The following is a 104028-nucleotide window of genomic DNA, read 5'->3' as shown; positions in this document are numbered from 1 at the left end:
AAGCTCGGGTCATTTTGCCTCCGACCAAATCAACAGTCGGGGCGATGGAATCAGAATTCGGCAGCCAAGGGAATCATCAACGCGATTCCTCGTTCAATGGACGTGCTCTAGATATTCCTGGAACTGCAGGTGATCGTAAATACGGTGGGCATTGAACTGCACCCGCGTTCTTCCTACCGGGGTCGCTATCAGCAAATCGCCCCCCGGTTTCAGCACCCGTTCCAGCTCGGCCAGGGCCTTAAGGTCGCCACAAGCATCCAGGGGTTCGCCATAGCGCCCTAGTCCGATATGCTCGATCACATGCATGCAGGATAACGACTCGATCGATGCATCCTCGAAAGGCAGAGAGGTCAGGTCAGCTTGCCCGCAATACAGATTGTCGAGCGCGACTGGCGCTGGCCGATAATCGTAGAAGCTTACCGGGATGAACGCCGACACGAGCGTGCAGAAAGACAAGGACGAAGAAATATCGACGTGGTGCTGCGGACGAGTGCGTGCCAGCACGCGTGCTGCCCATGCCGGGTGATAGAGATAGTGGCGATCGAATGGCGTCTCAGTAGTGTTGTCCTGCAGGCAGGGGTAGCAATCATCCCACTGCAGCGGTTCGCTGCGGCCTGCTGAAGCATGGCTCTTGCCAAAGGCTTGGAACTGGTCTTCAAACCCTGGTGGAACGTCATACTGGAGCGTTGTTTGCCCCGCGTCGCGCCCCTGAAACATCGCCTGACGCATTGACGACAATACGGTCTTCCGACCGAGCTCACTGGCAACGGCACGGCGGAGGACCCAACCGATTGCCGAGCCGAGGTTCTCGATAATAGATAATTTTACACTTGCAAAATCCATTCGCGGGACGTCCGTGTTTAATTGTCAACCAAAATCGTGCTGATGTGCGTATCAGCATATCTCCGATGTCCCCTGGAGCAAATTGTTCGGGGTGAGAATCTCGACCAGCTCGACGCGAAATATCCGTGCCTATCGGCCGCTTCATCGCGTCTCTGTCTTCTCAGTAGCTGGCGTCTCCGGCAAACTCGAGGCGGCTCAGTTTGCCTCGCCTGCTTACGCTGGCGATGGTTCACCAAACGGACTTGCACGGCGTTACGCACGCGGTTGATCAGGTTCACGATTAGGGAAACCTTTTCTGACGACGGATGCACACAAGGAGGCTAGGCGATTAATCGGGCTTCTCCGCTCGGTGGAAGCTGGTGCCCCGCCCGCGATTTGCTCTAGTGGATTGAGCATGCTGATCGCCTTGCACGCATCGTCGACATTAGCGGCGTCAACCGTGACAAATCGATCGTTAGTCGCCCCTCCTTGGCAACGAAGCCGAAGCGCGGCCCATTATCTCGGGCCGCAGCGTTCTCCGCAGGAGGCGCGATGCGGGTCGGTGGTCCGGCCAAGCTGTTGCGGCGTGCAATCTCATCGATTGCCGCCACAAGCTGCACACCGCGCTCGCTGTTTCCTATCCGCTGCGCGTCATCAGCGAGGGCCGTGAGCAGCGCTGCGAAATCGAAATGATACTTCGCGAATCGGTTTGGTAATGCGTCGCGCGCATTTAAAAGCGCGTCTGAATCGGCGATAAGGACGCTGGGAGCATGTACGATCGCCGGGTGGATTGGAGAGCTAGTAAAAGTACTGCTGGCAAAGTCATGCATGTAGGAAATACCATTGCTTTTGCCCGACGCGCCGTTGACGGAGGGTGAAAAACGGCAGCGAACGAAATGATCCACTGATGAAGACAGTGCGAAACTAGAAAAAACATCAGGCGAGCAGGGGCGAGAAAAACAGTGATCGGCGTCGTCGTGGATTTGTTGCAGTAATTCCGCACGGACGAATGAGGAATAAATACTGGGACCTTCGCTGTATGAGGCTCTCAGCCTGTGCGCTGCGCTCAAGAAAGGTTCACTTTCGCGGATCTCGATACCGCTGCCGAGACGGAGTGATGCATAGTTGCGGTACGCTGACAGGATGATGTCAGGCCACGCGTATTCCGCCTTTTCCCAGTTCAGGATTGGTGTTTGATAATGGCGTAGCAAGCGATCGGCACAGGCTAGCGCGCCGGGCAGCAGCCCATCGTCGTCGCCGAGGAAGAACACATACGTATCCGGAGCGATCGGTGTACCGAAGATGCGTTCCCAGTTGTCTGTCATCGGCAGGTCGGCCTTGCTTTCCATGACCGATACGCGTGGGTGGTTCAGCTCGCGTAGCCAGGCTGTGGTCTCAGTGCAGGCGTTGGCCAGCACTGCCACCTGGAAATTGTCGTAGTCCTGATCAAGGCAAGTTTTGAGCGCCCAGCGCAGCGTAGCAAGGCGCCGGCGCGTCGGGATCACAACAAGAAAGTTCGTACTCATCAACGCGGCTTATTCGATACGGTGGTTGACACGCGGCTCACGCTAAGCGCCGCAGATACCCATCCGGCGCGACCGTGAGCAGCAACTTGTTCTGGATGCTCTTGTCGATCTCAAACTCGGGATGCGACTTCAGAAACTCATGGACAGCCGTCTTCGGATTGTCGCCCGGACCCCAGGGCCTATCGGGGAACATAGACTTGGGCATGTCCTCGACCACGGTATCAAACACGACGCAGTAGCTGCCGATGCTGGTCAGAGAGGCATAGGCCCCCAATTCGGCCAGTACGTGATCATGCGTGTGGTTGCTGTCGAGACAAACCAGCACGCGCGAATAATCCTTGGCAAAAGCGTGCACCTGCTCGATCACATCCGGTGAGATACTCGATCCCTGGATCATGCTGATGCGCGATGCCATGGGATGAGCTTCGATTGCCCGGCGATTGTGATCGCGGATATCGATGTCGACTCCCAGTACGCAACGGCGTGAAACACGTGGATTGAGCGTAGCCCCACTCTCAATCGCCTCTGTCAGATCCAGCAGAGCGAGCATGGATGCGCTAAGGATCAAGGAGCCGCCATGAGCGATGCCGACTTCAACGATCAGATCCGGCTTCACTTCCCAGATCAGATCCTGCATCGCCACGATATCCTGCGGGTACTGGATAATAGGTCGTCCAAGCCACGAAAAATTGTACGAATACTTCGCCAGCATCGATGCGCGCATGAAGCCAGCGGTCGCCCGTTGTAGCTCTGCGTCCTCGGCATTCGCCGCGACCCTTGCATTCACTTCAGCTTGAAAGCTTGTCATTATCGACCTTCACATACTCGTAAGCGTGGTTGGGCATATTCTTGCTCTCGGCAAGGGAATTCTGGTTCATGCAGGCTTTCCTCCGGGGCGTCCCAAGACGCACGGTGGATCGAAGTCGTTGTTGGGCCGCGCCCCGAAACGAAGCAGGTCGCGACGGTCATATTCATCAGCTACCTGTTCGACCAGCTGCCGAACGGTCCGCGGCACGCCGGAGCAGATGTTGACTGCCCCTGTTTCAGACCCTAGGGCAACGTCGACGATCATACGCGCCGCATCTTTGACGTCTATGAAATCCCGGATCTGATTGCCTTCACTGAGGTCGACGGACTGACCCGCGGCAAGCCGGCGGCGGACATGAGGCAGAAGCCGGTCCTCATGCTCGCCGGCCCCGTAGAGATAGAACAGCCGGCACCAGGCGAATGATATATTGAGCTCTGCCAGCAGAGCTGACAGCAGCAGGAAACTCGCCGCTTTGGAGCTGCCGTAGAGCGTGGTGGGGCGCAACGGCGTATCAATGGAGAGAAGGCACTGGCTGACGTCATATTCGGCGCAGGTTCCGATGCCGACGAAACGCGAGACTCCTGCCTGCGCCGCCCCGCGGGCGAGGCGGATAGTGCCCTCGACACAGGCAAGGTTCTCGACCGCCCGCTGATAACGGCCCGGCATTGTGAACCAGGCCAGGTGAATCACCGTATCGATGCCCGCACAGGCATCTACCCACCATTCCTGCGTGGCGGCGAATAAATCGTCTGTCTGAAGCCGACGGCAATTCTTGGCATCGCCATCGAGACACACTGGACGCGAGGGCCGTTCGGTGAGGGTAACAGCATGGCCACGCGATAGAAGCTCGCGCACAACAGGCCGTCCCACAAAGCCCCCGGCGCCCGTAACAAGGACGTTTCGGGTCATCGAACCTCCAGCGTCGGAACGGCGGTCACGAAACGAGTGCCTGCGGCGGCCAGATCGCGGCATTGCTCGCGTACCTCGTCTGCGATGTTCCACGGCAAGATGACGAGGAAATCGGGCCGCTGCTCGCGCAGCTGCGATGGTGAGACGATCGGAATATGGCTGCCGGGCATGAACTTGTCCTGCTTCGCTGCCGCAGCATCGGCGATAAAGGGCATGAGATCCGGCTTGACGCCGCAGAAATTGAGCAGGGTATTGCCTTTCGCTGCTGCGCCATAGGCGGCGACGCGCTTTCCAGCCTGTTTCTGCTCCACGAGAAAGGCGAGGAAGTCGAGCTTGATGCGCTCGGCCCGCTCCTGGAAGGAAAGGAAGGTCGACAGCTGCTGCAGCCCTGCGTTCCGCTCGTTTTCGAGGAGATCACGCACTACCGGGGTGACCGGACGTGTGTCGTCGGCATGGCTGCCGAACACCCTGAGGCTGCCGCCGTGCGTTGGCAGTTGCTCGACGTCGAATATCCGCAGACCCGCTGCCCCGAAGATGCGGCTGACGGTGCTAAGCGACAGATACGAGAAGTGCTCATGATAGATGGTGTCGAATTGGCCCTGCTGCACCAGGTTCAGCAGATGCGGAAACTCCAACGTGATTGTGCCGCCGGGCTTCAGAGCTGCTTTCAGCCCACGCGTGAAATCGTTGATGTCCGGCACATGGGCGTAGACATTGTTGCCGGCGATCAGATCGGCCTGTCGGCCCTCACCCCGCAGGCGCGCGCCGAGCACCTCGCCAAAGAATTCGCGCAGCACGGGCACGCCCAGCGCTTCGGCGGCGGCGGCCGTGCTGGCCGTCGGCTCGATACCGAGGCAGGGAATCTCCCACTCGACGAAATTCTTCAGCAGGTAGCCGTCATTGGAGGCCACTTCGATCACGAGACTGCGCTCGTCGAGGCGCAGCCGCGAGCGCATGTCCTCGCAATAGCGCCGGGCATGTGCGAGCCAGCCCTTTGATGTGCTTGAAAAATAGGCGTAATCTGCGTTGAAGAGCTCGTCCGCGCGCGTGAAATCCTGTGTCTGGACCAGCCAGCATTCGGTGCAGACTAGTACCCGCAGGGGATAGGTCATCTCCGGCCGGCGCAAATCCTCATGCGTCAGATAGGCATTGGATGGTGGTGCGTGGCCGAGGTCGATGAAGCTGTGCTCAAGCGGGGCCGAGCAATGACGGCATCTCATAGGATCACACCCGCATAGGATGGCTCGAGGAAGGACCGCGTCGCATCCCGTTCCGACATGTCCGCAACAGGCAGGGGCCATCCGATATCCAGCCGCCGATCCTGTGGATTAAGCCCGGCCTCGGCTTCGGGCGTATAGGGCACCGAGTGGCAATACAGCAGTTCGGCGCCGTCCGACAGCACCTGGAACCCGTGCGCAAACCCCTCCGGGATCAGCAAAGCCCTATTATTCTGCGCCGATAGACGCTCCGCATGCCACTGCAGGAAGGAGGGCGAGCCCGCCCGCAGGTCAACCGCCACGTCCCACACCTCGCCCTTCAGGCACGTGACGAGTTTCATCTCGGCGTAGGGCGGCAACTGAAAATGCATACCCCGCACCGCGCCTTGCTGGACGGTGCACGTGTGATTGATCTGCGCGGCTGGCTTGCGCCAGCCTGCCGCCGCTAACTCTTCGGCGCAAAACAGCCGGCTGAGAAAGCCGCGTTCATCGCTCATGCGCTTGCGCTCAAGCAGCTTCAAGCCGCGCAGAGGCAGATCTGTTACGACGAAACGGCTCATCGGGCACGCTCCCAGGCCACGATGTCCTCTTCGCACAAGGCACGCGCTGACGCACCCTCGAAGAGGCGCCGGTACCAGGTCACCGTGCGGCTGACCGACTCCTGCAAGCCCCACCGCGGCTGCACGCTCAGCAGCTCCCTCGCCTTTGCGGTTTCGAGGGTCAGACGCCCCGCCTCATGGGGGCCCGCGTTCTCCTCATATGCGACCCCCGCCCCAGCCCAGGCGGAGCGGGCCATTTCGACGACGTCGTGAACGCTTGCATTCTCGGATGCATCGGGCCCGAAGTTCCAGGGCCCGGCCAACTCCGGTTTGGACCAAAGCGATTGCGCCAGGACGAGATAGCCGGCCAGCGGCTCGATGACATGTTGCCACGGCCGGATCGATCCCGGATTGCGTATCGCAAGCACCGCACCGGTCTGCCACGCGCGGATGGCATCGGGCAGCAGGCGGTCCCCCGACCAATCGCCGCCACCGATCACGTTGCCGGCCCGTGCGCTCGCGAGCGCCAGGCCCTGCGCGTGCAGAAAGGCGCTTCTGTAGCTGGCGATCGCGATCTCGCTGGCTGCCTTGCTCGCGCTATAGGGATCGTGCCCGCCGAGCGCATCGACTTCGCGGTAGGGCCAGTGCCATTCGCGGTTCTCATAGACCTTGTCGGTCGTCACCATCACTGCGACCCGGCAGGTCGCGAGACCGCGCAAGGCTTCCAGCAGATGCACCGTGCCCATCACGTTGATGCCGAAAGTCTCCATCGGCTCGCGGTAACTGGCACGCACCAGCGGTTGGGCAGCCAGATGCAACACCACCTCCGGGCGGGCACCCCGCACCAGCTGTGAAAAGCGCCCGCTATCGCGAATGTCGCAGAAATGGCTGTCACAGACGGTTTCGACGCCGGCCAATTCGTAAAGGCTGGGCACCGTGTTCGGAGCAAGGCTGATGCCCGTAACCTGCGCACCGAGCCGGTGCAGCATCAATGCCAGCCAGCCTCCCTTGAAGCCGGTATGACCGGTCAGCAGCACACGCTTGCCGCCCCAGAACGCGTGCGATGGCGTCGCGCTCATTCCCATGCTTTCCAGGGGGCCGATCCGCCGCCCCAGAGCTCTTCCAGCATGTTCTTGTCGCGAAGGGTATCCATCGCCGCCCAAAAGCCCTGATGCTCGTAAGCCATCAACTGGCCATCGGTTGCGATCCGCATCAGCGGCTCGCCTTCCCAGCTCGAGCTGTCACCTTCGATATAGGACAAAACCTTGGGAGAGAGGACAAAGAAGCCGCCATTGATCATGCCGCCGTCGCCGCGTGGCTTCTCGACGAAGCCGCGCACGGCACTCCCCTCCCGCGCGAGGGCTCCGTAGCGCCCCGGAGGTGCCACGGCTGTGACGGTCGCAAGCTTGCCGTGGTCGCGATGGAAAGCGATCAGGCGACTGATATCGATGTCGGCAACGCCGTCGCCATAGGTGAAACAGAACGCGTCCTCACCCTCCACATACTCGCGGACGCGTTTCAAACGTCCGCCGGTGAGCGTGCTCTCGCCGGTGTCCACCAGAGTTACGCGCCAAGGCTCAGCCTTCTGGCGATGCACGACCATCCGGTTTTCCGCCATGTCGAACGTCACGTCCGACATGTGCAGGAAATAATTGGCAAAATACTCCTTGATAACGTAGCCCTTGTAGCCACAGCATATCACGAAGTCATTCACGCCATGGGCTGAATATACTTTCATGATGTGCCATAGAATAGGCATTCCACCGATCTCGATCATCGGCTTCGGCTTCAGATGTGTTTCCTCGGAGATACGCGTCCCCAGCCCGCCGGCCAATATCACCGCTTTCATCACCTAGCTTCCTTGATCGCCCACATCAGGCGCGGACGCACGACGCCGGGCATGACATTGACATAGCCATGGCGCCCCACGCTGCCTTCCAAGGGATCGCGCACATTGAAGGTCAGTGCGCTCTGCTCGAAGAAATGGACGGTCTGTCCTTGCCCGTAGGAGGTCATAGCCAATCCCACGAAGTAGCTTCCATCATTCAAGAAGTCGCCTGGGATATTGCAGCTGGCTTCATAATCGCCTGGCGCAAGCGTCGCCGGCACATCCGGAGTACTTACAAATGCATAGGCGCCGCCCGGTACGACGAAATGAAAGTTCGGCACAAGCCTGTTGTCACTCCGGCGCTTGACCCGGAAGCCCATGCGCACCGTCAGCGGCTTGCGGATATCGATCTCCAGGGCCGCCTTGCCGCTCGCGTCGGTGATTTCGCCGTAGAGCAGTTGAACGTGATCGTCGCCGACCATCTTGCCTTGGCTGGAAAAATCGGCGCAACCGCTGAATTCGCCATCGCCACCGAGATATTCCAGAATGACTTCCGAAGGCGTGCCTTCCTTGCGAACCTGTCCTCTGTCGAGCAGGATGCAGCGGCTGCACAATGAAGTAACGCTCTCCATGCTGTGACTGACGAAGAGCACCGTCCGGCCGCCGCTGCTGATATCCTTCATCTTGCCGAGGCACTTCTTCTGGAACTCGGCGTCTCCGACCGCCAGCACTTCGTCGACGATCATGATCTCGGGCTCGAGATGCGCCGCCACCGAAAAGGCAAGGCGCATCTTCATGCCGCTCGAATAGCGCTTGATGGGAATGTCGAGAAAGTCCGCAATACCGGCAAAGTCGACAATCTCGTCGAAGCGCGCCCGGATCTCGTGCTTGCGCAAGCCGAGAATGGCGCCATTGAAGAAGATGTTCTCGCGCCCCGACAGCTCCGGGTGAAAGCCGGTACCGACCTCGAGCAACGAGCCCACGCGCCCGCGAATGCGCGCCAGTCCTTCGGTCGGGGCCGTAATGCGCGACAGCACCTTGAGCAAGGTGCTCTTGCCGGCGCCGTTACGGCCGACGACGCCCACGACGTCTCCCTCGTTCACATTGAAGCTGACGTCGCGTAGCGCCCAGAAGGCCTCGGCAGGCTTTGCTTGGCTTGCCGGCTCTCGCTTGATCAGCCGCCGCGCAGCTTCCGCCATCGTGTCGCGCAGGGTGCCATAGGCCGGCGCCGCCGTCCCGGCCAGCGAATAGCACTTGCTGAGATTCTCTACGGTAATGGCGTTCGACATGGCTCAGATCCTGTCGACGATGGCCGGCTCGAGCTTGCGGAACACACGCAGGCCAAGCGTCAGGAAGCCAACCGTCCATAATATGAGGAGCGCGTAGTTGAGGAACCCCGGCCACGCGGCCCCGACAACGATAGCGCGCATCGTGTCAATCAGCGTCGCTGCGGGATTGAGAGCATAAAGCCATTGGTACTGGGCAGGCACGAAGGTGATGGGATAGATCACCGGCGTCAGATACATGGCGATCTGGATGAAGAATGGCAGGGCGATCCCGATGTCGCGATAGATCGCATTAAGCGGAGAGAGCACTAGGCCAATGCCATAGCCGAGAAGCCCCGCTGCGACGACGACAAGTGGCACCAGCACGATCAGCGGGGAAGGCACCATACCGTAGAGCAGCATCACGGCGACCAACACGACAAGCGCGATGAAGAACTCGACTGCAGCTGCGACCGTCGACGCCAACGGCAGAATGAGGCGCGGAAAGAAAACCTTGGTGATAATGGCTTCGTTCTTCACCAGCGAGCCTGCGGCATCTCCGACCACGCGGCTGAAGTACTGCCACATCAGCAGCCCTGAAAAGACGAAGACAGGATAGGGAATCCCGTCTGTCGGAATGCGGGCCAGATAGCTGAAGACGAAAGTGAAGATCGCCGTCGTCAGGACGGGCTGCAGCAGAGCCCAGGCGATGCCGATGAGCGACTGCTTGTAACGGACCTGGATCTCGCGCAGCGCCAGCGTCCAGGCAATGTCGCGATTGGCCCAGAGGTCCGCGATGTCATGCCGGAAGGTGTAATCGGCACTTGCACGGATCACCACTTCGGCGGGCTCGTGAACGGGCATTGAACCTGTCATTGTTCGATCATGATTGGTGGGCGATCAGTTGCGCCACGAGCGGACTGCAACCGGCGAGAGAGGCGGCGTCACCACGAGATTTCCTTGAAAGCCTGATAGGTCTTGTCTATCCCCGCCGGCAGACTCGTCTGGGCATGCCATCCCAAAGTAGCGAGCTTTCCGACATTCATGAGCTTGCGGGGCGTCCCGTCGGGCTTGGAGTCGTCGAACGCGAACTCGCCTTCGAAGCCCACGCTACGGCGGCTGAAGTAGTTGTTCACGGCGTGAGCGTCAAGGCGTGGCGTTCATGCTGCGAAAGAGGCCGTCAGACTCGGCGGTAAATGTCCTTAATGCGGACTCGGTCGTCGCTCACATGGGGTCGGGCTACGCCGCGATAACGTTGGCCATTGATCCCATGGGAAGGTCGAACAATTCTTAAGCACACATTAATCGTAACGCTGCCGACCGAGGGCTCGCTACCAACCGAGTCAAGGTGGCTAGGCGCCCCGAACTGGAGATCGGCGAGGCGAGCTTCAGCTTCCCTCGAAAGACTACACAGGTCGCTGCTGCTGCGGCAGGGGCGGGGCCAGTTTTGGCCGTGATCGCATGGCAGGCTTCGAACTTGTCGAGCATCGGGCACTTCGTGGATGCTAGACAATCGGCGCGGCCTCATGCACCGCACATGGGGATGGGCGGGGCCGGCGGCTTCCAGGCGGAATAGCAGAAAGCCCGCGCGAGGCGGGCGGGTTAGGTCAGCAGGAGGAGAGCAGCTATCGGGCAGCGCTTGCGGACCTGAGCCTTCGCACTCACTCGTGGATGCGGTCAATGTGCTGAAGTTGCTCCTCAGGGAACCCCGCAGCCCGAAGCCCAACCGTGATCTCATCAATATATGTTTGGCGGTTGTACGGGTCTGGACCACGACGAACGCCCCTCAATCGAGCCTTCAACGCCATTATTGATCGGTGAGGTTTGTCAAGCGGATGACCGGGGGCAAGGCCAGCATAGCGCTTTTCGAAAAGCACTTCATTTACCCATACGCCGCGATGCTGTGCCAGAATGTGTTGGCACATAGCGCCGCCAATTACTTGGTATGGGAACGTGGTTAGAACAGATTTAATTATGGATGTACGCCACATACCGTAGACTAAATTATCCTTATGGGAGGTGGCCAACATCTCAGTAAATTTGAGGACCCGTTCTATTGGGTCTTCGGAGGTGATAATCCTCATGTCTCCAGGCGGCTCAAAGCCTCCAACGGGTCCGAGTGACATCGAGCGCGTAATCCACCTGGGGATCGCAAAGGCGGCATCGGGGTCCGAGACTAGAGCAGCAATGAGTGTTGCGGCAAAGGTCGGGCGCCACAGGTCATCATGTGCGGCCCACATGAAGAAATCACTTTCGGCGTGATCTAAGAGGCCAGAAAAATTTGCGTAAGCGCCGACGTTCTTGTCGTGCCGAAAATACGATACTCTAGAGTCTTCTCCGGCGACCTGGCGCACTTTCTCTGGTGTGTCGTCTGTGGAGCAATTGTCCGAGACGAAAACCTGGAAATCGACGCCCGTCATGGCTAATAGAGAAGACAGCGCTTCATGGACATACTTGCCGCCGTTGAAAACCGGCATGCCGATGGTGAGTGCTACGCGCTTAGTCAAAATCGTTGCCCATTTCAGAGAATAGAGGCGACCTACGATAGACTTCCGATTGTTCATCCTCACGCCCAATGACGGAGCATAGCAAGAACTTAGATGCAGCCTCGGCTCTTAAGTTAAGAATTCCTCCAAAATCTCTCGAAAGAGAAACCACCCCGCCATCCGGGCGGACGCGCGTGACGGTTACGTCTATTCTCAAAATATCGCCCGGCTTGATCGCGCTGATCATAGTTTGCGGCTCTTACGCAAATTTGAGGAGACGCACCATAACCGACTTGGCGCCAGCCCTCAACGATGAGCGCCGTCGCCTGCTAACTCGGCCAGATCATCGTTAGCAGCTCCGCCGCGATCTGCTTGATCGACGGCTGTTCGCGCTCGCCGTTCCGGACCGTCGCGAGCGTGTCGAAGACGTGTGCCCAACCCTCATCGCGCCACGCGTTGAATTTTGTCGCTTCGGTTTTCCAAGCGAGATTTGTCGAATTGGTGTGCGAGACACAAGAGACGCCGTCCGCGTAACCACGATCCTTCGCAGTTGCGTCGATATGCGCTTTATTGGCGCGGCGATAGTCGTCGATCGTCGGCGGAGGGGCACGAACTACGCTTGGATTTCCGGGTTCGTTTCCGGCAATGGGTTAGGATCGGTGCGCCCCTCCTGAGGACAGCCGCGCAGTGCAACAATGTAACCATCGCCGCCTCTCTCGACGAAGAATAACTCACGCATCGTCAAATTCTCGTAATGATTTCATATATTTGCATTTTTAAAAAAGAATAAATGTAATAGATGTGGATATTTTGATTGTTTCTATAAAATAGATTTTGTGTATTGATTCGGTGAATTCGAGTTCATCTGTTGATTGCATGCAGAATTAAATGACATGAATATTAATAGAAGATTAGTCTTTTGTAAAAGAATTGATGTATTTGTCGTTAATTAATATAATGATATCAGTTCTATGCTAGTTTCTGTCGAATAATTTTTAAATACATCTAGTTAGCGGCGCTAAGACTCGAACGCAGGGCGGCAATGGCGTGGTCAGAGGCGCTATCGATCTATCAGTTGCTCCGCTATATGCGCTGAGGCCAGCAGGCACACGAAGTGTAATCTCGTTGCCATCTTGGAGAAACGGACGGATTGCGCCGCTGCCATCCGTAAGAATCGTACCGAGGCGTTGGACCGCCACATAGCCGGCCGGGACCGTTGGCGCGGTCGCGGAGAAAGAGAACAGGGCGTCGAACGATCCGTCGCTCGTCTTGCGCGGCGGACAGACATGATAGGTCGTGCTGTCCGCCTGAGAGCCCGTGTCCAGGTCACCAGCATTGTTACCGGCGGCCCAGGCCGCATCGAGCCGCTTGGTCAGGGCCGCGTTGGCGACGAGGCGATCGAAGAGGGCCGGCCTTCGCAGGAGCTCGCCCTGCTACTGCAGTTCGAGCTGCGTGACATCCTTTCCGGGGAGCGAAGTTGCCATGGGCTGCGCACTCTGCATCGATCGAAATCACCACGGCTTGCGGCACTTCCGCCGGTGATCGACCCTTGGGTTAGCCAGCCGTGGTGATTTCATCCCCATTCTGGCCAGGAAGGAGGGCAAACCCTCCTTCCGTGGACCTTCCACCGATGCCGGAGTTCGTTCGTGGAACGAAACATAAACAAGTCTCGCAGCGTCTATATCCGGCTCCAGCCGGGTATCGCGGCGCGACTGGATGCAGCGGCATCGGAAGCCGAGCTATCGCGCGCTGGATGGGTTCGCCGCGAAATCGCCCGCGCCCTTCCGCAGGACAGTGAAGCCGCTTCATTGCCGCCATCGCCACCGCGACGTCCGATAGCGATCCCGCCAGCCGACCTCGCGGAGGTCTCACGCCTGTCCGCTTCGTTGTCTCGAATCGGCGGAGCTGTGGTCCAGCTTTGTCGGGCATACCGGGAGGGTGGCCATGTCTATCATGCGGATGCCGAAGCCGCCCTTGCCGAACTCCGCGCCGTACAGGCCGACGTTGGGCGCCTGGTCGTCCGCTTGTCGTCATGATCGCCGGCGCGACGAGAGGCGCAGGTGGCCCAGCTCTGGCCCGCCACCTGATGTCCCGGAAGGGCCAGGAAGTTCTTGTTCTCGACGCACGCCACCTCGCCGCCGCCGACCTTGGCGGGCAGCTCCGAGAACTCGTTACGGCCTCCCGTCATGGCCGAACGGATCGCCCGGTGCATCATATCCATGTCGATCCGCCGCCCGGTACAGATGCCGAAGCTGTCACGAAGATCTTCATGAGGGAGTACGAGCGGGAATTCGGGCTTGAAGAGGTTCAGCGCTGCGGTGTCGAGCACTTCAAAGCCGGACGTTGCCACTACCACATCGTCTACTCGCTCGTGCAGCCGACAGGAAAGGTTGCCGATCTCTCTCATGAGTACGCGCGTCGCGAGAAGGTCAGCCGCATCACCGAATTCGAATACGGCCTGCCTTTCGTCCGGGGCAAGCACAACAGAGCCGTCGCGCGAGCTCTCCGGGAGGATGGGCGTGCCGACATCGCCGATGCGATGGAAGCTGCCGGACTTCTTGGCGGTCGCCGTCCCATCGCGGCGCAGACACCGCGAGAACGCGCGCAGGCCGAACGTACCGATGTCTCGATAGCCGACGTTCGCGCTGCCGCGCTCGCGGCTTGGCAGGCGTCGGATTCCGGCAGCGCGTTCGATGTCGCCCTTGCCGAACGCGGCCTTCGGCTTGCCGCCGGCGATCGGGGAGCCGTGCTGATCGACCGTTCCGGGGCAGCCCATTCGTTGTCTCGCATCCTATCCGCCGCCGCCCGTGCCGGGGGCAGCCGGATCACTGCGGCCACCGTCAGGGAGCGGTTGGCCGACCACCCATTGCCAACGATCGAGGAGGCGAAAGAGCATGTCCGAAGACCCGCAATCGAACCCAGCCAAACTCATCTACCAGGAAGCGCGTGGAGCGCATCAGACCAGCCAGCAGCTCCTGCCACTTCTTGGTCTTCTCGAAGAGCCCGAGGGGCTGGGCTCACTGGACGAGATCAAGGCGCTGTTGAACACGATCGTCGTGATCCTCGGTCAGCACTCGCAGGCATTGTCCGAGATCAGGATCGGCGTCAGACACGCTGGGCCGACTCCGATGGGGTAGCAGCCCGACGTCTGCGTTCGCTCGACCTCACTCAGCTCCGGGCTCAGGCAGATCGAATCCGTCTCGCGCCAGCCCGCAAGGCCGTTCGGGATCGTTCCGCCGCGCGGGCCCTGTCCGGGATCGATGCCCGGCGCATTCGCGACACCGCGTATCGCATCGCCGCCGGCAGCCTCACGCCGCATAGTCATCACAACAGGGGAGACGTCACCATGAAGAGAATGCCGGGATTGAGGGGCTTTCGCCCAGGGAAGCAGGATTACAAGACCAGCCTCCTGTCGGGGATCGTGCCGAACTTCGACGCCTCGCCATGGGCTGACGATCTCCATCGGATCGACCGCGATTCCCCGAAGCCAAGGATTCGGACCCGCGATGGCGGCTGGATCGAGCTCGACCCGAAGGCGCGAACAGTGAAGACATGGGGTAACTCCGGCAGGGCTACCGCCCTCGCGGCGGCTATCGCGGATTCGCAAGGTTGGGACGCCGAGTTACTGCGTCCGGCTGGCGGCATGATGGCCGCTCCGGAGCGGCCCGCCCTCCGGCGTTCGGCGGAGGAATTGGAAAGCTGGTGGCGCGCGAGGGGATATGACGCTGTTTGCGCCGAGGATGGCGTTTGGGTGGACGTTGGGTCGGGAGCCCGGCTCCAGGATATTGGCGATCAGGTCTGTCTCCACGGTGCGCTTACCCCCGAGGCCGCGCGCGCCCTCATTCTGAAAGCCTCCGAAGCCTGGGGAGGCGTCGCGGAACTTTCGGGGCATTGGACGCAGGCCGACAAAGACACCCTGTGGCTCGAGGCGCAGCGCTCCGGAGTGCGCTTGGGTGCGTGCGAGCCATCGGCCAAAGCCAAGGCTGCCTGGGAAGCAGAGTCCGCCGAAGCGGCCCAGCGCGCGGATACCCTCGGCATGGTCAAGTCCGCGACCGGTCCGGCCCGGCTCCTCCTCGACGCTGCCGCGGGCGATGTCTCTGCGCTTTCGAAGCTCGATCCCGATCTTAGGGCCTTTGTGGCGTCGTACCTTGACGACGATCAACGGGCCGAACTCGCCAAGGCCGATATCGCGGATGTCATTTCGGAGTTGCATCGCTTCCGAGAGCTCGGGTGCGAGGAGCGCGCGAAAACCGAACGTGAGCGCGACGTGAGGCCCGCCAACGTTCGCGATCCCCTCGACGTGGCACCGCCGCCCGTTCCGGCTCCGGGACTCTGACGATGGATCGCGATGCAGCTCTCCTTCGTCGCTATGTCATCCGGCGATCCGAGGGGGCATACCCCTGTCCGGAGTACGCGCGCCGCGTCCCGATCGAAGGCGTCGGCTTTGCATGGGTGCGATGTAACGATCCCACTGCCCGCGCCTCCGATCGATGGAGACGCATGAGGATTCCCGGGCGTCCGTGGTGCCCGGTGCTTGGCAATCGGCTGGACATTGCCCAGGACGTTCCCCTGCAAGCCTATTTCGCCGGGGTTCCGGATAGCGACTGGTTTCGCATGGAACAGGACGTCCGGCGGCATCCTCGACGTTGCCTCTCGGCATGGCGCGCGGCTGGCCGCCGTCTGATCGAAGCCGCCCGCGCTGCGGCAGCCGGGCATCGCGCTCCGGGGAGGCTTTCCGGGTGGCCGATCAAGCGCGGGACGGGGTCGCGCTCGCTTGCCCCGGCGCGCTGATCGCGATCCGAATTCCATGAAGGATCGCCCCGGCGTCCTCGAAAGATGCGCTGTACGGCCTCGCTAAGGGCTCGTTTTCTCGTGTCGGGGTGTCAGAGCGTCGATTCTGAAGGCAAGAGCCTCAGTAGCTCCGATTCTCGCCGGGCCACCGTTTCCCCGAAACGCTCCGCATTTCGTACCATCGTGCGGAATTGGCTGGGTGCGTCCAGGAGAGACGAAGGAAGCGTCTCGGCTGCGACGGCGCTTATCGAAACTGCGAGGAACGGTGATGCAGCTCGACTGATGCCCTCTGAGCCCTAACGGCTCTAGAGCCATCCGCCCCACAGCAGTTTGATTATCTATGCGACGAGCGGGAGCGGAAAATGGCTTATCAACAAGCTTGGTCCCAACTTGGTCCGAACGGCGGTTGATGCGAAATTCGCCCACCACGATTACACGTGGGATTTCAACAAGTAGTTGAATTTGAAGAGGAAAATGGCGCGCCCGAAAGGATTCGAACCTCTGACCCTCAGATTCGTAGTCTGATGCTCTATCCAGCTGAGCTACGGGCGCGTCTCAGAGCGTCATGACGCGTTGCGTCCGGCCTGATGACGGGGGAGATAGCCGGTCCATTTCGTCTTGGCAACCCTCAAAATCAGGAAGTCATCGAATTGTTGTGATCGGCTTCCGAGATGGCCCTTGCGAGGCTTTGGGCTGCGGGTTTCCAGGCGCCTGGCCTGAAGGGGCTCGTGATTTGTCCACAGCAGGTCAGGCGCACGAGCACCGCAGGCAGGGTTTTTATACCCCTGCCTGCGGTTGAAAGGCTCTGTCGGCTCAGCGCGTCGCGCGGCGGGTGGCGCGTGCGACCGACGGGCCGGAAACCGCGCCGACGGCGCCGCCCACGACGGCGCCGACCGGGCCTGCAACCACGGCGCCCGTGCCGGCGCCGACAGCCGCGCCGCCGATGCGCTGTTCGACGGTGTTGCCGCAGGCGCCGAGGATCAGCGTCGTGGCGAGGAGCGAGGCAAGAAGAGGCAGGCGCATGGTCGGTCTCCGTGTGGGCGAGTGTCCAAACGCCATTCTGTGGTTCAGGTTCCCGCGAAGCGAAAGCGGATTTCCTACCGGGCAAGGCGCGATCGCACTTGCGATCCACGGAAAAATCCGTATACAGCCGGCATCGCATCAGTCGCACCATTGCATGGGCGGTGAGGACCGTTGAGGTTCGCGTCGCAGACTGAAGGTTTTTGACCGGCCCATCTCACGCGGGCGGGCCGATGGAGTTGAGACGATGAAGATCCGTAATTCGCTGAAGTCGCTGCGTGCGCGCCATCGCGACAACCAGCTCGTGCGCCGCAAGGGCCGCGTCTACATCATCAACAAGGTCCAGAAGCGCTTCAAGGCGCGTCAGGGCTGAGACGTCGCGCGGCTTTATCGCCGCGCGCATGCCTCGGTTGGGATTTTGAAGAGCGGGACGCCGATGGCGTGCCCGCTCTTTGCGTTGCGCGCTCGCCCGGCTGTGATTTGACCGGGCGGCGGTGGCGGCTAAAGTCATCGGCATGATCCGTTTTCGCATCGCGCCCGCCGTCCTTGCGCTGCTGCTGGTTTCGGCCGGGCCGCTGGCCGTCGGTGCGGTTCTGGCGCAGCCTGCGCCCCCGTTGCGGCCGGGCACCGTCGCGCCTGACGACAAGGCGGATAACCCCGTCACCCCCCAGGCGCCGCAGCGCAGCCCTGCGGCGACGCTGGAGCGATTGTTCCAGCGCCTGCAGGATGCCACCACGCAGGAAGAGGCCGAGGGGGTCGCGCGCCTGATTCAGCGACGCTGGGCGCGCTCCGGCTCCGACACGGCGGACCTGCTGATGACACGGGCCCAGCAGGCGCTGAAGGACAGGCAGAACGAACTCGCGATCGAATTGCTCGACCGCGTCATCAGCCTGCAGCCGGACTGGGCGGAAGCCTGGAACCAGCGTGCCAACGCGCTCTATCTGATGGGCGATTCGATCCGCTCCATGCTCGATATCGGCGAGACTCTGAAGCGCGAGCCGCGCCATTATGGCGCGATGATGGGGCTCGGCATGATCCTGCGCCAGCAGGGCGACGACAAGGCCGCGATGAAGGCCTTCCGCAAGGCGCTGGAGATTTATCCGCAGTTCGACGCGGTGAAGAAGGCCGTCGATTCGCTGAAGACGGATGTCGACGGCCGCGACGCCTGAGCGCCCCGTGCTTCCCTGGTCATGCCCGGGCTTGACCCGAGCATCTCATGCCGGAGAGGGCGTTTCTCGACGCGGCCTGACCTGAACGCGATTCTCGGGTCTGCGCTGTGCTTCGCCTGAGAATGACATCCGGGTTCACGCCTTCTCGACATGCTCCTGGGCGACGAAGGCGATGCGGACCATGTTGGTCGCGCCCGGCGTTCCGAAAGGCACGCCGGCGACGACGATGATGCGGTCGCCCAGCTTGGCGTAATGCTCGCGCACTGCGAACTTGCAGGCGCGGAAGGCCATGTCGTCGGCGTCGCTGGCATCCTTGGTGACGATCGCGTGCACGCCCCAGACCAACGTCAGCCGGCGCGCCGTGGCGCGGTTCGGGGTCAGCGCGATCACCGTCGAGTTCGGCCGTTCGCGGGCGATGCGGAAGGCGGTCGAGCCCGAGGAGGTCCAGGCGCAGATCGCCTTGAGGTTCAGCGTCTCGGCGATCTCGTGGGCCGCCTTGGCGATGGCGTCGGCGCCGGTCGCTTCCGGCTCGTTGCGCTGCGATTCGAGGATCGAGCGGTAGACCGCGTCGTTCTCGACCTCCTCGGCGATGCTGTTCATCATCGTCACCGCCTCGACCGGGTACTGGCCGGCGGCGCTCTCGGCCGAGAGCATCACGGCGTCGGCGCCCTCGAAGACGGCGGTGGCGACGTCGGAAACCTCGGCGCGGGTCGGCACCGGGCTCGTGATCATGCTCTCCAGCATCTGGGTGGCGACCACGACGGGCTTGCCCTTGAGGCGGGCCATCCGGGTCAGGCGCTTCTGCGTACCCGGCACCTTCTCCAGCGGCATCTCGACGCCGAGATCGCCGCGCGCGACCATGATGGCGTCGGAGGCGTCGATGATCTCCTCCATGCGGACCACGGCCTGCGGCTTCTCGATCTTGGCCAGAGCCAGCGCCCGGCCACGCACGATCTTGCGCAGCTCCGCCATGTCCTCGGGGCGCTGCACGAAGGAGAGCGCAATCCAGTCGACGCCGACCTCGGCCGCAACCTCGGCATCGGCGCGGTCCTTCTCGGTCATGGCCGAGACCGCGATCGTGGTGTCGGGCAGGCTCACGCCCTTGCGCGAGGAGAGGCGCCCGCCGACCAGAACCTTGGTCATCGCTTCCTTGGGCGAGGCCTTCTCGACCACGAGGCGCAGCTTGCCGTCATCGAGGATGAGGTGGTGGCCGGGCTCGAGCGCGCTCAGGATTTCGGGATGAGGGAGGTGGACGCGCTTGGTGTCGCCGGGGGCGGGGTCGGAATCGAGCGTAAATCGCGCTCCCTTTTCCAGCATCACGCCGCCGTCGCCGCCGAACTGGCCGACGCGCAGCTTCGGGCCCTGCAGGTCGGCGAGGATGCCGACCGGGCGGCGGAACTTGCCCTCCAGCCCGCGCAGCATCGCGACCTTGTCGGCCAGCGTCTCGCGCTGGGTATGGCTCATGTTGATGCGGAAGACGTCGACGCCGGCGGCGAACAGCTTGGCGCACATCTCCTCGGTCGAGGAGGCGGGGCCGAGGGTGGCGATGATCTTGATCCGGCGTTCGCGCTTCATTGTTATTCCCCTGCGACCGGCGAGCTCATCCGGCTCCGGCCGCACCCTTTCATCCATTGTGGAGCGCGCTTTGGCCCGTCGCCGGGCGGCGTGCTTCCGGTTCTTGTCCGCGAACCCGGGCGGATTCGCGTCGTCCTTGCAGCTTAGGCCGAGACCCTCACCGAACGTAAGTCGGTCAGGGCCTGGGAGCCCCGCCGCTCTGATCGGTGAGCTGGATCGTCCAGCTCTTCTGCTCGCCGGTATCGACCTCGAAGAAGCCGGCGCGGTCATAGCCGCGGGCCAGGCAGTCCTCGATGCCCCGGATCGTGAATTCCTTGTTGCGCACGCACATGACCGATTTGCCGGTCCATTCGCCGCCCTTGTCGTAATCGACGGCATGGACATAGTAGAAGCGCGCCGCCAGCGTGCCGCGCAGCAGGGTCTCGCAGCCGCGCGGGCTGATGTTCCACCAGCCCTCGGTGATCCAGCCCTGCGCGTCGCGATAGCCGATCGCCACGCCGATGCGGCTCGACGTGGTGTTGCACATGCGCAGGTCCGCCTTGGCCGGCGCCACGCTTCCGAGGAACGCAGCCGCACAGAAGGCGAGGGGGAGGACCGTTCGAGGGGAGCCCGGCATTCTCACGGTTCGATCAGGATCACGCGGCAGTCGTTGACATTGGTCAGCGTCGGTCCCGGCTGCAGCAAATCGCCGAGCGCTTCGAAGAAGCCGGTCGAATCGTTGTCGGCGAGGGATCGGGCGGGATCAAGGCCGATCTCGGCGGCGCGGGTCAAAGTCTGGGGATCGACCAGCGAGCCTGCCGGGTCCGTGACCTCGCCGCCGCCGCCATCGGTGCCGTCGGTATCGCCGGAGAGCGCGACGATGCCGGGCTCGCCGGCCAATGCTATGGCGAGCGCCAGCGCATATTCCTGATTGGGGCCGCCACGCCCGGAGCCGCGCAGGGTGACCGTGAGTTCGCCTCCGGAGAGGATCGCGGCGCGCTTGCCCTCGCGCTTCAGGCGGCGGGCGAGTTCCGCATGAGCTGCGGCGACGTCGCGGGCCTCGCCTTCGAGATCGGCGCCGAGATCGTGCACGGCATAGCCGGCAGCCTCGGCCGTCGCGCGCGCCGCCGCCAAGGCGTCGGCGGGACGGGCGATGATGCGATATTCGCTGTTGGCAAAGGCGGGGTGGCCGGGCTTCGGCGTTTCGTTCGCGGGATCATCGAGAAGCTTGCGAGCGGCTGGCGGCAGGTCGAGCCCATAGCGGGCGACGATGGCGCGGGCCTGCTCCGTCGTGCTGGGATCGGCGACGGTGGGGCCGGAGGCGATGGCCGTCGGCTCGTCGCCGGGCACGTCGGAGATCGCGAGCGTCAGCAGGCGCGCCGGGGCGGCGGCGAGCGCGAGCCGGCCGCCCTTGATCCGCGAGAGCCGCTTGCGGACGATGTTCATCTCGCCGATCGGCGCGCCGGAGCGGAGCAGGGCCTTGTTGACCGCCTGCTTCTCGGCCAGCGCAAGCCCGCCGGCCGGCGCGACCCAATTGGCCGAGCCGCCGCCGGAGAGCAGGACCAGCACGAGGTCGTCTTCGGTCGTGGAGGCGGCGAGCGACAGCGCCCGCTCGGCGCTGTCGATGCTGCCCTGGTCGGGCACAGGGTGGCCGGCGGCGACCATCGGGATATGCCGGGTGGGCGCGGTATAGCCGTGCCGGGCGACGGCATGGCCGAGGAGACGTTCCGGCGGAAAGCCCTGGTCGAGATAATGCGCCTCGGCCAGCGCAGCCATGCTGCCGGCGGCCTTGCCGGCGGCGAGCAGGACCAGGCGCCCCCTGGCGGGCGGTGCGGGCAGATGCTGCGGCAGGCAGCCGGCGGGATGGGCGCGGGTGACGGCGGCGTCGAAGATCGCGCGGGCGGTCGCGCGCATCGCGGCGATTGCAGTGGTGGATTGCGGCACGCCGCGCGGCTCCCTCGATCTCGGCCGCTCGGCGGCTCACCCCTTGTCATCGTTGTAGGGTGGCTTGGAGGCGGCGTCATCTGCCGTCTGGAGATCTAGTCATACTTTTTAGGAAGATCACGCGGGCTGCGCAGGCGCCGCAACTGCCACCGCGGCATCAGGACTGTTGAGGGCGGCAGGGCCGAGGCCAGTTCAGTCTTGACGGGCGGACCCGATCCGGGCGAACGCTGCCGGCCAATTTCGTACCCGAGAAGGTTATCAGATGGACGATCCGGTTCAGGGCGACCAGCTCAAGAGCATCGTCGAGCGCATCGAGCGGCTCGAGGAAGAGAAGAAGACGATCGCCGACGACATCAAGGAGGTCTATGCCGAGGCCAAGGGCAACGGCTACGATGTCAAGGTGCTGCGCAAGGTCGTGGCGCTGCGCAAGCGCGATCTCGACGAGCGTAAGGAAGAGGAAGCGATCCTCGACCTCTATCTGCAGGCGGTCGGCGAATCCGCGTAAGCGGCTTTCATGCAGATATGAAAAAGCCCCGCATCGGTTTCCCGATGCGGGGCTTTTCGTTGGGATGAGCCTCAGGCGACGAGGGCGAGCTCGGCATTTGCGTTGCGGATCGCCTCTTCGCGCGCCTCGGGGCCGTAGCCCAGCTTCTCGGCGCGGATGAAGGTCACGTCGGTGATCCCGGAGAAGCCGAGCATGGTGCGCAGATGCGGCTCCTGCGAATCCAGTGACTGGGCCGGGCCGCTGCTGTAGAGGCCGCCACGGCTCTCGACGACGATGGCGCGCTTGTTCTTGAGCAGGCCCTCGGGGCCGGCTTCGCTGTAGCTGAAGGTGATGCCGGCGCGCAGCACGTAGTCGAACCAGCTCTTCAGCGTCGAAGGAATGCCGAAATTGTACATGGGCGCGCCGATGACGATGGTGTCGGCCGCCTTCAGCTCCTCGACGAGGGCGTTGGACAGCGCGAGCGCGTCCTGCTGCGCCTTGGTTCCGTTGATGCCGGCGCGGACGGCCGCCGTCGTCTCGGCGTTCAGATGCGGGATCGGGTTGGCGTCGAGGTCACGCTCGACGACGTGAACGCCGGGGTTCTGCGCGCGCAGCCGGGCAACGGTGGCCTGGACGAGCTGGCGGGACACCGAATCGGCACCCGAAGCGCTGCTGTTGAGGACGAGGACGGTAGCCATGATGAAAACTTCCTATCTGGCAGGAGTGATTTCGATGACCCGGAAGGTAGTGGTTCACGATTGGCACTAGAACCGCCATAATTAGAACCAGACTGTTGCTGCTGGAGGAACGCCAATGGCCGAGCTCGACGATATCCGTAGCTTCATCGCCGTGGTCGAGGCCGGCGGTTTCGGCCGGGCGGCGCAGACGCTGGGCCTGGCGAAATCGATCGTCAGCCGGCGCGTGAGCCGGCTGGAGGAGGAACTCGGCACGCGCCTGCTCAGCCGCACGACGCGTGGCGTCGCCGCGACCGAGGCCGGGCTCGAGTTCAAGGCGCGCAGCGAGCGCATCCTGGCCGAGCTGGAGGAGGCGCGCGAGGCGGTGGCGCAGCGGGCCGGCGGCGTCGCCGGGCGCTTGCGGCTGGCCATGCCGATGACCTTCGGCAACCGGCATGTCGCGCCGTTGCTGGGCGAGCTCGCGCAGATGTATCCGCGGCTCGAAATCGATGTGCAGGCGAGCGACCGCTATGTCGACCTGATCGGCGAGCGCTTCGATGCCGCGATCCGGATCGGCTCGCTCAAGGATTCCAGCCTGATCGCCCGCAAGATCGCGCCGGTCCATGCGACCGTCGTCGGCAGCCCGGCCTATCTGGCACGGCGCGGGCGCCCGGCGATCCCGGCCGATCTCAACGATCATGACTGCCTGCTCTATAGCGGCACGAACGATCAGGACTGGGTTTTCCGCACCGGCAAGCGCTGGATCACGGTGCGGCCTCCCGGCCGGATGCACTCGGATAGCGGCGACACGCTGCTGGCCTGGGCCGTGGCGGGGCTGGGGCTGACGGTGCTGCCGACCTTCATCGCCTCGGACACGATCCGCTCCGGCGCGGTCGAGCCGATCCTGCTGGATTATCCTATGCCGACGCGGGCGCTCTATGTGGTGCGGCCGCCCGGCGCCTATGTGCCCGGCAAGGTCCGCGTGCTGATCGACCTCCTGGTCGAGCGCTTCGGCGGCACGCCCTATTGGGATCCCTGCCAGATGGAGGCGCATCAGCGCGGCCTGAGGCTCGACGAACCGTTGAGCGAACAGCTCACGCCCGCCGCGAGCCCTGCGCATCAAGCAGCGTGATCCCGCACATCACGCGAATTCGCGTGGCTTTGCAGCGGGGTTTCGGCACTCTCCCGCCCGTGTTCAAACGGAGGTCGCGATGCTGCTCGTCGGAATGCTGGATAGCCCCTATGTCCGCCGCGCGGCGATCACGGGAACCCTGCTGGAGGTGCCGTTCGAGCATCGCTCGGTCTCGGTCTTCCGGCATATGGAGGCGTTCCGGGCGATCAATCCGCTGATCAAGGCGCCGACGCTGGTCACCGATGACGGCATCGCCATCAGCGAATCCCTGCTGATCATCCAGCATTTCGAGGATGTCGCCGGCCGGTCGCTGCGGCCGCTCGAAGGCGTGGCGCGCCGGCGCGATCTGGCGCTGACCGGCATCGGCATCGTCGCGGCCGACAAGGCGGTCTCGATCGAGTACGAGCGCAAGCGCCCGGAGGCGCAGCGCTACGCCCCCTGGCAGGAGCGCATCGTCGCCCAACTGCATGTCGCGCTCGACCTGCTCGACGCAGCGGCGAAGGAGGGCGAGCTGACGGCCGGGCCGGAATTGCTGCCCAGCGATATCGCGGCCGCCATCGCCTGGGGCTTCTGCCGCTTCGTGATCCCGGAATTCGCGCCGGAGGAGCGCTGGCCGGCACTTGCCGAGCAGGCGCGCGCCTGCGAGGCGCTCGACGTGTTCAAGGCCTGGCCGATCGACCGGGAATAAACGTCAGTTCTGGACGAAGTTCGTCGGCAGCGGGCGGACGGCCGGGCCGGAGAAGGTGCCGGGCTTGGCATCGACTGGGTCGGCATGGCTGAAGCCCAGTGCCGCCGCGGGGCTCGGGCCGGCGATCGGCGCCCCTGACGGACCGGCGGCCTTGGCGCGGGCGGTCGCGACATTCACCGGCTTGCCCGGCGTGCTGCCGGTGCGGGAGACGGCAGCGAACAGGGAGTTCAGGCCGCCGCGGTCCAGCACGGCGGTATCCTCGGGCTCTTCCGGTACGGGGACGGAGCGCTGGGTCGCGGTCGCGAAGCTGACGCCGCCTTCGCGCGGCCTTACCGGCGGCAGCGAGGCGGTGACGAGTCGGCCTTCCGCTGCCTGGGCGAGGGAGGTTTCCGGTGCCCCGGTGCCGCGCAGCGAGGCGATCGCGGTGTCCGTCAGGGCGGTCGGCCGCATCGGCGGCAGCGGGGCGTTGATGGGCTGGCCGGCCACGACGATCTCGCTCGCGCTGGCCATCTCGCCAGGGCGGCGCGGCGGCAGGGAGGCCAGCACCAGCTTCTGGTCAGGCTGCGGCGCGAAGGCCAGCGCACCGCCGGCGGCGGGCAAGGCGGCGATCTGGACGGGCGCGCCGTCGTCGGCAGGCACGGAGAGACCACGCGGCCGCGCCAATGGCAGCGGCGCATCGATCAGTTGCGGCCGGTTCTCCTGCACGCGCTGGGGAGCGGCGGCGACAGCCGGCTGCGGCGCCGGTTCCGGGGCGGGCTGCGGCGGAGCAGCGTTGACCTGCGGCGCCAGGCGCTCGGAGCGCTCGCGCGTGAGCGAGCGGGTCACGGGTTCTGCGGCGGGAGCCATGGCGACGGCGAAGCGGCCGCCATCGGACGAATTGCCGTCGTTATAGCCGGGGCTGGCATAGGCCATGACCGCGGGCTGCTGACGTGGTGCGGCGCGGCGGCCACGTGCGGCGGGGCGGGCATCCGCCTCCTCGTCGTCGCCACCGAACAGCGAGGCCCAAAGGCTCTTGCGGCCCGACGCCATGACGGCACCTTCGTCGAGCTCGGCCGTGGCGTAACCGGCGACAGCGCCGCCGCCGGACAGGATCTCCGCCTTGGCAAGCTCATAGCCGGCGAGCGGCTGGCCATCAGCCGGCAGGTGGACGGTCTTCTCGTCGGGGAAGAGGCGCACCAGCTGGTCGCGCGTCATGCGCGGCCAGGAACGGACCGAGCCGACATCGAGATGGACGAAGGGGGTATGGGCGTTCGGATAGAAGCCGACGCCGCCGCGCTGGAGCCGCATGCCGATCTCGCGGATGCGGGCCGTCGGCACGTCCGGCAGGTAGAAATCCATCGCCTTGCCGAGCATGTGCTGGCTGTGCTTGGCGACCGCGCGCGAGCGGCGGCGCAGCATCGCGTTGGTGCCGGGCGCGCGATAGGAGGAGACGACGTGGAAAGGCTGGTCGGAGCCGAGCTGGCGCTGCACCTCCCAGACGACATCGAAGAGCCGCGGGTCCATCCGCGTCGGCTCGTCGGTGCGCCAGTCGCGCAACGCCCAGTTCAGCTTTTCCAGCCCGCTGGAATCGTAGCGGCCGTCACGCTTGAACGTGACGGTCGTCTCTTCCTTGGTGTGCATGTGCCGGATGGTGATGGTGCGGGTGTCGCCATTGGCGGCGGCGTCCTGCGTGCCGCGGATGCCGACCAGCGAAGCGAGCACGGCCAGGCCGAGCGCCAGCGCCTGTCGCGCGGTCGGCTTCGTGCCGGCGGGCGCGCATCCTGCAAGCGTGGCGGTTGTCCTGCCCAATCTGTCTGACCCGTCTCGGTGCCCCCGCCGAAGCGGTGCGATAAACGTGAACGAACAGTTGCGGAGAAGCGTTAACGTCTCGTTAGCGAGCCGGCAATCGCCACGCCAAGAATTTCCTGCCGAACGTGGCTAAAGTCGGATCATGGCGAAAAGGTGCCCATAGGACAGGGCACCTCCACCCAGAGACCCTCAGCCGCCCTGCTGCTCCAGCGCCTGCCGGACCAGCCGGTGGAAGCCGTAGACATCGTCGAAGCGCATGATCTGGCCGTCCTCGCCGACGACGATGGTGTTGTAGACGAGGTGGATCGGCAGGGGCTGCGGCAGGTTGATGCGGCGCTCGCCCGAGCCGATCAGGCGCTTCAGCCGCTCATGCGACCATTCCGGGCCGAGCACCTGATCGGCCAGCGCGAAGGGGTTCTCGACGCGGACGCAGCCATGGCTGAGCGCGCGCCGCTCGCCGGCGAAGAGGCGGCGATTCGGCGTGTCGTGCAGATAGACCGCATGCTCGTTCGGGAACATGAACTTGATCCAGCCGAGCGCGTTGCGCTCGCCCGGTGGCTGGCGCACCGAGATGCCGCCGCCCTTGGTGCGTGTCACGACATAGCCGCGCTTGGCGGCGTATTCCGGATCGGCGGCGAGGCCCGGCAGGAATTCCTTCTTCAGGATCGAGGGCGGCACGTACCAGGACGGGTTGACGATGACGTGGTCCATCTTGTGCGAGAAGATGGGCGTCGCCGATTCCGGCTTGCCGATGATGGCGCGGGTCTCGTGCACGACCTTGCCGGAGCGGATGACGCGCACGCGCATCTCCGGGACATTGGCCATGATGTGGTCGGTGCCGAGATCGGGCGGCAGCCAGCGCCAGCGCTCCATCTGGGCGATGATGTCCTCTTCGCCGCGCGCGCTGGCCGGCTTGCCGAGCGCGGCGAGTGTGCGCTCGCTCAGGATGCCGTTGGCGGGGAGGCCGGCCTTCTTCTGGAAATCGGTCAGGGCGAGCGCGGTCGAGCGGTCGAATACCGGCTCCTCGCTGGGCCCAAGGCCGAGGCGGGCGCGCACCAGCGGCACGCGCTCGTCGCGCATGCCGAGCTTGAGCGGCGGGCCGGCGGGGATGCGCACCAGCGGGGTATCGTCGAGATGCTCGCGCATCTCCGCGAGCTTGGCCTTGAGGCGGCGATAGCCCTCATGCGGCGGGTTGTAGGCGGCGAGCACGGCGCCGGCGTCCGTCGCGCCGGCCAGCTCCGAGAGCACCTCGGTCGCGGAGGGCAGGTAGAGCGTCGGCGTGATCAGCTTGGAGAGCTGGCGCGGATTGAGCCGGCCACCGCGGGCGTCGCGGGCATAGAGCACGGCGATGGCCGAGAGGCGGATATCGGCCTCGGCGAGCCTGGCCTTGTCGCTCGCCTCGAAGACGGGCAGCGCATAGTCGTTCGGGCGCAAGGCATCCTCGCCGGCGCGGCCGAGCTGCGTCGCGATGCGCTTGCCGGCCTCGTTCCAGCCCTTGGCGCCGACCCAGAAGGGGCGGTTCTCATTGGCCTGATAGGCGGCGACGATCTCGTTGCGCTCGCGCTCGCCGAGACGGCGCAGCGTCAGCGCCTCCGGCAGGGCGGCAGCGATGGCGGCGGAGAATTCGGAGCCCGGCGGCAACTCGACGACGACCTTCGGCACGTCCGGCATGGGCACCAGCGGCTCGACGGTGCGCAGCGGCCCGGTCTGCGGGGCGATCTCGGCCGGAGCTTGCGGTTTGACGACCGGCGTCAGGGCCGGGTCGGCCGCCGGCATCTCGACTGCGGGAATGTCGAGCGTGACCGCTTCCTCGGTCGTGTCGAGGGGGGCGGCGGCATCCTGCTTCGCGGGGTCGGGCAGGCGGTTGCCGGGCGTGACCGTGCCGGTGACGATCTCGGCATCGGCGAAATGAGCGGGCGCGGTCGCCGCCTGCGCGGCGGTCGCCGCCTGCGCGATGTCGGACAGGCTGAGTTCCGGCTGCTCCGGCAGCGGGATGCCGAGCGTCGGATCGGTGGTGAGAGGGGTCTCGGCGCGGAGCGGGAGGCATCCCAGGATGATGGCCAAGGCGGATGCCGAGGTCAGTTTCGCCCAATGGCGAGGACGCATGGTCGCTATCCCGATTGCTGCCGAACCCCGCCATTCCTGCGTGACTCGACTGGTTGAGACAAGATGCGGCGGTGCAACAGACCGCCGCATTCCGATTGGTCGCGGCTCAGGCCGCGTCGGTTTCATCGCCGTTCGCTTCGCTCTCGATCAGCCCGTAATCCTTGAGCTTGCGGTAGAGCGTCGAACGGCCGATGCCGAGCTTGCGCGAGACCTCGGACATGTGGCCGCGGTAATGCGCGAGCGCGAAGGTGATGATCTCGCGTTCGAGGTCGTCGAGCTTGCGCATGTCGGAGCCGGCGACGAGGTCGAGCGCGTTGGGATCGCGCACCGGCATCTGGATGATGCGCGGCGGCGGCTCGCCTTGCGCCTCGGGCCGGGCGAGAGGGGCGGGGGCCGGCGGAATCCGGACCTCGTAGCCCTCCATCTGCGCGGCGATCTGCGGAAACTCGGTGGTGTCGAGCTCCGGCCCGTCGGCGAGCACCACCGCGCGGAACACGGCATTCTCCAGCTGGCGGACATTGCCCGGCCAGTCATAGCCGGTGATCAGGGCGGCGGCCTCAGGCGTGAGCCCGGTGAGCTTGCGGCCCTCCTCGGCGGCGAAGCGGGCAAGGAAGCCGCGCGCGAGATCGGCAATGTCCTCGCGGCGCTGGCGCAGGGGCGGCAGCGTGATCGGGAAGACGTTGAGGCGGTAATAGAGGTCCTCGCGGAATTCGCCGCGCTTCACCTGATCGAGCAGGCTCTTGTTGGTGGCCGAGATCAGGCGGATGTCGACGCGGACCGATTTCTTGCCGCCGACGGGGTCGACCTCGCCTTCCTGGATGGCGCGCAGCAACTTGACCTGCGCATCGAGCGGCAATTCGCCGACCTCGTCGAGGAAGAGCGTGCCGCCATTGGCCTCGACGAACTTGCCGAGATGGCGCTCGGTCGCGCCGGTGAAGGCGCCCTTCTCGTGGCCGAAGAGGATGGATTCGACGAGGTTGTGCGGGATCGCGCCGCAATTCACGGTGACGAAGGGCTTGCCCTTGCGGTCGCTGGAGCCCTGGATCGCACGTGCCAGAACCTCCTTGCCGACGCCCGACTCACCTTCGATCAGGATCGGGATGTTCGATTTCGCGGCGCGCTCGGCCAGCCTGACGACGCGGGCCATGTCCGGGCTCTTGGTCGCGAGGTCGCGGAAGCCCAGCGTGTTCGAGGCGCGGCGCTTGATATGGCGCAGTTCGTGTTCGAGCGCGCCGAGCTTGAGGGCATTGCGCAGCGAGACCTGCAGGCGCTCGGCGCCGACAGGCTTGACCACGAAATCGACGGCGCCGGCCCGCATGGCGGAGACGACGGTCTCGATCGAGCCATTGGCGGTCTGGACGATGACGGGGATTTCGATGCCGCGCTCGCGCAGCGCCGCCAGCACGCCCATGCCGTCGAGGCCGGGCATGTTCAGGTCGAGGACGATGGCGCTGAAACGCTCGCCTTCGGGCGCGCTGAGCAGGGTCAGCGCGGCCTCGCCGTTGTCGGCGCTCGCGACATCGTAGCCGAAGCGCTTCAGCATCGCGTCCAGCAGGCGGCGCTGGACGGGATCGTCGTCAACGATGAGGACGGTGTCGGTCATGGCACCTCGAAAGCTCGTGCAGCATGAAAGAAATCTTGGCCACAGGCGGAATCACCTGTTCCGTTCTGGGGCATGGTCGGCCAGAAGGGTTAAGCGGGGTTTAAACCGGGGCGGGCGGCGGACGTGATGCGCCGCCGTTGATCGCCCGGCCCGTGCCGGCCTAAGGATGGGGTTCGTTTCAGTGCGCAGAGGTATCGAGCGAATGGGTTTTCATGACACCGTCCTGCGTTCCGCCACGAAGGCGGGGGCGGCGAAGCCGGTGAATGCGACCGGCGATCTCCCGGAATGGGACCTGAGCCATCTTTATCCCGGCATCGAATCGCCGGAGTTCAAGGGCGATCTGGAGCGGGGACTGGCCGAGGCGCAGGCGCTGGCCGGCCGTTATCGCGGCAAGCTTGCGGAACTGGCTGCCGCGCCCGATGGCAGCACGACGCTGGCCGCCGCGGTGAAGATCTATGAGGGCCTGAGCGACCTGCTTGGCCGGATCAGCGCCTATGCGGGGCTGGTCTATTCCGGCGACACCACCGATCCGCAGCGCGCCAAGTTCTACGGCGACACGCAGGACAAGCTGAACGCCGCGATCACCGAACTGCTGTTCTTCGAGCTGGAGCTGAACCGGATCGAGCCGGAGCTGCTGGCGAAGGTCGCTGCCCAGGCGCCGCTCTCGCACTGGAAGCCCTGGCTCGACGATCTCGCCAAGGACAAGCCGCACCAGCTCGACGACAGGATCGAGGCGCTGTTCCACGAGAAGTCGATGACGGGCGCGGCTGCTTGGAACCGGCTGTTCGACGAGACCATCGCCTCGCTGCGCTTCACCGTCGATGGCGAGGAGCTGACGCTGGAGCTCACGCTCAACAAGCTCCAGGACAGCGATGGCGAGGTCAGACGCAAGGCGGCGGAGGCGCTGAGCACGGTCTTCCGCAAGGAGCTCCGCATCTTCGCGCTGATCACCAACACGCTGGCCAAGGACAAGGAAATCTCCGACCGCTGGCGGAAATTCGAGGATGTCGCGGATTCCCGCCATCTCGCCAATCGAGTCGAACGTGAAGTGGTCGACGCCCTCGTTGCCGCCGTGCGCGAGGCCTATCCGCGCCTGTCGCATCGCTATTACCGGCTGAAGGCCAAGTGGTTCGGCCGCGAGGAACTGGATTTCTGGGATCGCAACGCGCCGTTGCCGCAGGTCGAGCAGCGCACGATTCCCTGGACCGAGGCACGCGAGACCGTCCTCTCCGCCTATGACGCCTTCTCGCCGGAGATGGCGGCGATCGCGCAGCGCTTCTTCGACGAGCGCTGGATCGATGCGCCGCCCCGTCCCGGCAAGGCACCGGGCGCGTTTGCGCATCCGACCGTTCCGTCGGCGCATCCTTACGTGCTGCTGAACTACCAGGGCAAGCCGCGCGACGTGATGACGCTGGCGCATGAGCTCGGCCATGGCGTGCATCAGGTGCTGGCGGCGCCCAACGGGGCCCTGATGGCGCCGACTCCGCTGACCCTGGCCGAGACGGCGAGCGTCTTCGGGGAGATGCTGACCTTCCGCAAGCTGCTCGACTCGACCAACGACAAGAAGCAGCGCAAGGCGATGTTGGCGGCCAAGGTCGAGGACATGATCAACACGGTCGTGCGCCAGATCGCCTTCTACACCTTCGAGCGCAAGGTCCATGAGGCCCGCCGCGAGGGCGAGCTGACGCCGGAAGCGCTCTGCGAGATCTGGATGAGCGTGCAGGAAGAGAGCCTCGGCCCGGCGATCCGGCTGTCGGCGGGATACGAGCCCTATTGGTGCTACATCCCGCACTTCATCCATTCGCCCTTCTACGTCTATGCCTATGCCTTCGGGGATTGCCTGGTGAACTCGCTCTACGGCGTCTACCAGAACGCCGCCGAGGGCTTCCAGGAGCGCTATTTCGCGCTGCTCTCGGCCGGCGGCAGCAAGCCTTATTCCGAGCTGCTGGCGCCCTTCGGGCTCGACGCCAAGGACCCCGGCTTCTGGCAGATCGGGCTGCGGATGATCGAGGGCATGATCATCGAGCTGGAAGGGATGGAGTGAGGCGCGGGGAACCCTCTCCCGTAGGGAGAGGGCAGGGTGAGGGGTCGGCCGCTCACCGCTTTTTCCGTGAGGTGGTCGCTGCGCAGCGGTGAGGCTGTGGCTTCCTGGTCCGGGGGCCTACACCTCACCCCTGCCCCTCTCCTTACAGGAGAGGGGTTCTGCGTCGCGGTTCTCCCCTAGAACTGCACCCTGAGGCCGACCAGCGAGACGTTCGCGGTGTAGTCCGCGCCCTGCGTGGTCGAGTTCAGGCGCTCATGGGTGAAGCTCGCGCGCACGGCGAAGGTCCGCGTCAGCTTGTATTCGACCCGCGCGCCGACATTGCTGTAGTCCTCGCGCAGGCCCTGGCCATCATATTCGGTGCGGCTGAAATTGGTGAAGCCGGTGACGGTGAGGTTGCGGCGCAAGGCATGCGCCACTTCCAGCGTGGCGCGCCGCACGGTCGTGCCGGAGGAGCCGGCGATCGTGGTGTCGCCGAGTTCGGCGCCGCCGCGCAGCGTCACGGTCGTCAAGGGCGTCGGCGACCACAGCACCGCCGCATCGCCGACGAAGCCGCGCAGGTTCTTCAGGCGGTTGTCGTCGTATTTGCGATCCTGATAGCCGCCCGAGATTTCGCCGGTCAGCTGCCGGCTGATCTCGAAGGTCGAGCCGAGGCGCCCGGTGACGCCGTTCGAGGAGCGCATATAGCCGTTGGTATCGACCTTCTGGTCGAACTCGCGCTGGTCGATCTCGGCCTGGACGAAGGGTCTGAAGCCGGGCGTGACCTCATAGGCGGCGCGCAGGCGCAGGCCGTATTGCGTGAGATTGCGATCCTTCTGCGAGAGCACCGCGCCGTTCGAAAGGCGGGCATCCTCATAGTCGCTGCGATCGACCGAGCCGCGCAAGGTCAGCTGCAGGCGGTTGAAATCATGAGTGACGCCGGCCGAGCCGCCATACTGGTAGATCTGCGGGCGGCCGGTGACCGCGGCCGACAGGTCGGGCGAGCCCGGTCGCTGCGTGTCGAGCCTGAGCCGCGATTCCAGCAGGATGCGGGTGTCGCGCGTGGCATCGAGCCGCAGGTCGAGACTGCCCTCGGCATCGGGGCGCGAGGCATCCTTCGCCCGGAAGAACTCCATATAGCCGCCGCGCAGCCGGCCCCTGAGCTCATGCACGTTCCAGTCGGACTGGATCTCCAGCTCGCCCTCGTGGCGGCTGTAGCCCGAGCCCTTGGTGCCCGGTGTCGAGGTCCGCTGCGGATTGGTGTCGTATCCGACCGAGTTGGTAACCGAGGGGCGCAATGTGATCGAGCCCAGGCGGATGCCGAGCGCGGCATAGGGATCCTCCTCGGTCGCCGCACGCCGGCGTGGCGGTGGTGGAGGGGGAGGTGGGGGCGGCATGGCCGCCACCGCCGGTTGCGGCGGTCGGAACTGGCGCTGGGTGACGCCGCGCAGGGCCGGTGGCTGAATCGGCTGGCTGGCACGCGGGGGCTGCCGTCCCGAGACGGCCGAGCCCTGCCGCTGGACCAGTCCGGCGGGGTCACGGATCGCTTCGGGTTCGGCTGTTGCCGGGGAGGGGGCAGGTTGCGGCGTTGCCGGCTGCTGCGCGACATAGGCCGGCGTGCCGGTCCTGAGATTGCCGCGCGGCACCTGCTGCGCCTGCGCGGCCGTATAGGCGAGCGCGAGCCCGGCCAAGGCCGTGCCGGACAGAAGCAGGGTCGTCATGCGGCCGGACACGGGCGTCGCAGGGCTCCAGAGGGCGGGGCGCGCGGGTGGCGCGCATGGTTAATGGAGTTAGAACGAACAGGGTTAAGGAGCCGTCAACGCGGTCCGCATCCGTTGGCAGATGGTGGAAATGGCTGGCGCGAGCGTGCTAAAGGGCCGGCCATGACAGCCGATATCCGCGACTCCGCCCTTCGCACCATCGCCACCGAGCGTGCCGGGCTCGATGCCCTCCACGATGCGCTGGCGAACGGATTGGGCCAGCCTTTCGCCGAGGCCATTGCGATGATCCGGGCCTCGAACGGCCGCGTGATCGTCTCCGGCATGGGCAAGTCCGGCCATGTCGGGCGCAAGCTCACGGCGACCCTGGCCTCGACCGGCACGCCCGCGCATTTCGTCCATCCGGCCGAGGCGAGCCATGGCGATCTCGGCATGGTGCAGCCCGAGGATGTGGTGATCGCCCTGTCCTGGTCGGGCGAGGCGGTCGAGCTTGCCGCGCTCGTCGGCTATACCCGCCGTTTCCGCGTCGGGTTGATCGCGATCACGGCCAATGCCGAGAGCACGCTGGGCAAGGAGGCGGATATCGCGCTCGTCCTGCCCAAGGCGACGGAGGCCTGCCCGAACGGGCTCGCCCCGACGACCTCGACGACGATGCAGATGGCGCTCGGCGATGCGCTGGCGGTGGCGCTTCTGGAAGCGCGCGGCTTCTCGCGGCAGGATTTCTTCGTCTATCACCCCGGCGGCAAGCTCGGCGCGCAGCTGAAAACGGTCGAGAGCATCATGCATCGCGGGGCCGATCTGCCGTTGATCGGGCTCGACACCCTGCTGCCGGACGTCATCGCGATGATCTCGGACAAGGGCTTCGGCTGTGCCGTGGTGATGGATCTGGACGGCAAGCTCGCCGGCGTCGTCACCGATGGCGATCTGCGCCGCAAGGCCGCGATGGGCGGCGGCGCCTCGCTGAGGGCGCGCGACATCATGACGGCGAATCCGCGCCGGATCGGCCTCGACACGCTCGCGGTCGAGGCGCTGGAGCTGGTCAATCGCAGTCGGATCACCGCGCTGATCGTGGTCGATCCGGACGATCGCCCGGCCGGGCTCGTCCATGTCCACGACCTGCTGGCGATGGGCGTCGCCTGATCGCGCTTGCAACTCGGCCGCGCCGCGCTATCTAAATCTGTAGAGACTACAGCTTTGGAGGCCCTGCCATGACCGCTGCCGGCAAGCTTGAACGCGTGATGCCGATCGGCGCGCTCGCCGATCGCACCGGGGTCAAGGTCGAGACCATCCGCTATTACGAGCAGGTCGGCCTGCTGCCGCCGCCGGAGCGCTCCGACGGCAACCAGCGCCGCTATGGCCGGCGTCACGCCGAGCGCCTCGCCTTCATCAAGCATGCGCGCGATCTCGGTTTCGCGGTCGAGAATATCCGCACGCTGCTCAAGCTTTCCGACACACCCGGCATGGCCTGCGACGAGGCGCATGCGATCTCGGTCGCCCATCTCGACGAGGTCCGCGACAAGATCGCGAAACTGCGCTCGCTGGAGAAGGAATTGGAGCGGATTGCGACGACCTGCTCGGGCGGCGTCGCGGCCTGCGATTGCGCGATCATCGAGGCGCTGGCCGATCACGGGCAGTGCGACCACGCCCATCATTGAGCCATCCAGCAGGTCGGAAATCTGCCTTGCCTCTCGTCTCCGGGGCGAAAAGGCTTAAATAGGGTCCTGCCAGGCGGCCTTGAGCGTCGCCTCGCCACGCCAATCCGGGAGGGCGCGATGACGACAAGGCTCATGCCGCCGGGGAACGGATTCCGAAAAAGGAACAAAACCCGATTCTGCCGGAGTCAGCGATTCGGCCCCGCTTCGTTCCAGACTCGTTCTTGCTTGGCCGGCTGCTAGGCCTGCATAAACCCCGTCCACGCTCCCGCCCGCATGGGCGGGCGAGAAGATCGGCTCCTTCGCCTTGCTTCCTTTCCGTTCGCTGCCGCCCGCCGCCCGCGCCAATAGCGTCACGGCCGTGCTGGGCCCGACCAATACCGGCAAGACCCATCTCGCCATCAAGCGCATGGTCGCCCATCCCACCGGCATGATCGGCCTGCCGCTGCGCCTGCTTGCGCGCGAGGTTTATCAACGCGTCGTCGACAAGGTCGGTGCGCAATCCGTCGCCCTCGTCACCGGCGAGGAGAAGATCAAGCCGGAGCGGCCGCGCTTCTGGATTTGCACGGTCGAGGCGATGCCGCGCGATCTCGCGGTCGATTTCGTCGCGATCGACGAGATCCAGCTCGCCTCCGACCTCGACCGTGGCCATGTCTTCACCGACCGGCTGCTCAACCGGCGGGGCCGGGCCGAGACCATGCTGATCGGCGCCGCGACGATGCGCCCGCTGATCGAGCAGCTCATGCCGGGCGTGAACGTCGTCACGCGCCCGCGCCTGTCGCAGCTCACCTTCGCCGGCGATCGCAAGATCACGCGGCTGGCGCCGCGCTCGGCCATCGTCGCCTTCTCGGTCGAGGAGGTCTACGCGATCGCCGAACTGATCCGCCGGCAGAAGGGCGGGGCGGCCGTGGTTCTGGGGGCGCTCTCGCCCCGGACCCGCAATGCCCAGGTCGAGCTCTACCAGTCCGGCGATGTCGATTATCTCGTCGCGACCGACGCGATCGGCATGGGGCTCAATCTCGACGTCAATCACATCGCCTTTGCCGCGGACAAGAAATTCGACGGCCATCACTACCGCAAGCTCAATCCGGCCGAGTTCGGCCAGATCGCGGGGCGCGCCGGGCGGCACCTGCGCGACGGCACCTTCGGCACCAGCGGGCGCTGCCCGCCTTTCGATGCCGAACTGGTCGAAGCGATCGAGAATCACCGCTTCGAGCCGATTCGCCAGATGCAGTGGCGCAATTCCGATCTCGATCTGCGCTCGGTCGGCGGCCTGCTGGACACGCTGAACCTCCAGCCATCGGAGCAGGGGCTGACGCGGGCGCTGATCGCCGAGGACATGACGACGCTGGAGGTGCTGGCGCGCGACCCGGATATCGCGAAGCTGGCGCAGGGCCGTGCTGCGGTCGAACGGCTCTGGGAGGTCTGCGGGCTGCCGGATTATCGCAAGATATCGCCGATGCAGCACGCCGATCTGGCGACGACGCTCTATCTCAGGCTGATGCGCCATGGCCGGCTCGATGCCGACTGGTACGCGGCGCAACTGGCTTCGCTCGACCGCACCGATGGCGAGATCGACACGCTCTCGGCGCGGATCGCGCAGGTGCGGACCTGGACCTATGTCGCGAACCGTCCCGACTGGTTGCCTGATCCAGAGCATTGGCAGGGCATGGCTCGTCTTGTAGAGGACAAGCTGTCGGACGCTCTGCATGAGCGGCTGACCCATAGATTTGTCGATCGGCGCACCAGCGTGTTGATGCGCCGCTTGCGGGAGAATGCGATGTTGGAGGCTGAGGTCACCGCGACGGGCGACGTGCTCGTCGAGGGCCAGCATGTGGGAATGCTGCAGGGCTTCCGCTTCACGGCGGACCCGAAGGCCGGAGGGTCCGAGGTCAAGGCCCTGAACCTGGCGGCGATGAAGGCGCTCGGTTCGGAGATCGAGGCCCGGGCGGCGCGCGTCGTGCTGGCGGCCGACGATGCCTTCGTGCTGTCGCATGACGGGCTGGTGCGCTGGACCGGCGAGCCGGTGGCGCGCCTGACCGCTGGCGAGAAGGTTCTGGAGCCGCGCTTACGCCTGCTGGTGGAAGAGCATCTCGGTGGCCCCGCGCGCGAGCAGGTCGAGGGCCGGATCAATCTCTGGCTGAAGAATCACATCACCAAGCTGCTCGGCGCCGTGCAGGTCCTCGAAGCGGCCGAGAACGTCACCGGCATTGCGCGCGGCATCGCCTATCAGGCGGCCGAGGCGCTGGGCGTGCTCGAACGCTCCAAGGTCGGCGAGGAGATGAAGGCGCTCGACCAGGAAGGCCGCGCCGCCCTGCGCCAGCTCGGCATCCGCTTCGGCGCCTTCCACATCTATATGCCCGCGTTGCTGAAGCCCGCACCGCGCGCGCTTGCCGCCCAGCTCTGGGCGCTGAAGCATGGCGGGCCGGAGACGGCGGGTCTCGACGACATCGCCCATCTCGCGGCGTCGGGCCGGACCTCGTTCCCGGTCGACAAGGCCGTGCCGAAGGGCCTGTACCGTGCTGCCGGCTATCGCGTCTGCGGCGAGCGGGCGGTGCGCGTCGATATCCTCGAGCGCCTCGCCGATCTGATCCGCCCGGCGATCGCCTACCGTCCCGGTGTCACGCAAGGCACGCCGCCGGCCGGCGCCGCCGATCAGGACGGCTTCGTCGCCACCGGTGCGATGACCTCGCTTGTCGGCTGCGCGGGCGAGGATTTCGCCTCGATCCTGCGCTCGCTCGGCTATGTCTCGGTGAAGCGCCCGGGACCGGCGATCACCGTGCCGCTGGCGCCGCCTCCGGCCGCGACCGAGCCGGCTCAGCCTGTCGTCGCTGCCGAAGCGGAAGCGGCTTCCGCTGAGGGCGAAGCCGTCGAGGCGACGGCCGAGGCCGAAGGCCCGAGCGAGCCTGCGACCGCACTGAACACGGAAGGTTCGGCCGAGGGCGAGACGCCTGTCGTTGAGGCACCGGCTGTCGAGACGGCTGATGCGCCGATCCTGACCGAGACGGAGCTGGATGCGGCGCGCGAACCGGTTCCGGCCGATGCGATGGTGGCGCTTCCGTCTGCCGTGGCCGAGGAGGTCGCCTCTGCCGAAGCCGGTGCTGGCGAGACCCCTGCCGTCGAGACCGCGCCGGCCGAGCCCGAGCTGATTGAGGTCTGGCGCCCGCATCGCCATCAGGGCGGACGCCGGCCGGAGCATGGAGCTCCGCGCGGCCGCCGCGAAGGCGGTGAGCGCCGCGAAGGCGGTGAGCGTCGCGAGGGTGGCGAGCGCCGTGGCGGCGACCGGCCGCAGCGCGAGGGCCGTCCCGGTGGCCCGCGTCGCGACGGGCGGCCCGACAACCGCCCGGCTGCTGCCGCAGGCGAGGGCGCTCCGGGCCAGCGTGAGGCGCGCCCGCGCCAGGACGATCGTCCGCGTCGCGACGACCGGCCGCAGCGGCAGGACCGTCCCGAGGGCAATCGTGGTCCGCGTCCCGATTTCAAGCGCGACGGCCGCCCCGGCGGTCCGCGCCGCGAGGAGCGGGGCGGGGCCGAGCGCTTTCAGCAGGCGCCGCGTCCGCGTCCGGCCAATCGCGAGCCGGATCCGGATTCGCCCTTCGCCAAGCTCGCGGCCCTCAAGGCCCAGCTCGAGGGCAGCAAGAACTGAGATTGGAGGCCTTCCGCATTTCTTCGAAACGCGGAAGGCCTCCCGTTCCTTGTTTCGTCGCATTTTTGTCGCGCGAACCGGTGTCCACTTCGCGCGAAAATGCTCCAGGGAGGCGCGGGCGGTTTGCAGGACGATCGTCAGCGCCTCGACAAATGGCTCTGGTTCGCGCGCTTCGCCCGCAACCGCCCGGCCGCCGTGCGCCTGGTGGAGGACGGTCATGTCCGCATCGAGGGGCGCCGCTGCGATAACCCGGCGCAGGGCATCCGGGTGGGGGCGGTGCTGACGCTCGCGCTACCACATGCGACGGTGGTGGTCAGGGTCCTCGCCTTCGCGGAGCGGCGCGGCTCCTTCACCGTGGCGCAGCAGCTCTACGAGCGCCTCGACGGCGGCAGCGGCGATGCGTCGCTTGCGGAGGCCGAGGACGAGGATTAAATCCGCGCCCTGTCTGCAGCGGGTGCTGAAATCGGGCCGGGGAGGGAAATCTTCCCCGCAGCGCCCCTGCAATGACAGATCGTTCTGCAAAAGATCACGAAAACGACCTTGAAACCTGCGCCGGGCAAGGGTTTATGGGGTTGTTTAGAAGTGTTGGAAGGGCCGGCCCATGACCTACGTGGTCACCGAGAACTGCATCAAGTGCAAGTACATGGACTGCGTCGAGGTTTGCCCGGTCGACTGCTTCTATGAGGGCGAGAACTTTCTCGTCATCCATCCCGACGAGTGCATCGATTGCGGCGTCTGCGAGCCGGAATGCCCGGCCGAGGCGATCAAGCCCGACACGGAACCCGGCCTGGAAAGCTGGCTGCAGCTCAACGGCAAGTTCGCGGCGAGCTGGCCGAACGTCACCCAGAAGAAGGACCCGCCGGCCGACGCCAAGGAGTTCGACGGCGTGCCCGGCAAGCTTGAAATGCTCTCGCCGGAACCGGGCGAAGGCGACTGATCCGGCGGCCTTTCGCCGCCCGCGCTGCATTAACCACGACCTCGCCATGCCGTTGCAGGGGAGCGCCGTCCGGCGTTTACCTTTGATTCGGCGTGTTTTTTGTGCTACAAGCTAGTCCCAGTCGAAGTCGTTCCGCATGCCCCTGCGAGATTCAGCAATCGGGGCGCCCCCAAGAGATCACAGTCGATGGAAGAGCCGGCTTCGAGGCCGGGGCTTCGGTCGTCGTTCTCGTCGGGGCCCAATGAAACAATCGACTAGGGAGCGTGAGGCGGTGCGTTTTCACAGCGTCGCATCAGGCGGAAAGTCCCCTGCCGGCCGGCCGGGGACCAGATCATCACGTGCTCGCGTCGAGCGGGCCGGTCAGGAGTCGTAACGGCATGTCCACTGCGAAGAAAGCTGTTGTGCGCCAGGGTTTCAAGACGGGCGAGTACGTCGTCTACCCGTCCCATGGCGTGGGTCAGATCACGGCGATCGAAGAGCAGGAAGTCGCGGGTTTCAAGCTGGAACTGTTTGTCGTCAGCTTCGCCAAGGACAAGATGACGCTGCGCGTCCCGACCGCCAAGGCCGCCAGCGTCGGCCTGCGCAAGCTCGCCGATGCCGAGTCCGTCGCCAAGGCGCTGACCACGCTCACCGGCCGCGCCCGCGTCAAGCGCACCATGTGGTCGCGCCGCGCGCAGGAATACGAAGCGAAGATCAATTCGGGCGATCTCGTCGCCATCGCCGAGGTCGTGCGCGATCTCTATCGCTCCGAGGCCCAGCCCGAGCAGTCCTATTCCGAGCGCCAGCTCTATGAAGCCGCTCTCGATCGCATGACCCGCGAGATCGCTGTCGTCGACGACGTCACCGAGACTGAGGCCCTCAAGAAGATCGAAGGCCAGCTCGCCAAGTCGCCGCGCCGCGCCGGCAAGGCCGAGGCGGAAGCCGAGTCCGATCTGGAAGGCGACAACGACGACATGGCGGAAGAGGCCGCCTGAGCGGGCTGTTCTCTATCGTTTCGAAGAACCCGGCGGGCGACCGCCGGGTTTTTTATTGGGCTACGCAGATCGTTACGCCGTTCCAGTTCCTGCCTTGAGGAAAGCCACCGTTCGGGCCCAGGCCTGCTTGGCTGCTGCAGCGTTGTAACGCTCGGCGCTGGTGTCGTTCATGAAGGCGTGGTCGACATCGGGATAGACGATGGCCTCGTGCTGGATATCGGCGGCCTTCAGCGCCTTTTCATAGTCCGGCAGCATCTGGACGAGGCGGGTATCGCGCGCGGCCTGCTGGATCAGGAGCCGGGCCTTGATCTGCGGCACCTTGGCGAGATCGGGCGAGCGGCCGTAGAACACGACGCCGGCCGAGAGTTCCGGAACCGAGACGGCGAGATCGTTCACCGCGCCGCCGCCCCAGCAGAAGCCGACTGCGCCGGTCCTGCCCGTCGCATCCGGACGCGAGGCCAGATACTTGAGCGCGGCGCGGCCCTGGGCGATGACGGCCTCCGCCGGGAGCTGCGGGAAGAGTGCCCGGGCGGCGTCGGGATCGGTTGGCGTGCCGCCGAGCGGGTTAAGGAAATCGAGGCCGAGCGCGGTGAAGCCCTCCAGCGCCATGCGGCGGGTGATGTCCTCGATATGGGGGTTGAGGCCGCGGTTCTCGTGGATGACGAGGACGCCGCCGCGCTTCGCCTCCGCCTTGGGCGTGACGAGATAGCCTTTCAGCGCCACACCATCGACGGTCTGCTCGAACCGGCTTGCCGCGATGCGGGCATCGTCCGGGGCGACCTGCTGGGCCTGTGCATAGTTGGGCTCCAGCAGGGCGAGCGCGGCTTCAGCCGCCGCCGCGGTGCCGGCGATGGCGAGCAGCCGGTTCATGAAGACGCGGCGGTCGAGCGGCTTATGTGTGTATTCGTCGTAGAGTTCGACGATCCGGCGATCGAGCGCCATCCTTGCCTCCCCTGTTCATGGCTTTCCGCCGATCATAGCGCCGGGCGCGCATGATGCAGGAGGGCGCGGGAGGGACTCGCGGCCTTGTGATGGTCGTTCGCTTCAAACACGCGGTCATCCCGGACGGAGCGAAGCGAAGATCCGGGATCCATTCCGGAGCGATGATCGGTGAGGTTCCGGAATGGATCCCGGGTCTCCCTGCGGTCGCCCGGGATGACCCGCGCTCTTTCTGCAGCCGGTTGTCGGGGGCTATTCGGCGACGACCTTGTAGCGCTGGCCGGGCGTCAGCGTGGCGTTGCGGTCGAGCCCGTTGAGGAGCTGGAAGAGCTCGCCGGGGCGATCCTGCTCAGGCATGCGCTCGGCCATGCTGGCGATGGTGTCGCCAGCCTCGGCCGCGACCAGCCGGATCTGCATCGGGCGTACGGCCTGCGCTTCGGCCGGTATCATGATCCTGAAGCTGTCGACGATGCTGCGCATCTGCCGCTCCGGGTCGCTGCCGCCGCGTGCGGCCAGGATGAAGCGATAGACCCGGTCGCCGATCTGCACGGCGGCGAGCCTGAAGGTCCAGTCGGTGCCGCGGCCATGGGCGCGGACGGCAGGCTGGCCGGCGATCTCGGTCTTCTCGATGCCGGTCGTCTCGACGCCCTCGATCCAGCCGGCGGCGACATAGGATTCCAGCGTCTGGCCGCTCTTCAGCGTGACGGAATCGAAGCGCAAGGCCTGTGCGCCATTGGCGCTGACGCCGATCACCATGTCCTGGGCGGATTCCAGGCTGAAGCCGTCTGGCGCGCTGAAGCCGATGCGCAACGCACTGTTGAGATAGCGCCGGCCCCGGACGACGCCGTCGCGCGGATCGTCTCCATAGGCCAGGCCTTCGATCGCGTTCAGCCAGCGATTGGCGTCGCGCTCGCCGATGCCGGGCGCGCCGATCTGGCGGGCGGCGGCGGTGACGGCGGAGATGCGCTCCGGCGTCTGCGGGTGGCTGGAGAGGATGTCGAGCCGCTTGTCGTCGGCGCTCTGGTTCTGGCCGCTGCTGCGGAAGGCGGTGTTGCGGCCGAGCGTGGCGAGGAAGCGGCCGGCGCCATAGGGGTCGTAGCCGGCGCGCGAGATGTTGCGGACGCTGATCTGGTCGGCGGTGAGTTCCTGCTGGCGCGAGAACTTGGCAAGCGAGAGCTTCGAGCCGGCGCTGACGGCGGCGCCGCGCGTCGGGTCCTTCAGGACCTGCGAGACGACCTGGCTGACCAGCGCCGATTCCGCTTCCTTCTCGGCGCGCTCGACGGCGTGCTGCGCCGTGACATGGGCGATCTCATGCGCCAGCACCGAGGCGATCTCGGAGGTGTCGTTGGCTAGAGCCAGCAGGCCGCGCGTCACATAGAGCCGGCCATTGGGCAGGGCGAAGGCGTTGACCACCGGGGAGTTCAGGATGGTGATGTCGTAATGGCCGATCTGGCCCTCGCCGGCCTTGGCGAGACGCTGCACGACCTCGTCCAGGGCGGCACGGGCGCGTGGCGCGCGATACTCGCCACCGAAGGCCGCGAGCAGGCGCTGGTGCTCCTGATCGGAGGCGCGCTGCATCGTGCTGATGCGCGGTGCGATCTCGCCTTCGGAGGTCGCGCTCGCCGGCAGCAGCGGGCTCTGGTCGCCGAGGCAGCCGACGAGCAGGAAGCCCGGCAGCACGATGGCTGCCAGCCGCTTCGAAAGTCGCGAAAGCGATGCTCGCCGGGTCTGCTGCATGTCCTCAGTCGATCAGTTCCAGCGCGGTCCGCGAAGCGACTTCCAAAAGGAGGCCGTCGCGCCCGGACAGGACACCATAGGCGCGCAGCCGTTTACCGCCGAGTTCGCTCGCGGTCCAGCCGGCGCTCTTCAGTTCGCGCCAGAGGCTGCGCGACAGGACGATCGAGGCAGCCTCCTTCGGGCGGCGGGAGAAATTCAGATAGGTCCGCTGGGAGCGCTCGCCGATCGAGGCGATCCGGCCTTCCAGCATGACGTAACGCCCCTCCTGCGCCTTTACCGCGGCGAGATCATGGCCATCGACCGCCGTCAGCGGCGAAACTTGCGGCCGAGATGTTACCGTTTTCTGAACGGGCGCCTTCTGTGGCGTCTCGCAGGGGGATAGGCCGGGCTCGGGCATGGGCAAGGCCGCGCCCTGCCGCAGCAGCCACTGGGCGAGGTCCTGAGCCGGTTCGCCGGATGTAGCAGGAGGCACCGACAACCGCGCGGGCAGGCGGCCCCAGCGATCGGGCTCGCCGAGAAGGGACAAGCCAAGCTGGCGTCCGATGAAACCGCGCAGGCCGGCATCGAAGCGCGACGTCTCCTCGAGGCTCTGGCGCGGCGCGAGACCGACGAGGCGGAGCTTCCTTCCATCGCCCAGAAGTAGGTCTCCTGCGAGATCGAGCCCAGTCAATTGCACGGTCGTGGTCGTATCGGCGCCGGGCGCGCAGCCGGACGTGGCCCGTGCCGGCAAGGCTGGCAGGGCGGCGAATATGACGATGGCAAGAAGGGACTTCACCCGCATCGCGATTATGCTACACGGAGTTTCGTGCGTCCCGGTAGCTCAGCAGGATAGAGCAACGGTTTCCTAAACCGTAGGTCAGGGGTTCGAATCCCTTCCGGGACGCCATTTCCCAAGCAACGGCTCGCAGTCGACCTCCGGGCGGCCTCTATGTGCCGCCTCGGAAAGAGGTCGGGCTGCCCGCGATCGCTACGTCCGGGCGCGGTGCGACGCGATGCCGACGACGATCACGACGGTTGCCATCATGCAGCTGACCGTGATCAGCGACGTCGAGAGGGAAACTGCGGTCATCACCGCGCTCACCACGATCACGCCGACCGCGTTCGCCGTCCGCAGCAATGCGAAGACCTCCGCGCGTCGCTTTGGTGGCGCGAGCGTATCGAGGACGAGGGAATAGTAGGTACCCAGCGGCGCGAGGACCGCGCCGATCAGGACAGCGCCGACGACCGTCACGATCATCGAGACCTGAAGCGCTGCCAGGATCGCCCCCGACATCATGATCGCCAACTGGATCAGGACCGCCCGGCGGCTTGCCATGCGGTTCCGGATGCTGACCCAGATGCCGCCTGCGACCGAAGCCACGCAAAGCGGGACGGTGAACAGGATCGCCAGCGACGGCGCGTAGCCGAAATGCAGCGCGAGCGCGACGGCGCCGATCTCCAGCGCGGCCACCGTCGCCCCGCCGGCCGCAGCGCACATGAGCCAAAGCAGGATCGACGGGCTGATGATCGACGCGTCCGGGGCATGTATGTCGTCGGGCGAGGCCTCGGACCTTACGGTCGGAAGCAGGAATGCGGGGATCGCGCCTAGAACAGCGATGGCGACGATCGCCAGCACAGGCGAGACGGTGCCCAGTCCTGAAGCCGCCACCGGGGCCAGGACGAACGTGGTCTCGTTCAGCGTCGACGCGATCCCGAGCGCGCGAGGCAGCTTCGACGCCGGCGCGAGCGCGTTGAGGATGGTCCGCAGATATCCGGCGGCCGCGCCATTCACCAGCCCCGCCAATGCCGATGCGGCAACGAGCCAGATCACGGGCGCTCCGTAGTGCGCGAGCAGGGCAAGCGTCCCGAGCGCGATCGTCCTGAACAGCACCAGCAGCCTCAGGAACGTCGTGGGCGCGAAGCCCCGGCCGAAGCGCGTGATCGGGATGGCGCCGATCACCTGGGCGAGCGTCATCGACAGGATCATGGCCGCGCCGGCGCTGGTATCGCCGGTGAGCGCGAGAGCGACTAGGGCGAAGGCGACCGGTCCCGCCGCCTGCGGAACCGTCATCGTCGCAGACGAGATGAACCACCGGATCAGCGGCGCTGCGTTGATCGTGCTGGTCGAGGATGTCGTCATGAGCCGGCCCGAAAGGAAAGGGCCGGGCCGTTCCCGGACATTCTGTATCCCGTGACGGGATCGAGGACGTTACCTCGCGACAGGCGCTTTAGCTTTCGCAAGCGGGGCTGGCAAGCTGGCGGCCCCAAGCGGTGGCTGCTGTGTGGCGGCATATCCGCGGCTTCCTGCTGCTACCGAAGGAGCGCGACCGCCGTGTAGGCCTCCTGAAATCGATGGCCACCGATGCGAGCGATGCTCTAAGCAGGGAGCATGGAGACCGTCTCGCCGCATGAACTCTTCACCCATGTCCGCATCGTCATGGGCATGGTCATCGGGCTCGGCATCACGCGGATGCTGGCGGGGATCGCCAGCTTCATCCAGCATCCCGGCCGCCACCGCGTCTCGCTGCTGCATATGCTCTGGGTCGGCTCGATCCTGCTGGAGCTGGTGCTGTTCTGGTGGTGGGAGTTCGGGCTGTCGCGCATCCCGGTCTGGAGCTTCGGCGTCTATCTCTTCCTGATCGGCTATGCCGTCGTGCTCTATCTGATCTCGGCGCTGCTCTTCCCGGACAACATCGCCGAATATGCCGGCTACGAGGATTTCTTCATCCGACGCCGGCGCTGGTTCTTCGGCTTGATGGCGGCGGCGTTCGTGCTCGATGTCGTCGATACCCTGATCAAGGGCACCGAGCACTGGACCCAGCTCAGCGGCGACTATCTCGTGCAGGTGCCGATCGGGCTGGCGCTCTGCCTCGTCGCCTATGTCTCGGCACGACGCTGGGTTCATATCACGCTCGCGAGCGTGCACATCCTCTACCAGAGCTACTGGATCGTGCGGGTGGTCTACACGATGGGCTGAGGCGGCTCAGCGCGTTTTGCCGGCATTGTCCGCAAAGGGCGCGAAATGCCTGGCGACCTGCCGGTAGACGTCCCGCTTGAAGGGGATGATCAGCTCCGGCGTCTCGTCGAGCTGTGCCCAGCGCCAGCCGTCGAACTCCGGCTTGTGTCCGCCGGCGGGGTTGAGGATGTTGATCTCATCCTCGGAGCCGGTGAGGCGGAAGGCGAACCATTTCTGCGCCTGGCCGCGCCAGCGACCCTTCCAGGCCTCCTTGCCGATATCGACGGGCAGGTCATAGGCGAGCCAGCCCGGCGCTTCGCCGAGAAGCTCGACCGAGGTGACGCTGGTTTCCTCGGCGAGCTCGCGGCGGGCGGCCTCCAGCGGCGTCTCGCCCTCGTCGATGCCGCCCTGCGGCATCTGCCAGGCATGGCCGGGCGCGACATGCTCGCGCTTGGTCTTGTCGGCGCGCCGGCCGACGAAGACGAGCCCTTCGGCATTGAACAGCGCCAAGCCCACGCAGGGGCGATAGCCTTCGGGGGCCTTGTCGGTCATTGCAGCGATCCGGTGGGCTTGATCGAGCCGGTCGGGATCGATCCGGTGCTCTTGGGCGAGCGGAAGCCGCGGGCCGCGCTCATGGGAACAATCACGAGCTTCTTGGCTTCCAGGGATTGTGCCCAGCGGTTGATGCGCTCGATCGAGACCGGCAGCGCGCTGGCGGAGGCGACCGCGATGCCCTGTTCGCGGGCGATGGTTTCGAGCGTGGCCAGCTCCTTGTCGATCGCGTCGGGGCGGGCCATGCCGTCGATGACGCGGTCGATCTTCAGAGTGGGGATGCGGGCGCGCTCGGCCGAGCCGGCGAGCAGGCTGCGCGGCGAGGAGCCGTCGTCGACGACCATCAGGCCGCGGCCCGCAAGCTCGCGCAGAACCGGGGAGAGGGCGCCTTCGTCCGAAGTGAAGCGGCCGCCGAGGAAATTGACGACGCCGACATAGCCGGTGAAGCGGCCGAGCGCCCAATGCAGCTTGTCGATATTGTCCGGCGCCTTCGGGCCGGTCAGCAGGGTATGCGGGCCGGGATCGTTGTCGGGATAGTCGAAGGGCTCCATCGGCAATTGCAGGAAGACTTCGTGGCCTTCGCCGCGGGCGCGCTGGACGGTGCGTTCGAGCTCGGTGCCATAGGGCGCGAAGGCGAGCGACACCGCCGGGGGCAGCTTCGCGATCGCATCGGCCGTACCGCTCTGGCTGATGCCGAGGCCGCCGACCAGCAGGGCGATGCGCCCGGCCGGCTTCGTCGTGGGCTCGGGGCCGAGCGGGCGGGCATAAATCCTGGCCGGGGTCGCGCCTTCGGGGCCGGTCTTCGGCAGCAGGCCGTAGCGCGAGCGCTCGACCAGGCGGTTGTCGGGAGCGGGCGCGAGCTTGAGCGTGCGGGCCTCGTCGGGAATCGTGATGACGATGGCTTCCGGCGCGTCTTCGCCGGCGCGGGTCACGGTCACGCCCGCGCTATGTTCGAGCTGGGCGGCACTGGCCGGACCCTGCGGCGTCGCCGCGACCGGGCCGGGATTGACGGGAACGGCCGGGGCCGGGGCGGCGCGCTTCTCGATCGAGGCTATGGCTATCGGCTCGCCGCCATCGGGATCGCGTCGCAGCGCGACCGTCAGCACGAGGCCGAGGATGGCCGCGCCGACACAACCGGCCGCCGCCGTCGCGAGCCAGCGACCCCAGGGCCTGCCAGAGGCCACCGGGCGATCCTGGCCGAGCGGTCGATTGAGCTCCGTCAGCGGCATTCCGGCCGAGAGAGGCCGTCCTCGAAATTGCGATACGGACCCGAATCAGCAGTCCGCGCGCCAGAGTACGCGCCGATCAGATCGCATCGCAATCTGATCGGGCACGTGTCCGCGATCCGGAACCGAGAGCCGAACCGGCTCCCGGGGGGCACCTGAAGTGTGCTGCGGCTCAGTTCGGCTGCTTGGGAGCCTCGGTCGTCGCGGACGCAGCCGGAGCGGCGGGCTTGTCGGCGGGCGCCGCGACATCCTTCTTGACGCCGCGCAGCTGGTTCAGCGCGGCGATGAGCTGGGTGTCCTTGGTGGCGTCGGAGGGGACATAGGAGCTGGAGCCGGACTGCTCCTCGCCCTCGCCGGCCTTGAGATGGCCCTTGAGCGCGGCCTCGCCCTTGTTCTCGACGAGCTTGTCCTTGATCTCCTGCGGGATGTCCTGCTGGACCTCGATATCCGGCGTGATGCCCTTGGCCTGGATCGAGTTGCCCGACGGCGTGTAGTAGCGCGCCGTGGTCAGACGCAGGCCGCCATTCGAGCCGAGCGGGATCACGGTCTGGACCGAGCCCTTGCCGAAGGAGCGCGTGCCCATCACGGTCGCGCGCTTGTGGTCCTGCAGGGCGCCGGCGACGATCTCGGCCGCCGAGGCCGACGAACCGTTGATCAGCACCACGACCGGCTTGCCCTTGGTCAGGTCGCCCGACTTGGCGTTGAAGACCTGGGTCTCCTCGGCGTTGCGGCCACGGGTCGAGACGATCTTGCCGCGATCGAGGAAGGCGTCGGAGACCAGCACGGACTGGTCGAGGCGCCCGCCGCGATTGTTGCGGAGGTCGATGACGTAGCCCTTGATCTTGTCGGCGCCGATCTCGCTCGTGGTCTTCTCGATCGCCTTGCGCAGGCCGTCATAGGTCTGCTCGGAGAAGGTGCCGATGCGGATATAGCCAACATCGCCCTCGACGCGCTCCTCGACGGCCGGAACGACGATGGTCGAGCGGGTCAGGGTGAATTCGAGCGGCTCGGTCTTGCCGGGGCGGTCGATCTTGAGCGTGACCTGGGTGTTGATCAGCCCGCGCATCTTCTCGACCGCCTGGGTCAGGGACAGGCCCTTCACCTCGGCGCCGTCGATCTGGCGGATGATGTCGTTGGCGAGGATGCCGGCCTTGGAGGCGGGCGTGTCCTTGATGGGCTTGGCGACCTTGAGGACGCCGTCCTCCATCGTCACCTCGATGCCGAGCCCGCCGAACTGGCCGCGCATGTCGGTGTCCATGTCGCGGAAGGACTTGGAGTCGAGATAGGAGGAGTGCGGGTCGAGCGAGGAGACCATGCCGTTGATGGCGGCCTCGATCAGCTTCTGCTCGTCCGGCTTGTCGACATAGTCGGAGCGGATCTTCTCGAAGATGTCACCGAAGAGGTTCAGGCTGCGATAGACCTCGGCCGAGGCCGCGACCGCGCTGGTCGAGCTCAGCAGCCTGGTCTGGGTGGCGAGACCGGTCAGGCCCGCGCCCATGATGGCGCCGGCGAGAACGAGGGAAACCTTGCGCATCATCCGCGAACCTTTTCGCCTTGCGATTTCGTCCACCACGGCGTCGGATCGATCGAGACGCCGTCTTTCCTGAATTCGATATACAGAACCGGCTGCCCGGTTCCCACCCCTACTGTCGTCGCGGCAGCTTCCGACGTTTCGCCCATCGTCGCAACCGGCTCTCCCGCCAGCACGAACTGATTGAGCGCAACGTCGATCCGCTGCATGCCGGCCAGCAGGATGTAGTATCCTCCGCCCGCGTTCAGGATCAAGAGTTGCCCGAACGAGCGGAACGGCCCCGCATACACCACCCAAGCGTCGGAAGGCGCCGAAACTAGGGCGTTGGCGCGGGTTTCCAGAGAAATCCCCCGAATGGTGCCGCCGGCGCCGTCAGGATCGCCGAAACCACGCAATCGTGATCCTGCCGCCGGCATGGAGAGCAGGCCTTTCGCCTCGGCGAAGGCGATCTTGGGGGCGAGCCGCGCCGGGTCCTTGAAAGCCAGCGCCGTCATGCGCTCGCGCTGCTCGCGCGTCTCCTGCTCGATCGCCTGGCGGGCGGCATCGGCCGCCTTGTTGGCGACCGAGATCTCCTTCTCGATCTTCTCGACGAAATCGCGCATCGAGCGGGCCTGGCCGGCCAGTTCCTTGCCGAGCGCAGCCTGCTGCTCGACATCCCGGGCGGCGCTGGTCTCGCGCTCGCGCCGCGCCTCGATCAGGGAGGCCAGGCGCTGGCGCTCGCCCGCGATCTGCTCCATCTCGGAGCCGATCCGGCCTTTTTCGGTGGCGATGCCGTTGCGCAGGCGAACCAGCTCGGCGAGGTCGGTGCCGAGGATCTCGACCTCTTGCCGCAGGTCCGGGACGACGGCGCCGAGCAGCATCGAGGCGCGCACCGCTTCGAGGATATCCTCGGGGCGGACGAGCACGGCAGGCGGCGGGCGGCGGCCGATGCGTTGCAGCGCGGCCAATACCTCGGCGATCAGATTGCGCCGGCCCTCAAGTGAGCGGCGGATCGCGGTTTCGCTGGATTGCAGCAGGCCGAGCCGGGTCTCCAGCGCGCCCAGCCGCTCTTCGGCCGCCTGGGTTCGCGCGGTGGTGTCGAGCAGGGCCTTGTTGAGCGCGGCCCGATCGGCCCGGATCGTCGCGATTTCCTTTTCCAGCGCGGCGCGGGCCTCGCTATTGCCGGAGAGGCGCTGCTCGATCGCCTTGAGCTCGCTCTCGCGCGCCTGCTTCTCGACGAGCTTCTGCATCGCCTCGCGCTGGAGGGCGTCCGGGTCGGGTTGGGGCGTCTGGGCGAGCGCGCCGGACGAAGTCGCCAGCAGGGCGGCAAGGCACAGGCCGCGCAGTCCGGGGCGAATCAGTGAGCTCATACGCGATGATAAGGGTGGCCCGAGATGATCGTCATCGCGCGATAGAGCTGTTCGAGCACGAGCGCGCGCACGATCTGGTGCGGGATGGTGAGGGCGCCGAAGGCGAGCGTGATATCCGCCTTGTCGCGGATCTCCTCGCTCAGACCGTCGGCTCCGCCGATGATCAGGCTGGCATGGCCCGTCCCGGAATCGCGCGCCGTGGCGAGGCGCGTGGCGAAAGCCTCGCTGCCAAGCTGGCGGCCGCGCTCGTCCAAAGCGATGATCAGGCCGGGCTGGGCTTTCGCGAGGATGGCCTGCGCCTCCTCGCGCTTGCGCTCCTCTGAGCGGCGGCCCCGGCCCTCGGCGATCTCGACGATGTCGGGACCGCTGAAATTGATGCCGCGGCCGAGCGCGACGCCGCGCTCACGATAACGCTCGCAAAGCTCGCGTTCCGGCCCGTCCTTGAGCCGGCCGACGGCGATGACCGCGAGCCGCATGCGACGTCAGCTGTCGAGGCGTTCGTTCGGCCGGTCGGTGCCCCACATCTTCTCAAGATTATAGAACTGGCGCACTTCGGGCCGGAAGACGTGGATGATGATGTCGCCGGTATCGATCAGCACCCAGTCGCAGGCCGGCATGCCTTCGACGTTGGGCGTCGGCAGTCCGGAGGCCTTCAAGGCTTCGATCAGGGCATCCGAGATGGCCGCGACATGGCGGTTGACGTTGCCCGAGGCGATGATCATCGCATCGGCCAGAGACGTCTTGCCAACGAGGTCGATCACCGTGATGTCCTCGGCCTTCATGTCCTCCAGGACACGCTGGGCAAGGGCGATGCTATCGGCAGAGGGATTGTCCGCGATAGCGGCCTGGGGAAGCGGCTTCGGCTCGGCTTCGCCAAGGGTTTGACGGGTCAGTGACGTATCCTCTCGATCCTGATGCGCGTTTGGCGCGATGGGTCCAAAATAAGCCGGAAGGCGCCGGAGTTCAATCGCGCCCGGCCTGTTTGCGCAGCATCGTGGAGGATAATGTCGAGCGCTTGCCATGCAGGAAGACCCAGGCGGGAGGCTTCATGCGCGGCAGGCTCGCGGCCCGGCTTTCGGGCAGGCGCCAGCGCGAGAGCCAGTTGGCGGCCGGCGAGGCCATGGCGCTGTGGGTCGAGCCCGGCCGGTCGATGATCGCGATCGGCATCATCCGGGCGATGGCGCGCCATTCGTTCCAGCGGTGGAAGCCGGCGAGATTGTCCGAGCCCATGATCCAGACGAAATTCACGCCGGGGCAGCGCCGCTTCAGCGCGCGCAGCGTGTCGGCGGTGTAGCGGGTGCGCAGCATCGCCTCGACGCCGGTGACGTCGATGCGGGCATGGCCGGCGACGCCTTGTGCCTGCCGGATGCGCTCGGCGAGCGAGGGCAGCTTCGCATTGTCCTTCAGCGGATTGCCGGGCGTGACCAGCCACCAGACGCGGTCGAGCTGGAGACGGCGCAGTGCGGTGAGGCTCGCCAGCCTGTGCCCGTCATGGGCCGGGTTGAAGCTGCCGCCGAACAGCCCGACGCGCAGGCCCGGCGCGAAGGCGGGCAGCCGGGACGGCAGGCGCGGAAGCTCGCTCGTCATAGGCGGGGCTTCGCCTCAGGGCCGGGTCTGGCCCGCGCCATGGACGCGGTATTTGAAGGAACAGAGCTGCTCGACGCCGACCGGCCCGCGCGCATGCATCCGGCCGGTGGCGATGCCGATCTCGGCGCCGAAGCCGAACTCGCCGCCATCGGCGAACTGGGTCGAGGCATTGTGGATGACGATGGCCGAGTCGACCTCGGCCAGGAAGCGGGCGGCGGCGGCGGCGTCGGCGGTGACGATCGCATCGGTGTGATGCGAGCCGTAGCGCTCGATATGGTCGATCGCGGCATCAAGGCCGGGCACCACCCTCACCGCGATGATCCGGTCGAGATACTCGGTCGCCCAATCTTCTTCGGTGGCGGCGGTGACGCGGGCATCGACGGCCCGGGCGGCTTCATCGCCGCGCACGGCACAGCCGGCGTCGAGCAGGGCCGTGACGAGAGGAGCGAGATGGCTCGCGGCGACGGCATCGTCGACCAGCAAGGTCTCGGCGGCGCCGCAGACGCCGGTGCGGCGGAGCTTGGCGTTGAGCAGGATTTCGCGGGCCATGGCGAGATCGGCCTTCGCGTCGACATAGACATGGCAGTTGCCGTCGAGATGGGCGAAGACCGGCACGCGCGCCTCGCTCTGGACGCGGGCGACGAGGCTTTTACCCCCGCGCGGCACGACGACGTCGATATTGCCGCCGAGCCCCGAGAGGATTTCGCCGACTGCGGCGCGGTCCCGTGTCGGCACCAGCTGGATCGCGTCGGCGGGCAGACCGGCGGCTTCCAGGCCTTCGCGCATCGCGGCGGCGATCTCGGTCGAGGAGCGGAAGGAATCGGAGCCGGCGCGCAGGATCGCGGCATTGCCGCTCTTCAGGCAGAGCGCACCGGCATCGGCCGTGACATTGGGCCGGCTCTCGAAGATCACGGCGATGACGCCAAGGGGTGTCGCGACGCGCTCGAAGCGCAGACCGTTGGGCCGGGTCCATTCCGCCAGCACGCGGCCGAGCGGATCGGGCAGATCGGCGACTTCCGCGACGGCGTCCGCAATCGCGGCGAGACGGATCTCGTCGAGGGCGAGACGGTCCATGAAGGAAGCGCTCAGGCCCGCGGCCTTGCCGTCGACAAGGTCCTGCGCATTGGCGGCGAGGATTCTGGTGCTGCGGCCGCGCAATGCATCGGCCATGGCGAGCAGGGCGGCATTGCGCTGTTCGGCCGGGCTCAGTGCGACCTTGCGCGCGGCGGCGCGGGCGCGCGTACCTACATCCTGCATGACGCGGCCGACATCATCGGCCTCATTCGTCGCGATGATGCGCAATGCGCTGTCGCCGGTCATCTCGTTCAGTCCGATCGCCGCCGGAAAAGCCGGCTCGTGAGAAAGCTTAGCCCAGCCCGAGCGCCATGTCGTCCCGGTGGATCATCTCGGCGCGGCCGGGATAGCCGAGCACCGTCTCGATATCGCGCGAGGCCTTGCCGAGCACCAGCGCCGCCTCGGAGGCGTCATAGGCGACGAGGCCGCGGCCGAGAAGCTGGCCTTCGGGATCGCGGATCAGCACGGCATCGCCGCGCGCAAACTCACCCTCGATCCGGGTGACGCCGACCGGAAGCAGGCTCGCGCCGCCGCGCAGGGCGCGGGCCGCGCCGGCATCGAGATGCAGCGTGCCGCGCGGCTCCAGCGAGCCAGCGATCCAGGTCTTGCGCGCGGTCGCGGGGGTCGATGCGGTGAGGAACCAGGTGCAGCGCCCGCCCGCGGCGACGCTGGCGAGCGGATTCTTGGCCCGGCCGTCGGCGATCAGCATATGGGTGCCGCCGGCTGCCGCGATCTTGCCGGCCTCGATCTTGGTGCGCATGCCGCCGCGCGAGAGCTCGGAGGCCGCGCCGCCGGCCATGGCATCGATCTCGGGCGTGATGCGTTCGACGACGGGGATATGTCGAGCGCTCGGGTCCTTGGCAGGGGGAGCCGTATAGAGACCGTCGATATCGGAGAACAGCACCAGCAGGTCGGCGCCGGCCATGGTCGCGACCCGCGCCGCGAGCCGGTCATTGTCGCCATAGCGGATTTCGGTGGTGGCGACGGTGTCGTTCTCGTTGATGACGGGGATGGCGCGCAGGTCGAGCAGGCGCCCGAGCGTCGCGCGCGCGTTGAGGTAACGGCGGCGCTGCTCGGTATCCGCCAGCGTCAGCAGCACCTGCCCGGCGGTGAGGCCATGGGCGCCGAGCGCCTCGGCCCAGTTGCGGGCGAGCGCGATCTGTCCGACGGCGGCGGCGGCCTGGCTCTCCTCCAGCCGCAAGGGGCCGGAGGGCAGGCCGAGCACGGTGCGCCCGAGCGCGATCGCGCCGGAGGAGACGACGAGCACGTCGGCACCGCGCTGGTGCAGGTCGGCAAGGTCCTCGGCCAGTGCGGCGAGCCAGGCATGGCGCAGGCGGCCGCGCTCGCGGTCGACCAGCAGGCTGGAGCCGACCTTGACGACGATGCGGCGGAAATCGGAGAGCTGAGGCGTCTTCACGGGAGCACGACGTTGTTGCGGCAGTCGCTCTGCCTGTTGGGGAAAATGCCGCGCTTGTAAAGCATAGAGCTGCTTTTCGGGCGCCCATGCCGTCCGCCGCGGGCCATTTACATTGACAGGGCGGGGAGGGCTGCCCATATGCAGGACCCGGCCCGCCCGCCTGACGGGTGCCGATCCTGCCGCTCTCATGCGTTTTTGGCGTGCAGCATACAGGACCTGCCGCCCGATAAGCGCTGGAAGCGGGGCTGCCGCGCGTCGATTTCGATACCAATCCGGCCGGATCTGGATTATCTCGCCCGCGCGGGCCGATGAATGTCCGTAACAACCCGAGAGAAGATCACCCTTGAAGAACCCGAACGACCGCAGCTTTACCGACCGCCAGTCCAATTCCGCCAATGCCAAGAAGGCTCTGCTCGAGCGTTTCCAGGCCCGGCCGAAGGCCGACGACCCGGTGATGGTGCAGCGACGCGAGGAGCGGGAAGCTATCGCCCAGGCTCGCGCCGAGCGCGAAGCCGAGAAGGCGAAGATCCGGGCCGAGAAGGAACGCCTGGAAGCGATCGAACGTGCGCGCATCGAAGAAGAGAAGCGCCAGGAAGAGATCGCCCGCGAAGCCGCCCGCAAGGCCGAGCAGGCCAAGCGCGATGCCGAGCGTCCGCGCAAGGTCCTGCTGGAAGCCGTGCAGTACATGCAGATGCGCACGGCCGGCAAGCGCCGCTGACGCCAGGAATTTCCGCATATCCTTGAATGCGATTTGGGGCGCCGCGAGCGCCCCTTTTCATGTCTGCTTAACCGCGTTGATAGCGCCCGCCCCCGGCAATGGCTGCTTTTCGGGCAAAAAACTCCTATTCGATCCGCGCCGGCCTATCGGCAAATCCGCGCATGCAGATTAATGTGCGCGCCGGGTTGAACCTTTTCCCCGCTCGCCGCGACAACCTGATGCGAGCCGGGATGCCTGGCCTTTGAGGGGCAATGCATACGGAATCGGACGAGGATCTCGTCAAACGGATCGCCTCTGGTGACCGGCTCGCGATGAAGGTGCTGTTTTCGCGGCATCAGGTGCGGGTCTACCGTTTCGTGCTGCGGCTCGTCCGCGACGAGACGCTTGCCGAGGATGTGATCAGTGACGTGTTCATGGATCTGTGGCGACAGGCGGACCGGTTCGAGGCGCGTGCCTCGGTCTCGACCTGGCTGCTCGCCATTGCCCGGAACAAGGCCTGGTCGCTCCTGCGCAAGCGCCGCGATGCCGAGCTGGACGAGGATTATGCCGAAAGCCTCGAGGACGATGCCGACGGTCCCGAGACCGTTCTGCAGAAGCAGGACAAGGGTCTCGCCATCCGCGCCTGCCTCGAGCGGCTCTCGGCCGATCATCGCGAGGTCATCGACCTCGTCTATTATCACGAGACGTCCGTCGAGGAGGTCGCGCGGATCGTCGGAATCCCCGAGAACACCGTCAAGACCCGGCTTTTCCACGCCCGCAAGAAGCTCGGCGAAATGCTCAAGGCAGCCGGCATCGATCGCGGCTGGCCGTAAGATTTCCGATTTTATCAGGCGCGGCCCGGCCGCCCAGGGAGTGGCGTGATGAACGACAGCATCGCCAGCGATCCGAAGCGCCGCGAGCTCGAGGAGCTGCTGCCCTTCTACGCCAACGGCCGGATCTCGGATGCCGACAAGCGCCGCGTCGAAGCGGCTCTCGCCGGCGATGCCGAGCTTGCCGCCCGGCTCGATCTGATCCGCGACGACATGGCCGAGACGGTGCTGCTCAACGAGAGCCTCGGCGCTCCCTCTCACAATGCGCTCGACAAGCTGATGGCCGGGATCGAGGCCGAGCCCCGTCAGGTGCCTCTTCTAGCCCGCGCCCAGGAGGGCAGCCGCGGCTTTCTCGGCTGGCTCGGCGGGCTGCTCGCCGCGCAGTCGCCGCGCCGTCTCGCCTATGCCAGCGCCGCCGCGATCGCGCTCATCGCGCTGCAGGGCGTCGCCATCACCGGGCTTGCGCTGCGCGATGGCGGCCCCGGTTTCCAGACGGCTTCGGCGCCGGGCACCCGGCCCTCGGAAAGCTATGTGCTGCTGAGCTTCTCGCCGGAGGCCCGAGCCGGCGAGATCGCTTCCTTCTTCAAGCGCTTCGACGCCTCGGTGGTCGATGGTCCGCGCGCCAACGGCTTCTTCAAGGTGCGCGTCGGCGATGCCTCCCTCTCCTCCGCCCAGGTCGATGCGATCGCGGCGCGGATGAAGGGCGAGAGTGCCATCGTCAGCTTCGTCGCGCCGGCGCCGTGATCCGGCTGGCGTTTGCAGGGCGCCATGGCATGATGTCGTCGTCGCAGAAGGGTCAGGTCATGCTACCGTCCCCGTTCGCTCGTCGGAAAACCTCGGTTCGGTGCCTCGCTGGCGCCGGCCTTGTCGCATGCGCGCTTGCGCTCGTGCCGGGGCTGGTCTTCGCCCAGACGGCGGGCGGCACCGGCGACGGCAAGCGCATCGCGCCGACGACGAGCCCGCAGCAGCCGGCGGCCGGCGGAACCAATCGTTCGATGCGCGTGCCGCCCGGCTCCTGGCTGCAGCCACGGACCCAGCGCAGCATCGTCCCGGCGCTCGATGAGAATCGTTTCGTGCCCGACGAGGTGCTGTTCGAACTCGCGCCCAATGTCGAAGCGGAGGCGGTGCTGCGCCGCTATGGCGCGACATTGATCGCGCGCCAGCGCTTCGATCTCGCCGGCGTCACCATCATCCGGGCCAAGCTCGAGGCCGGGCGCGACCTGCGCGCCGTGCTCACCGAGATGGGCGACGACACCAATATCACCGGCGCGCAGCCGAACTTCCTGTTCGAATTGCAGCAGGATTCGCTCTCCGAAGCCGGCAAGCAGCCGGGCGCGGCCACCGCCTCCTCGGATGCGAGCACGCCTGCGCCGACGCAGGGCCTGCGGCTGGCCGATCCGGCCACGGCAGCGCGCGGCAACGCCGCTGTGCGGCGCATCCTGCCGCCGCAATATGTCGTCGACAAATTGCGCCTGAGCGAGGCGCGCAAGCTCGCCCAGGGCCGCAATATCCGGGTCGGCATCATCGATTCCGGCGTCGATATGGAGCATCCGGAAATCCGGGGCTCGGTCGTCGGCTATCTCGACGCGATCGACGGGCTGGCGACGCCGCATGCCCATGGCACCTCGATGGCGACGGCGATCGTCGCCCATGGCGAGCTGCAAGGCATCGCGCCAGCGGCCCGCCTGATCGTCGCCCGTGCCTTCGGCGGCCCGCAGGCGGCCTCGGCCAACGGCAAGTCGTTCCAGATCCTGACCGCGCTCGAATGGATCGTCCAGCAGCGCGCCAAGGTGGTCAATCTCAGCTTCGCCGGCCCGCAGGACCGCCTGCTGTCGAAGGCGCTGGCCGGCGCGAAGGAGCGCGGCGTGATCACCGTCGCCGCCGCCGGCAATGGCGGCGCCCGGTCGGCCCCGCTCTATCCCGGCGCCGATCCGAGCGTGATCGCGGTGACGGCGACCGATGCCGAGGACAAGGTCTTCGGCGATGCCAATCGCGGCTCTTACGTTGCGGTGGCGGCGCCGGGCGTCGATGTGCTGACAGCGGAGCCGGGCGGACGCTACGCCTTTACGTCCGGCACTTCGATCGCCGCCGCCCATGTCACGGCGCTGGTCGCGCTGCTGCTCGAAAAGCAGCCGGAGCTTGATGCCGACAGCGCCCGCCGGGTGCTCGCCGAGAGCGCGACCGATCTCGGTTCGCGTGGGCGAGACCCTGTCTATGGTGCGGGCCGGATCGATCCGCCGACGGCACTCGCCCGCGTGCTTCCGGTCGCGACCGCGCGGCCCTGAAGCGCAAGCGGGCTTGACCTTCTTGGCCGCATCGGCCTGATGGCGCGATGTCGCGTCCGAAACTCCTTTTCGTCGCCACCGAGGACTGGTTCTTCGCCTCGCATTTCCTGCCGATGGCGCGGGCTGCGCGCGAACTCGGCTTCGACGTCGCCGTGATCGCGCGCGAGCGCAACCACCGGCGCGTGATCGAGGCGACCGGGGCGCGATTGATCGGGCTGGAGGCGGAGCGGCGCAGCCTCGATCCGCGGGCGCTGTTCAAGCAGGTCATGGCGCTGAAGCGCCTGATCGCGGCGGAGAAGCCGGATATCCTGCATTGCATCGCGCTGAAGCCGATCGCGCTCGCCGGACTTGCCGGCAAGCTCGCGGGCGTCGAGCGGCGGGTCTATGCGCTGACCGGGCTCGGCTTCCTCGGCGCGAAGCAGGGCGCGCTTGCAGCGATGGCGCGCTTCGCGGCGATCACCTGGCTGCGCGGCGCCATCGACGGGCCGCAGGTGCGCTTCCTGTTCGAGAACCCCGATGATCCCGTGACGCTGGGGCTCGATCCGCAGGACGCAAGCAAGGTCGCGATCGTCGGCGGGGCCGGCGTCGATCCGCTGATCCTGATGCCGTCGCCGATGCCGCCGGCCCCGCCGCTCAAGGTTGCGCTGGTCGCCCGCATGCTCTGGTCCAAGGGCGTCGATCTCGCCGTCGAGGCGGTCCGGCTGGCGCGGGCCGAGGGCGCCAAGGTGACGCTCACCATCCACGGCGCGCCCGATCCGTCCAATCCAAAGGCGATCCCCGAGACGACGCTGAAGGAATGGGCGGCGCGCCCGGGTGTCACCTGGGCTGGGCCGACGCGCGATATCGAGGGCGTCTGGAAGGCACATCATCTCTGCATCCTGCCATCGCGGGGCGGCGAAGGCCTGCCGCGCACGATCCTGGAGGCGGCGTCCTGCGGCCGGGCGATCCTGACCACGGACGTGCCGGGCTGCCGCAGTTTCGTCCGCGACGGACAGGACGGCATGGTGGTCCCGGCCGACGATGCCGCGGCGCTGGCCCGGGCGCTCGTTACCCTTGCCGGCGCGCCACGCCTGGCCGAGCGCATGGGCGAGAGCGCGCGTGCGCGCCTGCTCGACGGCCATACCGAGCGCGACGTGATGAACGGCGTGAAGGCGCTCTACCTCGGCCTGCTTGGGCGCACCGCGCCGGATGTCGCGGCATGAGCGGGGAAGCCACGCTCGATCGCGAAGCCTTCATTCGTGCCCATACCCGGCTCTTGCCGGTGCCGCATGCGCCGGAGATCGCATTGCATGTCGCCGAGGAGGCGACGGAACTTTGGCAGAAGACCGAGGACGAACTCGCCGTGATCGGCCTGCCGCCGCCGTTCTGGGCTTTTGCTTGGGCCGGCGGGCAGGCTCTGGCGCGCTATCTGCTGGACAATCCCGCCCTCGTCGCCGGGCAACGGATGCTGGACTTCGCCTCGGGCTCGGGGCTCGTCGCCATCGCGGCGGCGAAGGTGGGGGCCGGGCCGGTCGAGGCCTGCGATATCGATGCCTTCGCGGCAGCGGCGATCGGCATCAATGCGGCCGCCAATGGCGTCACGGTGGCACCGCGCTGCGATGACCTGATCGGCCGCGACGAAGGTTGGGACGTCATCTGCGCCGGGGATGTCTGCTACGAGCGCGAGATGGCGGAGCGGGTTATCGCGTGGCTGTCCGGGCTGTCCGCAAGGGGGGCGACTGTGCTGATCGGCGACCCCGGCCGCAGCTATCTGCCACGCGAAAAGCTGGAAGCGCTCGCGACCTACGAGGTGCCGGTGACGCGCGCGTTGGAGGATGCGGAGATCAAGCGCAGTTCGGTCTGGCGGCTCGCCCGGTAGGCCTGCCGCCAGACGAAGAGACTCAGGCTGCCCGCCGGCGGGCCGCGCCCGCATTGCCGATCGCGCCGCCCTGTTCGGTCCGGAAGGCCGCGACCAGCCGGTTGAGCTGATCGATCTGGTCGAGCAGGACTTTCGCCGAGGCGGCACTCTCTTCGGCCAGCGCGGCGTTCTGCTGGGTGATCTCGTCCATATGGCTGACGGTCTGGCTCATCTCGTCGATACCATTGGCCTGCTCACTGGAGGCTGAGGCGATCTCCTCCACCGTGCTGGAGACCTTGGCCGAGGCGGCGACGATCTGGTCCAGCGTCTCGCCGGCCTGGCGGACGAGCTTGACGCCCTCGGCCACCTCCGCGTCCGAGGACGAGATCAGCCCTGTGATGTCCTTGGCGGCGCCGGCCGAACGCTGGGCCAGCGCCCGGACCTCGGCCGCGACGACGGCGAAGCCGCGGCCGGCATCGCCGGCACGAGCGGCCTCGACGGCGGCATTCAACGCGAGAAGGTTGGTCTGGAAGGCGATGCCGTCGATCACGTCGGTGATTTCCGAGATGCGCTTCGAGGCGCCCTCGATCCGGGCCATCGCCTCGACGGCTTCGCGGACGATATCGCCGCCGGTGCGGGCGACATTGGCGGCCTCGTCGGCGAGCGAGACGGATTCACGCGAGGCGTGGGTCGAGGTCTTGACGGAGGCAGCGAGCTGCTCGGTCGTCGCCGCGCTCTCCTCCAGGGCCGAGGCCTGCTGCTCGGTGCGCATCGACAGGTCCTGCGCGCCGGTGCTGATCTCCTGCGAGGAGGAGGCGATCGCGGCGGAGGTCGCCTTGATCGTGCCGACCATCTCCTGGAGACGCGCCATCGCGCCGTTGAAATGGTCGCGGATCTCGGAATATTCGGCCGGGATTTCGGCGCTCATGCGGTAGGTCAGGTCGCCGTCGGCGAGCGCCGCCATGCTCTGGCTGACGCAAGCGATGGCCTGGTCGCGCTCGGCCGCCTTGGCCTGCTCGATGGCGCGGGCCTCGGCCTCGGCCTTCAGCCGGGCTTCCTCGGAGGCTTCGAGATAGACGGTGATGGCATAGTCCATGTCGAGCAGGGCCGCCTTGACGATGGCGCCGATCTCGGCCGAGCGCTCGGCCGCGCCGGGCATGCGCTTGCCGAGTGCGTTCTTCGGCCAGCGAGCCTCCAGCACGCTGGCAAGCAGCTTCTCGAGGATCAGCGCGTAGCCGCCGATATACCAGCGCGGCTCCAGGCCGATGCGGGCATGGACCTTGCCGACCTGGGTGACCGCGCCGATGTAGTTCTCGTCGAACTTGCCGGTGGCGATGCCGCCCCAGTGCCGGGCCTGGCGCTGCTTGGCGCCCTCGATATGCTGCTCGTTGCTGAAGAACGCCTTCGTTTCCGGGAAGGCGCGCAGCTGCGCGTAGAAGGCGTCGAGCGCGCCCGGAACGGACGCACCCAGCGCGTCGCCGACATCGCGGATGCGCGCCTGCGCTTCCGGGCCGAGCTGCATGAAGGCAAGCCGTTTGCCGAGATGATCCATTGCCGTCATGAGGAGGTCCCCAGCCTCGGGCGGAACCGTTCCCGCCGGAGACCGACCATGGTCCAGCAAGGTTAACAACCTATGAGCGCATGTCTTGATCTGGGTCAATTTCTACAGTGACGTTGCGTACTATCCTTGGGTTAAGGCCGGGGTGATTTCGCCTTCAGGTGAAAAAACCATGCGATTTTAATGAGATAAATCCGCTTCTAGGGGCCTTCGTGCCGCTCCAGGAAATCCTCGACGGAGAGGTTGCGGAAATCATCGAGTGCGACCCGCAGCTTCGCATGATCCCAGTCCCACCACGCGAGGTCCTGCAATCTTTCCGCGATATTCTCGGCGAATCGGCGGCGTACCGGCCGGGCCGGGTTGCCGGCGACGATCGTGTAGGGCGCGACATCCTTGGTGACGACGGCACCACCGGCGACGACTGCGCCAGTGCCGATATTACGGCCGGCGAGCACGATCGCACCATGGCCGATCCAGACATCGTGCCCGATCGTCACCGCATGCGCCCGACGCCAGTCGAAGAAGGCCTCGTCATCCTCGGCATCGTCGAAATAGGCCGCGGCGCGATAGGTGAAATGCGACTGGCTGGCGCGGTGCATCGGATGGTTGCCGGGATTGATCCGGGTCATCGCCGCGATCGAGCAGAATTTGCCGATTGTCGTGTAAATGACATTCGCGTCGTTCACGACATAGGAGTAGTCACCCATCGTCGACTCGGCGAAGATGGTGCGCGCGCCGATCGCGGTGTAGCGGCCGAGCGTCGCCTGCCTCACCTGGGCAGTCGGGTCGATCACAGGTTCAAGACCCAGTTTCTTCGTGGCCATGTCCTCATCCTCTCCTGATATCGCGATCCCCGCCGTGCAGACGGGCGTGCTCGTTCTCGTGGTCGGCCCCTCCGGAGCCGGCAAGGACACGCTGATGGATGCGGCGCGGGCCGCGCTCGCGGCCGATCCGCGCTATCGCTTCGCCCGCCGGCTGATCACCCGTCCGGCCATGGCGGATGCCGAGGATCACGATTCCTGCGACGAGGCCGGCTTCCGCGCGATCGAGGCCGATGGCGGCCTCGCCCTGAGCTGGCAGGCACATGGGCTGAGCTACGGCATCCCGGCGGCCGAGCTTGCCGGCATCGCTGCAGGCGGGGTGGTGATCGTCAATGTCTCGCGTGCCGCGATCGCGGTGGCCGAGCGGCTGGCGGAGCGTGTCGCGGTGCTCAACATCACCGCGCCGATCGCGGTGCTGGCGCAGCGACTGGCGGCGCGCGGGCGCGAGAGCGAGGCCGACATCGCGGCGCGATTGAAGCGCGAGGCGCCGCTGACGGCGGAGCGTGCCGAGATCGTCACGATCCTGAACGACCGCAGCGTCGCCGAGGCAGCCGGCGAGCTCCTGGCCGTCCTGCGCGCGCTCGGCCGGCATGGCTCCTAGCCGAATGAATAGGAATCGAGCAGGCGGAAGCGACCGGCGCGATCGTCCTGCCTGAACAGGGCGAAGCGGTCGAGCCTGACGGGCCCGGCTGGTACAGCCGCCGCATAAGCGATTTCGAGCGCCTGCTTCACCGATCCAGCCTGATCGCCCGGCAGGGAGCCGGTCAGCGTCATGTGGAAGCGGAAGGCGTCGCCGACATAGGGGTAGCCATAGGCTTCGAGATAGGCGTGCTGCGCCGGGGTCAGCGGGCTCTTGAGACGCCGGGCCTTGTCGGCTTCGGAGAGCGGAGCCCGGAAAAGCTCGAAGGCCTGCACGGCCGCGAAGGCGAAGCGCTGGAGCGCCTCGCTCGGCTCGGCCGGCGTCAGCGCCACGAAAGAGCCGAGCGCCGTGACGCTCAAGCCCGCCAGCTCCACCGCGTCGAGCCCGGCGGCATGGTTGCGGGCAAACGCGCGCAACTGCTCCTCGCTGCGGCCATCGGCGAGTTCGAAGGGCGCCTTCAACGTGGCGTGGAAGCCGTAACGGCGCGGCTCCCCGGTGAAGGCGGGCCATGTCGCCGGATCGCATCCCGGCGGAACCGCGAAAGGCAGATCCTCGCCCGTCAATGCGTCATAGCCGAGCGTCGCGCTGCCGAAGCGCCAGAGGGCGCTGTCGGCAGCGGGGGCGTAATAGACGGCGTAGCGCGGCTTGCTCAAAATGCGCGCTCGCCCTGCGACCAGACGGCAGCGAGGACCGGAGTCGCGCCCAGTACTTTGAAGCGCACGAGATCGGCGCGCAGGCCCGTCTTGAGATGGCCGCGATCCCGGAGACCGAGGATATCGGCGACCTTCCAGGTGACCATGCCCATCGCCTCGGGCAGCGCGATGCCATGGTCGGCATTGAGCTTGACCACTGCCTGCAGCAGGCTTGCCGGGACGTAGTCGGAGGAGAGGCCATCAAGCAGGCCCTTCTCGGCCAGCTCCGAAACCGAGACGCCGCCGGAATGCGAACCGCCGCGGACGACATTCGGCGCGCCCGCGACTGTCGCCAGACCGTGCTGCTTGGCGGCGGCGGCGGCTTCGACCGTGGTCGGGAATTCCGAGATCACCGCGCCCGATGCGACGCCCTCCTCGACATGCTCCGGAATGGTATCGTCATGGGTCGCGAGCGGGATACCGCGCGCGCGGAAGATATCGACCACGGCCTGCCAGTTCTTCGCGACATTGGCGGCGCCTTCGCGCTGGCGCACCTCGACGTCCTCCTCGAACTCCGCGACCGTCTTGCCGTTGCCGACGGCATAGGTCTTGAGGTGCTGGAGGTCGCGCCATTGGCGCTGGCCGGGCGTGTGGTCCATCAACGAGACGAGCTGGACCAGTTCGTCATCCTGATAGGGCGCGATATCGGCGAGAAGTCCCGGGCTCGTCAGCTCGCAGCGCATGTGGATGCGGTGGTCGATGCGGAAGACGTTCTCGCTCTTGCCATAGGCGAGCGACTTCATCACGTCGGCGAAGATGTCCTTGCGATAATCCTTGGCCGAGAAGGGCGTGCCGGCGCAGACGGCGTCATAGACGGTGGTGACGCCGGCCGCGGCCATCTGCGCATCATGGACCAGCGCCGCCGCCAGCCCGTTCGGCCAGAAGACCTTCGGGCGCGGCATGAAATGCTTTTCCATGTTGTCGGTGTGCATCTCGACGAGGCCGGGCGCGACATAGTCGCCGCCGACATCGATGGCGCCGGGCAGGGAGGATTTGCCCTGATCGACCGCCGTGATGCCGTTCGCGTCGAAGGCGATGGTGCCGGTGACGACCTCGTTCTCGAGGATCAGCTTGGCATTGGTGAGAACGGTCTGCATCGTCAGGCCTTCCGGAAAGCGGTGATGTCGAGATAGCGCGTCGCGACGCGTTCGCGAACCGCCTCGTCATGGAAAATGCCGACGATGGCGGAGCCGGCGGCGCGCGCCTCGGCGATGAGGTCGACGACGACGTCGCGATTGGCGGCGTCGAGCGAGGCGGTCGGCTCGTCGATCAGCATGATCGCCGAGGGATCGACGAAGGAGCGGGCGATGTTGACGCGCTGCTGCTCGCCGCCGGAGAAGGTGGCGGGCGCGAGGTTCCAGAGCCGCTCCGGCAGGTTCAGCCGGGCCAGCATGGCCTTGGCGCGCTCGGTCGCGGTTTCCGGCGTGGCGCCGCGTGCCAGCAGCGGGTCGCGGACGATATCGAGCGTCGAGACGCGCGGGATCACGCGCAGGAACTGCGAGACGAAGCCGAGCGTGCGGCGGCGGATGTCGAGCACGGTGCGGGGTACGGCGGAAACGATATCGACCGGGCGCCCGGCATGGGTGATGCGGATCGCGCCGCCCGTGGGCTTGTAGTTGCCGTAGAGGATGCGCAGCAGGCTCGACTTGCCGGCGCCGGAAGCGCCCGCGAGCACCAGCGCCTCGCCTGCCTCGACATGGAAATTGACGTTGTCGAAGACGGGCAGACGCGCTCCGCCCTGGTTGTGCAGGGTGAAGGTCTTGGCGACGTTCTCGACCTGAATCATCGTGGTCATGGGATCAGTGCCTTGTGCCGGCGAGGTGACGAGGGTGTGACGGGCTGTTCGTTGTCATTCCGGGGCGCGCCGTAGGCGCGAACCCGGAAACCACGACTGGGCGAGCGAGCGTGATCGCCAGGGGCAAAGGTCTCACCCGGTCGTGGGTTCCGGGTTCTTCGCTGCGCGAAGCCCCGGAATGACAAGGGAACAGGTCACACGCTCAGCACCGCCGAGGTAAGAAGCTGCGTATAGGCGTGGTGCGGATCGTCCAGCACCTGGTCGGTGAGGCCCTGCTCGACGACGCGGCCATCCTTCATCACCATCAATCGGTCGGTCAGGAGGCGCGCCACGGCGAGGTCGTGGGTGACGATGATCGCGGCGAGGCCGAGATCGCGCACCAGCACGCGAAGCAGGTCGAGCAGGCGGGCCTGCACGGAGACGTCGAGGCCGCCGGTTGGCTCGTCCATGAAGACGAGGCGCGGTTCCGAGACCAGCACGCGGGCGATCTGGAGGCGCTGCTGCATGCCCCCGGAAAACTGGCGCGGCCGGTCGTCGATGCGGGCGCCCGCGATCTCGACCCGGGCGAGCCAGTCGAGCGCGCGCTCGCGGATCTGGCCGTAATGCCGGTCGCCACGATCCATCAGGCGTTCGCCGACATTGCCGCCGGCGGTCACGTCCATGCGCAGCCCGTCGCGCGGGTTCTGGTGCACGATGCCCCAGGCCGTGCGCATCAGGCGGCGGCGCTCCTGCTCGGAGACCGAGTAGATATCGAGGGGCTCGGCGCCACCCCTGAACAGCACCTCGCCCTCGTCGGGCTTGTCGATGCCGGCGAGGCAGCGCAGCAAGGTCGACTTGCCCGAGCCGGATTCGCCGACGATGCCGAGCACTTCGCCCGGCCAGAGGTCGAAGGAGGCATCGGCGCAGCCGATGCGCTCGCCATAGAAACGGCTGACGCCGTCGACGGAGAGCAGGGGGGCGGGTTCGAGCGCGAGCTCGGCCGCTGCGACATGCAAGGTCATGGGGTGGTCTCCTCGACCAGGCCGCTCGCGGCGGCGTCGCCCAGCATGGTGCCGCGATGGCCTTCCGCCCGGCGGGTCTCGCAATAATGACTGTCGGAGCAGACGAACATGCGTCCGCCCTGGTCGTCGATCACGACCTCATCGAGATAGCTGTCGCCCGCACCGCACAAACCGCAGGGCTGGGTCCAGCTCTGGATGCGGAAGGGGTGATCCTCGAAGTCGAGGCTCTTCACGCTGGTATGGGGCGGCAGCGCGTAGATGCGCTTTTCGCGGCCGGCGCCGAACAACTGGAGCGCGGGCGACATGTGCATCTTCGGGTTGTCGAATTTCGGGATCGGCGAGGGCGCCATAACGTAGCGGCCGTTGACCATGACCGGATAGTCATAGGTCTTGGTGATCTCGCCATAGCGGGCGATGTCCTCGTAGAGCTTGACCTGCATCAGCCCGTACTCGGCCCAGGCATGCATCTTGCGGGTCTCGGCCTCGCGCGGCTCCAGGCGGCGCAAGGGTTCGGGCGTCGGCACCTGATAGACCATGACCTGTCCGCTCTTCAGCGGCGCCTCCGGGATACGGTGGCGGGTCTGGATGATCGTCGCCTCATCCGTCGCCTCGCAGGTGCGGGCGTCGGCGGTGCGCTCGAAGAACCTGCGGATCGAGACGGCGTTGGTGGTGTCGTCGGCGCCCTGGTCGATCACCTTGAGCGTGTCGGCCGGGCCGATGATCGCTGCAGTGATCTGGATGCCGCCGGTGCCCCAGCCACGGGCCAAGGGCATTTCGCGCGAGCCGAAGGGCACCTGATAGCCGGGCACGGCGACCGCCTTGAGCAAGGCGCGGCGGATCATCCGCTTGGTCTGCTCGTCGAGATAGGCGTAGTTGTAAGCCGGCTTGATATCGTCCGCCGGCATCTGATGGATGGTCATTCCGCAGCCTCCGGCATGACGTTCTGCTCTTGAGCAAGCCGCTCCTCGCGCTCCCTGCGGATGCGGCGGATCAGTTCGAGCTCGCCCTGGAAATCGACATAGTGCGGCAGCTTGAGATGTTCGACGAAGCCGGCCGCCTCGACATTGTCGGCGTGGTAGAGGACGAACTCGTCCTGCTGCGTCGGGTAGTTGGTGGCCTCGCCGAAATCGCGCGCCTTCAGGGCACGGTCGACCAGCGACATCGACATCGCCTTGCGCTCGCTATGGCCGAAGACGAGGCCGTAGCCGCGGGTGAATTGCGGGGGTACGTCCTTCGAACCCTGGAACTGGTTGACCATCTGGCATTCGGTCAGGGTGACGTCGCCGAGATCGACCGCAAAGCCGAGCTCCTCCGGCACGAATTCGACCGAAACCTCGCCGACGCGGACCTCGCCGACGAAGGGATGCGTGCCGCCGAAGCCGCGCTGCACGGAATAGCCGAGGCCGAGCAGGAAGCCCTCGTCGCCGCGCGCCATCGATTGCAGGCGGACATCGCGATCGGCCGGGAAGGAGACGGGATCGCGTGTCAGGTCGAAGGGGCGCGGATCACCTTCCGGCGGCTGCTCGGCTTCCATCAGGCCTTCGGCGCCGAGAATGTCGGGCACGCGCGGCATGGTCGCGTCGAGCGGGCCCCTTTCCTTCTCCCCTCGGGGGAGAAGGTGGCCCGGCGAAGCCGGGTCGGATGAGGGAAGACTGGGCGCCACCGTACCTTGCGTGTCGCTCGGCATGCCCTCACCCCACCCCTCTCCCCCGAGGGGAGAGGGGGCAGGTCGAGGTTCGTCCATCAAGGCGAAATCGAAGAGCCTATGCGTGTAGTCATAGGTCGGGCCGAGCACCTGCCCGCCGGGCAGGTCCTTGTAGGTCGCCGAGACCCGGCGGCGGATCGCCATCGCAGCCGTGTCGAGCGGCTCGGAGGAGCCGAAGCGCGGCAGCGTGGTGCGATAGGCGCGCATCAGGAAGGCGGCTTCGATCACGTCGCCCTGCGACTGCTTCAGCGCGAGCGCGGCGAGGTCCTGGTCGTAGAGCGAGCCCTCGTTCATCACGCGGGCGCAGGCCAGTGCCTGCTGTTCCCGGATCTGGGCGACGGTGATCTCCGGCACGGCCGGATCGCCGCGGCGCGCCTCGGCGACGAGGTCATGTGTGGCGAGGATGGCGGCTTCGCCGCCTTTGACTGCGACATACATCAGCGAGCCTCCTCAACTTGCGTCGAGCGCGGCAGACCGATCATGCCATCGCCACAGGCGAGCAGGACATCGACGCCGAGCGGATAGATGGCGCCGTTCTCGCGCAGTTCCTCGGTGAATCCGGGGCGAAAGCTTCGCGGTGTGACGGTGCGGGTGCCGGGAATACCGGGGCCGGCGAGGGCGATGGCGGCGCCACCTTCAAGGCCCGCAACCTGCACGATCACTGTGGTCGAGCGATCGGGGAACTGGTCCGTGCCGAGATTGAAGGCTGAGAGCTTCGGCTCATCGGCCGCGCCATCGATGACCGCGAAGGCGGCCTCGACGGGATTGCCGACGAGCGCCGCGCCGCAATGAAAACGCAGCCAGGCGCCAGCCGGGCCGTTGCGCAGGGCCTCTGGCAGCCAGACCGGAGTCTCGTAATCGGCCAGCGTCAGCAGCGCGGTGGCCGTCGCGGTCGCGAGGCCTTCCGGCGGCGTGATCTCGCTCGCGACCTGCTGCAACGTGCCGGGTTCGGAGAGGGCGGCGAGCAGGGCGCGGAAGGCGGCCTGCGACTGGAAGACCGGATCGGAGAAGCCGGGAGCGATCATGGTTTCGGCCGGCATCACGAGCCCCTGACCAGCGTGAAGAAATCGACCTTGGTCGCCGCCGCCTTGCGCGAGGCGAGGTCGCGAGCGGCCGCCTGCCGTGTGGCGAGCGTAGCGACGCCCTGATGCAGTCCACTGCCTTCCGCCTCGTCCTGGAGGCGGGCGTCGAGCAGCGCGGCGAGCCGTGCCTTTCGACCATCGCGGCCGAGCGCATAGGAGAAGCCCATCCGCCCGTTGGAGAGGCGCACGACGCAGCGCGTCACGGTGGCCTCGCCGAGATTGAAGCGGCGGCCGGCGCCGCCGGCCCGACCCTCGACCATCACGGTGCCGGTTTCTGGCGCCTTGAGCAGGTCGTGGTCCGGCGGATCGCCGAGCAGGGTTTCGATCTCGCTGCGGGAGGCGCGCGCCAGCGTCGCCATCCAGCTTTGCCTCGGGGTTTTCTGCATCATCGGCGCGGGCTCGCTGGTCAGTTCCGAATGTCTAGACTATACTAGGAGGATTGATGGCAAAGGTCTATACTTTTTGAGCGACAATTCGATGACGGAGATCACGCTCGCGGAGCGTGACGGCGGAACGGCCTGGCGGCGCATCGCCGACGAACTGGCGGATGCGATCGGGCGCGGCGAGTACAAGCTCGGCGACACGCTGCCGGCCTCGGTCGCGCTGGCGGAGCGCTACGGCGTGCATCGCCACACGGTGCGGCAGGCTTTTCGGCATCTCGCCGATCAGGGGCTGGTGACGGTGTCGCGCGGGCGCGGCACGCAAGTGACGGCCCCGCGCCTGCCTTACCCGATCGGCCGGCGCGTCAGCATGCGCACCAATATGGGCAAGCTCGGCATCACCGGGAGCAGCCGCATGCTTTCGGCTGAGGTGGTCGTTGGCGAAGCTGCGGCCTGTACGGCACTCAAGCTGAAGACCGGGACGCCGCTCTGGTGCGTGCGCGGCGTGAGCCTTGCCGATGGCGTGCCGATGGGCACCGGCACGCATTGGCTTGCGGTCGAACGCTTTCCGGATTTCGACAAGGCCTATCGCGAGGCGGCCGGTTCGATCACGGCCGCCTTCAAGATCTATGGCATCGCGGATTACGTGCGCCTGTCGACGCGTCTGACGGCGCGGCTCGCCGACGAGCGCGAGGCGGAGCTGCTGGAGATCGCGCCGGAGTCGGCCGTGATGATCTCGACGGCGGTCGATGCTCTGCCGGACCTGACGCCGGTGCATCTCGTGAGCAGCGTCTTCGCCGCCGAGCGCATGGAGATGGTGATTGAGCCGTTCCAAGATTTTCCTTCTCCCCTCGGGGGAGAAGGTGGCAGCGCGTAGCGCTGACGGATGAGGGAAGGCTTGGCGCGCCGATGACCGGTGAGGCTGGTCGCGCGGCCCTCATCCGTCTGCTTCGCAGACACCTTCTCCCCCGAGGGGAGAAGGAAAAGGTCAGCTCGCCCGGCGGCCGATGATCGCGAAGCGCAGCTTGCCCGACAGGAAGTCGATGGCCGAGACCGCGGCGAGGACGAGCAGGATCAGGAAGGAGACCTGCTGCCATTCCAGCGTGCGGATCGTTTCGGCGAGATAAAGGCCGATGCCGCCGGCGCCGACGATGCCGATGATGGTCGAGGAGCGGGTGTTCGACTCAATGAAGTAGAGCACCTGGCTCGCGATCACCGGCAGGACCTGCGGCAGGAGGCCGAAGCGGATCTCATGCGCCTTGCCGCCGCCGACGGAGGAGACGCCCTCGACCGGCTTGCGGTCGGCCGCTTCGATCGCTTCCGAATAGAGCTTGCCGAAGGCGCCGAGATCGCTGGTCATGATCGCGAGCATGCCGGCGAAGGGGCCGAGGCCCACGACATTGACCCAGATCAGCGCCCAGATCAGCGCATCGACGCCGCGCACGGTGTCGAGCGAGCGGCGGGCGAGGAAATGCACGACGCGGTTGGCGACGACATTGCGCGCCGCGACGAAGCCGAGCGGCAGGGCGAGGATGGCGGCGAGCACCGTGCCGAGGAAGGCGATGGCGATGGTCTCGAACAGGGCCTTCACGAAGATGACGGCGCGGGCCCAAGAGCCGGGATCGGGCGGCAGCATCAGCATGACGAAGGTGCCAAGATTGCCGAAGCCGGAGATGATCTTCCAGAGCGATGTCTCGAGCGTCGTCAGCCCGTAGACGAAGAAGCCGGCCAGCGCGACGATGGTGCCGATCGTCGCGAGCTTCGTCCTGAGCGAGCCGCGGATCGCGGCTTCGTGGCGGCGCAGGATGTCGGCGCGCTCGGCCGTCGAGAGGGCGAGGCTCATCGGCCGTGCTCCAGGCTGAGGAGGGCGTGGCGCAGACGCTCGGTGGCGTAGTCGATCAGCATCACGGCGACGATGATCAGCAGCAGGATGGCGCTGACATCGGTGAAGTAGAACTTGCGGATGGCCTCGATCAGGTCCTGACCGATGCCGCCGGCGCCGACGAAGCCCATGATCGAGGCGCCGCGGACATTGATCTCGAAGCGCAGCAGCGCATAGCTCGCGAAATTGGAGAGGACCTGCGGCACGACGGCGAAGCGCACGATCTGCCACCAGCTGCCGCCGGCGGCGGTGACGCCGTCGACTGGCTTGAGGTCGATATTCTCGACCACCTCCGAGAAGAGCTTGCCGAGAGCGCCCATGGTGTGGATCGCGATGGCGAGCACGCCGGGCAGCGGGCCGAGGCCGAAGGCGATGACGAAGATCAGCGCGAAGACGATCTCGGGAACGGTGCGGCAGAATTCGAGATAGCGGCGGACCACGAAGCGCAGCCAGGTGGCGCGGCCGAGATTGGCGGCGGCGGCGAAGCAGAACAGGAACGCGCCGGCAACGCCGAGGATCGTGCCGACATAGGCGATGAGCACGGTCTGCCAGAGCAGCTTCAGCCAGCCCTTCAGGCCCCAGTACCATTCGGCGAGATCGGCGCCGAGGCTGGAGAGGCGCAGCGTCGGCAGCGTCTCGTAGATATATTTCGGGAAGCGGTGGATGTTCTCGAAGAACTTGGCGAGATCGACCTCCGCGCCACGCGCCGAGAGCAGCACGCAGGCGATGAAGACGGCGATGCCGATCAGGGCCTGCCGGCGCTTGGCGGATGAAGCCTGCCGATAGGCCTCGGCATGGGCCCGGATGGCCGGGTCGTTGCTGTCGATCGCGAGGGTCATGGAGTTTGCGTCCGTTTCCGGAGAGGGCGCCAGGTAGCGCCGCAGCCGTCATGCTCGCCCTTGTGGCGAGCATCCACGTCTTGAGAACCGCATGCGATCCGCGAAGCGAAGACGTGGATGGCCGGGACAAGCCCGACCATGACGGCGAGAGCAGGCGTGCTGCTTACGACGACTTCTTCTTGCGGAGCTCGTCGACGAACTTGTTCAGCTCGATGATCGGGTCATAGGCCTTGTTGTCGACGGCGACGAGCGGGCCCTGCTTGCCTTCATAGATCTTGTCGAAGGCGGCCTTGTCCTTGGTGGCGAGGTTCAGCACCGCGTCGCGGATCTTGGCCTTCAGCTCTTCCGGCATGTCGGTGAGATAGGCCATCGGCGAGTTCACGATCTGCTCGGACTTGTAGATGATCCGGAAATCCTCGGCCTTGGCCATGTTCTTGCGGGCCATGCGCTGCAGGTTCGATTCCTGCTCGTCGTTCCACCAGTTGGCGGCGACATCGACCGTGCCCTGCTGCAGCGCGATGATCGCGTTCTCGTGGCTGCCGGTATAGACGACCTTCGAGAAGAAGCTTTCCGGCTCGATCTTCATGCCGTTCAGCGCGAAGCGCGGGACATTGTTGCCCGACGTCGAGTTCGGGTCGACGAGGCCGAGATTCTTGCCCTTGAGATCCTCGACCTTCTGATAGGGCGAGTCTTTCTTCACGTAGAAGACCGAGTGATAGCCCTTGGTGCCGTCGAGATTGGTCTCGATGGCGAAGGCATCGACCTTGGCGCCGGTCATGCGGGCGCGGGCGAAGGAGGACGGGCCGTAGGAGGCGATGTGGATGTTGCCGGTGCGCTGACCCTCGATGATCGCGGCGTAGTCATTGGCGATGCGCAGCGTGACCTTGGTGCCGAGCTCCTTGGCGAGATACTGTACGAAGGGGGTGTAGCGCTCGGTGACGCCCGAGGCGTTCTCGGAGGGGATGATCGCGAAGACGAGCTCGGGATACTTGGCCTTCCAGTCCTGGGCGACAGCCGGGGTGGCGGCGAGCGCGAGGCCGGCGGCGACAAGCGAGAGGGTATGACGACGGGTCAGCATCTGTGTGCTCCTGGTTTGAAGGCGTGATGGTCTTCTCGCGGCGACGGCCCTCGGGCCGGTCCGGCGATCTCTGGAAATCAGGCGGTCTTCTGGCGGGCGCGCTTCGCCTCGGAGGCGGCGATGGCGTCGAGCGCATCCAGTGCCTCGGCGCCGGCATCCTTGGCCTCGATGCCGTAGAGCTCGGCGGCGATCTCGCGGGTCAGCGCCTGCGGCACGTCGTCGAACACGACCTTGCCGGCGGACATGCCGATCAGGCGGTCACAGTATTTCGCAGCGATGTCGAGGTCGTGCAGGTTGCACATCACGGTGATGCCGTCCTCGCGATTGATGCGGAACAGCGCGTCCATGACGACCTGGGTGTTGCGCGGGTCGAGCGAGGCGATCGGCTCGTCGGCGAGGATGATGCGCGGCTCCTGGACGAGGGCGCGGGCGATGGCGACGCGCTGCTGCTGGCCGCCGGAGAGGGTCTCGGCGCGCTGCGCCAGCAAGTGGCCCATATCGAGACGCTCGAGCGCCGCGATGGCGCGGATCTTGTCGTCCTCGGAGAAGCTTTTCACCAGCGTCAGCGCCGCCGAGCGATGGTTCAGCCGGCCGAGCAGGACATTGGTCAGCACGTCGAGGCGGCCGACGAGATTGAACTGCTGGAAGATCATCGCGGTATCGCGGCGCCAGCGGCGGAGCGAGGCGCCCTTCAGCCCGGTCACGTCCTGCTCTTCGCAGACGATCCGGCCGGAGGTCGGCTCGGTCAGCCGGTTCAGCATGCGCAGCAGCGTCGACTTGCCGGCGCCGGAGGGGCCGATCACGCCGACCATCTCTCCCTTCGGCACGGTCAGGGTCACGGTGTCGACCGCGTTCCTGTCGCCAAAGCGCTTGGTCAGACCTTCGATGCGGAGCATGGACTGGTTCTCGGGCACGATGCGGGCATGAGCGCATTCCCGTCCGGCCAGGGCCGGAGGGTCAGGCGTCTCGATCGCCGCGAGCCCTAGAGGCCGCGGATGACAGCGACGTGACAGGGTGTGGAAGGCCCTGAAAAGCGCGATTTGCGCTCTCGCGAGCCGGTCAACGTTTCGTGAGGTGCCCAGAATGCGCTTGGACGATCCGCGGCTTGGCGGCAGGATGATCGTGGATGTCTGTGTGCGGCGGAGATGCCCGTGACGGTGGGCCTCTTATCGGCAAGCATCTTGCATTGATGCCTGCGAGGCCGAAACGATACGGCATCGGCACAAGAACCGCTGTTTTTGTGCCGCTGTGGCGCGCCGGCATCTTAGCAACGCCTTTCGTTCCATTTAAGACCAATGGGCGGCAACGGAGCCTCCAGCCTGATGAAGCGGTTCGTTCTTCTTGTTCTCGTCGCCGCCATCGCGGGCGGCGGCTATTACGCCTACCGGAACCAGCGCACCGGCACCCAGCAGGCGCAGGCCAGCGCGGTCACGGGTCCGCGCGGCGTGCCTGTCGAGATTGCGTCCGTGGAGCTGGCGACCGTGAGCGAGGAGGTCGAGGCGCTCGGCACGCTCGCCGCCGATGAATCCGTCGTCATCGCGCCGGAGATCGCCGGCCGCGTCATCTTCCTGGGCTTCAAGGAAGGCGAGCGCGTCAAGGCCGGGCAGGAGTTGGTCAAGCTCGACACGGCGATTCTCGATGCAGAGCTCAAGCAGGCAATGGCCGATCTCGGCCTCGCCCGCGATACCAATGATCGGCTCAGGGGGCTGGTCTCGCGCGGCTCGGGCACGCAGGTCGCGCTCGAAGAGTCCGCAGCCAAGCTCGCGTCCAGCGAGGCCCGCGTCCAGCTCGCCAAGGCCAAGCTCGCCCAGTCGACCATCGTGGCGCCGTTCACCGGCGTCGTCGGCCTGCGCTCGGTCGGCGTCGGCGACTACGTCTCGGTCGGCAAGCAGCTGATCACGCTGACCAGCATCGACCCGATCAAGATCGATTTCCGCGTACCGGAGATCTATCTGAGCCGCCTCAAGGTCGGCCAGCCCGTGCAGATGAAGGTCGATGCCGTTCCGGACCGGAAATTCCAGGGCCAGATCTACGCGATCGATCCTGTGGTCGACGTCAACGGCCGGGCGATCCGCCTGCGCGCCAACATCCCCAATGCCGATCTCGCGCTGAAGCCCGGCCTCTTCGCCCGGCTCGCCATCACCGTGGACTATCGCGAGAAGGCGATCGTCGTGCCGGAGATGGCGGTGGTGCCCGATGCGGTCGGCAAGATCATCTACGTCGTCGACAAGGGCAAGGCGAAGAGGGTCGTCGTCGAGCTGGGCAAGCGCCTGCCGGGCAAGGTCGAGATCATCAGCGGGCTGACGCCCGACATGCAGATCATCACCGCCGGCCAGATGCGCCTGCGCGACGGCGCGATCATCGCGATCAAGGACAAGGTCGTCCAGACGAGCCAGCTCTAGGACCGCGCCGATGAGCCTCTTCGAACTCTTCGTCCGCCGGCCCGTTCTCTCGACGGTGCTGAGCCTTCTCGTCATCCTGATCGGCATCGTCTCCTACGGTCGCCTGACCGTCCGCGAATACCCGAATATCGACGAGCCGATCGTCTCGGTCCGCACCGATTATCGCGGCGCCTCGGCCGAGATCATCGAGACGCAGGTCACCCAGATTCTCGAGAACTCGATCGCCGGCATCGAGGGCATCGAGATCATCTCCTCGGCCAGCCGCCAGGAGCGCAGCTTCATCCAGGTGCGCTTCCGCCCGGATGTCGATCCCGACGTCGCCGCTTCCGACGTGCGCGACCGCGTCAGCCGCGTGCGCAGCCGCCTGCCGGACGAGATCGACGAGCCGGTCATCGCCAAGGTCGAGGCCGACGCGCAGCCGATCCTCTATCTCTCGCTGACCAGCTCCAAGGACGGGCCGCTCGAGCTCACCGACTTCGCCGACCGCTTCATTTCCGACCGCGTCCAGAACGTCACCGGCGTGGCGGAGGTCCGCATTCTCGGCCAGCGCCAATATGCGATGCGCATCTGGCTCGATCGCGCCCGCATGTCGGCCTACGACATCTCGGTCCAGCAGATCGAGGCGGCGGTCCGGGCGCAGAATGTCGAGATCCCGTCGGGCCGGATCGAGAGCAACGACCGCGAATTCACGGTGCTTTCGCAGACCAGCATGACGACCCCGGCCGAGTTCCGCGAGATCGTGGTCAAGGACGCCAACGGCTTCCCGGTCAAGCTCAAGGACATCGCCAAGGTCGAGCTCGGCGCCCGCGAGGAGCGCAACGCTGCCTGGTTCAAGGGCACGCCCTCGGTGACCATCGGCATCGTCAAGCAGGCGACGGCCAATCCACTCGACGTCTCCGCCGGCATCGAGGAGGCGCTTCCGGGCATCATCGAGGACCTGCCGCAAGGCATGTCGATCGCGAAGTCCTACGACACCTCGGTCTTCATCGACCGCTCGATCAAGGCGGTCTACCAGACGATCATCGAGGCGATCGTGCTGGTCGTGCTGATCATCTTCATCTTCCTGCGCTCGGTGCGCGCGACGCTGATCCCGCTGGTGACGATCCCGGTCTCGCTGATCGGTTCGTTCGCGCTGATGTACGCGTTCGGCTTCACCGTGAACACGCTGACGCTGCTCTCGATGGTGCTCGCCATCGGCCTCGTCGTCGACGACGCCATCGTCGTGCTGGAGAACGTGCATCGCCATATCGAGGACGGCATGCAGCCGACCCCGGCGGCGATCCGCGGCATCAACGAGATCGCCTTCGCGGTCGTGGCGATGACGCTGACTCTGGTCGCGGTCTATGCGCCGATGGCGTTCTCGACCGGCCGCACCGGCAAGCTCTTCATCGAATTCGCGCTGACGCTGGCCGGCGCCGTGCTGGTCTCCGGCTTCGTCGCGTTGACGCTGACGCCGATGATGTGCGCCAAGCTGCTGCGCCATCACGAGAAGCACAACTGGCTCTACAATGTGCTGGAAGGCGGCTTCAACGCGCTGTCGCGCGGCTACAAGGCCTCGCTGCGCGGCGCTCTCGCGATCCGCCCGCTGGTCGTGCTGCTGGCGCTGGGCGTTGCCGGCAGCGGCTATTACTTCTTCACGCATCTGCGCTCGGAGCTGGCGCCGGTCGAGGATCGCGGCACGATCAATGCCGTCGGCGTCGCCCCCGAAGGCGCCACGATCAGCTTCACGGCCGACTACGCGCGCCAGGTCGAGCAGTATTTCAGCAAGATTCCCGAGGTCGATACCTATCTCGTCATCGCCGGCTTCCCGGACGTGACGCGCGCCATCGGCTTCGCCCGCCTCAAGCCCTGGGAAGAGCGCCAGCGCAAGCAGCAGGATCTCGTCGCCGAGATCAACAAGGGGCTGTCGCAGATCCCCGGCATCCGCCTGTTCGCGACCAATCCGGCCTCGCTCGGGCAGGGCCAGGCGAACAGCAAGCCGGTCGAGTTCGTGCTGCGCTCCTCGGAGCCCTATACGCAGATCAAGGCCTATGTCGACCAGCTGATGAACGAGGTCGCGAACTCGCCGGTCCTGACCAATGTCGAGACCAACCTCATTCTCGACAAGCCGCAGATCAAGGTCTCGATCGACCGGCAGCGCGCCGCCGATCTCGGCGTCGGCGTCGACATCATCGGGCGTACGATGGAGACGCTGCTGGGCGGCCGGCAGGTGACTCGCTTCAACATGAACAGCAAGCAGTACGACGTCGTGCTGCAGGTCGAGGGTTCGGAGCGCAACACGCCGCAGGCACTGCAGTCGATCTATCTGATGGGGCGCGGCGGCGCCGTGGTGCAGCTCTCCAGCCTGGTCAAGATCGACGAGAACGTGGCGCCCAAGGAGCTGACCCGCTTCAACCAGCTGCGTTCGGCGACGGTCACCGCAATCCCCGCGCCGGGCTATTCGCTCGGCGATGCCCTGAAAGTTCTGGAAGACGCCGCGGCGCGCGTGCTGCCCTCCTCGGTGCAGGTCGATTATTCCGGCCAGAGCCGCGAGTTCAAGCAGTCGGGCGCGAGCATCTTCATCGTCTTCCTGCTGGCGCTGGGCTTCATCTATCTGGTGCTGGCGGCGCAGTTCGAGAGCTTCATCGACCCGGTCGTGATCATGGTCTCGGTGCCGCTCTCGCTGACCGGCGCGCTGGCTGCGCTCTACTACACAGGCGGGACGATGAACGTGTACAGCCAGATCGGCCTGATCACGCTTGTCGGCCTGATCACCAAGCACGGCATCCTGATCCTGGAGTTCACCAACCAGCTGCGCGAGGAAGGCCGGGAGATGATCGACGCCCTCGTCGAGGCGGCGGAATTGCGCCTGCGGCCGATCCTGATGACCACGGGTGCGATGGTGCTCGGCGCGGTGCCGCTCGCCATCGCGACCGGCGCCGGCGCGGAGAGCCGTTCGCAGATCGGCTGGGTCATCGTCGGCGGCATGACCTTCGGCACCTTGCTGACGCTCTATGTGGTTCCGGTCGCCTATAGCTATCTCGCCCGTACGGTCCATGGCTCGCGCCATGCGCCGCATGAGGAAGGACACGGGGCTCATCCGGCTCCGGCGGAGTAGGTGTCATCCCGTGCGCGCCGCGGCACTTCAGTGCTGCTGCGCAGACACGGGGCCGCGTGACGAGAGAACGCCCTTCAAGCAAAGTGCGCCCCTTGCACAAGAGGGGCGCCTATTCCTGATGACGGTCCCGCATCTGCGCAGCAGCACTTACGTGCCGCAGCGCGTGCGGGATGACGCGCGGGAGCGCTACTGCAATCTCACCGAGACGCTCTCGCTCGCCCCGGTCGCGTCGATCACCGATATCCGCATGAAGCCCTTGCCCGGCGGCTGCCACTGCGTCTCGCGGCGGCGCTGGGGCTCGGTCACCGGCGTGCCGTCGACCAGCCAGGTATAGGGCGGCGAGCCGCCGGCTACCTTGAGGTTGAGCCGGCCGTTGCCGTCGAGCGCGGCGGCCGAGAGATCGATGCGGGCGCCGTCCGGCGGGAAGGCGAGCTTCAGCGCCGGCGTCGTCATCGCCGTCACGGTTTTCGGCACGTCCTGCCGGAGATGCCGCAGCGGCGGCGGCAGGTGGCCGGTGCTGGCGACGATCGCATCCGCCGGCTGCGGGAAGGGACGCGGATCGATGCCAAGCCGAGCGAAGGCGTCGAACAGGATCGGCGCTGCGACCGTGCGCCCGACGAGGCCGGGCACAGCGCCGTTATCGGCCCGGCCAACCCAGACGCCGATCGTGTGCTTGCGGTCGAAGCCGACCGCCCAGGCGTCGCGATAGCCGTAGGAGGTGCCGGTCTTGTAGGCGATGCGGCCGGGCACGGCATTGAGCGGCGGCGGCGCGCCGAGCAGCGTATCGGCGACATACCAGGCCGCGACGGGATCGACGAGGCGCGGCGCCGGACCGCTCTGCGCCGCCTGCTGCCGGAAGCGCAGCGGAAGCATCTCGCCACCGCGTGCCAGCCCGACATAGGCGCGGGTCAGGTCCTGCAAGGTGATGCCGAGGCCGCCGAGGCCGACGGCGAGGCCGGGCGCGCCGCTATCCCGGGGCATGGCAATGGCGACGCCGGCATCGCGCAGGCGCGAGAGGAAGCGCTGCGGGCCGAGCGAGGACAGCAGTTCGACGGCCGGCACATTGAGCGAGAGCTGGAGCGCCTTGCGGGCACTGACCATGCCCTGAAAAGTCATGTCGAAATTTTCAGGGATGTAGATGCCGTAGCGTGCCGGCCGGTCCTCCAGCATCGTCTCGGGATGGGCGATGCCGTTGTCGAAGGCGAGCGCGTAGATAAAGGGTTTGAGCGCCGAGCCGGGCGAGCGCAGCGCCCGCGTCAGGTCGAGGGAGCCGGCACGCTCCGCCGCGAAGTAGTCGACGCCGCCGACCGAGGCACGGATTTCGCCGGTCTCGTTGTCGACGGCGAGGATCGCGATCGAGACCTGGGGCGCGAGTCCGAGACTGCGTTCGCGCGCGAGCCCTTCGAGCGCAGCCTGCAGGCGCGCGTCGAGCGAGAGCTTCTGGACGCGCTCGGCCGGCGCCTCGGCCACCGCCTGCTCGGCGATATGGGGGCTGAGATTGGGGAAGGGGCGGCGCCCGGTCGGGATCGGTTCGTTGCGGGCTGCTGCGACCTCGTCGCGCGTGGCCAAGCCCGCCTGCTCGACCCGTTCCAGCACGCGCTCGCGCGCCTTGCGGGCGGCCTCGACGAAACGGTCCGGCCGGCGTGTCTCCGGCGATTGCGGGAGGGCGACGAGCAGCGCGGCTTCGGCGGTCGAGAGCCGCTTCGGCTCCTTGCCGAAATAGGCGAAGCTCGCGGCGCGCACGCCTTCGAGATTGCCGCCGAAGGGGGCGAGCGTCAGGTAGAGATCGAGAATGCCGGCCTTGTCGAAGCGCCGTTCCAGCTCGACGGCGCGCACGGCCTGCCGGAGTTTGGCGGCAAGCGTGCGCTCCTCGCGCGGTTCAAGCAGGCGCGCGACCTGCATCGTCAGCGTCGAGCCGCCGGAGACGACGCGGCGGTTCAGCAGCATCTGGCCGGCGGCGCGCAGCATGCCTAACGGGTCGATGCCGCGATGGCCATCGAAGCGCTTGTCCTCGAAGGCTTTGAGCATGGCGAGATAGCGCGGATCGACATCCTCTGATGTGACGGGGAGCTTCCAGCGTCCGTCGGCGGTGAGGAAGGGGCGCAGCAGCTTGCCTTCGCGGTCGAGCACAACGGTCGAGCGGTCGGCGGCGGCCGCGAGATCGAGCGGGGGGAGGGAGCGGGTGTAGAGGATGAGGGCGGTGCCGGCTGCGGTTATCGAGATGGCGACAGCGCCAGCTGCGATCTTCAGTTTGCGGAAACGTGGCCGCTTCCCTTCTCCCCTCGGGGGAGAAGGTGGCAGCGCGAAGCGCTGACGGAAGAGGGTGGTCAGGCGAGCGGGCAAACGACCAAGCGTCGCGCGCGCCCTCACCCCAACCCTCTCCCCCGAGGGGAGAGGGGGTTCCGTTGCGCTCGATTTTTCATCCTGCGCCATAGCGACAGTGCCTTCACCGCGCCGACGTGATCTCCACCGCGCCGAAGCCGGTGCGGCCGAAGCGATCCGGCCGGTACATGTCCTCGATCACGGCGGCGGGGGAGACGTAGCGGCCGGGCGAAACGGCCCGTGCGATATAGGCGACGGTGTAGGAGAGCTTGTCGCTGCGCGAACCGGAGCGCTCGAAGGCGGCGACATAACGGTCGTCGCGCGACTCGGTATGGACCGGGTAGACCTCCTGCTTGAGCCAGTCGAGGCCGGCGACCGAGGCGCCTTCCGTCAGGTTGGCATTCTCGATCTCAAGCCCGGCCGGGACGGGATCGACCAGCAGCAGCCGGCCGTAGCGCGGCGCAGTTTCCGTCACGGTCAGCGCCACGACATAGCGCTCGTTCTGGCGCAGGCGCGCCGGATCGGCCTTCTCGCCCTTCATCGTGTAGATGACGCGCTCCAGCCCGAAGCCCTGGTTCAGGGCCGGCTCCGGCGCGGTCGGGATACCCGCGACGGTGATCACCGCCTGGGCATTGCCGGCGCCGGGATTGGCGATGGTCAGCGACTTCGTCTCCAGCGCTTCGGCGGAGAGCGTGCGGTAGAGCGCGCCCTTGCGGGGAGCGCCGTCGACCGTCAACGTCATGCCCTCGGCGTCCTTGGCCATGGCCTGCGCCGCCAGCACCATCCACATCTGCTCCTGCGTCGAGGTGTAGCTGTAGCGGGCGCTGTTGCGGGTAGCGTCGAGGATCGAGACGGCGCGCGAAATGTCGGCGCGCTCGCCATTAGCCTCCGCGATCAGGGCGAGCACGCCGGCGCCGTCACGCAGGCGGGAGCCGTAATCGGGGCGGGAGAAGCCGTCGTCGCTCGCCTGCTGGAGCAGGCCGAGCGCGCTGCCGAAGGCGGCACGGCCGCGGCCGCGATCGCCCAGCGCCGAGAGCGCCGCGCCGATCTGGGCGCGGGCGAGCGGCGTCGCGAAATCGCCGAGCTTGTTGTCGGCGAGATAGCGCAGGTCGCCCATCACCGGCCGGCCGTTGCGGGCGAGCACATAGAGCGCATAGGCGATGCCGGCGGCCTCTTCCTTGTTGATCTCGCTGGTGTTGACGACCTGATTGCGCAGGCGGTCGAGCGCGAGGTTGAAGGCGATCTGGGGCACCGCGAACTGCTTCTCGCGGGCCCGCGTCAGGAAGTCGGTGACGAAGGCATCGAGCCAGAGATCGTCGCCGCCGACGCCCCAGAGACCGAAGGAGCCGTTGCCGCCCTGCCGCGCCAGCACGCGCTCGATGGCGTTGACGACGCGCTCGTCGGCCTTGTCATCGAGCGCGAGCTGCTCCAGCGAGGCGAGCTGGTTGACAGCGAGCAGCGGCAGGGCGCGCGAGACGGTCTGCTCGGTGCAGCCATAGGGGTAGCGATCGAGCGCCTTGAGCAGAGCGGGCACGTCGAGCGAACCGAAGGGCGAGACCGTCACCGAGACCTGTCCCGAGTTCGGCACGAGATCGGCCAAGAGGTCGGAGGAGACGGTGATCGCCCCGCCATTGCCGGGGATGGCGCGCACGATGCGGCGCGCGATCGTCGCGGCCGAGGGCTGCACGCGCACGGCGAGGTTCTGCACCGTACTGAGCCCGTTCGGGCCGGAGACGCGCACGTCGAACTCGGCGCGGCCGAGGCCGGCGGCAGTCACGGGGATCGTCATCTGCGTCTTGGCGCCGGCACCCATCTGCATCGTGCGGCGGGTGGCGTCGGCCGCGACCAGCACCGGGCCCTTCACGTCGAGATCGACGGTGTAGGAGCCTGCGGGGCCCTCGACATTGTCGACCTGGAGATGGAAGCGCGACTGGTCGCCGATGGCGAGGAAGCGCGGCAGCGTCGCCTGCGCGACGATCTGGTCGCGGACGATCACATCGGCACTGGCCTGGCCGGTGCGCCCGGAAGACCAGGCGACGCCCATGACGCGGACCGAGCCGTTGAAGGCCGGCATCTCGAAATCGATCTTCGCCGTTCCGTCCGGCCCGACCTTGACCACGCCGGAATAGCGCGCGAGCGGCTCCTGCGTCGGCTTCTCGCCGTCCATCTTGGGCGCGGCGTCGCCGCCGGTGCGGATCGCGCCGCGCGTGCCCTGCATGCCGTCGATCAGGTAGCCGTAGAGATCGCGCAGGTCATGGCCGAGCTGGCGCTGGCCGAAGAAGAACTTGCTGGCGTCGGGGCTCTCGTAGCGGGTGAGGTTGAGGATGCCGATATCGACGGCCGCCAGGGTGACATAGGCTTCCTCGCCCGCCTTCATGCCGGTGACCTTGACCGGCAGCGAGAGCGTGGTCAGCGGGCGCACCAGCTTGGGCGCGCCGAGATCGAGCGCCAGCGTGCGCGTCTCCTTGCCGATCTGGAACCAGGAGAGGCCGATGGCGCGGCCGGGCAGGCGCTTGGCGGCAGCGTCCATCGGGCGATGGGCGAGCACGACGAGATAGGCGCTGGCGCCCCATTCGGCCTTGACCGGAATGCTGGCCGAGGTGCCGCCCTCGGCGATGTCGATGGTGCGGATATCCGCGACCTTGTCGGTGACGACGGCGAGCGTCGCCTTGCCGGCGAAGCGCGGCGAGAGACGAACCTGCAGGCTCTCGCCATCGGCGTATGAGGCCTTGTCCAAGGCGACGTCGAGCACATCCGGCGTATCGGCGGTCTTGTCGCTCTCATAGCCGACGCTGAAGGAAACCGAGGTCTCGGCCGCCTCGTTGCCGTCCGAGGTCACGTCGAGCCGGTAATTGCCCCATTCGACGGGGGCGGCGATCTTGGCCCCAGTGGCTTCCGCCACTGCGATCTCGCCATCGGCGACGCGGCGGGTGGTCTTGACGCCCTCATAATTCCAGCGGCCGTCCTGGAAGAACCACTGGTAGTTGCGGCGCACCTTCGACAGCACCCATTTGACACCGGGCCGGGCAAGGCGTTTGCCGTCGCCGGTCGCCATGATCACTTCGAAATTGGCGGTCTGGCCGTTGCCGAGATCGCCGTCGCGGAACAGCTTCTTCACGCCGATGGCGGCGCCCTTGGGCACGATCGGCAAGGTGACGGAGCGGGCGATGGCGCGCCCGCCGGGCTCGCCGACGCGCACGGTCATCTCGACTTCGAGCGGACGGTTGGTGTCGGCCTGCTGGACCGGGTTGGAGATCGTCGCCTTGCCGGCGGCGTCGGTCGTGGTGCTCTCCTCGAACTCGCTCTGGATCGGCTCGAAAGCCTCGTCGGTGAGGCCGACCTGATAGTCCTTGAAGCCGGGAATGGCGCTGGCATCGGCCGCGCGGATCGTCATCGCGCCGGTGACGTCGAGCTCGGAGCCCGGCGCGCCGTAGAGATAGCGCGCGTTGACGTCGAGCTCGGCCGGCTGGCCGGCCTGGAGCAGCGGGGCCTTCGGCGTCAGCGTCAGCTCCAGCCGCTCGGGCACGTAATCCTCGACGAGGAAGGAGGTCTCGCCGACCGCCTGGCCCTTCGGGTCGGAATAGGCGAGGATGCGCCAGGTGCCGGTCGCGGCGCCGGAGACGAGCTGGATCGAATGGGCGCGGCCGCCCGCACCCTGATCCTCGACCTGCCGGCGGCGATACTCGACGCCGTCGGGACGCTTGATGACGATGGTCAGCGGCAGGCCGGTGACGGCAGCGCCCTTGGCGTCACGCAGCAGCGAGGTGAGATAGACGGTCTCGCCCGAGCGATAGACGCCGCGCTCGGTATAGAGATAGGCGTCGAGCCCGGCGGGGGCGACGCGGCCCTTCACGCCGCGATCGGAGAGGTCGAAGGCGGTCTGCTTGAGGTCGAGGAAGCCGTAATCCTCGGCGAGGGACGCGGTGACGAGGCCGGGCGCATTGCCGCCCTGGCCCTTGCCGAGGCCGGCATCGAAACGGGCATAGCCGTTGCCGTCAGTCTTCGCCGTGCCGAGCACCTCGTTGTTGCGGGCGATCAGGCGCAGTTCGGCATTGGCGATCGGCCTGGCGTCGGCCAGCGAGCGGGCGAGCACATGCACGCCGTCCGGGCCGGTGAAGGAGGTCAGGCCGAGATCGGAGACGACGAACCACTGCGTCGCCCGCGTCGAGCCGTCATCATAGGAATCGCCGTCGTCGCTGGGCGCCGCCGCGGCCGGCCCGCCCGAGGGCTTGGCGAACATCACGTAGACGCCGGGCTTCAGGCTGCCGACCGCTTCCGTGACGGGGAAGGCGGTGATCACGTCCTGATTCAATTCGGACTTCACGTCCATCGTGCCGGTCCAGACGGTCTGGCCCTTGTCGCTGGAGATCTGTCGGGCGGAATAGGAGCCGATCTGGCTGAGGAAATCCTCGGAATGGACGGAGTTGATCAGGTTGCGATCGCCGATCCGCATGACCTCGAGATCGAGCTTGCCGGAATTGACCGAGACGACCGGGATGCCTTGCTGGCCGGTGCGCGGCAGCACGTAGTTCTTGCCGGTGAAGCGCACGGAGGGGGTGCGGTCGCGGACATAGATCTCGTAATCGGCCGATTTCAGCAGCGTCTCGTCGGGGATGGCTGAGGGCACGCCCTGGCGGATGACGATGGCATAGCGCTCGCCATGCTTGAGGCCGTCGACGCAGATCTGGCGGTCCTCGGCGCTGACGGCGAAATCGCCCTTGCCGCCCGAGATCGCCACGTATGGCGCGAAATCGACCCGGCCGCGCGCCAGGGCTTCCGAGAACTCGAAGCAGGCGCGCGGCGATGCGGCGTCGGAATCGGTCTTGTTCGAGAGCAGGCGGAAGCCGCGCTTCTCGCGCAGGCTTTCATAGGAGCTCTGCAGGGCAGCATTGGCGGCGAGATCGAGGCTGAGGCGATAGGTTGTCAGCGCCGGGCGCCAGAGTTCGTTCTTCTCGAAGGTGCGGGCGAGGATGCCGAGCGAGGCGGCCTCGTCATTGCGGTTGGTCGAGCGCTGATAGGCGAGATAGGCGGCCGCGACCGCGCGCTCGCGCAGTTCCCAGCGCTCGCGGTAGTCGCGCGGCTCGATCGCGTTGGCGGCGCGTGCCATCAGGCGCCAGCCGGCGGCATTGCTGGAATCGGCGACGACCGCGGCATTGGCCTGGGGCAGGGCGGAGCGGGCATCGCCACGGCCGAGCGCGATCTCGCCGGCGCGGATAGCGTCCGCTGCCATGCGGTTGCCGGCCGGGAGCTCGCGCTTCAGGCGCTCTTCCAGCCGCTGCCCGTCGGTGAGGAGGTCGTTGCGGACATAGGCCTTCTGGGCGAGGGCGGGGGCCGCCGCCAGCGTGAGCGAGAGGGCGAGCGCGAGACGGGAAAGCAGGGTCATCGTCGGTCCTCTTCGTCGATCGGCCAGCCAAGGATCAGCGGGCATGGCGTCAAGCCGATGACGGCGTGAGACGGGGCCGGCAGGCTATCACCGTGCCGCGCGCGTTCAAGTCATGCGAATGCAGGGCGCGCGAGGTTGGGCTGTCGAGATACCCATTTCGATCCTCACACGCGGGTCATCCCGGACGAAGCGAAGCGAATATCCGGGATCCATTCCAGAGCCTCACCGAGATATGTTCCGGAATGGATCCCGGGTCTCCCTCCGGTCGCCCGGGATGACCCGCGCGTTAATGTCAGCTGCCGGTTGCGGCGCGGCGCGTTCTGACGCTCAATGCAGCCGCTTCGCCCGTTCTCAAGGACGAGACCCAATGCCGCGCGCCATTCTCCGATCCCAGCGAATCACACTGCTCCGCAGCGTGGCGCTCACGTTCGCGCTGCTGTCGGCGCCGCTCGCCGGCGCGCAGGCTCCCGCGCCCGGCCCCTCGCCGCAGATGGCGGCGGCGCAAGCCGGCTTCGAGGCCTTGCCCGAGGCCGAGCGCAAGGCGATCCAGAACGATCTGATCTGGGCCGGGCAGTTCAACGGCGCGGTCTCCGGTTCTTATGGCCCGCTGACCTTCCGCGCGATCAATGCCTTCAAGGGCGCGCGCGGCCCGGCCGACGGTCTGCTGCCGCCGGCCGAGCGGGCAGCGCTCGCCAGGGTGGCGCAGGCGGCGCGCGACGCGGCCGGGTTCAAGGTGCTGGCCGACGACAAGACCGGGGTGCAGATCGGCATCCCCCAGAAGCTCCTGCCGAAGCGCGATGTGACGCCCTCCGGCGGCAGTCGCTGGCAGAGCGCCGACGAGAAGGTGACGCTCGACACCTCGACCACGCCGCCCGGCGGCGACGATCTCGCGGCGATCTTCGAGAAGGCGATCGCCGTCAGCCCGAACAGCCCACGCAAGATCACCTACAAACTGCTGCGGCCGGATTTCTTCGTCGTCACCGGCGAGACGCCGACCGGACGGTTCTATCGCCGGCTTTCGGCCGGGCCGCAGGGCCTGCGCGGCTTCTCGATCGGCTATGACAAGGCGCTGGCACCGACCGTGGACAAGCTGGTCATCGCGATCGCCGCGAGCTTCGAGCCGTTCCCGACCGGCGCGGTTCCGACCCAGCCTCCGGCCGTCGCGGGCGCGGCTGCGAGCCCGTCCTCGGGATTGTCCTCGCTGCTGGCGCCGGCTGCGCGCACCAACGAGCGCTATGGCGTCGCGCTCGCGCTCAACGAGCGGACGGCGCTCGGCGCCGCGTCCGCGATCGATAACTGCCGCAGCCTGCGCGTGGGCACCCGCAATGCCAAGCTGCGCCTGAAGGACGATGCGAGCGGTCTTGCCGTGCTCGATCTGGAGGGCACGGGCGCGGCGAAGCCGCCGGGCTTGCGCAGCGAGGCGGCGGGCGCTTCCGAGGCACTGGTGCTGGTGGCCTATGGCAACGATGCCGGCAAGCGAGCTGCCGTGGCGCTGCCCGGGCTGGGCGCGCCGGCCGGCGGCAAGCCGGCGCTGAAGGCGCCGCTCCAGCCGGGGCAGGCGGGTGCGCCGGCCTTCGACCGGCAGGGCCGGCTCGTCGGGATCGTCACCGACAACCCCTCCGACAAGATCCTGATCGCCGGCGTCGCGCCGCAGCGCAGCTACGCCTTTGCCGATGCCACGGCCATCCAGGCGGTTTTGGGCAAGGCGGGCGTGTCGTTGCCGGCTGCCGCGGCCGGATCGGAGCTCAGCACCGGCGCGGTGGTGGAGCGGGTTTCCGGGGCGGTCCAGCCCATCGTCTGCGGTTTGTAGCCTCGGCCAAAATGAGAGGTTGTCACTGGCCGCGCGATCGGCTCAGATGATGCCCGTCACATCAAGGGAGCCCCGTCGCGGACGAGGAGCGCCCGGACACTAAATCGATTTAGCGGAGGAACTGGGGAATGACCGATTTCATCGACAGGCGAACTGTGCTCAAGGGCGCGGCAGCGGCCGGCGCGGGCCTGATCGCGGCGCCTGCCATCGCGCAGGCAAACTACCCGTCGCGGCCGATCACCATGGTCTGCCCATGGGGCGCTGGCGGCGGCACGGACGCGACCGCGCGCATCGTCGCGCAGCTTCTCGAAAAGGATCTCGGCCAGCCGGTCAACGTCGTCAACCGCACCGGTGGTTCCGGCGTGGTCGGCCATTCGGCCATCGCGACGGCGGCGCCGGACGGCTACAATATCGGCATGCTGACGGTCGAGATCGCCATGATGCATCATCAGGGCCTGACCGACCTGAAATCGACGAGCTACACCTCGCTCGCGCTGATGAACGAGGACCCGCCGGGCGTGCAGGTCTCGACCGCCGGCCCCTACAAGGACATCAAGGCGCTGGCCGACGCGATCAAGGCGGCCCCTCCGGGCAAGCTCAAGGCATCCGGCACCGGCCAGGGCGGCATCTGGCATCTCGCCCTGATCGGCTGGCTCGTCGCCATGGGCCTGAAGCCCGATCACGTCGCCTGGGTGCCGTCGAACGGTGCGGCGCCCGGCATGCAGGATCTGGCGGCCGGCGGCATCGACATCGTCACCTGCTCGGTGCCGGAAGCACGCGCGATGATCGATGCGGGCAAGGCCAAGTCGCTGGCGATCATGGCGAGCGCGCGCAATCCGCAGTTCAAGGACGTTCCGACGCTCAACGAGACGCTCGGCATCAACTACTCGATCGGCGCCTGGCGCGGCATCGGCGCGCCGAAGGGCCTGCCGCCTGAGATCGCGGCCAAGCTGACGGCCGCGCTGAAGAAGGCCTTCGACTCGAAGGACTATCAGGACTTCATGAACTCCCGCGGCTTCGGCATGAAGTTCGCGGATGGCAAGGGCTTCGCCGATTTCATGGCGGCAAGCGACGCCTCGATGGCCTCCGCCATGAAGGCGGCAGGCCTCGCCAAGGGCTGAACGGCCGGAAACGCTGAGCGCCGGGAGCAGAAAGCTCCCGGCGTTTTCGTCTCGTCATGATCTGATCGTCCAGGGAGGTTGCGCCCTTGCAACTATCCGACCGCATCACCGGCTCAGCGCTCGCCGCGCTTGGGGCCGCCGCCTTCATCTACGGCTCGAAACTGCCGCCGGTGCCCGGCCAGCAGGTCGGCCCCTCCGCCTTTCCGATGGTCGTCGGCGCGGGGCTCGTCATCTGCGGCAGCCTGATCGTCTTCGGGATCGGCCGCCATTTCGAGGAGGTCGCCGAGGCTGACGTGGTCAGCCACGCAACGCCCGAGGAGCTCGTGCCGGTGCCGACCTGGCGCAACTGGCTGGCCCTGCTGCCGCCGGCTCTGCTCGCCTTCTACGCGCTGGCCTCGGAGCCGCTCGGCTTCCTGCCGACGACGGCGATCATGGTGCTGCTCTGCAGCTTCGCCTTCGGCGCCAAGCCGAAGCTTGCGGTGCCGCTCGCGATCATCGCGCCCTTCATGATCAACCTGATCTTCCTGAAGCTGCTGCGCGTGCCGCTGCCCGGCGGCATGCTGCCCTTCCCCTGGTGAGCGAGGCCTGACGATGGATACCGTCATCAAGGCCTTCGGGCTGGTTTTCCAATTCGACGTGATGATCGCCATCGTGGCGTCGGCCTTCTACGGGCTGACGGTCGGCGCGCTGCCCGGCCTTTCCGCCACCATGGCGACGGCGCTGCTCGTGCCGGTCACCTTCTATCTCTCGCCGATCGCGGCGATCGCGACGATCATCACCGCCTCCGCCATGGCGATCTTCTCCGGCGATATTCCGGGCTGCCTGCTGCGCATCCCTGGCACGCCGGCCTCGGCCGCCTATACCGACGAAGCCTATGCGATGACGCGCAAGGGCCAGGCGGAGACGGCGCTCGGCATCTGCCTGTGGTTCTCGGCGCTGGGCGGGATCGCCGGCACGCTCTCGCTGATGCTGATCGCGCCGCTTCTGGCCGAGATGGCCCTGTCCTTCTCGACCTACGAGAATTTCTGGCTCGCGATGCTCGGCCTGATGTGCTCGACGCTGGTGGCACGCTCCTCGCCGATCAAGGCGATCGCGGCGATGCTGCTCGGCCTGCTGATCACCTGCATTGGCATCGACAATCCCGGCGGCGTGCCGCGCTTCACCTTCGGCTCGACCAACCTGCTCGGTGGCATCGAGGTCATCCCGGCGCTGGTCGGCGTCTTCGCGCTGGCCGAGGTGATGCGCTCGCTGACCGAGCGCGACCCGCCGAAGATCGAGAACCGCAAGCTCGGCTCGATCCTCAAGGGGCAGTGGAAGCTCACCAAGGAATATCCGAAGCAGCAGACGCGCGGGAACATCGTCGGCATCATCATCGGCGTGCTGCCCGGTGCCGGCGCCGACATGGCGGCCTGGGTCAGCTACGCCATGGCCAAGCGCTTCTCGAAGACGCCGGAGAAGTTCGGTACCGGCCATCCGGAAGGGCTGATCGAGGCCGGCGCCTCCAACAACGCCTCGCTCGCCTCGGGCTGGGTGCCGGCGCTGCTCTTCGGCATTCCTGGCGACACGATCACCGCGATCGCGATCGGCGTGCTCTACATGAAGGGGCTGAATCCGGGGCCGACGCTGTTCACCAGCCAGGCCGAGAGCATGTACGCGCTCTACATCATCTTCATCCTCGGCAACATCATCATGATCCCCTTCGGCATCATCATGATCCGGCTGGCGAGCAAGGTCGTCGGCGCGCCGCGCTCGGCGGTGATGCCGGTGATCATGATCTTCTGCGCGGTCGGCGCCTTCGCCACGGCGGGCAACAACCTGTTCGCGGTCTGGTGCGTCGCCTTCTTCGGCGTGTTCGGCTTCGTGATGGAGAAGAACGGCTATCCGGTCGCGGCGATGGTGCTCGGCATCGTCATGGGCACGATGGTGGAGCAGAATTTCGTGACGTCGCTGATCAAGTCGGACGGATCGGTGCTGCCCTTCTTCGACCGGCCGGTCTCGTCGGTGCTGGCGGCGATGACCTTCGCCGCGCTGCTCTGGCCGGTCTTCGCCTGGACGCGCGACTGGCTGAAGGGGCGCAGGCGGGTGGTGGGGGGGGGGGGGGCCCCCCCCCCCCCCCAACGGCACGGGCCCGCGCCCCCGCCCCCCCGGCCCCCCCCCCCCCCCCCCCACCCCCCCCCCCCGCGAACAAAGGCACCGAACGGGCGGGGGGGGGGAGCCCCGCGCCGCGCGGCGGGGGCGGCGCGGCGCGCGGCCGCGCGTGGGGCGGCGGGGGCGCGGGGGGGTGGGGGCGGCCGGCGGCCCCCCACGCCTCACTTCTTGAGGAAGGCCATGAAGGCGGCCATCGCCTCCGGGGACTTCAAGCGCTCGCCGAAATGGCGGGCCTCGGTCGCGATGGTCTCGGCCACGGCCTGGGCCGAGCCGCGCTTCAGCAGCATCTTGGTCAGGGCGAGCGATTCCGGCGGCAGGGCAGCCAGCGCCTTCGCCTTGGCGAGGCCGGCTTCAAGCGCCGTGCCGTCCTCGGTGACCGCGTTGACGAGGCCGGCAGCGGCGGCGGTCTCGGCATCGAAGGCCTCGCCCAGCATCAGCAGTTCAGCCGCCTTCTTCGAGCCTGCGACGAGCGGCAGCAGATAGCTCGATCCGCCCTCGGGGCAGAGGCCCAGCGTCACGAAGGGCAGGCGGAAAGTCGCCGAACGGGCCGCGAAGGCCAAGTCGCAATGCAGCAGCATCGTCGTGCCGATGCCGACCGCGAAGCCCTCGACCGCCGCGACGATCGGCTTCTTCGCGGTCGAGATCGCCTCGAGGAAATCGATGGCGACGCGCGGGCCCTCGCCGGCCGCGGCAGCCATGGCGAAATCCTTGATGTCGTTGCCGCTGGTGAAGGTGCCGCCGGCACCGGTCAGCAGGATCGCGCGGATCGAGGCGTCGGCCTCGGCGGCGGCGATCGCGGCAATCAAGCCGGCATAGCTCGCGCGGTCGAGCGCATTCTTGCGGTCGGGCCGGTTCATGGTGACCTGCACCACGCCTGCCGCGACGGTTTCGCTCAGCACTTCGCTCATCGGTCCGCTCCCTGATTGCCGTGCCGGGATCGCATGGGCCTTCGCCGGGGGTCAAGCGAGGCCAGATGCGCCTTTCGTCGCCGCCCGGTGCTTGACATCGCGCGGGTGCGATCCTCCCCTGCGCGGCGAGACGCCTTCGCTGCCTTCGCGTGCGAGTCGAGGCGCGCGGGACAGGGATTGCGGAGACGTCGATGACGAAGGTTCAGCTTGAGGTTCGCGGCAAGGTCGCGATCGCCACGATCGACAACCCTCCGGTGAATGCGCTCGGTGCTGCCGTGCGCGAAGGGCTGGCGAGCGCCATCAAGCAGGCCAATGCCGACAAGGCGGTCGCTGCGATCGTGATCGCCTCCGCCGGCAAGGCCTTCATTGCCGGCGCCGATATCAGCGAGTTCGGCAAGCCGCCGGCCCCGCCGCTGCTGCCCGATCTGCTCGACGCGATCGAGGTGTCGGCGAAGCCGGTCGTCGCGGCGATCCAGGGCGTGGCGCTGGGCGGAGGGCTGGAGGTCGCGCTCGCCTGCCACGGCCGCGTCGCGCTGCCGGCGGCCAAGCTCGGTCTGCCGGAGATCAAGCTCGGGCTCATTCCCGGTGCCGGCGGCACCCAGCGCCTGCCGCGCCTGATCGGAGCGGCCAAGGCCTTCCCGATGATGCTCTCGGGCGAGCCGATCTCGGCTGGCAAGGGGCTTGAATACGGGCTCCTCGACGAGGTCGTCTCCAGCGATGTCGTGGCTGCCGCAAGCCGTCTGGCCGAGGCGCTGGCGGCTGAGGGGCGCCGCCCGGTCACGAGTGCTGCCACCGGTGAATTGACCGAGGCCGATCGCGAGGCCTTCGAGGCCCTTGCCAAGGATGCCGTGAAGAAGGCCGAAGGCATGCCGAACGTGCCGGCTCTGGTCGAGGCCGTGCGCGCGAGCTTCACCCTGCCTTTCGCGGAGGGCGTTGCGGTGGAGCGCAAGCTCTTCCTGTCGTTGCTCATCGACGAGCGTTCGAAGGCGCTGCGTCATGTCTTCTTCGCCGAGCGCGAGGTCGCGAAAGTGCCGGGCATCGGGCCTGAGGTGAAGCCACGCGAGATCGCCAGCGCCGCCGTGATCGGCGCCGGCACGATGGGGGGCGGCATCGCGATGTGCTTCGCCAATGCCGGCATCCCGGTGACGCTGATCGAGACGGCACAGGCCGCGCTCGACAATGGCGTCAACCGCATCGGCGCGATCTACGACATCTCGGTTTCGCGGGGCTCGCTGACGCCGGAGGCCAAGGCCGGGCGCATGGGGCTGATCAAGCCGGCGGTCGGACTCGCGGCTGCGGCGGGGGCCGATATCGTTATCGAGGCCGCCTTCGAGGAAATGGGCGTCAAGCAGCAGATCTTCGGCGAGCTCGACAAGGTGGCGAAGCCCGGCGCGATCCTCGCCAGCAACACCTCCTATCTCGACGTGCCCACCATCGCGGCGGCGACGAAGCGTCCGCAGGACGTCATCGGCATGCATTTCTTCAGCCCGGCCAATGTCATGAAGCTCTTGGAGATCGTGCGGCCGAAGGGCTCGGCGGACGATGCTATCGCGACCGCTGCCGCGCTCGGCCGCAAGCTCGGCAAGGTGCCGGTCGTCGTCGGCAACGGCTTCGGCTTCGTCGGCAACCGTATGCTGGAGCAGCGCACCCGTGCCGCCGAGCGCCTGCTGGTCGCCGGCGCCCTGCCGCATGAGGTCGATGCCGCGCTGGTCGGCTTCGGCTTCAAGATGGGCCCCTTCGCCATGGCCGATCTCGCCGGCAACGATATCGGCTGGCGTTCGCGCAAGGCGCGCGGCCTCAAGGCTGCCGTGGCGGATGCGATCTGCGAGGCCGGCTGGTTCGGCCAGAAGACCGGGCGCGGCTATTACATCTATCCGCAAGGTGCCCGCAGCGGGCAGCGCTGCCCCGAGGTTGAGGCGCTGATCGCCCGCATTTCCGCCGAGCAGGGCGTGACGCGGCGCGCCTTCACGCAGGAGGAAATTCTCGCCCGCCTGCTCGACCCGATGGTCAACGAGGGCGCGCGCATCCTGGAGGAGGGCATCGCGGCGCGGCCGGGCGACATCGATATCGTCTGGATCAACGGCTATAACTGGCCGGCCTGGCGGGGCGGACCGATGTTCTGGGCCGATAGCGTCGGGCTCGACGTGATCGTCAAGCGGCTGGAGGTGCAGGCTGCCGAGATCGGTGACAAGGCGCTGGAGCCGGCGCCGCTGCTCAAGCGCCTCGCAGCCGAAGGCAAGGGGTTCGCCAGCCTGAAAGGGTGACGCGACGCGCTGTCATTGCGATGAGCGAAAACCGCTCTATCCTCGCCTGATCCGATAATTTTCCGAGGAGAGCCGCTTGGCTTCGGGGCTGTTTGCGCTGCTGGACGACGTCGCCGGCATCGCCAAGATCGCGGCGTCTTCCGTCGACGATGTCGTCGCACAGGCCGGCAAGGCCGGAGCCAAGGCTGCCGGCGTGGTGATCGACGATGCCGCGGTGACGCCGCGCTATGCCGTCGGCTTCGCGGCGGCGCGGGAATTGCCGATCATCTGGCGGATCGCGATGGGCTCGCTGCGCAACAAGCTGCTCATCCTGCTGCCGGGCGCGCTCGTGCTGGCGCTGGTCGCGCCCTGGGCGATCACGCCGCTCCTGATGGCCGGCGGTGTCTTCCTCTGCTTCGAGGGCGCCGAAAAGCTCCTGGAGCTGGTCATGCCGCATGGGGCCCATGGCGACGGCAAGGCCGGCGAAGCGACCGGGGATCCGGCGGCGCTGGAACAGCAGAAGATCGCCGGCGCGGTGAAGACGGATTTCATCCTCTCGGCCGAGATCATGGCGATCACGCTGGCCGGCGTCGCCGATCAGTCCTTCTGGATGAAGGCGTCGGTGCTCGCCATCGTCGGCATCGGCATCACCGTCGTGGTCTATGGCGTCGTCGCGCTGATCGTGAAGGCCGACGATGCCGGTATGGCGCTGGCGGCCAACCAACGGCCGGCCGCGAGCCTGCTCGGCCTGCGGCGGCTGGAAGCCGGCGAGGCGGGAACACTCGACCGCGCCCTGTCATGGCTGACGCAGCCCTTCGGGCGCGGCCTCGTCGTCGCCATGCCGCATTTCCTCAACCTGCTCGGCGTGGTCGGCACGGCCGCGATGCTCTGGGTCGGCGGCGGCATCATCATCCACGGGCTGGAAGAATATGGCCTCAACGGCCTTGGCCATGGTGTCCATGATCTCGCGGTCGCAGCAGGGCGCGCTTTGCCGGCAGCACTGGCCGGCGCCGGCGAATGGCTCGCCGGGGCCGCGCTCGCCGCCGTATTCGGCGTGATCGTCGGCGGCCTCACCATCGTCGCGATGCACTGGCTGGTCGGGCCGGTGGTGAAGCTGTTCCGGAAGGATACGCCGGCGCAGACGGGCGCGTAGGCGCTGTTCCGCCTGATCGCAGCGACTTGGCGCCACCTTTGTCATTCCGGGTTCATGCCTGTGGCGTGCCCCGGAATGACAACGGAGGTGCTGACCGGAAGAGATTCCGCGAATGGCCTCGTTTTCGAGCGCCGCCTCAGTCCAGCCAGGTGGTGAAACCCTCGACCGGCTCGCGCTCGGGCACGAGGCGATTGGCCGGCGCGTCGGGGTCGGCCTTGCCGATGGCGATGCCGCAGACCACGACCTCGTCTTCGGGGATTTCGAGCTCGCGCCGCACGATCGGGTGGAATTGCGCGAAGATCGCCTGCGGGCAGGAATCGAGGCCATGGCCTTGCGCGGCGATCAGCAGGGTCTGGATGAACATGCCGAGATCGAGCCAGGAGCCGATCTCCAGATCGCGGTCGATCGTCAGCATCAGCGCGACCGGCGCATCGAAGAAGCGCAGATTGGCGGCCGTCTGGCGCTTCATGCCCTCGGTGTCGCCCTTGACGACGCCGAGCAGGCTGTAGAGGTCCCAGCCGACCTTGCGGCGGCGCGCCAGATAGGGCTCGCGGAACTGCGCGGGATAGTAGCGGTATTCCTCGACGCCGGGGCGCCCGCCGGCATCGAGCGCGCCGAGCAGCGCGGCTTCGAGGCGTGCGCGTGATTGCGGGCCGATGACCCGGAGCTTCCACGGCTGCATATTGGTGCCGGAAGGAGCCTGCGCCGCCAGATCGATCAGGCGGCGGACGAGGGCGGGCTCGACCGGATCGGGCAGGAAGGCGCGGATGGCGCGACGCGCGCGGATGGCACGCTCGATGGCTTGGTCAGGCGTCATCTCGTCGATCATGCCCTGCGCATTCCTCGATCCGTCATGGCACATGAGTCTGGCAGAGCTGATCGTTCGGCGCCATAGCCCTAAAGTCGCCGCTCAGGCCGGCAGGATGCGCCCGCGATTGAGGATGTTGCCGGGATCGAGCGTGCGCTTCAGCGTCGTCATCAGCGCGAGCTCGGCATCCGAGCGGCTCATTCCGAGATAGGGCCGCTTCAGCACGCCGACGCCATGCTCGGCCGAGATGCTGCCCTGCTTCTCGCGGACCAGCTCGTAGACGATCTCGGCGAAACCGGAGAGATCGCCGGTCTCGTCGTGGAGCGAGAGATGCAGGTTGCTGTCGGCGAGATGGCCGAAGACGATCGGGAAGGCCGTGGCACTGCGCGCCTTCACCCGCTGGCGCAGCAGCGCGACCGCATCGGCCATCGAGCCCAAGGGAATGCTGACGTCGAAATGAACGCCGGGCGGCAGGTCGCGGTAGAACTCGTAATTCGCCTCGCGATAGGCCCAGAAGCGCTGCCGGTCGCGGCCCGATTGCGCGATTAGGGCATCGTTCAGCAGGCCTTCCTCCGCCAGCTCGGCCAAGGCTTCCGCGAAGGTCTCCTCGCCCGTGCTGCCCGGCCCCATCGCGGCCTCGATGACGAGAACAAGCTCGGGCTCGCCGGCGAAGGGAACGGGCAGACCACCCTGTTCGGTCGCGGCCTTCATGTATTCCGACCACATCGCCTCGAAGGCGAGCAGGCCGCCGCCGAGCCTGCCTTCGAGACGGTTGAGTGCTGCGAGCGCCTGGGCGACGCTGCCGGCGGCGCAGAGCGCCGTCTGCGTGCCGGTGACCGCCGGCTGCAAGGCGAGCAGCACACGGGTGACGACGCCGAGCGTGCCCTCGCTGCCGATGAAGAGCTGCGTCCAGTCATAGCCGGCATTGTTCTTCACCACCTTCTTGAGATGGCTGACGATGCGGCCGTCGGCCATCACCGCTTCGAGGCCTAGCACGTTGCGGCGGGTCATGCCGTAGCGCAGCACCTGCACGCCGCCGGCATTGGTGGCGACATTGCCGCCGATGGTGCAGGTCCCGCGCGCGCCGAGATCGACGCCATACATGAAGCCGGCAGCCGCGGCCTTCTCCTGCACGACCGCGAGCGGCGTGCCGGCGAGCACGGTCATGGTCCGCGTCACCGGGTCGATCTCCTCGACGCCGGCCATCCTTTCGAGCGAGAGAGCGACTTCGCCGGCCTGCGGCGCGGCGCCGCCGGCGAGGCCGGTCATGCCGCCCTGGACGACGACGGGGAGCGCATGCCGCGAGCAGATCGCCAGCACCGCGGCGATCTCCTGGGTCGTCCTGGGCATGACGAGGAGGGCCGGCAGGCCCTCTTCGGTCTTGGAGGCGTCCTTGCGGTTGCGGGCAGGGATCGCCTCGCCGCTGCGAAGGTTGCCGGAGCCAACCACCTCCGCCAGCGCCGCGAGCGCGTCGTCGGGAATGGTCATGGCAGGCTCCGTCGATTCGTCAGTCGGCTTTGCGCGCCGCAAGGAAGGCGGCGTGTTCCTTGACCAGATCGCCAGCCAGCGCCTTGGCGATCAGGGCGCGGGTATTGGGCAGGCCGTAGATCGCGGCGAAGGAGCCGAAGCGCGGGCCCTGCTCCTCGCCGAACATCACCTGATAGATCGCCTTCCACCAGTCGCCGGACACGCCCGGCCGCTCCGGCGTCGCGTTCTTGGCGGTGAGGTTCTGGTAGCGCGGGATGGCGCGGGCGACATCGAGCGCCGTATCCTGGACCATCTCGGGCGTCGGATCGGCCGGCAGGGCGGCCAAGGCGGCGTCGAGCTTGGTGAAGGCGTCGCGCTCGACCTCGTCGGCCGGGCGATAATTCTTCGCCGGCTTCACGAAATCGCGGAAATAGGCGATCGCATAGCCGACCAGCGCATCGAGGCGCGGGTGCGTCTCGGGCGACATCCCCGGCGCATAGCGCTGGAGGAAGCCCCAGAGCACGGCCTTGTCCTCGGAATTCGCGACGGCGACGAGGTTCATCAGCAGGCCGAAGGTGACCTGCGTGCGGACCGCGTTGTCTCCCTCGCCCGAGGCGATGACCTCCGGCGCCGGCGGGTTGCCGGCATGGATGTGCCAGACCGGGTTGCCGAGCCGGTTCTTCCAGTCCTGCTTCTCGTAGCCGCCGAGGAACTGGAGATACTCGTCGACGGCGCGCGGGATCACGTCGAAGTGGAGCTTCTTGGCCTCGCGCGGGCGCTGGAACATATAGAGCGCCAGGCTTTCCGGTGGGCCATAAGTCAGCCAGTCCTCGATGGTCAGGCCGTTGCCCTTCGACTTCGAGATCTTCTGGCCCTGCTCGTCCAGGAAGAGCTCGTAGTTGAAGCCCTCCGGCGGGGTGCCGTCGAGCGCCCGGGCGATCTGCGAGGAGACCTTGACCGAGTCGATCAGGTCCTTGCCGGCCATCTCGTAATCGACGCCGAGCGCGACCCAGCGCATCGCCCAGTCAGGCTTCCACTGCAGCTTCACATGGCCGCCGGTGACCGGCGATACGAAGCGCTCCTTCGTGTCCGGGTCGGTCCAGGCGATGGTGCCGGCCTCGACATCGACCTCGTCGATCGGCACCTGCATGACGATGCGGGTCTTCGGGTGGATCGGCAGGAAGGGCGAATAGGTCGCGGCCCGCTCCTCGCGCAGCGTCGGCAGCATGATCTTCATCATGGCGTCGTAGCGGGCGAGCATCTTGAGCAGCGTCGCATCGAACTCGCCGGCACGGTACGAGTCGGTCGAGGACTTGAACTCGTAGTCGAAGCCGAAGCTGTCGAGGAAGGCGCAGAGCCGCGCGTTGTTGTGGCGGCCGAACGAGTCATGCGTGCCGAACGGGTCCGGCACCTCGGTCAGCGGCTTGCCGAGATTGGCGGCGAGCAGCTCCTTGTTCGGCACGTTGTCCGGCACCTTGCGCAGGCCGTCCATGTCGTCGGAGAAGGCGACGAGCCGGGTCGGGATCGTGTTGCCGGTCAGGACCTGGAAGGCGTGGCGGACCATCGAGGTGCGCGCGACCTCGCCGAAGGTGCCGATATGCGGCAGGCCCGAGGGGCCATAGCCGGTCTCGAAGATCACCGATTTCTTACCCGTTTTCTCGATGCGGGCCACGAGCTTGCGCGCCTCCTCGAACGGCCAGGCGGCCGAACGCTGGGCGGCGTCAACGAGGGCTGCGTCGAAGGCGGGCATGAGGGGCGGTGTCCTCTCCTGAGTGAGAAAGCGGTATCGCAAAAGCGAAGAAGGGGCTTTCGCAGATTGCGAAGGCCGCCGTCAATGCGAGAAGGCGCTTGAGATGCGGCAAACGAGGGTGCGGCCCTCGTGCAAAGCGCCTTGCCGGCTCGGCATGACCGTATAGGGTCTGCCTCGCCTTTTTCCAGTTCGATTGCGCCTTGAAAGGATGCCCGCCTTGGACCGCGACCTGCTCGACAAGCTGACCGCCTGGCGACGCCATCTCCATGCCCATCCCGAACTCGGGCGCCAGGAGAAGATGACCAGCGCCTTCGTGCAGGAAAAGCTGACCGAGCTCGGCGTGCCCTTCGTCGCCAATGTCGGCGGCTACGGCGTGGTGGCGACGCTGACGAAGGGCGCCTCCGAGCGCACGGTCGGCCTGCGCGCCGACATGGACGCGCTGCCGATCCAGGAGGTCAACGATCTCCCCTACAAGTCGAAGACGCCCAATGTGATGCATGCCTGCGGCCATGACGGCCACACCACCTCGCTGCTCGGCGCGGCGGCGCTGCTCAAGGCCGACGAGGGCTGGAGCGGCACGGTGCAGTTCGTCTTCCAACCGGCGGAAGAGGGCACGGGCGGCGCGCTCGCCATGCTCGCCGATGGCGTTCTGGAGCGCTTCCCGATGGAGCGTGTCTTCGCGCTGCATAACTGGCCGGGCCTCGCGGCCGGCACCGTCGCCGTGCATCGCGGGCCGGTGATGTCCGAGCCCGGGCGATTCAAGATCACGCTGACCGGTAAGGCAGGCCACGCGGCGCTGCCGGAGCAGACCCATGACCCGATCGTGGCGATGGGGCATCTGATCGTCGCCTTGCAAACAATCGTCTCGCGCAATGTCGACCCGATGGAATCGGCGGTGGTCTCGATCGGCCAGGTCCATGGCGGGCTCGCCTCCAACCAGATCCCGACCAATGTCTTCATCGAGGGCACGTTCCGCACCTTCGTGCCGGCAGTGCGCGACCGCCTGCTCGCGCGGCTCAAGGGCATTGCCGAGAACATCGCCGCGACCTTCGAGATGACCGCCGCGATCGAGTTCACCTATGGCGTCGCCACGATCAACACGCCTGCGGAAGAGGACATGGCCGCTGCTGCCGGCGAGGCCGCCGGCCTGCCCGTCCGGCGCGACATGAAGGCGAGCACCACCGGCGAGGATTTCGCCTATTTCCTGGAGAAGCGCCCCGGCTGCTACATCTGGATGGGCAACGGCCCGTCGGTTAACGGCGGCGACCTGCACAACGACCGCTACAACTTCAACGACGAGATCCTGCCGGCGGCTTCCGGCTGGCTCGCCGCGGTGGCGAAGCAGGCGCTGGCCAGCAACGCGCCCTGACGATCAATACGGGCTGACCGGGAAGAAGCGCAGATAGAGGCGGGCATAGGTCCCGTCGTCCCAGAGACCCTGCAGCGCGTAGTCGATGGCGCGCTTCAGGGCAGGATCGTCCTTGCGCAGCAGGAAGGCGACGCCCTCGCCGAAATAGCGGCTTTCGAGATAGGGCCCGCCCGAGAAGGCGAACTCGCCGCCGCTGCCGGCGAGCGCCAGCGACAGGGCCACGCCGTCGCCGAAGACGTACTCCGCCTCGCCGCTGCGGAGCGCCGCGATCGCGGCATTCACATTGGCGCTTTCGCGACGCTGCACGAAGGGCATGAGCCGTTCGAGGAAGGCGAGATGCGCCGTGCCGGCAACGACCGCGACGCGCCGCCCCTGAAGCGCCGCGCCGTCGAGGGCTGCCCGCGCATTGCCGCGCGTGGTGATGAAGCGGGCGGGCGCGCGGAAATAGAGATGGCTGGCGGCGAAGCGCTCGCGCAGGGCCGGCGTCAGGTTCATCGCGGCGGCGAGCACGTCGCCACGGCCTTCGGCCAGCGAGTCGGCCAGCGTGTCGAAGCGGCGCGGCTGGATCGTGCAGGTCCAGGCCAGCTTGTCGCAAGCGGCACGGGCGAGCTCGACCGAGAAGCCGGTCAGCGCGCCGTCCGGCCCGGCGAAATGGAAAGGCGGGTAATCGTCATCGGCGAGGAAGCGCACGACGCGGGGCGGGCCGGGCTCAGGCCGGTCGAGCCGGATGCGCGGGTCCCAGAGATTGGGGATCGCGATGCGCGGCGGCTCCTGCGCCAGGGCGGTGGCGGCGATGAGGAGCGAGACCGCAAGAGTGAGCGCGCGAAGCATCGCGCCTATCTGGCGCGGGATGGAGGCGTGGATCAAGGGGGCCCGCCGCCCACAGCGGCCATGCTCGACGTCATGGTCGGGCCTGTCCCGACCATCCATGTCTTCGTTGGTCGAAGATCGTGTCCAAGACGTGGATGCTCGCCACAAGGGCGAGCATGACGATGGAGGCTCAGCCCAAGCTTGCCGCCGTCGCCTTCGCGCCGTTATCGAGGAGCGAGGCGAGATGAGCGGTCAGCGGTTTTGTAAACCGAAGGTCGCCCGGCAGGTCGGCCCCGAAAATCGCCTCGATCCCGGTCAACGCGGCGACCAGCGCCTTGGCATCGCGCCCGGCGGCTTCCGTGCGGCGCTTCAGCTCGGCGGCGAGCGGGTCGCGCACGTCGATGGCGGCGCCCTTCTCGTCAGTGCCGGTGACGTAACGCATCCAGGCGGCGACGCCGAGCGCGAGGTGGT

General features: G+C 66.9%; 87 protein-coding genes, 2 tRNA genes and 2 pseudogenes (1 of these 91 cut by a window edge). 34 read left to right on the top strand and 57 right to left on the bottom strand.

Annotated features, from left to right (window positions below; translation table 11 throughout):
• Positions 1 to 93 precede the first annotated feature (93 nt).
• The 12 genes from WFK61_RS07050 to WFK61_RS06995 all read right to left on the bottom strand — a co-directional run bounded on the left by WFK61_RS07050 (position 94) and on the right by WFK61_RS06995 (position 11478).
• Positions 94 to 843, bottom strand: coding sequence for a DUF268 domain-containing protein (locus WFK61_RS07050; RefSeq protein WP_336810821.1), 750 nt, complete (start codon positions 841 to 843; stop codon positions 94 to 96).
• Positions 844 to 1223: 380 nt separating this feature from the next.
• Positions 1224 to 2348, bottom strand: coding sequence for a glycosyltransferase family 2 protein (locus WFK61_RS07045; protein WP_336810820.1), 1125 nt, complete (start codon positions 2346 to 2348; stop codon positions 1224 to 1226).
• A gap of 37 nt (positions 2349 to 2385) precedes the next feature.
• Positions 2386 to 3156 carry a cephalosporin hydroxylase family protein gene (locus WFK61_RS07040; protein ID WP_336810819.1) on the bottom strand — a complete coding sequence of 257 codons (771 nt, stop codon included), beginning with the start codon at positions 3154 to 3156 and terminating at the stop codon, positions 2386 to 2388.
• A gap of 66 nt (positions 3157 to 3222) precedes the next feature.
• Complete coding sequence (locus WFK61_RS07035; RefSeq protein WP_336810818.1) at positions 3223 to 4065, bottom strand: NAD-dependent epimerase/dehydratase family protein; 843 nt, start codon at positions 4063 to 4065, stop codon at positions 3223 to 3225.
• On the bottom strand, positions 4062 to 5285 hold the full coding sequence (locus tag WFK61_RS07030; protein ID WP_336810817.1) for a class I SAM-dependent methyltransferase: 1224 nt from the start codon (positions 5283 to 5285) through the stop codon (positions 4062 to 4064). Before WFK61_RS07030 ends, WFK61_RS07035 begins: the two co-directional genes overlap by 4 nt.
• On the bottom strand, positions 5282 to 5842 hold the full coding sequence (locus tag WFK61_RS07025; protein WP_336810816.1) for a dTDP-4-dehydrorhamnose 3,5-epimerase family protein: 561 nt from the start codon (positions 5840 to 5842) through the stop codon (positions 5282 to 5284). Before WFK61_RS07025 ends, WFK61_RS07030 begins: the two co-directional genes overlap by 4 nt.
• Positions 5839 to 6900: a CDP-glucose 4,6-dehydratase gene (gene rfbG / locus WFK61_RS07020; protein WP_336810815.1), complete on the bottom strand. Its 1062-nt coding sequence runs from the start codon at positions 6898 to 6900 to the stop codon at positions 5839 to 5841. Before rfbG ends, WFK61_RS07025 begins: the two co-directional genes overlap by 4 nt.
• A complete protein-coding gene (gene rfbF, locus WFK61_RS07015) occupies positions 6897 to 7670 on the bottom strand; it encodes a glucose-1-phosphate cytidylyltransferase (protein WP_336810814.1) in 774 nt (257 codons plus the stop codon). The genes rfbG and rfbF overlap by 4 nt, the downstream gene beginning before the upstream one ends.
• Positions 7670 to 8938, bottom strand: coding sequence for an ABC transporter ATP-binding protein (locus WFK61_RS07010; protein WP_336810813.1), 1269 nt, complete (start codon positions 8936 to 8938; stop codon positions 7670 to 7672). Before WFK61_RS07010 ends, rfbF begins: the two co-directional genes overlap by 1 nt.
• A gap of 3 nt (positions 8939 to 8941) precedes the next feature.
• The gene (locus WFK61_RS07005) at positions 8942 to 9778 is read right to left on the bottom strand and encodes an ABC transporter permease (RefSeq protein WP_336810812.1); all 837 of its coding nucleotides are present in this window, start codon (positions 9776 to 9778) and stop codon (positions 8942 to 8944) included.
• 80 nt (positions 9779 to 9858) lie between these two features.
• Positions 9859 to 10050, bottom strand: coding sequence for a hypothetical protein (locus WFK61_RS07000; RefSeq protein WP_336810811.1), 192 nt, complete (start codon positions 10048 to 10050; stop codon positions 9859 to 9861).
• A gap of 525 nt (positions 10051 to 10575) precedes the next feature.
• Positions 10576 to 11478, bottom strand: coding sequence for a glycosyltransferase family 2 protein (locus WFK61_RS06995; RefSeq protein WP_336810810.1), 903 nt, complete (start codon positions 11476 to 11478; stop codon positions 10576 to 10578).
• Between the two features lie 1954 nt (positions 11479 to 13432).
• Here WFK61_RS06995 and WFK61_RS26125 point away from each other — a divergent pair.
• The 3 genes and pseudogenes from WFK61_RS26125 to WFK61_RS06980 all read left to right on the top strand — a co-directional run.
• Positions 13433 to 13801 (top strand): annotated as a pseudogene (locus WFK61_RS26125) (relaxase/mobilization nuclease domain-containing protein); the annotation flags it as partial.
• A 493-nt stretch (positions 13802 to 14294) separates the two neighbouring features.
• Positions 14295 to 14537 carry a hypothetical protein gene (locus WFK61_RS06985; protein ID WP_336810808.1) on the top strand — a complete coding sequence of 81 codons (243 nt, stop codon included), beginning with the start codon at positions 14295 to 14297 and terminating at the stop codon, positions 14535 to 14537.
• 209 nt (positions 14538 to 14746) lie between these two features.
• Positions 14747 to 15736 carry a hypothetical protein gene (locus tag WFK61_RS06980; protein WP_336810807.1) on the top strand — a complete coding sequence of 330 codons (990 nt, stop codon included), beginning with the start codon at positions 14747 to 14749 and terminating at the stop codon, positions 15734 to 15736.
• A 930-nt stretch (positions 15737 to 16666) separates the two neighbouring features.
• On the opposite strand, the gene WFK61_RS06975 is transcribed toward WFK61_RS06980, so the two are convergent.
• Positions 16667 to 16743: transfer RNA gene (locus WFK61_RS06975), tRNA-Arg, on the bottom strand.
• A 261-nt stretch (positions 16744 to 17004) separates the two neighbouring features.
• Entirely contained in the window at positions 17005 to 17214 is a 210-nt protein-coding gene (locus tag WFK61_RS06970; RefSeq protein ID WP_336810806.1) for a hypothetical protein, read from the bottom strand.
• Positions 17215 to 17458: 244 nt separating this feature from the next.
• Here WFK61_RS06970 and ykgO point away from each other — a divergent pair, with 244 nt between their 5' ends.
• Entirely contained in the window at positions 17459 to 17584 is a 126-nt protein-coding gene (gene ykgO, locus WFK61_RS06965) for a type B 50S ribosomal protein L36 (RefSeq protein ID WP_038363015.1), read from the top strand.
• A 142-nt stretch (positions 17585 to 17726) separates the two neighbouring features.
• On the top strand, positions 17727 to 18380 hold the full coding sequence (locus WFK61_RS06960) for a tetratricopeptide repeat protein (RefSeq protein ID WP_336810805.1): 654 nt from the start codon (positions 17727 to 17729) through the stop codon (positions 18378 to 18380).
• Between the two features lie 135 nt (positions 18381 to 18515).
• Here the strand turns inward: WFK61_RS06960 and pyk are convergent, their stop codons facing one another.
• From pyk to WFK61_RS06945, 3 genes are all read right to left on the bottom strand, one after another.
• A complete protein-coding gene (gene pyk / locus WFK61_RS06955; RefSeq protein ID WP_336810804.1) occupies positions 18516 to 19955 on the bottom strand; it encodes a pyruvate kinase in 1440 nt (479 codons plus the stop codon).
• 175 nt (positions 19956 to 20130) lie between these two features.
• Positions 20131 to 20571 (bottom strand): DUF1036 domain-containing protein, encoded by a 441-nt coding sequence (locus tag WFK61_RS06950; RefSeq protein WP_336810803.1) that lies wholly within the window; start codon positions 20569 to 20571, stop codon positions 20131 to 20133.
• A 2-nt stretch (positions 20572 to 20573) separates the two neighbouring features.
• The gene (locus tag WFK61_RS06945) at positions 20574 to 21848 is read right to left on the bottom strand and encodes a glycerate kinase type-2 family protein (RefSeq protein ID WP_336810832.1); all 1275 of its coding nucleotides are present in this window, start codon (positions 21846 to 21848) and stop codon (positions 20574 to 20576) included.
• Between the two features lie 292 nt (positions 21849 to 22140).
• On the opposite strand from WFK61_RS06945, the gene WFK61_RS06940 reads away from it, so the two are divergent.
• Positions 22141 to 22383, top strand: a complete 243-nt coding sequence (locus WFK61_RS06940; protein WP_112580168.1) for a GapR family DNA-binding domain-containing protein — start codon at positions 22141 to 22143, stop codon at positions 22381 to 22383.
• A gap of 71 nt (positions 22384 to 22454) precedes the next feature.
• On the opposite strand, the gene WFK61_RS06935 is transcribed toward WFK61_RS06940, so the two are convergent.
• Positions 22455 to 23060, bottom strand: a complete 606-nt coding sequence (locus WFK61_RS06935) for an FMN-dependent NADH-azoreductase (RefSeq protein ID WP_336810802.1) — start codon at positions 23058 to 23060, stop codon at positions 22455 to 22457.
• Positions 23061 to 23175: 115 nt separating this feature from the next.
• Here WFK61_RS06935 and WFK61_RS06930 point away from each other — a divergent pair, with 115 nt between their 5' ends.
• Both WFK61_RS06930 and WFK61_RS06925 read left to right on the top strand, forming a co-directional pair.
• Positions 23176 to 24168 (top strand): LysR family transcriptional regulator, encoded by a 993-nt coding sequence (locus tag WFK61_RS06930; protein ID WP_336810801.1) that lies wholly within the window; start codon positions 23176 to 23178, stop codon positions 24166 to 24168.
• A gap of 79 nt (positions 24169 to 24247) precedes the next feature.
• Positions 24248 to 24856 (top strand): glutathione S-transferase family protein, encoded by a 609-nt coding sequence (locus tag WFK61_RS06925; RefSeq protein ID WP_336810800.1) that lies wholly within the window; start codon positions 24248 to 24250, stop codon positions 24854 to 24856.
• A 3-nt stretch (positions 24857 to 24859) separates the two neighbouring features.
• Here WFK61_RS06925 and WFK61_RS06920 read toward each other — a convergent pair whose 3' ends face one another.
• The 3 genes from WFK61_RS06920 to WFK61_RS06910 form a co-directional block, all read right to left on the bottom strand.
• Positions 24860 to 26644, bottom strand: coding sequence for a peptidoglycan L,D-endopeptidase MepK (locus WFK61_RS06920; protein WP_442896272.1), 1785 nt, complete (start codon positions 26642 to 26644; stop codon positions 24860 to 24862).
• 189 nt (positions 26645 to 26833) lie between these two features.
• Positions 26834 to 28750: a L,D-transpeptidase family protein gene (locus WFK61_RS06915; protein WP_336810799.1), complete on the bottom strand. Its 1917-nt coding sequence runs from the start codon at positions 28748 to 28750 to the stop codon at positions 26834 to 26836.
• 106 nt (positions 28751 to 28856) lie between these two features.
• Positions 28857 to 30353, bottom strand: a complete 1497-nt coding sequence (locus WFK61_RS06910; RefSeq protein WP_336810798.1) for a sigma-54-dependent transcriptional regulator — start codon at positions 30351 to 30353, stop codon at positions 28857 to 28859.
• Between the two features lie 202 nt (positions 30354 to 30555).
• Between WFK61_RS06910 and WFK61_RS06905 the strand changes: the two genes are divergently transcribed.
• The gene (locus tag WFK61_RS06905; RefSeq protein WP_336810797.1) at positions 30556 to 32397 is read left to right on the top strand and encodes a M3 family oligoendopeptidase; all 1842 of its coding nucleotides are present in this window, start codon (positions 30556 to 30558) and stop codon (positions 32395 to 32397) included.
• 176 nt (positions 32398 to 32573) lie between these two features.
• On the opposite strand, the gene WFK61_RS06900 is transcribed toward WFK61_RS06905, so the two are convergent.
• Positions 32574 to 34094 (bottom strand): outer membrane beta-barrel protein, encoded by a 1521-nt coding sequence (locus WFK61_RS06900; RefSeq protein ID WP_336810796.1) that lies wholly within the window; start codon positions 34092 to 34094, stop codon positions 32574 to 32576.
• 162 nt (positions 34095 to 34256) lie between these two features.
• On the opposite strand from WFK61_RS06900, the gene WFK61_RS06895 reads away from it, so the two are divergent.
• The 6 genes from WFK61_RS06895 to WFK61_RS06870 all read left to right on the top strand — a co-directional run bounded on the left by WFK61_RS06895 (position 34257) and on the right by WFK61_RS06870 (position 41297).
• Positions 34257 to 35231 (top strand): KpsF/GutQ family sugar-phosphate isomerase, encoded by a 975-nt coding sequence (locus tag WFK61_RS06895; protein WP_336810795.1) that lies wholly within the window; start codon positions 34257 to 34259, stop codon positions 35229 to 35231.
• 95 nt (positions 35232 to 35326) lie between these two features.
• Positions 35327 to 35746 (top strand): MerR family transcriptional regulator, encoded by a 420-nt coding sequence (locus WFK61_RS06890; protein ID WP_336810830.1) that lies wholly within the window; start codon positions 35327 to 35329, stop codon positions 35744 to 35746.
• 304 nt (positions 35747 to 36050) lie between these two features.
• The gene (locus tag WFK61_RS06885; protein WP_336810794.1) at positions 36051 to 39386 is read left to right on the top strand and encodes a helicase-related protein; all 3336 of its coding nucleotides are present in this window, start codon (positions 36051 to 36053) and stop codon (positions 39384 to 39386) included.
• A 123-nt stretch (positions 39387 to 39509) separates the two neighbouring features.
• A complete protein-coding gene (locus tag WFK61_RS06880) occupies positions 39510 to 39818 on the top strand; it encodes an RNA-binding S4 domain-containing protein (protein WP_336810793.1) in 309 nt (102 codons plus the stop codon).
• A 169-nt stretch (positions 39819 to 39987) separates the two neighbouring features.
• Positions 39988 to 40323, top strand: a complete 336-nt coding sequence (fdxA, locus tag WFK61_RS06875; protein ID WP_257734067.1) for a ferredoxin FdxA — start codon at positions 39988 to 39990, stop codon at positions 40321 to 40323.
• 263 nt (positions 40324 to 40586) lie between these two features.
• The gene (locus WFK61_RS06870; protein ID WP_442896271.1) at positions 40587 to 41297 is read left to right on the top strand and encodes a CarD family transcriptional regulator; all 711 of its coding nucleotides are present in this window, start codon (positions 40587 to 40589) and stop codon (positions 41295 to 41297) included.
• Between the two features lie 72 nt (positions 41298 to 41369).
• Here WFK61_RS06870 and WFK61_RS06865 read toward each other — a convergent pair whose 3' ends face one another.
• The 3 genes from WFK61_RS06865 to WFK61_RS06855 form a co-directional block, all read right to left on the bottom strand.
• Positions 41370 to 42239 carry a dienelactone hydrolase family protein gene (locus WFK61_RS06865; RefSeq protein ID WP_336810791.1) on the bottom strand — a complete coding sequence of 290 codons (870 nt, stop codon included), beginning with the start codon at positions 42237 to 42239 and terminating at the stop codon, positions 41370 to 41372.
• Positions 42240 to 42488: 249 nt separating this feature from the next.
• Positions 42489 to 43973, bottom strand: coding sequence for a M48 family metalloprotease (locus WFK61_RS06860; RefSeq protein ID WP_336810790.1), 1485 nt, complete (start codon positions 43971 to 43973; stop codon positions 42489 to 42491).
• Between the two features lie 4 nt (positions 43974 to 43977).
• Entirely contained in the window at positions 43978 to 44748 is a 771-nt protein-coding gene (locus WFK61_RS06855; RefSeq protein ID WP_336810789.1) for a hypothetical protein, read from the bottom strand.
• A 34-nt stretch (positions 44749 to 44782) separates the two neighbouring features.
• Here WFK61_RS06855 and WFK61_RS06850 point away from each other — a divergent pair.
• Positions 44783 to 44859 (top strand) — tRNA-Arg (locus tag WFK61_RS06850).
• An 81-nt stretch (positions 44860 to 44940) separates the two neighbouring features.
• Here WFK61_RS06850 and WFK61_RS06845 read toward each other — a convergent pair.
• Entirely contained in the window at positions 44941 to 46092 is a 1152-nt protein-coding gene (locus tag WFK61_RS06845) for an MFS transporter (RefSeq protein ID WP_336810788.1), read from the bottom strand.
• A 249-nt stretch (positions 46093 to 46341) separates the two neighbouring features.
• Between WFK61_RS06845 and WFK61_RS06840 the strand changes: the two genes are divergently transcribed.
• Positions 46342 to 46929 (top strand): hypothetical protein, encoded by a 588-nt coding sequence (locus WFK61_RS06840; RefSeq protein WP_336810787.1) that lies wholly within the window; start codon positions 46342 to 46344, stop codon positions 46927 to 46929.
• A 6-nt stretch (positions 46930 to 46935) separates the two neighbouring features.
• Here the strand turns inward: WFK61_RS06840 and WFK61_RS06835 are convergent, their stop codons facing one another.
• The 9 genes from WFK61_RS06835 to proB form a co-directional block, all read right to left on the bottom strand.
• Positions 46936 to 47460 carry an RNA pyrophosphohydrolase gene (locus tag WFK61_RS06835; protein ID WP_336810786.1) on the bottom strand — a complete coding sequence of 175 codons (525 nt, stop codon included), beginning with the start codon at positions 47458 to 47460 and terminating at the stop codon, positions 46936 to 46938.
• Positions 47457 to 48644: a divergent polysaccharide deacetylase family protein gene (locus tag WFK61_RS06830; protein ID WP_336810785.1), complete on the bottom strand. Its 1188-nt coding sequence runs from the start codon at positions 48642 to 48644 to the stop codon at positions 47457 to 47459. The genes WFK61_RS06835 and WFK61_RS06830 overlap by 4 nt, the downstream gene beginning before the upstream one ends.
• Before the next feature lie 214 nt (positions 48645 to 48858).
• Positions 48859 to 50220 (bottom strand): S41 family peptidase, encoded by a 1362-nt coding sequence (locus WFK61_RS06825; protein WP_336810784.1) that lies wholly within the window; start codon positions 50218 to 50220, stop codon positions 48859 to 48861.
• Positions 50220 to 51566 carry a murein hydrolase activator EnvC family protein gene (locus WFK61_RS06820; protein WP_336810783.1) on the bottom strand — a complete coding sequence of 449 codons (1347 nt, stop codon included), beginning with the start codon at positions 51564 to 51566 and terminating at the stop codon, positions 50220 to 50222. Before WFK61_RS06820 ends, WFK61_RS06825 begins: the two co-directional genes overlap by 1 nt.
• A complete protein-coding gene (gene rlmH / locus WFK61_RS06815; RefSeq protein ID WP_336810782.1) occupies positions 51563 to 52042 on the bottom strand; it encodes a 23S rRNA (pseudouridine(1915)-N(3))-methyltransferase RlmH in 480 nt (159 codons plus the stop codon). Before rlmH ends, WFK61_RS06820 begins: the two co-directional genes overlap by 4 nt.
• 6 nt (positions 52043 to 52048) lie before the next feature.
• On the bottom strand, positions 52049 to 52378 hold the full coding sequence (gene rsfS, locus WFK61_RS06810) for a ribosome silencing factor (protein WP_082617706.1): 330 nt from the start codon (positions 52376 to 52378) through the stop codon (positions 52049 to 52051).
• 151 nt (positions 52379 to 52529) lie between these two features.
• Complete coding sequence (locus WFK61_RS06805; protein ID WP_336810781.1) at positions 52530 to 53153, bottom strand: nicotinate-nucleotide adenylyltransferase; 624 nt, start codon at positions 53151 to 53153, stop codon at positions 52530 to 52532.
• Positions 53154 to 53168: 15 nt separating this feature from the next.
• On the bottom strand, positions 53169 to 54473 hold the full coding sequence (locus WFK61_RS06800) for a glutamate-5-semialdehyde dehydrogenase (RefSeq protein WP_336810780.1): 1305 nt from the start codon (positions 54471 to 54473) through the stop codon (positions 53169 to 53171).
• A 46-nt stretch (positions 54474 to 54519) separates the two neighbouring features.
• Positions 54520 to 55644 (bottom strand): glutamate 5-kinase, encoded by a 1125-nt coding sequence (gene proB / locus WFK61_RS06795; RefSeq protein WP_336810779.1) that lies wholly within the window; start codon positions 55642 to 55644, stop codon positions 54520 to 54522.
• 343 nt (positions 55645 to 55987) lie between these two features.
• Here proB and WFK61_RS06790 point away from each other — a divergent pair, with 343 nt between their 5' ends.
• From WFK61_RS06790 to WFK61_RS06765, 6 genes are all read left to right on the top strand, one after another.
• A complete protein-coding gene (locus tag WFK61_RS06790; protein WP_199092391.1) occupies positions 55988 to 56362 on the top strand; it encodes a DUF6481 family protein in 375 nt (124 codons plus the stop codon).
• Positions 56363 to 56613: 251 nt separating this feature from the next.
• Positions 56614 to 57174: a sigma-70 family RNA polymerase sigma factor gene (locus WFK61_RS06785; protein ID WP_336810778.1), complete on the top strand. Its 561-nt coding sequence runs from the start codon at positions 56614 to 56616 to the stop codon at positions 57172 to 57174.
• 48 nt (positions 57175 to 57222) lie between these two features.
• Positions 57223 to 57915, top strand: coding sequence for an anti-sigma factor family protein (locus tag WFK61_RS06780; protein ID WP_336810777.1), 693 nt, complete (start codon positions 57223 to 57225; stop codon positions 57913 to 57915).
• A gap of 143 nt (positions 57916 to 58058) precedes the next feature.
• Positions 58059 to 59456, top strand: coding sequence for a S8 family serine peptidase (locus WFK61_RS06775; protein WP_336810776.1), 1398 nt, complete (start codon positions 58059 to 58061; stop codon positions 59454 to 59456).
• 47 nt (positions 59457 to 59503) lie between these two features.
• Complete coding sequence (locus tag WFK61_RS06770; RefSeq protein ID WP_336810775.1) at positions 59504 to 60658, top strand: glycosyltransferase; 1155 nt, start codon at positions 59504 to 59506, stop codon at positions 60656 to 60658.
• Positions 60655 to 61314, top strand: a complete 660-nt coding sequence (locus WFK61_RS06765) for a class I SAM-dependent methyltransferase (protein WP_336810774.1) — start codon at positions 60655 to 60657, stop codon at positions 61312 to 61314. The genes WFK61_RS06770 and WFK61_RS06765 overlap by 4 nt, the downstream gene beginning before the upstream one ends.
• A 22-nt stretch (positions 61315 to 61336) precedes the next feature.
• Here WFK61_RS06765 and WFK61_RS06760 read toward each other — a convergent pair whose 3' ends face one another.
• Together WFK61_RS06760 and WFK61_RS06755 are read right to left on the bottom strand one after the other, a co-directional pair.
• On the bottom strand, positions 61337 to 62854 hold the full coding sequence (locus WFK61_RS06760) for a methyl-accepting chemotaxis protein (RefSeq protein WP_336810773.1): 1518 nt from the start codon (positions 62852 to 62854) through the stop codon (positions 61337 to 61339).
• Between the two features lie 197 nt (positions 62855 to 63051).
• Positions 63052 to 63675: an LbetaH domain-containing protein gene (locus tag WFK61_RS06755; protein WP_336810772.1), complete on the bottom strand. Its 624-nt coding sequence runs from the start codon at positions 63673 to 63675 to the stop codon at positions 63052 to 63054.
• Between WFK61_RS06755 and phnN the strand changes: the two genes are divergently transcribed.
• Positions 63674 to 64273 carry a phosphonate metabolism protein/1,5-bisphosphokinase (PRPP-forming) PhnN gene (gene phnN / locus WFK61_RS06750; RefSeq protein WP_336810771.1) on the top strand — a complete coding sequence of 200 codons (600 nt, stop codon included), beginning with the start codon at positions 63674 to 63676 and terminating at the stop codon, positions 64271 to 64273. The two genes, WFK61_RS06755 and phnN, sit on opposite strands and share 2 nt — an antisense overlap.
• On the opposite strand, the gene WFK61_RS06745 is transcribed toward phnN, so the two are convergent.
• The 8 genes from WFK61_RS06745 to phnG all read right to left on the bottom strand — a co-directional run bounded on the left by WFK61_RS06745 (position 64270) and on the right by phnG (position 70976).
• Complete coding sequence (locus tag WFK61_RS06745; RefSeq protein ID WP_336810770.1) at positions 64270 to 64965, bottom strand: DUF1045 domain-containing protein; 696 nt, start codon at positions 64963 to 64965, stop codon at positions 64270 to 64272. The genes phnN and WFK61_RS06745 overlap by 4 nt on opposite strands.
• Positions 64962 to 66101, bottom strand: a complete 1140-nt coding sequence (locus tag WFK61_RS06740) for an alpha-D-ribose 1-methylphosphonate 5-triphosphate diphosphatase (protein WP_336810769.1) — start codon at positions 66099 to 66101, stop codon at positions 64962 to 64964. The genes WFK61_RS06745 and WFK61_RS06740 overlap by 4 nt, the downstream gene beginning before the upstream one ends.
• A gap of 2 nt (positions 66102 to 66103) precedes the next feature.
• Positions 66104 to 66799: a phosphonate C-P lyase system protein PhnL gene (gene phnL, locus WFK61_RS06735; protein ID WP_336810768.1), complete on the bottom strand. Its 696-nt coding sequence runs from the start codon at positions 66797 to 66799 to the stop codon at positions 66104 to 66106.
• A gap of 194 nt (positions 66800 to 66993) precedes the next feature.
• Complete coding sequence (gene phnK, locus WFK61_RS06730) at positions 66994 to 67800, bottom strand: phosphonate C-P lyase system protein PhnK (RefSeq protein ID WP_336810767.1); 807 nt, start codon at positions 67798 to 67800, stop codon at positions 66994 to 66996.
• Complete coding sequence (locus WFK61_RS06725; protein WP_336810766.1) at positions 67797 to 68720, bottom strand: alpha-D-ribose 1-methylphosphonate 5-phosphate C-P-lyase PhnJ; 924 nt, start codon at positions 68718 to 68720, stop codon at positions 67797 to 67799. The genes phnK and WFK61_RS06725 overlap by 4 nt, the downstream gene beginning before the upstream one ends.
• Positions 68717 to 69943: a carbon-phosphorus lyase complex subunit gene (locus WFK61_RS06720; protein WP_336810765.1), complete on the bottom strand. Its 1227-nt coding sequence runs from the start codon at positions 69941 to 69943 to the stop codon at positions 68717 to 68719. The genes WFK61_RS06725 and WFK61_RS06720 overlap by 4 nt, the downstream gene beginning before the upstream one ends.
• A complete protein-coding gene (gene phnH, locus WFK61_RS06715) occupies positions 69943 to 70545 on the bottom strand; it encodes a phosphonate C-P lyase system protein PhnH (RefSeq protein WP_336810764.1) in 603 nt (200 codons plus the stop codon). The genes WFK61_RS06720 and phnH overlap by 1 nt, the downstream gene beginning before the upstream one ends.
• Positions 70545 to 70976 carry a phosphonate C-P lyase system protein PhnG gene (phnG, locus tag WFK61_RS06710; RefSeq protein WP_336810763.1) on the bottom strand — a complete coding sequence of 144 codons (432 nt, stop codon included), beginning with the start codon at positions 70974 to 70976 and terminating at the stop codon, positions 70545 to 70547. The genes phnH and phnG overlap by 1 nt, the downstream gene beginning before the upstream one ends.
• 88 nt (positions 70977 to 71064) lie before the next feature.
• Between phnG and phnF the strand changes: the two genes are divergently transcribed.
• Positions 71065 to 71844 (top strand): phosphonate metabolism transcriptional regulator PhnF, encoded by a 780-nt coding sequence (gene phnF / locus WFK61_RS06705; protein ID WP_336810762.1) that lies wholly within the window; start codon positions 71065 to 71067, stop codon positions 71842 to 71844.
• A gap of 111 nt (positions 71845 to 71955) precedes the next feature.
• Here phnF and phnE (WFK61_RS06700) read toward each other — a convergent pair whose 3' ends face one another.
• From phnE (WFK61_RS06700) to phnC, 4 genes are all read right to left on the bottom strand, one after another.
• Entirely contained in the window at positions 71956 to 72810 is an 855-nt protein-coding gene (gene phnE / locus WFK61_RS06700; protein ID WP_336810761.1) for a phosphonate ABC transporter, permease protein PhnE, read from the bottom strand.
• Positions 72807 to 73688, bottom strand: coding sequence for a phosphonate ABC transporter, permease protein PhnE (gene phnE / locus WFK61_RS06695; protein WP_336810760.1), 882 nt, complete (start codon positions 73686 to 73688; stop codon positions 72807 to 72809). Before phnE (WFK61_RS06695) ends, phnE (WFK61_RS06700) begins: the two co-directional genes overlap by 4 nt.
• Before the next feature lie 163 nt (positions 73689 to 73851).
• A complete protein-coding gene (gene phnD, locus WFK61_RS06690; protein WP_336810759.1) occupies positions 73852 to 74766 on the bottom strand; it encodes a phosphonate ABC transporter substrate-binding protein in 915 nt (304 codons plus the stop codon).
• 77 nt (positions 74767 to 74843) lie between these two features.
• Entirely contained in the window at positions 74844 to 75662 is an 819-nt protein-coding gene (gene phnC / locus WFK61_RS06685; RefSeq protein WP_336810758.1) for a phosphonate ABC transporter ATP-binding protein, read from the bottom strand.
• Positions 75663 to 76088: 426 nt separating this feature from the next.
• Between phnC and WFK61_RS06680 the strand changes: the two genes are divergently transcribed.
• On the top strand, positions 76089 to 77168 hold the full coding sequence (locus tag WFK61_RS06680) for an efflux RND transporter periplasmic adaptor subunit (RefSeq protein ID WP_336810757.1): 1080 nt from the start codon (positions 76089 to 76091) through the stop codon (positions 77166 to 77168).
• A 10-nt stretch (positions 77169 to 77178) separates the two neighbouring features.
• Positions 77179 to 80265, top strand: coding sequence for an efflux RND transporter permease subunit (locus WFK61_RS06675; protein ID WP_336810756.1), 3087 nt, complete (start codon positions 77179 to 77181; stop codon positions 80263 to 80265).
• Positions 80266 to 80451: 186 nt separating this feature from the next.
• Here WFK61_RS06675 and pbpC read toward each other — a convergent pair whose 3' ends face one another.
• Positions 80452 to 82515 carry a penicillin-binding protein 1C gene (pbpC, locus tag WFK61_RS06670; protein WP_442896274.1) on the bottom strand — a complete coding sequence of 688 codons (2064 nt, stop codon included), beginning with the start codon at positions 82513 to 82515 and terminating at the stop codon, positions 80452 to 80454.
• Positions 82516 to 82711: 196 nt separating this feature from the next.
• Positions 82712 to 87970: an alpha-2-macroglobulin family protein gene (locus WFK61_RS06665; RefSeq protein WP_336810755.1), complete on the bottom strand. Its 5259-nt coding sequence runs from the start codon at positions 87968 to 87970 to the stop codon at positions 82712 to 82714.
• A 415-nt stretch (positions 87971 to 88385) separates the two neighbouring features.
• Between WFK61_RS06665 and WFK61_RS06660 the strand changes: the two genes are divergently transcribed.
• The 4 genes and pseudogenes from WFK61_RS06660 to WFK61_RS06645 form a co-directional block, all read left to right on the top strand.
• Positions 88386 to 89780 (top strand): serine protease family protein, encoded by a 1395-nt coding sequence (locus WFK61_RS06660; protein ID WP_336810754.1) that lies wholly within the window; start codon positions 88386 to 88388, stop codon positions 89778 to 89780.
• 128 nt (positions 89781 to 89908) lie between these two features.
• A complete protein-coding gene (locus tag WFK61_RS06655; protein WP_336810753.1) occupies positions 89909 to 90901 on the top strand; it encodes a tripartite tricarboxylate transporter substrate binding protein in 993 nt (330 codons plus the stop codon).
• 86 nt (positions 90902 to 90987) lie between these two features.
• Entirely contained in the window at positions 90988 to 91479 is a 492-nt protein-coding gene (locus WFK61_RS06650; RefSeq protein WP_336810752.1) for a tripartite tricarboxylate transporter TctB family protein, read from the top strand.
• A gap of 13 nt (positions 91480 to 91492) precedes the next feature.
• Positions 91493 to 92971, top strand: a pseudogene (locus WFK61_RS06645) (tripartite tricarboxylate transporter permease); the annotation flags it as partial.
• A gap of 239 nt (positions 92972 to 93210) precedes the next feature.
• On the opposite strand, the gene WFK61_RS06640 reads toward WFK61_RS06645, so the two are convergent.
• Positions 93211 to 93957 carry an enoyl-CoA hydratase-related protein gene (locus WFK61_RS06640; protein WP_336810751.1) on the bottom strand — a complete coding sequence of 249 codons (747 nt, stop codon included), beginning with the start codon at positions 93955 to 93957 and terminating at the stop codon, positions 93211 to 93213.
• A 191-nt stretch (positions 93958 to 94148) separates the two neighbouring features.
• Here WFK61_RS06640 and WFK61_RS06635 point away from each other — a divergent pair, with 191 nt between their 5' ends.
• Positions 94149 to 96221, top strand: a complete 2073-nt coding sequence (locus WFK61_RS06635) for a 3-hydroxyacyl-CoA dehydrogenase NAD-binding domain-containing protein (protein ID WP_336810750.1) — start codon at positions 94149 to 94151, stop codon at positions 96219 to 96221.
• A gap of 76 nt (positions 96222 to 96297) precedes the next feature.
• Positions 96298 to 97353, top strand: coding sequence for a DUF808 domain-containing protein (locus WFK61_RS06630; RefSeq protein WP_336810749.1), 1056 nt, complete (start codon positions 96298 to 96300; stop codon positions 97351 to 97353).
• Positions 97354 to 97489: 136 nt separating this feature from the next.
• Here WFK61_RS06630 and WFK61_RS06625 read toward each other — a convergent pair whose 3' ends face one another.
• The 3 genes from WFK61_RS06625 to WFK61_RS06615 all read right to left on the bottom strand — a co-directional run bounded on the left by WFK61_RS06625 (position 97490) and on the right by WFK61_RS06615 (position 101378).
• Positions 97490 to 98170, bottom strand: coding sequence for a nitroreductase (locus tag WFK61_RS06625; protein WP_257734023.1), 681 nt, complete (start codon positions 98168 to 98170; stop codon positions 97490 to 97492).
• A 93-nt stretch (positions 98171 to 98263) separates the two neighbouring features.
• Positions 98264 to 99649, bottom strand: a complete 1386-nt coding sequence (locus tag WFK61_RS06620) for an FAD-binding oxidoreductase (RefSeq protein WP_336810748.1) — start codon at positions 99647 to 99649, stop codon at positions 98264 to 98266.
• 19 nt (positions 99650 to 99668) lie between these two features.
• Complete coding sequence (locus WFK61_RS06615) at positions 99669 to 101378, bottom strand: lysine--tRNA ligase (protein WP_336810747.1); 1710 nt, start codon at positions 101376 to 101378, stop codon at positions 99669 to 99671.
• A gap of 217 nt (positions 101379 to 101595) precedes the next feature.
• Here WFK61_RS06615 and WFK61_RS06610 point away from each other — a divergent pair, with 217 nt between their 5' ends.
• The gene (locus WFK61_RS06610) at positions 101596 to 102747 is read left to right on the top strand and encodes an amidohydrolase (RefSeq protein WP_442896270.1); all 1152 of its coding nucleotides are present in this window, start codon (positions 101596 to 101598) and stop codon (positions 102745 to 102747) included.
• Positions 102748 to 102750: 3 nt separating this feature from the next.
• Here WFK61_RS06610 and WFK61_RS06605 read toward each other — a convergent pair whose 3' ends face one another.
• Both WFK61_RS06605 and WFK61_RS06600 read right to left on the bottom strand, forming a co-directional pair.
• Positions 102751 to 103578: a transporter substrate-binding domain-containing protein gene (locus WFK61_RS06605; protein ID WP_336810745.1), complete on the bottom strand. Its 828-nt coding sequence runs from the start codon at positions 103576 to 103578 to the stop codon at positions 102751 to 102753.
• Positions 103579 to 103747: 169 nt separating this feature from the next.
• Positions 103748 to 104028, bottom strand: the 3' end of a protein-coding gene (locus WFK61_RS06600) for a mannitol dehydrogenase family protein (protein ID WP_336810744.1). The gene runs 1189 nt beyond the window's last position; only the last 281 of its 1470 coding nucleotides appear in the window; the start codon falls outside the window, past its right edge — the gene reads right to left on this strand; its stop codon occupies positions 103748 to 103750.

This window comes from Allobosea sp. MMO-172 (assembly GCF_037147855.1).
In the GTDB taxonomy this organism is placed as follows: domain Bacteria; phylum Pseudomonadota; class Alphaproteobacteria; order Rhizobiales; family Beijerinckiaceae; genus Allobosea.
Note: the sequence above shows the minus strand (reverse complement) of the source record. Positions and strands in the feature narration are given on the sequence as shown.

What these genes read in the sequence shown, in the direction of transcription:
- WFK61_RS07050 (WP_336810821.1), bottom strand. Translation starts at nt 843, where the DNA reads ATGGATTTTGCAAGTGTAAAATTATCTATTATCGAGAACCTCGGCTCG.
- WFK61_RS07045 (WP_336810820.1), bottom strand. Translation starts at nt 2,348, where the DNA reads ATGAGTACGAACTTTCTTGTTGTGATCCCGACGCGCCGGCGCCTTGCT.
- WFK61_RS07040 (WP_336810819.1), bottom strand. Translation starts at nt 3,156, where the DNA reads ATGACAAGCTTTCAAGCTGAAGTGAATGCAAGGGTCGCGGCGAATGCC.
- WFK61_RS07035 (WP_336810818.1), bottom strand. Translation starts at nt 4,065, where the DNA reads ATGACCCGAAACGTCCTTGTTACGGGCGCCGGGGGCTTTGTGGGACGG.
- WFK61_RS07030 (WP_336810817.1), bottom strand. Translation starts at nt 5,285, where the DNA reads ATGAGATGCCGTCATTGCTCGGCCCCGCTTGAGCACAGCTTCATCGAC.
- WFK61_RS07025 (WP_336810816.1), bottom strand. Translation starts at nt 5,842, where the DNA reads ATGAGCCGTTTCGTCGTAACAGATCTGCCTCTGCGCGGCTTGAAGCTG.
- rfbG (WP_336810815.1), bottom strand. Translation starts at nt 6,900, where the DNA reads ATGAGCGCGACGCCATCGCACGCGTTCTGGGGCGGCAAGCGTGTGCTG.
- rfbF (WP_336810814.1), bottom strand. Translation starts at nt 7,670, where the DNA reads ATGAAAGCGGTGATATTGGCCGGCGGGCTGGGGACGCGTATCTCCGAG.
- WFK61_RS07010 (WP_336810813.1), bottom strand. Translation starts at nt 8,938, where the DNA reads ATGTCGAACGCCATTACCGTAGAGAATCTCAGCAAGTGCTATTCGCTG.
- WFK61_RS07005 (WP_336810812.1), bottom strand. Translation starts at nt 9,778, where the DNA reads ATGCCCGTTCACGAGCCCGCCGAAGTGGTGATCCGTGCAAGTGCCGAT.
- WFK61_RS06995 (WP_336810810.1), bottom strand. Translation starts at nt 11,478, where the DNA reads ATGAACAATCGGAAGTCTATCGTAGGTCGCCTCTATTCTCTGAAATGG.
- WFK61_RS06985 (WP_336810808.1), top strand. Translation starts at nt 14,295, where the DNA reads ATGTCCGAAGACCCGCAATCGAACCCAGCCAAACTCATCTACCAGGAA.
- WFK61_RS06980 (WP_336810807.1), top strand. Translation starts at nt 14,747, where the DNA reads ATGAAGAGAATGCCGGGATTGAGGGGCTTTCGCCCAGGGAAGCAGGAT.
- WFK61_RS06970 (WP_336810806.1), bottom strand. Translation starts at nt 17,214, where the DNA reads ATGCGCCTGCCTCTTCTTGCCTCGCTCCTCGCCACGACGCTGATCCTC.
- ykgO (WP_038363015.1), top strand. Translation starts at nt 17,459, where the DNA reads ATGAAGATCCGTAATTCGCTGAAGTCGCTGCGTGCGCGCCATCGCGAC.
- WFK61_RS06960 (WP_336810805.1), top strand. Translation starts at nt 17,727, where the DNA reads ATGATCCGTTTTCGCATCGCGCCCGCCGTCCTTGCGCTGCTGCTGGTT.
- pyk (WP_336810804.1), bottom strand. Translation starts at nt 19,955, where the DNA reads ATGAAGCGCGAACGCCGGATCAAGATCATCGCCACCCTCGGCCCCGCC.
- WFK61_RS06950 (WP_336810803.1), bottom strand. Translation starts at nt 20,571, where the DNA reads ATGCCGGGCTCCCCTCGAACGGTCCTCCCCCTCGCCTTCTGTGCGGCT.
- WFK61_RS06945 (WP_336810832.1), bottom strand. Translation starts at nt 21,848, where the DNA reads ATGCGCGCGACCGCCCGCGCGATCTTCGACGCCGCCGTCACCCGCGCC.
- WFK61_RS06940 (WP_112580168.1), top strand. Translation starts at nt 22,141, where the DNA reads ATGGACGATCCGGTTCAGGGCGACCAGCTCAAGAGCATCGTCGAGCGC.
- WFK61_RS06935 (WP_336810802.1), bottom strand. Translation starts at nt 23,060, where the DNA reads ATGGCTACCGTCCTCGTCCTCAACAGCAGCGCTTCGGGTGCCGATTCG.
- WFK61_RS06930 (WP_336810801.1), top strand. Translation starts at nt 23,176, where the DNA reads ATGGCCGAGCTCGACGATATCCGTAGCTTCATCGCCGTGGTCGAGGCC.
- WFK61_RS06925 (WP_336810800.1), top strand. Translation starts at nt 24,248, where the DNA reads ATGCTGCTCGTCGGAATGCTGGATAGCCCCTATGTCCGCCGCGCGGCG.
- WFK61_RS06915 (WP_336810799.1), bottom strand. Translation starts at nt 28,750, where the DNA reads ATGCGTCCTCGCCATTGGGCGAAACTGACCTCGGCATCCGCCTTGGCC.
- WFK61_RS06910 (WP_336810798.1), bottom strand. Translation starts at nt 30,353, where the DNA reads ATGACCGACACCGTCCTCATCGTTGACGACGATCCCGTCCAGCGCCGC.
- WFK61_RS06905 (WP_336810797.1), top strand. Translation starts at nt 30,556, where the DNA reads ATGGGTTTTCATGACACCGTCCTGCGTTCCGCCACGAAGGCGGGGGCG.
- WFK61_RS06900 (WP_336810796.1), bottom strand. Translation starts at nt 34,094, where the DNA reads ATGACGACCCTGCTTCTGTCCGGCACGGCCTTGGCCGGGCTCGCGCTC.
- WFK61_RS06895 (WP_336810795.1), top strand. Translation starts at nt 34,257, where the DNA reads ATGACAGCCGATATCCGCGACTCCGCCCTTCGCACCATCGCCACCGAG.
- fdxA (WP_257734067.1), top strand. Translation starts at nt 39,988, where the DNA reads ATGACCTACGTGGTCACCGAGAACTGCATCAAGTGCAAGTACATGGAC.
- WFK61_RS06865 (WP_336810791.1), bottom strand. Translation starts at nt 42,239, where the DNA reads ATGGCGCTCGATCGCCGGATCGTCGAACTCTACGACGAATACACACAT.
- WFK61_RS06860 (WP_336810790.1), bottom strand. Translation starts at nt 43,973, where the DNA reads ATGCAGCAGACCCGGCGAGCATCGCTTTCGCGACTTTCGAAGCGGCTG.
- WFK61_RS06845 (WP_336810788.1), bottom strand. Translation starts at nt 46,092, where the DNA reads ATGACGACATCCTCGACCAGCACGATCAACGCAGCGCCGCTGATCCGG.
- WFK61_RS06840 (WP_336810787.1), top strand. Translation starts at nt 46,342, where the DNA reads ATGGAGACCGTCTCGCCGCATGAACTCTTCACCCATGTCCGCATCGTC.
- WFK61_RS06835 (WP_336810786.1), bottom strand. Translation starts at nt 47,460, where the DNA reads ATGACCGACAAGGCCCCCGAAGGCTATCGCCCCTGCGTGGGCTTGGCG.
- WFK61_RS06825 (WP_336810784.1), bottom strand. Translation starts at nt 50,220, where the DNA reads ATGCGCAAGGTTTCCCTCGTTCTCGCCGGCGCCATCATGGGCGCGGGC.
- WFK61_RS06820 (WP_336810783.1), bottom strand. Translation starts at nt 51,566, where the DNA reads ATGAGCTCACTGATTCGCCCCGGACTGCGCGGCCTGTGCCTTGCCGCC.
- rlmH (WP_336810782.1), bottom strand. Translation starts at nt 52,042, where the DNA reads ATGCGGCTCGCGGTCATCGCCGTCGGCCGGCTCAAGGACGGGCCGGAA.
- WFK61_RS06805 (WP_336810781.1), bottom strand. Translation starts at nt 53,153, where the DNA reads ATGACGAGCGAGCTTCCGCGCCTGCCGTCCCGGCTGCCCGCCTTCGCG.
- WFK61_RS06800 (WP_336810780.1), bottom strand. Translation starts at nt 54,473, where the DNA reads ATGACCGGCGACAGCGCATTGCGCATCATCGCGACGAATGAGGCCGAT.
- WFK61_RS06785 (WP_336810778.1), top strand. Translation starts at nt 56,614, where the DNA reads ATGCATACGGAATCGGACGAGGATCTCGTCAAACGGATCGCCTCTGGT.
- WFK61_RS06780 (WP_336810777.1), top strand. Translation starts at nt 57,223, where the DNA reads ATGAACGACAGCATCGCCAGCGATCCGAAGCGCCGCGAGCTCGAGGAG.
- WFK61_RS06770 (WP_336810775.1), top strand. Translation starts at nt 59,504, where the DNA reads ATGTCGCGTCCGAAACTCCTTTTCGTCGCCACCGAGGACTGGTTCTTC.
- WFK61_RS06765 (WP_336810774.1), top strand. Translation starts at nt 60,655, where the DNA reads ATGAGCGGGGAAGCCACGCTCGATCGCGAAGCCTTCATTCGTGCCCAT.
- WFK61_RS06760 (WP_336810773.1), bottom strand. Translation starts at nt 62,854, where the DNA reads ATGACGGCAATGGATCATCTCGGCAAACGGCTTGCCTTCATGCAGCTC.
- phnN (WP_336810771.1), top strand. Translation starts at nt 63,674, where the DNA reads ATGTCCTCATCCTCTCCTGATATCGCGATCCCCGCCGTGCAGACGGGC.
- WFK61_RS06755 (WP_336810772.1), bottom strand. Translation starts at nt 63,675, where the DNA reads ATGGCCACGAAGAAACTGGGTCTTGAACCTGTGATCGACCCGACTGCC.
- WFK61_RS06740 (WP_336810769.1), bottom strand. Translation starts at nt 66,101, where the DNA reads ATGCAGACCGTTCTCACCAATGCCAAGCTGATCCTCGAGAACGAGGTC.
- phnL (WP_336810768.1), bottom strand. Translation starts at nt 66,799, where the DNA reads ATGACCACGATGATTCAGGTCGAGAACGTCGCCAAGACCTTCACCCTG.
- phnK (WP_336810767.1), bottom strand. Translation starts at nt 67,800, where the DNA reads ATGACCTTGCATGTCGCAGCGGCCGAGCTCGCGCTCGAACCCGCCCCC.
- WFK61_RS06725 (WP_336810766.1), bottom strand. Translation starts at nt 68,720, where the DNA reads ATGACCATCCATCAGATGCCGGCGGACGATATCAAGCCGGCTTACAAC.
- WFK61_RS06720 (WP_336810765.1), bottom strand. Translation starts at nt 69,943, where the DNA reads ATGTATGTCGCAGTCAAAGGCGGCGAAGCCGCCATCCTCGCCACACAT.
- phnH (WP_336810764.1), bottom strand. Translation starts at nt 70,545, where the DNA reads ATGCCGGCCGAAACCATGATCGCTCCCGGCTTCTCCGATCCGGTCTTC.
- phnG (WP_336810763.1), bottom strand. Translation starts at nt 70,976, where the DNA reads ATGATGCAGAAAACCCCGAGGCAAAGCTGGATGGCGACGCTGGCGCGC.
- phnF (WP_336810762.1), top strand. Translation starts at nt 71,065, where the DNA reads ATGACGGAGATCACGCTCGCGGAGCGTGACGGCGGAACGGCCTGGCGG.
- phnE (WP_336810761.1), bottom strand. Translation starts at nt 72,810, where the DNA reads ATGAGCCTCGCCCTCTCGACGGCCGAGCGCGCCGACATCCTGCGCCGC.
- phnE (WP_336810760.1), bottom strand. Translation starts at nt 73,688, where the DNA reads ATGACCCTCGCGATCGACAGCAACGACCCGGCCATCCGGGCCCATGCC.
- phnD (WP_336810759.1), bottom strand. Translation starts at nt 74,766, where the DNA reads ATGCTGACCCGTCGTCATACCCTCTCGCTTGTCGCCGCCGGCCTCGCG.
- phnC (WP_336810758.1), bottom strand. Translation starts at nt 75,662, where the DNA reads ATGCTCCGCATCGAAGGTCTGACCAAGCGCTTTGGCGACAGGAACGCG.
- WFK61_RS06680 (WP_336810757.1), top strand. Translation starts at nt 76,089, where the DNA reads ATGAAGCGGTTCGTTCTTCTTGTTCTCGTCGCCGCCATCGCGGGCGGC.
- WFK61_RS06675 (WP_336810756.1), top strand. Translation starts at nt 77,179, where the DNA reads ATGAGCCTCTTCGAACTCTTCGTCCGCCGGCCCGTTCTCTCGACGGTG.
- WFK61_RS06665 (WP_336810755.1), bottom strand. Translation starts at nt 87,970, where the DNA reads ATGACCCTGCTTTCCCGTCTCGCGCTCGCCCTCTCGCTCACGCTGGCG.
- WFK61_RS06655 (WP_336810753.1), top strand. Translation starts at nt 89,909, where the DNA reads ATGACCGATTTCATCGACAGGCGAACTGTGCTCAAGGGCGCGGCAGCG.
- WFK61_RS06640 (WP_336810751.1), bottom strand. Translation starts at nt 93,957, where the DNA reads ATGAGCGAAGTGCTGAGCGAAACCGTCGCGGCAGGCGTGGTGCAGGTC.
- WFK61_RS06635 (WP_336810750.1), top strand. Translation starts at nt 94,149, where the DNA reads ATGACGAAGGTTCAGCTTGAGGTTCGCGGCAAGGTCGCGATCGCCACG.
- WFK61_RS06625 (WP_257734023.1), bottom strand. Translation starts at nt 98,170, where the DNA reads ATGACGCCTGACCAAGCCATCGAGCGTGCCATCCGCGCGCGTCGCGCC.
- WFK61_RS06620 (WP_336810748.1), bottom strand. Translation starts at nt 99,649, where the DNA reads ATGACCATTCCCGACGACGCGCTCGCGGCGCTGGCGGAGGTGGTTGGC.
- WFK61_RS06615 (WP_336810747.1), bottom strand. Translation starts at nt 101,378, where the DNA reads ATGCCCGCCTTCGACGCAGCCCTCGTTGACGCCGCCCAGCGTTCGGCC.
- WFK61_RS06605 (WP_336810745.1), bottom strand. Translation starts at nt 103,578, where the DNA reads ATGCTTCGCGCGCTCACTCTTGCGGTCTCGCTCCTCATCGCCGCCACC.